A 115,343-nucleotide genomic window follows, 5' to 3' on the forward strand; every position below is an offset into this window, starting at 1 on the left:
CCAGGTATGCAACCAAGTCCTCAACCAGAAGGCAAGAAACCACACACGCCGGCACAACCCGGTACTGAAAATCAGAAGCCATCTGCTCCAAAACCGGGTATGCAACCAAGCCCTCAACCAGAGGGTAAGAAACCACACACACCGGCACTACCAAAGACACATAAAATCTTTACAGCAGCAGATGGCAAGACGAAAGTTTCAGTAGTATTTGATAAACCTACAGATGCTGATAAGTTACATCTCAAGGAAGTAACGACGAAAGAGTTGGCTGATAAAATTGCTCGTAAAACAGGAGGAGGAACAGTTCGTGTGTTTGACTTATCTCTTTCTAAAGGAGGCAAGGAAACTCATGTCAATGGAGAACGAACTGTTCGGCTCGCGCTTGGGCAGACTGGTTCGGATGTTCAGGTCTATCACGTAAAGGAAAATGGCGACCTTGAGCGTATTCCTTCTAAAGTTGAAAATGGGCAAGTTGTTTTTAAAACGAACCACTTCAGTTTGTTTGCGATTAAGACACTTTCTAAGAATCAAAATGTCACCACACCTAAGCAGACTAAACCGTCTATCCAAGATAGTCAAACACAGATAGGAGAGAGCCAAACTGGAAAATTCCAGAATAAAGAAGTTAATCATAAACCACTGGCTACTGGAAATGAAACAGTGGCAAAAGGGAATCCTACATCAGCAACTGAGAAGAAATTGCCATCTACAGGAGTGGCGTCTAATCTAGTTCTTGAGATCATTGGTCTCCTTGGTTTGATTGGAACTTCATTCATCACGATGAAAAGAAGAAAATAATGACTCAGTTTTTTAAAAATATCCACTTTCGATATTTAGCATTTGATTGGTTAACCATTGAAGATCCCAAAGATTTTACTTATAATTGGTATCTAATAATGATAAGTCATTTCATATAGAGATGAAACTAAGATATAAAAAGAGAAGGCTAGTGAACCACAAAAGTTAGAGTTTTTATGTTCAACTTTTGAGGGGCAGTATAAAGATGGCCTTCTCTTTTTTGCCACCTTTTTATAAAAAATAATAAAAATATATTGACAAAATAAAAATATAGTATATAATAAAAACACAGAAAATAAAAATATTAAAAATTATAAAAAGGTAAAACGTTTATGAAAAAGAAAACAGCAGTGATATTTGGAACCTTTGCCCCTCTCCATCAAGGGCATATCGACCTTATCCAGAGAGCGAAGCGCCAGTGTGATCAGGTCTGGGTAGTCGTTTCAGGCTATGAGGGAGACCGAGGGGAGCAGATAGGCTTAACTCTTCAAAAACGATTTCGCTATATCCGAGAAGCTTTTCGTGACGATGAGTTGACCTCTGTCTGTAAGCTGGATGAGACCAACCTTCCCCGTTACCCTATGGGCTGGCAGGAGTGGTTGGACCAGATGTTAGCGGAGATTTCCTACGATGAAAACCAGCAAGAGCTGATCTTCTTTGTAGGAGAAGCAGACTACCAGCAAGAGCTATCTAAACGTGGATTTGGCACTGTCTTGCAAGAAAGAAAGTTTGGTATCTCATCGACTATGATTCGAGAAAATCCAAGCAAATATTGGAAATACATCGCTCAGCCCTTCCGTCGTCAGTTTACAAAGAAAGTGTTGATTATGGGGAGTGCCAGCAATGGGAAGACCACTCTGGCCAAGGATTTGGCAAGGTATTACGATGCGCCTGTTAGTCTGGAATACGCGCGTGAGTACCAGATTAAAAATAACGTTCGCGACGATGAATTGACTCCAAAGGATTATTACTATCTTCTGTTGGGGCAGTATGACCAGACCTCCAAGTTAATCGATAGCAATGCCAATCGAGGCCTAGTGATAGCTGATACCAATTCATTGGTAACCAAGGGCTACTATGACTATTACATGGAGACTGAGGACCAAAGGGACTTATCAGGGGAGACATTTGACAATCTCTTTGTTTCAATCTTGGCCAAGGAAAAATGGGATTTGATTCTCTTTGTGCAACCTGTCGGCTCCTATGTCAATGACGGGTTTAGAGATATGACCATGGCAGAAGACCACATTCGCTACAGTTTTTCCCAGCATTTGGATCAGATGAGAGAGCGATATTTAACCACCATTCCACTAGTTTATCTAGCTGAGGATTACCTAGGAAATTATGAAGCAGCCAAAGTGGCTATCGATACTATTTACCAAGCAGATTAGGATAAAATGATGAAAACAGTAACTAAAAAAATCACACAATTTATCGAAAACTTTAAAAATGTCCATGCAGAAGCCCGCAAGATCGGTTTTGTAGGAATCATGCGCCTGCTCTGGAAAGATCTCTTTGTCGGACGTAGCCTTTTCCAGTGGTTGTATCTCATCGCCTTGTCAAGTGTTCCCTTGATCTTAGAGTTCACGCAAAATACGGAAAGTCATGACTGGCTGAGCTTGTTTGCATCCTGGACTGGTATTGTCTGTGTTATCTTGGTAGCAGAAGGTCGTGCAAGCAATTATCTCTTTGGAGCCATTAACTCTGCAATCTATTTGGTCCTAGCTATGAATGCGACTTTTTATGGCGAAGTCTTGACGACCGTTTACTTCTTTGTCATGCAGCCGATTGGTCTCTATGCTTGGTTGTCCAATCGTATCAACGATCAAGGAAAACCAGAAGAATCCCACTTTGAAGCTAAGAAATTATCTGTTCTTGACTGGCTCAAGTACTTGGCCTTGACTGCTATCATTTGGATTGGTATGGGCTTGGCTTACCAAAGTATCCATAGTGCTCGCCCTTTCCGTGATAGTGTTACCGACGCGACCAATGGTGTTGGTCAGCTCCTGATGACACGTCTCTACCGTGAGCAATGGATTTTCTGGATTGCAACCAATCTCTTTAGTATCTATCTCTGGTGGGGTGAAAATATCCACATCCAGGGGATGTACTGGGTATACACACTCAATAGTCTAGTGGGTTGGTACCAATGGACCAAGGCAGTTCGAAAGGAGGCATAAGATGGCAGACATAAAGATTCCAGCCGGGATGACGGAAAAAGAATATTTTGAAATCCATGCCAGTCAGGAGGAGTTTTTAGACTGGTACTACAGACAGGAACTCCCTCAATATGAAAAACCAAGTGTGACAGTAGATATGGTAGCCTACTGCTTTGTAGAAGGAAAGATCAAGCTCTTGCTAATTCGTCGCAAGGCCCACCCTTATCAAAACTGTTTGGCTCTGGTTGGAGGCTTTATGGATAAGGGAGAAGATGCTGCACATGCCTGTCAGCGCGAGGTGAGTGAAGAAGTCAATCTCGATCTACCTTTGGAAAAAATCGAGCAATTGATGACCGTATCGACCCCTGGGCGTGATCCACGGGGCTGGACAGTGACCATTGCCCACTTGGTGTACCTACCTAGTCGTGCATTAGACCTCGTTCAGGCAGGAGACGATGCTAAGGATGTCGTTTTCGTAGATGTCGATTTCCAGACAGGTAAATGCTTCCTAGAGGGAGTGGAGCTGGAGGAGCAAGCCTTCGCCTTTGACCATTATGCCATTATCCAAGAATCTATCAAACGAATCCAAGGCCGTCTCGACTGGAACCCGACCTTCCTCTATCTGTTGGAGGAAGAGTTCACCGTCTACGAAGGAACTGAGCTGGTCAATCTCATCAATCCTGGTCGGCCCATCGTCAGCAATAACTTTCTCGTAAAATACGGAGAATATGTAGAAGAAGTCGGGCTCAAACGAGTACCTAAAAAGAAACCAAGAAAAACCTATCGATTGAAATAAAAAGTAAGGCCGGGACAAAGTTTCCGACCTCTTTATTTATCATCATTTTTATGAATGGCTATCTTTCTTAGAATTACACAAGAGCGATGCAAAAAATAGGACTCTAATCTAAAAAATTTCCTATTTTTTCGTTTCGATTACGAATTGAAATAGTGGAGGGAACAATTTTTAAAATAGGTTCTCTAAATAGTTGACAGATTCAAGGTCTAATGTTACAATTATGTTACAAAAAGATTTCTTAATATTTCAAAAACGTTACAAAGGAGTAAAAAATGAAAAAGAAAACCTATATCAAATTGATGGCAGCGACTGTGTTGGCTTCTACCTTGCTACTAGCAGCTTGTGGAAATAAAAACGAAACCACTCAAACTAGTAGCTCTGCAAAGACAAGTCAATCATCAAGCTCTAAAGCAGCTTCTTCTAGCAAAGAAAGCAAGACTCAAAAATCTTCAAGCTCAGCTTCATCTGAAAAGGCCCAGGCATCTTCTGGTCAGTCTTCTACAGCGGCGGATCAGTCACAAGCGAAACCAGCGCCTGAATCAAGACAAGAACAAGCAGCCCCTAGTCAGCAAGCTCCATCTCAGGCACCTTCAACTCAGCAAGGCTCTCAAGCCCAGTCTAACCAGTCAGGCTATGATCCAACAACTGACCGCAAACTTCAAGACAAGCAAGCAGAACACAACAAACGCTACAAGGGTGTTTTAACCATGGTCGATGGTGATTTCTCATCAGCTGCAGGCAACTGGAAGGGAGCGAATGGCGAAACTATTACGGTTTCATCAGGGGGTCAATTTACAGTAGAAACTGCAGAAGGAAATAAAGAAAACTACTCTATTAGAGGCTACTCTTACACTCTTGATGATGGCAAGTATAATGCTAAAATCGGAGGAGGAAAAATCATCCAAATTACAACAGGTGCGGATGGTAAAGTTTCAAGCGTTGCCTTGATTCAATAATAAAATTTGATGTTTTAACTCTTACTAGAAATCGTTCTGTAAAAGAGTGAGTCAACTGTTTTTCACTTAGTTTCTCCAAGAGAAAGTGGTATAATAAAAAAATCAAAGGAAAACGAGTGATAATACATGGCGGATAAATTAATCTTACCTCAAAACACACGATTGATGGGAGTATTTCTTGGATTTGTAGGTGGTTCTTTGGATGTGTTTTGCCATATTCAATACCATAGTTTGGTAGCGACACAGACAGGGAACATTCTCCTACTGATATCTGATTGGCACGACTCAAATGTTATCAATACGATGCTACGATTCTGCTCCATTATTTTCTTTTCTCTAGGATTTCTGTTTGCATTGCACATGAAAGAATACCGTAAAACGGCCTACTGGCGGGTTAAGATGCTGCTTCCTTTATTTATTGGAACTCTTATTCTACCTTTCTTTTCACGATTTCCTCTATTAGAAGTTCCTTTCATCGCTTTTGGAACAGGAATGATGATGCTAACATTTACGGGCAGTTTGATTGAAGATCATCCCTATGTCATTTTTATGACGTCTGGAAATTACCGAAAGATGTTGACTGCTTTGTATCGCATTGCTAGAAGAGAAGGAAATATCCAAGAATACTGTCGTCAGGCCTTAAATTATGGGATTGTTGTGGGAAGTTTTATAGTGGGCGCAATCAGCTTGGCTGTATTGATGCATTTTCTTCATGAATGGTCTATATGGATTGTCAGCCTCAATTTGTTTTTGATTATGTCCTACTATATAGCTAGAGTGAAGCAGTTAGATTTACAAGATGAAAACATATAAAAACGGCAAAGCTCAAAAATGAGTCTTGCCGTTTTTGTGAGTTGTAGATGTGAGACTATGCTTTGTCTAGTTGCAAGAGGGCCTCAATTTCTGCAAGAGTACTAGCTTGTGAAATGGCTCCACGAAGTTTGGCAGCGCCAGATGTTCCCCGGAGGTAGTGAGGAGCGAGGCCGCGGAATTCACGAACGGCTACGTTTTCCCCTTTGAGGTTAATCAAGCGTTTCAAATGTTCGTAGGCGATTTTCATCTTATCCTCAAAGGTCAAATCAGGAAGGATTTCTCCTGTTTCAAAGTAGTGGTTGATTTGATTGAAGAGGTAGGGATTTCCCATGGCTGCTCGGCCAATCATAACTGCGTCAGCACCAACTTCTTCGATGCGTTGTTTAGCATCTTGAACTGTACGGATGTCACCGTTGGCGATAAATGGGATCTTAGTCAGTGCTTGGGCTACATCGTGCAAGGTTTCGAGGTCTGCGTGGCCTGTGTACATTTGTTCGCGGGTACGGCCATGCATGGCGAGAGCAGAGACACCAGCAGCTTCGGCGGCGAGAGCATTTTCCACGGCCAGGGATGGGTCAGACCAACCAGTACGCATTTTAACTGTGAGGGGGATATCAAGGACAGATTGGACCTTGTTGATAATAGAGTAGATCTTGTCTGGATCCTTGAGCCACATAGCGCCAGCTTCGTTCTTCACGATTTTGTTAACTGGGCAGCCCATGTTGATATCGACGATATCAGTCTTGGTGTTTTCTTGGATGAATTCTGCTGCGAGTGCGAGGCTATCTTCATCGCTACCAAAAAGTTGGATAGAAACAGGATTTTCGCCTTCATCGATATGAAGCATATGAAGAGTTTTTTCATTGTTGTATTGGATTCCCTTGTCAGAGACCATTTCCATGACAACGAGTCCAGCTCCGAGCTCTTTTGCGATGGTACGAAAGGCTGAGTTGGTGACACCAGCCATGGGTGCTAAAACGGTACGATTGGGAATCTCAACATTGCCAATCATAAAAGGTGTATTAAGATTTGTCACGAATGAGTTCCTCCAGGTCGTTTTCATCAAAGTTATAGGTTGTTTGGCAGAATTGACAAGTGATTTCTGCCCCGTGGTCTTCCTCTTTCATTTCCTCTAAGTCTGAGACTGGAAGGCTGGCAAGAGCATCCATAAAGCGTTCTTTGCTACAGTCACATTGGAAACGAATTTCTTCTTCAGATAGACGTTTGTAAGATTCGTCACCATAGATGGCCTTGAGGAGGGCTTCGATATGGTCTTCACTTTCCAGAAGAGTTGAGATAGCTGGCATTTCTTGGATGCGTTTCTCAAAGCGGGCAATCTCTTCTTCCTTGGCCCCTGGCAATACTTGGAGAAGAAAACCACCGGCAACTTCGACCTTGTCGTCTTTGTCTAAAAGAACATTGAGGCCGACTGCTGAAGGAGTTTGTTGGCTTTCTGTTAGATAATAGGCCAAGTCTTCACCGATTTCCCCAGAGATGAGAGGAGTCATGGAGTTGTAGGGATTTCCAGTACCGTAGTCTGTGATAACGAGAAATTGACCATTTCCGACAAAAGGTCCGACAAGGACTTCACCAGTTGCAGTCTTTTTGATGTCAACACCTAGATTTTGAACGTAGCCTTTGACGTTGCCCTTGGTATCTGCGACGGTGATGATGGCACCAAGAGAGCTGGTTCCAAGAACTTTAATCGTTAGCTTGGTATTTCCTTTTTCATTGGCTGCGAGAATTTGGCTAGCGATAAGGGTGCGACCAAGCGCGACAGTTGAACTGGCTTGGGTTTGATGTTTTTCTTGAGCAGTGCGGACGGTTTCTGTGCTGTCAAGGACAAAAGCACGAAAGGCTCCGCTTTTTGATATAGTTTTAATAATTTTATCCATAGCTACTATTTTAGCATAAAAATGCCCAAAGGGGGAGTCGTGTGTTTGCTGTCATTCTTTAAACTGTTTAATTTCTGATGACTGGTATAGGAGATTTATAGAAATGGAAATTTTTGTTCACATTTACTGTTAACATTTTAATTTATCTTAAAATAACCTAAAACGAACTTTTAAGTTATGGTAAACAGTTGAAAAAAAGGTTGATAAAGTGGTAAAATGTTAGGAAGATAAGTTACTAATAGTGCGTATTTGTATTTGATAGAAATGATATATTAATGGATAGCTTATGAAAAAACAACGAAACCTACATGTATTTTTAGGCCGGACGGCCCTATATTTTGTAATCTTGCTTGGCCTGCTTTATTTTTTTAGTTACCTTGGGCAGGGACAAGGTGGCTTTATTTATAATGAGTTCTAGTTTAAAGGAGAAAAGGAACAGTGTCTAATAAACCGATAAAAGATATGATTGAAACGATTGAGCACTTTGCTCAAACACAGCCAACATATCCTGTCTACAATGTTTTAGGTCAAGAGTATACTTATGGTGATCTGAAGGCTGATTCAGATAGTTTAGCTGCAGCTATCGATCGACTTGACTTGCCTGAGAAATCTCCAGTCGTCGTTTTTGGTGGTCAGGAATATGAGATGTTGGCTACCTTTGTAGCGCTGACTAAGTCGGGTCATGCCTACATTCCAATTGACAGCCATTCGGCCTTGGAACGAGTTTCTGCTATCGTAGAAGTTGCAGAGCCAAGCTTGATTATTGCTATCTCAGATTTTCCATTAGAGCAAACTAGCATACCGATGCTGAATTTGGAGCAAGTCCATGAAGCTTTTGCTCAAGCCTCCAGCTACGAGATGACGCATCCAGTCAAGGGGGATGACAACTACTACATCATCTTTACTTCTGGTACGACTGGTAAGCCTAAGGGGGTGCAGATTTCCCATGACAATCTCCTCAGTTTTACCAACTGGATGATTACAGATAAGGAATTTGCGACGCCAAGTCGTCCACAAATGCTGGCTCAGCCCCCTTATTCTTTTGACCTATCTGTCATGTACTGGGCGCCAACCTTAGCACTGGGTGGTACGCTTTTCGCTCTTCCATCTGCCATTACTCAGGATTTCAAAAAACTCTTTGCGACGATTTTTTCCTTGCCAATCGCTATCTGGACCTCAACACCGTCCTTTGCAGATATGGCCATGTTGTCAGAAGACTTCAATAGCGAGAAAATGCCTGGAATCACGCATTTCTACTTTGATGGTGAAGAATTGACGGTCAAAACAGCTCAAAAACTGCGCGAGCGATTCCCTGATGCTCGTATTATCAATGCCTACGGTCCAACAGAAGCGACAGTAGCTTTGTCAGCAGTTGCCGTCACTAATGAGATGTTGGCGACTCTCAAACGCCTGCCAATAGGCTATACCAAGGCTGATTCTCCAACCTTTATCATTGATGAGGAAGGTAAGAAAGTTCCAAATGGTGAACAGGGAGAAATCATCGTTTCTGGGCCAGCTGTTTCAAAAGGCTATATGAATAATCCTGAAAAAACGGCAGAAGCTTTCTTTGAATTCGAAGGTCTTCCAGCCTACCACACAGGGGATGTAGGAACCATGACAGATGAGGGCTTGCTTCTCTATGGTGGACGCATGGATTTCCAGATTAAGTTTAATGGTTATCGCATTGAACTTGAAGATGTCTCTCAAAACCTCAACAAGTCTCGCTATATCGAGTCGGCTGTTGCTGTCCCACGTTATAACAAGGACCACAAGGTACAAAATCTATTGGCCTATGTCATCCTAAAGGACGGCGTTCGTGAACAGTTTGAACGTGATATCGATATTACCAAGGCTATCAAAGAAGACCTAGCAGATATCATGATGTCTTATATGATGCCGTCTAAGTTTCTCTATCGAGATAGTTTGCCGCTAACGCCTAATGGTAAAATTGATATCAAGGGCTTGATCAATGAGGTAAACAGTAGATGATGGAGCTTTATAAACAGCTACCTCATTTGGAACCTTATGGTGATCTTCAGTACTTTTTATACGTAATTGCTGCGACTTTACCTATCTTTATTGGTCTTTTTTTCAAGAAACGTTTTGCCTTGTACGAGGTGCTCGTTAGTCTCTTCTTTATCGTCACCATGTTGGTAGGTGGAAAGACGAATCAAATAAGCGCTCTTATCCTTTATGTTATCTGGCAAGTACTTCTTGTATCTTTTTACAAAAGGTATAGGAAACAACGGGATAGTAAATGGATATTTTACCTAGTTAGCTTTTTATCTCTATTGCCTATCGTCTTTGTGAAAGTATCTCCTGCTATTCATGGACCTCAATCTTTGTTTGGATTTTTAGGGATTTCTTACTTAACCTTTCGTGCTGTTGGGGTTATCGTTGAGTTAAGAGACGGTGTCATTAAGGATTTAACGATTTGGCAATTCTTACGTTTTCTTCTCTTTATGCCGACTTTCTCGAGTGGTCCCATTGATCGTTTTAAACGCTTCAATGAAAATTATGAGACCATTCCTGAACGGGATGAGTTGATGAACATGCTAGAAGAGGCTGTCAAGTATATCATGCTTGGCTTCCTTTACAAGTTTATCTTGGCCCATGTTTTGGGAGAGATATTACTGCCTCCGCTGAAAAATTTGGCCTTACAGACAGGCGGTTTCTTTAATCATTATGCTCTGGCGGTGATGTATACTTTTGGTCTAGACTTGTTCTTTGACTTTGCGGGCTACTCTATGTTTGCCTTAGCCATCTCCAATTTGATGGGGATTCATAGTCCCATCAACTTTAACAAGCCTTTTTTGTCAAGGGATTTAAAGGAGTTTTGGAATCGTTGGCACATGAGTCTGTCTTTCTGGTTCCGTGACTTTGTCTTTATGCGGATGGTCATGGTGTTGACCAGAAAGAAGGTCTTTAAAAATCGCAATGTCACTTCAAGTGTAGCCTACATTCTCAATATGCTGATTATGGGATTTTGGCATGGTGTGACCTGGTACTACATCGCCTATGGACTTTTCCATGGGATTGGGCTAGTCATCAATGATGCATGGGTTCGTAAGAAAAAAGCGCTCAATAAAGAACGGAAAAAAGCTGGAAAGGGTTCCTTACCTGAGAATCGCTGGATTCAGTTGCTTGGCATGGTTGTCACCTTCCATGTCGTGATGGTTTCATTCTTAATCTTTTCTGGATTTTTGAATGATTTATGGTTTAAAAAATAAAAGGATATGAAAAATGGATATCAAATCAGAAGTTATTGAAATTATTGATGAGTTGTTTATGGAAGATGTTTCTGACATGATGGATGAAGATCTTTTTGATGCTGGTGTCTTGGATAGCATGGGAACGGTTGAATTGATTGTTGAGATTGAAAACCGTTTTGACATTCGTGTTCCAGTGACGGAGTTCGGTCGTGATGACTGGAATACGGCTAATAAAATCGTAGAAGGTATTACGGAGTTGCAGAATGCTTAAACGCTTGTGGCTGATCTTTGGGCCTATCTTCATTGCTGGATTTTTGGTTCTTCTACTCATCTTTTTTTATCCAAGTACAACAAGCCATAATCTGACGGAGGAGAAATACTCCGCGGCTTCTATTAGTACAGAGAGCTTTAAGGAGAGAAGTCAAAAAGTGAGGGCTCTTACGGATCCAAATATGCGTTTTATTCCTTTTCTAGGGTCCAGTGAATGGATTCGATTTGATAGTGTCCATCCAGCTGTTTTAGCGGAAAAATACCATCGTCCCTATCGTCCTTACTTTCTAGGTCAAGCAGGAGCAGCCTCTCTAAATCAATATTTTGGTCTACAGCAAATTTTGCCAGAAATAGAGAATAAGCAGGCGGTATTTGTGATTTCGCCTCAGTGGTTTACGGAGACAGATTATGAACCCGCAGCGTTTCAGAGATTTTTTAACAGTGACCAATTGACAGCTTTTTTGGAAAATCAATCTGGTGATATTGCTGCAAAGCATGCGGCTATTCGATTGTTAAAGCAGAATCCTAATGTTGCATTAAAAGGCATTGTTCAAAAACTGTCAAAGGGTGAAGAATTATCAGAGGTTGATCAGGTTGCTATTGATATTTTTGCGCGATTCAATGAAAAGCAATCCGCTCTCTTTGGACAATTCTCCATTCGAGGAAAACTCAAGTACAAGGAACACGTGGAGAACTATTTAAAAGATCTTCCGGATCAATTTTCTTATGATGAGTTAGAAAAAATTGTTCGTAAGGACGCAGAAGCAAATACGACCAATAACGATATGGGGATGGAAAATCATTTCTATACGAGAGAGGTTAAAAAGGATTTAAAAAAATGGGAAGGGTATCAAAAAAATTACAACTTCCTCAAGTCCTCTGAATACAATGATTTGCAGCTGGTCCTCAATCAATTTGCTAAGTCGAATGTCAATGTGCTCTTTGTCATTCAGCCGGTTAACAAGAAGTGGATGGAGTACACAGAGCTCAGCGAAGAGATGTACCAGCATGCAGTGGAGAAAATTCGTTACCAATTAGAAAGTCAGGGTTTTACCAATATTGCTGATTTTTCAAAAAATGGAGGGGATCCATATTTTGTTAAGGATACCATTCATCTAGGATGGTTGGGTTGGCTGGCTTTTGATAAGGTTGTCAATCCTTTCTTGACGGATCCAAAGCCAGCTCCAGACTACAAGATGAATGACCGCTTCTTTAGCAAGGACTGGGCGACCTATGATGGAAATATCAAAGATTTTCAATAACAAATCAAAAGAGTTCAAGTGTGAAATGTGCTCTCATGTTCTCCCTTGACTCTTTTTTGGTTTATGATATAATTAACCAGTAAAGAATCGGAGGCTATCCAAGTTTTTTTACGAAAAAGATAGCTAGGGAAGGAGTAACACATGAGACAGCTTGCACAGGAAATCGATAACTTTTTAAACGAGGTGATCCTGAGATCTGAGAACCAGCATGAAATTCTGATTGGGCATTGCACAAGTGACGTAGCCTTGACCAATACTCAGGAACACATCCTCATGCTCTTGTCGGAAGAGTCCCTAACCAACTCGGAGCTAGCCCGTCGTCTCAATGTCAGTCAGGCAGCAGTGACCAAGGCTATCAAGTCTTTGGTCAAAGAGGGCATGTTAGAGACATCCAGAGATCCCAAGGATGCGCGTGTGATTTTTTATCAACTGACAGAGCTAGCTCGACCAGTAGCGGCAGAACACCACCATCATCATGAACACACGCTCTCAGCCTATGAACAAGTAGCAAATCAGTTTACTCCAAATGAACAAGAAGTCATCCAGCGGTTTTTAACTGCTTTAGTAGGAGAAATCAAATAATGCGGTATATTACAGTAGAGGACTTGTCTTTCTATTATGACAAGGAACCTGTCCTCGAGCATATCAACTATAGTGTTGATAGTGGGGAGTTTGTCACCCTGACTGGTGAAAATGGAGCTGCCAAGACGACGCTGATTAAGGCAAGTCTAGGCATCTTGCAGCCAAGATTTGGCAAGGTAACCATCTCAAAGACAAATACTCATGGGAAAAAACTTAGGATAGCTTATCTCCCGCAGCAAATTGCTAGTTTTAATGCAGGATTTCCAAGTACAGTTTATGAATTTGTCAAGTCGGGTCGCTATCCGCGAAAGGGTTGGTTCCGTCGCTTGAACGCCCATGATGAGGAGCATATCAAGGCCAGTCTAGACTCAGTTGGTATGTGGGAACACCGTGATAAACGAATTGGCTCCCTCTCTGGAGGGCAAAAGCAACGAGCAGTGATTGCGCGGATGTTTGCTTCTGACCCGGATATCTTTGTCCTGGATGAGCCGACGACAGGGATGGATGCTGGAAGCAAAAATGAATTTTACGAACTCATGCACCACAGTGCCCACCATCATGGCAAGGCCGTTTTGATGATTACCCATGATCCTGAGGAGGTTAAGGACTATGCGGATCGCAATATTCATCTAGTCCGTAACCAAGACTCGCCATGGCGTTGTTTCAACGTTCACGAAAGCGACCAGGAGGTGGAATATGCTTAGTTTGTTATCTTATGACTTCATGCAGCGTGCCTTCTTGGCGGTCATTGCCATGAGTCTCTTTTCTCCAGTTCTTGGAACCTTCCTTATCTTGCGTCGTCAGAGTCTCATGAGTGATACACTCAGTCACGTTTCTCTATCAGGGGTAGCCTTTGGTCTGGTTTTGGGGATTTCTCCAACTATTTCAACCATTGCTATCGTCTTGATCGCTGCGGTCTTTCTAGAGTATCTCCGGACAGTCTATAAGAACTTTATGGAAATAGGAACTGCCATCCTCATGTCTACAGGGCTTGCAGTCTCCCTTATCGTGATGAGTAAGGGGAAAAGTTCGAGTTCCATGAGTTTGGACCAATATCTCTTTGGTTCGATTGTGACCATTAGCCAGGAGCAGGTGATTTTCCTCTTTGCCATTGCTGCGGTCGTTTTACTCTTGACTTTCTTATTCTTGCGACCAATGTATATCCTGACTTTTGATGAGGACACGGCCTTTGTGGATGGCTTGCCAGTTCGTACCATGTCTATCCTCTTTAACATGGTGACAGGGGTGGCGATTGCCCTTATGATTCCAGCAGCAGGAGCTCTTCTGGTATCGACCATTATGGTCTTGCCAGCTAGTATTGCCCTTCGTCTGGGGAAAAACTTCAAATCTGTTATGTTGCTAGCCAGTGCTATTGGCTTTTTGGGAATGGTGGCAGGACTTTATATTTCCTACTATGCGGAAACCCCTGCCAGCGCTAGTATTACCATTATCTTTGTAGCTGTCTTTTTATTAGTCAGTCTACTGAAACGTTTTATCAAATAGGAGAATGAAATGAAAAAACTGAGCTTACTACTAGCTAGTCTATGTGCCCTGTTTTTAGTGGCTTGTTCCAATCAAAAACAGGCAAATGGGAAGCTAAATATCGTGACAACCTTTTACCCTGTCTACGAATTTACCAAGCAAGTCGCAGGAGATACTGCTAATGTAGAACTCCTAATCGGTGCTGGTACAGAACCCCATGAATATGAACCATCTGCCAAGGCAGTTGCTAAAATCCAAGACGCAGATACCTTCGTCTATGAAAATGAAAATATGGAAACTTGGGTTCCAAAATTGCTAGAATCCTTGGATAAGAAAAAAGTGAAAACTATCAAGGCGACAGGTGATATGCTCCTCTTGCCAGGTGGTGAGGAAGAAGAGGAAGGGCATGATCATGGCGGTGAGGGTCACCATCACGACTACGATCCCCACGTTTGGCTTTCACCAGCACGTGCTATCAAACTGGTAGAGCATATCCGTGACAGCTTGTCAGCAGATTATCCTGATAAAAAAGAGACTTTTGAGAAGAATGCTGCTGCCTATATTGAGAAGTTACAAGCCTTGGACAAGGCATACACAGATGGCTTGTCTCAAGCCAAACAAAAGAGCTTTGTGACCCAGCACGCTGCCTTTAACTACCTTGCCTTGGACTACGGTCTCAAGCAAGTATCCATCTCAGGTCTCTCACCAGATGCAGAGCCATCGGCAGCACGTTTGGCAGAATTGACAGAGTATATCAAGAAAAACAAGATTTCTTATATCTACTTTGAGGAAAATGCCTCACAAGCCCTCGCCAATACCCTCTCAAAAGAAACGGGCATCAAACTAGATGTGCTCAATCCGCTAGAAAGTCTGACAGAAGAAGCAACCAAGGCTGGTGAGGACTATATCTCCGTGATGGAGAAAAACCTCAAGGCTCTCAAGCAGACAACAGATCAAGAAGGACCGGAAATCGAGCCAGAAAAGGAAGAAAACACCAAGACAGTTCACAATGGTTACTTTGAGGATGCAGATGTCAAAGACCGCACCTTGAGTGACTATACTGGTAACTGGCAGTCTGTCTATCCTTTCCTTGAGGATGGAACTTTTGATCAAGTCTTTGACTACAAGGCTAAGTTGACTGGCAAGATGACCAAGGATGAGTACAAGGCCTACTATAGAAAAGGCTATCAGACAGATGTGACTAAGATCAACATTACGGATAATACCATGGAGTTTGTTCAAGGTGGCCAAAGCAAGAAATTCACCTACAAGTATGTCGGCAAGAAAATTTTGACTTATAAGAAAGGCAATCGTGGTGTGCGCTTCCTCTTTGAAGCGACAGATGCGGACGCTGGACAGTTCAAGTACGTTCAGTTTAGTGATCACAATATTGCCCCAGTTAAGGCAGAACATTTCCATATCTTCTTTGGAGGTACCAGCCAAGAAGCCCTCTTTGAAGAGATGGATAACTGGCCAACCTACTACCCAGATAACCTATCTGGACAAGAAATCGCCCAAGAAATGTTGGCGCATTGATGCAAGAGAAGATCCCGCAAATCTGCGGGATTTTTTGCTGGAAATGATTAGGTTGTTAGGTATTATAGTACATAGCTGTGCTGTTCACAATGTGATAAAGCAGTCATTTTTTGCTTAGTAGACTTTGGCTGATTCTAACTAGCTGGCAAATACAAAAGCTACGATTGTACAAATTATAGAATCTTTTCAGGGGATTTAGGAAGAAATCTTAGTCATATTGACGCTACTATCGCTTTTTGTTATAGTCAAGGAGAGAGCAGTCTGGAATAATAGTTTATTCACAGTCTGTGGATAAGTCTAGGAGAAAATGACATACAACTCATGGTGTTGAAGTATCCTGATAATAGTTCCGTATATTAGTGACTTTCTAGAAAGCTAGTAGAAACCCTAGTATAAAGCTATTTGATAAAGGTCTGTTTAGGGTGAAAGCTTCCAAGTCTAAAAGCTGGAGTCTGAAAAGACTAGTTTTTAGGTATGTTTTCTTATCCACAAGTTGTGGATAACTTTGTGAACAAGAGAAAGAGATATGAGATGATGACGAACATAAAACCACATGGACCATTACCAAGTCAGACCCAGCTGGATTATTTAGAGGATGAACTAGCTGCCTTTATCCATTTTGGCCCCAATACCTTTTATGACCAAGAATGGGGAAGTGGGCAAGAGGATCCTGTGCGTTTTAACCCGACCAAGTTAGATGCGCGTGAATGGGTTCGGGTACTCAAAGAAACAGGTTTTAAAAAGCTGATTTTGGTGGTCAAGCACCACGATGGTTTTGTCCTCTACCCGACAGCACATACAGATTATTCGGTCAAGGCTAGCCCTTGGAGGGATGGAAAGGGGGACTTGCTCCTTGAGGTTTCCCAAGCTGCGACTGAGTTTGACATGGACATGGGAGTGTATTTGTCTCCTTGGGATGCTCACAGTCCCCTCTATCACGTAGACCGAGAAGCGGACTACAATGCCTATTATCTGGCTCAATTGAAGGAAATTTTGTCAAACCCTGCCTATGGGAATGCCGGTAAGTTCTCTGAGGTGTGGATGGATGGTGCTCGAGGCGAAGGGGCCCAGAAAGTCAACTATGAGTTTAAGACCTGGTTTGAAATCATTCGTGACTTGCAGGGCGATTGTTTGATTTTCTCAACTGAGGGAACTAGTATTCGCTGGATTGGAAATGAACGAGGTTATGCAGGGGATCCCTTGTGGCAAAAAGTCAAACCAGACCAGTTAGGAACAGAGACGGAATTAGATTATCTACAGCACGGAGACCCCTCGGGTACGTTGTTTTCAATCGGTGAGGCAGATGTTTCCCTTCGGCCGGGTTGGTTTTACCATGAGGATCAGGATCCCAAGTCTCTTGAGGAATTGGTCGAAATCTACTTTCACTCAGTGGGGCGGGGAACCCCTCTCTTGCTCAATATTCCGCCTAATAAAGATGGCCTCTTTGACGAAAAGGATATCCAGAGACTGTATGAATTTAGAGCTTACTGTGATGAGCTCTACAAAGAAGATTTGGCTTTGGGAGCCAAGGTATCTGGCCCTGATTTATCACCAGACTTTGCCTGTTATCATCTGACAGATGGACGGAAGACCAGTTCATGGGCAAGTGATGCAGAACTGCCAATTCAGTTAGAGCTCGATTTAGAGTCACCTAAAACTTTTGATGTAATCGAGCTGAGGGAAGATTTGAAGCTAGGACAACGCATCGCTGCTTTCCATGTTCAGGTAGAGTTGGAGGGTGTCTGGCAGGAGTTTGGAACAGGATTTACAGTAGGCTATAAACGCCTTTTGCGCGGATCCATGGTAGAGGCTCAGAAGGTGCGTGTAATCATCACAGAGGCACAGGATTTGCCAGTATTAACTAAGATTTCACTTTATAAAACACCTAGCTTGTCAAAAAAAGAAGCTGTTCAGCAACTGGAGTTTTCAGAAAAAAGTCTCGCTGTGACCAAGGGAGAAAATATCCACTTTACAGTGAAACGCAGAGAATCTAGCAGTCCTTTAGAAGCTAAGATTTCGATTCAACCAGGGACGGGTGTGCATGGTGTCGCTTATCAGGATGAGATTCAAGTTATTGAGTTTCAAGTTGGCGAGACTGAAAAAAGATTGACGCTCCCAACCTTGTATTTTGCAGGAGATAAAAGCTTGGACTTTTATCTGAATCTGACGATAGATGGGCAGCTTGTTGACCAGCTTCAGGTCCAAGTTTCATAAAAGAAGAACCTTTGCGCTATGCAAAGGTTTTTTTGGTTATGAGTGATTTGGTAGCCAGCTGAGGGTGAAGGTCAGTTGTTCAGCTTTTAAGAGGTCTTGGTGTTGGATGCTAGATACAGAGGTCTTGTCCAATCGACACTCTTTGACAAAGTTAAAATGGCTGTAGTTTTGCTCGGCATGGATATCTAACCATTTATTTTCCTTAGCTAGGTAGACACGCAGATGGTCAAAGAGAGGGATTCCGAGGTCGTAGCTGGGTTTGTCTGGACAGGTCGGGTAGAATCCAAGAGCCGACCAGATGTACCAAGCAGAGAGACTACCGTTGTCCTCATCGCCAGGATAGGCTTGCCAACTTGGGTGAAAGGCTTTCTGACGTATCGACTTGATGAGAAGAGCAGTGTAGTCAGGGTAGTCACTGTAGCGGAAGAGATAAGGGATGTGGAAACTAGGTTGGTTGGAAATGGCGACTTGTCCAAAGGGAGCAGTAGCCATCTCGCTCATCTCGTGAATCTCATAACCATAGCCAGTCGTTTCAAAGAGAGGAGCATCCTGACAGGCTTTCAAAAGGTAGTGGCTAAAGGTTTCTTTTCCACCCATCAGTTGGATTAAGCCAGGGATGTCGTGTAGAATGCCTAAAGTCGCTTGAATGGCAGAGCATTCAGCGTAGTCTCGCCCTCAACTGTATGGAGAGAAGTCGGGACGGAAGTTTCCTTGACTGTCTCGTGCTCGCATGTAGCCCGTCGCATTGTCAAATAGATGGCGGTAATTTTGTGACGAAGTTCTATAAGTTTCCGCGATGTCATTTTGACCAAGCTTTTCGGCACAGCTGGCGATACAAAAGTCACTATAGGCGTAGTCTAGGGTGTGGCTGACGCTTTCGTGGTGGTCGGTAGAGAGGTAGGCCAGTTCTTGGTATTGTGCCAAACCGTGACGACCATTGATGCCGAGAGGGTCGGACTTAGTGGCTGTCTCCAACATGGCTTGGAGGAGTTCTTCTTCCAAGTCAGGAGCCATTTCCTTGCAGGCACTATCTGCGATAATACCGTCCAATAGAGTCCCTGGCATCATGCCACGTTCATCTGGAGCCAGCCATTTAGGCAGAAAACTAGTATCGCGGTAGCTATTGAGGAAACCTTCTAAAAAGCGGTGATAGTGTTCCGGTATGATAAGAGCAAAGAGGGGGAAGGTGGTGCGGAAGGTATCCCAGAAACCATTGTTGCTAAAGAGGACACCGGGCTTGACAGTGCCAGTAGACAAATCCATGTGGATGGCCTGCCCTGAATCGTTCACCTCATAAAATGTCTGTGGGAAGAGGAAGAGTCTGTAGAGGCAGTGGTCAAAGAAGGTTCGGTCAGCCTCCCCTGTCTCTATAATATCAAAACGGTGGAGGAGGTTTTCCCAGTCTGCTTGGGCATTTGCTTTACAGCCATCAAAGTCCTTTTGAGGTAGATTAAGCAACGCTTGAGAAGGAGAAATAAAGGAAGTCGCTAGCTGAATCTCGGCATGGCTGTTTGCTAAGTCAATTCGCCAGTCTCCACCTTCTTGGCTGACAGCAAGAATATCCGTATTCATTTGTAGAGCAGTAAAGAGTATCAGAGGACTTTTATTGGTCTCTGTTTTTCCGTCTTGTCTTAGGGCAAGATTCCTCTTATCTACTTGCTCTACGGTCAGTTCATCTGCTGCGTGAAGATAGAGGGAGAGGGCTTTGCCTTGCTTTTGCTCTAGGCGAATTGAAGCACCGTAGCAAGTCGGTGTGAGCTGGATTTCAATCTGATAGCGCAGGGAGAAAATTCTCAGATAATGAGGTTGGAAAGAGGCTTTTTCGATATCATAAGAAGACTGACGGTGAAAGAGACTGTCTCCATTTAGTTGACCTGTGACAGGTGTTAGGAGGAGCCAAGAGTAGTCTCCAATCCAAGGGCTGGGCTGGTGGGTCAACCGAATCCCCTGAAAGATAGGCAAATGCGGATCGAAAAACCAAGCTCCATCCTGGTCGCTGGTCTGGGGAACAAAATAATTCATCCCAAAAGGAACGCCCGTGTAGGGCAGGGTATTTCCTCGAGAAAAGGCATGCTTGCTAGCAGTCCCAAAGCGGGTATCGATGGTCTCAAGTAGTGGTTTCATAGTCTTTCCTTTAGCTGTTTTTCTACATTATATCAGAAAAATGAGACCTTTAGATATGGGGTTCGAAAGTAAGCAATTTTGTAGAAAAATGACTATCATTTGTGTATATATTTTCTAGCATAAAAACTATATACTGAACATGAAACTTGTTTGAAAGAGGAAAAAATACTATGATTTATTCGAAAGAAATTGTTAGAGAATGGCTAGACGAAGTAGCAGAGCGTGCCAAGGACCATCCGGAGTGGGTGGATGTCTTTGAGCGTTGCTACACCGACACCTTGGACAACACGGTCGAGATTCTAGAAGATGGTTCAACTTTTGTACTCACAGGGGATATTCCTGCCATGTGGCTTCGGGATTCAACAGCCCAACTCAGACCCTACCTTCATGTGGCTAAAAGAGATGCCCTCCTGCGTCAGACCATTGCAGGTTTGGTCAAGCGTCAAATGACCTTAGTATTCAAAGATCCGTATGCCAATTCCTTTAACATTGAAGAGAATTGGAAGGGCCACCACGAGACTGACCATACAGACCTTAATGGTTGGATTTGGGAACGCAAGTACGAGGTGGATTCGCTTTGCTATCCTTTGCAGCTGGCCTATCTCCTCTGGAAAGAGACTGGCGAGACCAGTCAGTTTGATGATACTTTTGTCGCAGCGACTAAGGAAATTCTCCATCTGTGGACGGTGGAACAAGACCACAACAACTCTCCTTATCGTTTTGTTCGTGATACGGACCGTAAGGAAGACACTCTGGTAAATGATGGCTTTGGACCTGACTTTGCCGTGACAGGAATGACCTGGTCAGCTTTTCGTCCGAGTGATGATTGTTGTCAGTATAGCTACTTGATTCCATCCAATATGTTTGTCGTCGTTGTCTTGGGTTATGTGCAAGAAATCTTTGTCGAACTAGACCTAGCTGATAGCCAAAACATCATCGCAGATGCTAAACGTCTGCAAGCAGAGATCCAAGAAGGGATCGAAAACTATGCCTACACCACCAATAGCAAGGGCGAAAAGATTTACGCCTTTGAAGTGGATGGTCTAGGAAATGCTAGCATCATGGATGATCCAAACGTACCAAGTCTACTGGCTGCTCCATATCTTGGTTACTGTGCGATTGATGATGAGATTTACCAAGCAACTCGTCGCACCATTCTGAGCCCTGAAAATCCCTACTTCTACCAAGGAGAATACGCTAGCGGTCTCGGAAGTTCTCATACCTTCTATCGCTATATCTGGCCAATCGCCCTTTCTATCCAAGGCTTGACAACAAGAGATAAGGCGGAGAAGAAATTCTTGCTCGATCAGCTCGTTGCCTGCGATGGTGGCACAGGTGTCATGCATGAAAGCTTCCACGTAGATGATCCAACGCTCTACTCTCGCGAATGGTTCTCATGGGCCAACATGATGTTCTGTGAGTTAGTCTTGGATTACCTGGATATCCGCTAATACTCTTCGAAAATCTCTTCAAACCACGTCAGCTTCGCCTTGTCGTAGGTATGGTTACTGACTTCGTCAGTTCCATCCACAACTTCAAAACAGTGTTTTGAGCTGACTTCGTCAGTTCTATCTACAACCTCAAAGCAGTGCTTTGAGCAGCCTGCGGCTAGCTTCCTAGTTTGCTCTTTGATTTTCATTGAGTATAAAAGGGGCTCGCTTTAGTTTCACCGATTCGTGTCAGAATCACAAATTTACATTTAAAACGTTAAAATTTAAATTTAGAATGAGGTTTTACTTCATGGAAAATGTTGTCGTACATATTATCTCACATAGTCACTGGGACCGTGAGTGGTACTTGCCTTTTGAAAGCCACCGTATGCAGTTGGTGGAGTTATTTGACAATCTTTTTGATCTTTTTGAAAATGATCCTGAGTTCAAGAGCTTCCACTTGGACGGCCAAACAATTGTCCTTGATGACTACTTGGAAATTCGCCCTGAAAATCGCGACAAAGTCCAAGGTTACATTGACCAAGGCAAACTCAAAATTGGTCCTTTTTACATCTTGCAGGATGATTACTTGATTTCAAGTGAAGCCAATGTCCGCAATACCTTGATTGGTCAAGCAGAATGTGCAAAATGGGGCAAATCAACCCAGATTGGTTACTTCCCAGATACCTTTGGAAATATGGGGCAAGCGCCTCAAATCCTTCAAAAATCAGGCATTCACGTGGCAGCCTTTGGCCGTGGTGTCAAGCCGATTGGCTTTGACAACCAAGTCCTCGAAGATGAGCAGTTTACTTCCCAGTTTTCAGAAATGTACTGGCAGGGTGCAGACGGAAGTCGTGTCCTCGGTATCCTCTTTGCCAACTGGTACAGTAATGGGAATGAAATCCCTGTTGATAAGGATGAAGCTCTGGCCTTTTGGAAACAAAAATTGGCAGACGTGCGTGACTACGCTTCGACCAACCAGTGGTTGATGATGAACGGATGTGACCACCAGCCTGTACAGCGAAATCTGAGTGAAGCCATTCGTGTGGCCAATGAACTCTTCCCAGATGTGACCTTTGTGCATAGTTCCTTTGATGACTATGTTCATGCAGTAGAAAGTGCTCTACCAGAGCAACTATCTACCGTTACGGGTGAGTTGACAAGTCAGGAAACAGATGGCTGGTACACACTTGCCAACACTTCTTCATCCCGTATTTATCTCAAACAAGCCTTCCAAGAAAATAGCAACCTGCTAGAACAAGTAGTGGAACCATTGACGGTCATCACTGGCGGACATAACCACAAGGACCAGTTGACCTATGCTTGGAAAGTTCTTCTACAAAATGCGCCACATGACAGTATCTGTGGCTGTAGTATTGACGAAGTTCACCGTGAGATGGAAACACGTTTTGCCAAGGTCAACCAAGTTGGAAACTTTGTTAAGACCAACCTTCTCAACGAGTGGAAGGGAAAAATTGCAACCCACGAAGCCCAAAGCGACCATCTCTTTACGGTCATCAACACAGGCTTGCATGACAAGGTTGACACTGTCAGCACAGTGATTGATGTGGTGGTTTGTGATTTCAAAGAATTGCACCCAACAGAAGGCTACAAGAAAATGGCAGCCTTGACCTTGCCAAACTACCGTGTCGAAGACTTGGAAGGACATGCTGTAGAAGCGAAAATCGAAGATCTGGGAGCTAACTTTGAGTATGATTTGCCAAAAGACAAGTTCCGTCAGGCTCGTATCGCTCGACAAGTGCGCGTGACAGTGCCGGTTCATCTGGCACCACTTTCTTGGACAACCTTCCAATTGCTCGAAGGAGAACAAGAACACCGTGACGGTATTTACCAAAATGGAGTGATTGATACGCCGTTTGTAACGGTCAGTGTGGATGAGAACATCACAGTCTACGACAAGACAACTCATGAAGCGTATGAGGATGTTGTTCGCTTTGAAGACCGTGGTGACATCGGCAATGAGTATATCTACTTCCAACCAAAAGGAACAGAACCTATCTACGCTGAGCTGAAAGGCTATGAGGTTTTGGAAAATACAGCTCGTTTTGCCAAGATCTTGCTCAAGCATGAATTGACAGTTCCAGTAAGTGCAGACGAAAAACTGGATGAGGAACAAAGAGGTATCATCGAGTTTATGACGCGTGAAGCTGGACGCTCAGATGAATTGACAAGCATTCTTCTTGAAACAGAGATGACCGTCTTTGTTGACAATCCACAAATCCGCTTTAAGACTCGCTTTACTAACACAGCCAAGGACCACCGTATCCGTCTCTTGGTTAAGACTCATAACACTCGTCCAAGCAATGACTCTGAAAGCATCTATGAGGTGGTGACAAGACCAAACAAACCAGCTGCTTCTTGGGAAAACCCTGAAAATCCACAACACCAACAAGCCTTTGTCAGCCTTTATGATGATGAAAAAGGGGTGACGGTGGCCAATAAAGGATTGCACGAGTATGAAATCCTTGGAGATGACACTATTGCAGTGACCATTCTTCGTGCCTCAGGTGAGTTAGGTGACTGGGGTTACTTCCCAACACCAGAAGCTCAGTGCTTGCGTGAGTTTGAAGTCGAGTTTGCCCTCGAATGCCACCAAGCTCAAGAGCGCTTCTCCGCTTTCCGTCGTGCCAAAGCCTTCCAAACACCATTCACTAGTCTTCAGGTCGCTAAACAAGAAGGAAGTGTGGCAGCGACTGGTAGCCTATTGAGTCATGCAGCACTCAGCTTGCCACAAGTCTGCCCAACAGCCTTTAAGGTAGCTGAAAATGAAGAAGGATATGTACTTCGTTACTACAACATGAGTCAAGAAAATGTGCGTATATCAGAACACCAACAAACCATTTTGGACTTGCTTGAGCGGCCATATCCCGTTCATTCAGGACTATTAGCGCCACAAGAAATTCGCACAGAATTGATCAAAAAAGAAGACATTTAACAGTTTTGAAATGTTTGATAATTAATACTATGAGATAGAAAGGAGGGGCGAAAGAGTAAGGACTAACTACTGATTCGCCCCTTTTTATGGGAAGAACAATGACCATTGCAACCATTGATATCGGAGGGACTGGAATTAAGTTTGCCAGTCTGACTTCTGATGGAAAAATACTAGATAAGACAAGTACTCCGACGCCAGAAAACTTGGAGGATTTACTGACATGGCTAGACCAACGTCTGTCGGAGAAAGATTATAAGGGCATTGCCATGAGCGTTCCAGGCGCGGTCAATCAAGAAACAGGTGTGATTGAGGGAATTAGTGCCGTACCTTATATTCACGGTTTTTCTTGGTATGAGGCCCTTGCTCATCATCAGCTGCCTGTCCATCTAGAAAATGATGCCAACTGTGTTGGACTTAGTGAATTGCTAGCTCATCCAGAGCTTGAAAATGCAGCCTGTGTCGTTATTGGGACAGGAATCGGCGGTGCCATGATTATCAATGGCAAACTTCACCGAGGTCGACACGGCTTGGGTGGAGAATTTGGCTACATGACAACTATTGAACCAGCAGAAAAGCTCAACAACTGGTCGCAACTAGCGTCAACTGGAAATATGGTGCGCTACGTGATTGAAAAATCTGGTCAGACTGACTGGGACGGTCGCAAGATTTACCAAGAGGCCGCAGCTGGCAATGCTCTTTGTCAAGAAGCTATTTTGCGCATGAACCGTAATCTGGCGCAAGGTTTGCTCAATATCCAGTATCTGATCGATCCAGATGTCATTAGCCTAGGTGGCTCCATCAGCCAAAACCCTGATTTTATTCAAGGTGTCAAGAAGGCTGTCGGTAACTTTGTCGATACCTACGAAGAATACACGGTCGCACCCGTTATCCAGGCCTGCACCTATCATGCAGATGCCAATCTCTACGGTGCCCTTGTCAACTGGCTACAGGAGGAAAACCAATGGTAAGATTTACAGGACTTAGTCCCAAACAAGCGCAAGCTATTGAGGTTTTAAAAAGTCACATTTCCCTACCAGATGTGGAAGTGGCAGTCGCTCAGTCTGACCAAGCCTCTATCTCTATCAAGGGTGAAAGTGGACACTATCAACTAACCTATCGCAAACCTCACCAACTCTACCGCGCCTTGTCCTTGTTGGCAACAGCTCTAGTAGAAGGTGACAAAGTAGAGATTGAAGAGAAGGCAGCTTATGAAGAGTTGGCCTATATGGCAGACTGTTCCAGAAATGCAGTTTTGAATGTCGCTTCTGCCAAGCAGATGATTGAGGTCTTGGCTCTCATGGGCTACTCAACCTTCGAGCTCTATATGGAAGACACCTACCAGATTGAAGGGCAGCCATACTTTGGTTACTTCCGTGGCGCCTATTCAGCAGAGGAGTTGCAGGAAATAGAAGCCTACGCCCAGCAGTTTGACATGACCTTTGTGCCTTGCATCCAGACCTTGGCCCACTTGTCAGCCTTTGTCAAATGGGGTGTCAAAGAAGTGCAGGAACTCCGTGATGTAGAGGACATTCTCCTTATCGGAGAAGAAAAGGTGTATGACCTGATTGATGGCATGTTTGCCACTCTATCTAAACTGCAGACTCGCAAGGTCAATATCGGGATGGATGAAGCCCACTTGGTTGGCTTGGGACGCTACCTCATCTTGAACGGTGTTGTAGACCGTAGTCTCCTCATGTGTCAACACTTGGAGCGCGTGCTGGATATTGCTGACAAGTATGGTTTCCACTGCCAGATGTGGAGTGATATGTTCTTTAAACTCATGTCAGCGGATGGCCAGTACGACCGTGACGTGGAAATTCCAGAGGAAACTCGTGTCTACCTAGACCGTCTCAAAGACCGTGTGACCTTGGTTTACTGGGATTATTATCAGGACAGTGAGGAAAAATACAACCGTAACTTCCGCAATCATCACAAGATTAGTCATGACCTTGCCTTTGCAGGTGGAGCTTGGAAGTGGATTGGTTTCACACCCAACAACCATTTCAGCCGTCTCATCGCTATCGAGGCCAATAAAGCCTGTCGTGTTAACCAGATTAAAGAAGTCATCGTGACGGGTTGGGGAGACAACGGTGGCGAGACTGCCCAGTTTTCTATCCTACCCAGCTTGCAAATCTGGGCAGAACTCAGCTACCGCAATGACCTAGACCGTTTATCTGCACACTTCAAGACCAATACGGGTCTATCAGTTGAGGACTTTATGCAGATTGACCTAGCCAACCTCTTGCCAGATCTACCAGGCAATCTCAGTGGCATCAATCCCAACCGCTATGTCTTTTATCAGGATGTTCTTTGCCCGATTCTTGACCAGCACATGACACCTGAACAGGACAAGCCACACTTCGCTCAGGCTGCTGAGACGCTTGCTGAAATCAAAGAAAAAGCTGGCGCCTACTCTTATCTCTTTGAAACTCAGGCCCAGTTGAACCAGATTTTAAGCAGTAAAGTGGATGTGGGACGACGCATTCGTCAGGCCTACCAAACAAACGATAAAGAAAGTCTGCAAGCAATCGCTAGACAAGAATTACCAAAACTCAGAAGCGAGATTGAACACTTCCATGCCCTCTTTAGCCACCAATGGTTGAAAGAAAACAAGGTCTTTGGCTTGGATACAGTTGATATCCGTATGGGCGGACTCTTGCAACGCATCAAGCGCGCAGAAAGCCGTATCGAAGCTTATCTGTCTGATCTGATTGACCACATCGACGAGCTAGAAGTTGAAATCCTACCATTTACTGACTTCTACGCAGACAAGGACTTCGCAGCCACAACAGCCAACCAGTGGCACACTATTGCGACAGCTTCGACGATTTATACGACTTAGGAGTAGAATATTGACAAACATCTTCTTTATAAAAAGAAGATGTTTTTGCTTAAATATAATATTTAAAAATAGATAAAATATAGGAAGTGGGGGGTATTTGATAGAATAACATATTCAGCGATACATGTGCTTAAAAGCTATATGAATCAAGATTTTTATTAAATTAGGTGGGTGGATTATAATTGTGTCAGTTGAATTATCAAGGGGTAAAATGTATAATATAGAGCAGAGGTTTCCTATGCGTAGAGGTTGTAAAAGTCCATCTCTAATAAAATAATCATATGTCAAACTTAGAAAGGAATATAGAAAGTGAAGAGTTTTAAAATTTACAAGGGAAGACATGAAAAATTTTCTCTAAGAAAGAAAAATGTTGGACTTGTTTCGATTGCAATCGCTAGCTTGGCGATATATGGAGTAGCGCTTGGCACACCAACTGTACAAGCAGATGAAAACAACAATCTGAGCAGTCTAGTAGAGACTAGCTCGACAACTGATGTGAAATCAGAAAATAATAGTGATCAATCAGCAGTGGTGGAGTCAGAGAAAGTATCTTCAGCCACAGAAGTTAAGGGAACAGAAAAAGCTACTAGTCCAGCACCAACTGTTGAACAAGCAGAAAAGAAAGTGTCAGTTTCAAAAACCGCCCCTGAAGTGGAGGGAGCAGACAAAAAATCTGTAGCTCCTTCAAACTCGACGGCAGTCGCAAAAGAAAATCCAGCACCTGTTGAGTCTAAGCCGGCTGAAAAGTCTACTGATGGGCAAACAACAGCTACTCCTCGTTCAACTGCTCCGGTACGTACGCGCAGAAGTTTGCAACAAAACCCAACTCAGATCACGAACTTTTCAGTAACGGTTACGACTAAAGATGGAACTGTTATGCGTTCAGGTGATACAAAACCTTTGCCTGCTCAAGAAGTTTCCTTTGACAAGGTTCAAATGGACTTTAAAATCACACAAGATGGGACGCTGAAAAAAGGTGATGTTCTCCGTATTCCGGTCAAATTGGAAAATAATGCCTACGGTGCTTACTATTCAAACCTTGGTTCTGGAACAGCAGAGCGTATCGAGGGTGTTGGAACAATTAAATTTGTCCACTCAGATCCAAATAATATGGCCTATGAAATTACCTTAGATCAAAGCTTCCAAGATATGCCTCAAAATACGGAAAAGACAGTATCCGTTACTCAAAAAGCAGCAACTATTGGGAAATTTACAGCAAAATCAAGTTATGAAAACATTGTCCTAGAAATAAATGGTAATAAGTTTACTTTTAAACCAACACCAAGAACATTTGAGAAAGCACAGGCCCCTTTTGCCGTTTATAATAGCGCAAGTAGCGATAGAGCGAATTCAATAAAAATAGGCACTTCAACTGGAGATGCAAATTATTATAATAATCTATTGTCAAGCGATGGTACTAATCCTGGACAAACAGGAATTCCAAGTGGAGATATCATTTCTATCCATCGTATAAAACTAGGTAGTGGCTCAAAAATTGTTAGTATCAAACCAGACCTTAAAAGATATACTTCTACTTTAGCGATTAGTGAGGATGGAAAGTATCTTGTTAAAGGGGATACTTCAACTTCTATTAGCATCAATTCAGACCCGGATAACAAATTAGTTGAACTACCAGCAAATTCAACTGATGAGGCCATTATTAAAGCATTAAAACAAGCCGGTAAAAACTCTTCGGTTGTTATTGATAATGGTGATGGTACCTATACAGTTGCCATTAATTTAGGAAAAATGGCGGGAGATGGTGCCACAACATATCATGATATTTGGCCAACTGACGACTATGCTCAAATGGGTGATCAATATCAGGAAATCAACAGAACAGAAGAAGTCAATAAAAAAGTTAGTGCTATTTTAAAGGATGCTAGTGTCATTCAAGGAACTGGACATTCAACACGGATTACTTTTGCGGATTCATCAATTGAAAATGCTCTAGGTGAAGGGTCTAAGAGTTTTAGTTATAGTGTTGATGACAATGGTACTATAAAAAAGTTAAGAGAGGAAGGTATCTCTGCGAAAACAACTCCATCCGTTGCGCGTGCTGTAGGTCAAAAGAAGATTACAATACACTATGTCGATACAAACGGCAAGGAAATTGAAACTCAGGACTATAAATATGGTTATCCAGCAGGAGGAACTGCCACTCCAACCCCTGATTATAACGCTAATCCAAAAACAATTACAGGCTACACACTTGTAACAGCGGATACGGCAATCGCGTCGTATGGTACACAGTTAAAGACTACTAAACAAATTCCATTCACTAGCAACGACCAAGAATTTTATTATGTATATTCAGCCAAAAAATCTAGTGCCAAAGTTACGTATATTGACGATGATACTAACGGAGGAAAAGTTCTTGAAACGAAGGATTTGAATGGTTTTTATGGGCAGACTGATCCTTATCGAACAGCTGAAACCATTAAGACGTATACCGATCAAAATTATGAACTTGTTTCAGACAATTATCCAACAAATGGTGTAACCTATAATGAAACTCTTCAAACCTTTGAAGTTCATTTGAAACACAAAAAGACGTCAGTAGCAGAAGAAAAGACGGTTAAGGAAACTATCCATTATACATACGAGGGTGGTGCACCAGCAGCTCCAGACCGTACTAGTAGCTTAAAATTCACCAGAACAGCAACAACTGACCTTGTTACAAATGTTACAACTGGTGATTGGACGGCGGAAAATGGAACAAGTTTTGCAGCCGTAACATCACCAACAATCAAAGGTTACACTCCAGATTTAGCGGAGGTTCCAGCAGTTGACAATATTACGGCTAACAGTGACAATATCGAAAAGACAGTTGTTTACAAAGCTAATCCAGCTAGTGCAAAGGTAACTTATATCGATGACACAACAGGGGAAACGCTTGAAACGAAGGATTTGAATGGTTTTTATGGGCAGACTGATCCTTATCGAACAGCTGAAACCATTAAGACGTATACTGATCGAAATTATGGACTCGTTTCAGATGGTTATCCAGCAACTGGTGTAACCTATAATGAAAATCTTCAAACCTTTGAAGTTCATCTACGTCATAAGGGAGCTGCAGTTCAAGAAACAAAGACAGTCACAGAGACCATCAAGTATGTTTATGAAGATAACACAGAGGCAGCGGATACGAAGGTTCAGACTTTGAAGTTCTATCGGATTAACAACAAGGATCTGGTGACTAATAAGATTGTCTATAAGGGTCCTTGGTTCCCGTCTACCGGAACCTTCCCAGAGGTAGTTTCTCCAAAGATTGATGGTTATACACCAGATAAGGCAACTGTAGCAGCCGTTGAACAGATTACGGGAGATAGCGCAGATATTGAAGAAACGGTTACCTATAAAGCAGATAAGCAAAAAGTAACCTATACCATCATTGACGACACTGCCCAAAAAACGCTGAAAGATAAGGAAGTACTTACCAGCGGAGGCTCTGATACTCCTCTTCCAGACAGTGCCCGAGAAAAATATGATTTAATGGTGAATGCTTATCTAGCTCAAGGTTATGAATTGGTTTCTAAAGACCAGCTTCCAGCTAAGTTCGACCTTGACAGTAGCCACGATCAAAATGTGGTTGTTCACTTGAAGCATGGTACAACTGATATCCAAGAAAGCAAGTCTGTAAACTTGACTGTTCGTTACCATGGTGCTGGCGGACAAACACCAGCAGATAAGGTGCAAACAGCGATTTGGACTCGTACCGTAACAAAAGATAAAATCACAGGTACAGAAGTTTCTGCCACAGCTTGGACAAGCGACAAAGCAAACTATGATGCTGTTCCGTCTCCAATGATTCCTGGTTATAGCGTGGATGTCGAGACGGTGCCGTCTGAAGCAGTTACTCAAGAGAATATTGTTAAGGATGTATATTACACAATCCAAACGCAAAAAGTTACTTACACAGTTGTAGATGAGACAACAGGTCAGACTCTGGAAAATCAAGTTGAATTGACAACAGGCGAGTCTGGTGCTGCTCTTCCAGCTGCAGCACAAACGAAATACGACACCGTAGTCGCAGGCTACTTAACACAAGGTTACGAAGTGGCTTCTAAGGATGAATTGCCAGCCCAATTTGACACCGACAGCAGCGTGGACCAAAACGTGGTGATTCGCTTGAAACACAAAGTGTCAACTTCTACAGAAACCAATACTGTAACGCAAACGATTAACTACGTCTACGAAGAAGATAACACACCAGCTGCTCCAGAGAAGAAATCTACCTTGATTTTCTCTAGAGAGATGAAAATAGATGAAGTGACGAAGGTTACTACATCAGGGGCTTGGACACCATCTACTGGAACCTTCCCAGAGGTAGTTTCTCCAACTGTTGATGGCTATACACCAGATAAGGCTAAAGTTGACGCAGAAAACGTAACTGCGGATCAGGCTGACATCAAGGTTATAGTTAAATACAAGGCTGACAAGCAAAAAGTAACCTATACCATCATCGATGATACAACTAATACCACTTTGGAAGATAAGAAAGAGCTTACAAGTGGGAACTCTGATACTCCTCTTCCAAATGGTACAGAAGCGAAGTATGATTCAATCGTAGCTGCTTACCTAGCTCAAGGTTATGAATTGGTTTCGAAAGACCAGCTTCCAGCCAAGTTTGACCTTGATAGTAGCTATGACCAAAATGTAGTAGTTCACGTGAAACACAAAGTGTCAACTTCTACAGAAACCAAGACTGTAACGCAAACGATTAACTACGTCTACGAGGATGATAATACACCAGCAGCTCCAGAGAAGAAAACGACCTTGACTTTCTCTAGAGAAGTGAAAACAGATGAAGTGACGAAGGATGTTACACCGGGGGTTTGGGCACCATCTACTGGCACCTTCCCAGAGGTAGTTTCTCCAACTGTTGATGGCTACACACCAGATAAGGCTAAAGTTGACGCAGAAAACGTAACTGCTGATCAGGCTGACATCAAGGTTACGGTTAAATACAAGGCCGACAAGCAAAAAGTAACCTATACCATCATCGATGATACAACTAATACCACTTTGGAAGATAAGAAAGAGCTTACAAGTGGGAACTCTGATACTCCTCTTCCAAATGGTACAGAAGCTAAGTACAATGCAATCGTAGATGCTTATCTGGCTAAAGGTTATGAATTAGTTTCGAAAGATCATCTTCCAGCTAAGTTTGACCTTGATAGTAGCCACGATCAAAATGTAGTAGTTCACGTGAAGCATGGTACAACTGATATCCAAGAAAGCAAGTCTGTAAACTTGACTGTTCGTTATCACGGTGCCGGTGAACAAACACCGGCAGACCATGTGCAGACAGCGAATTGGACTCGTACAGTAACAAAAGATAAGATCACAGGCACAGAAGTTTCTGCCACAGCTTGGACAAGTGACAAAGCCAACTATGATGCTGTGCCATCGCCAGTGATTCCAGGTTACACAGTGGATATTGCGACCGTTCCATCAGAAGCAGTTACCCAAGAAAACATTGTTAAAGATGTTCATTATACTGCTCAGAATACAGCTCAAACCCAAAAGGTCACTTACACAGTTGTAGATGAGACAACCGGTCAGACTCTGGAAAATCAAGTTGAATTGACAACCGGTGAGTCAGGTGCAACTCTTCCAGCCGCTGCGAAAACGAAATACGACACCGTAGTTGCTGGCTACTTAACACAAGGTTACGAAGTGGTTGCTAAGGATGAATTGCCAGCACAATTTGACACTGATAGCAGTGTGGATCAAAACATTGTCATTCGCTTGAAACACAAAACCGTTTCAGTTGAAGAAACCAAACAAGTAAGCATGACTGTTCGTTACCATGGTGCCGGTGGTCAAACTCCAGCAGATAAGGTACAAACAGCTACTTGGACACGTACCGTAACGACAGACAAGGTAACTGGCTCTGTTGTGAGCACGACGGATTGGACAAGCGACAAGGCAAACTACGACGCTGTCCCATCGCCAGTGATTCCAGGTTACACTGTGGATGTTGCGACCGTTCCATCAGAAGTGGTTACTCAAGAAAACATTGTTAAAGATGTTCATTATACTGCTCAGAATACACCTCAAAACCAAAAGGTTACTTATACAGTTGTAGATGAGACAACAGGTCAGACTCTGGAAAAACAAGTTGAATTGACAAACGGTGAGTCAGGTACTTCTCTTCCAGCTGCTGCTCAAACGAAATACGACACTGTGATTGCAAGTTATTTGGCACAGGGTTACGAAGTGGCTGCTAAGGATGAATTGCCAGCTCAGTTTGATACCGACAGTAGCGTAGACCAAAACGTGGTAATTCGCTTGAAACACAAAACTGTTTCAGTTGAGGAAACCAAACAAGTAAGCATGACTGTTCGCTACCATGGTGCAGGTGGTCAAACCCCAGCAGACAAGGTACAAACAGCGACTTGGACACGTACCGTAACGACAGACAAGGTAACTGGCTCTGTTGTGAGCACGACGGATTGGAGAAGCGACAAGGCAAACTACGATGCAGTTCCATCACCAGTGATTCCAGGTTACACTGTGGATGTTGCGATTGTTCCATCAGAAGTTGTTACCCAAGAAAACATTGTTAAAGATGTTCATTATACTACGGTTCCAGTAGCACCAGAAGTCCCTAATACTCCTGATACTCCAGTTAAACCAGGGGCACCAACGACACCGTTCACACCAGAACACCCAGCACATACTCTCCCACGAACAGGTGAATCTCAGGTTGGTTCAAGCCTTGTGACGCTGACAGGTCTAGGCTTGCTTCTATCAGTTCTTGGTTTGGCAGGACGTCAGAAAAAAGAGGACGAATAACTTTTTATAAGTTGTAAAAAGTCAGGTCTTTCATTGAAGAAATACTAGAAATAGTTTAAAGATGAATGATTTAGTGGAAAAATGAGCCCCGCAGGCAACCTCAGTTAGTTGACTTGTGGGGCTTTTCCCTTGTTTTGAGGAATGAGACTCAGAAAGGAGCAAGTGCAAATAGAGACTTTTGGTCGCTGAAATAGAAGCGAGGCGAAATCACTAAATGATTCCGCCTCGTTTCTATTTTAAATCTTGCACGGAGCTTATATCTTTCGGTTTTTCTTACTGTAAAAGGTTCCTGCTAAAAGACCGAGAATAGCTGGTGCTACCGCAATAAGTGTTAGTGAAACCCATTCTGCTGTAATAAACCGCTCACCAAAAACGACAAATGGAATGAGCCAGTTAAAAATCCCTGTAAATGGGAAGAACCATTTATAACAAACCCTTCTTTTACCAGCAGAAAAGCCACATAACAATTCGACACTAGGAGCCAAAAGGTAAAAATAAAGCAGGCTGTAGCCCCTCTCTTCCCCTATAATCCTACTTAATCCCCAACAATAGCACGAGGGCATAAAAGGCGTCTTAATCAATTGTTTCGTGTTCAACCTCCTGTCCCAAATCCGGTATAATCATTGTTTCAATAATGTTTTCGACAAGCGAAGTAAATTGCCAAAAGAATAAAGGTAGGGATATTTGCAAGCAAAAAAGTTAAGGAAATCAGACAGAAAATCTCCCACCAGGTTATGTTGTTAGTTAAGGCCAGAGAGAAGATTGTCAATAAAGAAAAGCAATAAGTTATGCCTGGCAGTATGAAACCCAGCTACTTACTTTCTTTTTTGGAGAGAAAAATCTGTAATAGGATTCCTCCAGTCAGGATTGGCAATATGATAAATGAAACGATTACGGTTCTCATTTGTTTCAACTCCCTCCATCATTTTGATATTCAGACGTTACTATGTCAGACGAATCAAAGGAATAGATGTATTGGAGCTTATAAGCGCAGTTTCTTTACCTACAGTCTCCAGAATACCCATTTCATATTGAAAGTAACACTAAATAAAAAAGTCAATCAAGAGATTAATGCTTAAGAGAGATGGAGGATTGCTACCCTCTTATTCCTAAGTTCTAAAACATCTATATAAGATATTTTGAACTGACTATTATCCCCATTCTTTTCAGAGCTATCTCTGAGAGCAAGGAGTACAATAGAAAAAATAGCTTGGAAGGAGTATAATGAAGGTATAAAGATAGTTTGGAGGTCTGACCATGAAAAAGCTACTACTAGTCCTAGCTACTAGCATGCTAGTCTTATCTGCCTGCCATAAAATGACAGAGGATGGAGCAACTAGTCCGTCAATACCAAGGGAGCAACAAACCAAGGAAACAACTAACTATTTTCACTATTTAGCAGATTCCTATCAAAAGGCTTTTTCGCATGAAAAAAATCATAAGGATACACCCGGCCAATCACCTATGGCTGCTACGGTTACAGCTATGGAAGAACTCCAGTTATCTAATCCGACTGATCAAGCCTTGATTATGAAGAACTACTCAGATTTTCAGAAGCTAATCCAATACAACACCGAAAAGTGGGAAGAAGAGTTTGCAAGTTGGGCTTCTTCTATGGGGCAGTTCTATCATAGACTAGAGCATAGAAACTTTGATGAAAAGAATGATCTCATCAAAAAATTAGAAGCAACAACTGTTTCTCAGAAAAGTGTCAAATGGAATGTTTTTGGAGTATCGAGTGACAATGCCTATGATTACTTGGTTTTGGATGCCTACTATGACAATCAGGACAAACATTTCTACCTATTTACACTGAAGGATGGGCAAGCACAGGTCTTGCATACCGATAAGACACTGGAAACTATCCCTACTGCAAATTTTGAAGAGACTGAGAATACGGATTTAGCGCAACGTTTTAAGGAATTTCTATTAAAAACAAGTGTAACCACAGAGAGCGAGCCAGATACAGATAATAGTTCTTTAATAGACAAGATAAAAACAGCCATGGAATCCTATTCGGATAGTAAAGGTGAAAGATTTAAGTCAACTAACCTAGCAACATATGGTCACTACTATGGACTAGCAGTGCCTGACCAGATAATGCAATTTGGGCAAGTGGATGGAATGAATTATACTTTTAAATGGTATGGCTATATTGCAGGTTCAGGTTCTGGGAGGTTTGATATCCTAGCTTGCTATGTGAATGAAGCAGAGACAGAGGTGATTCTCTTTGGCTACAAGGATGGTAATCCTGCTCTTTTACACACCGAAGGACAGCCGGAGATTGAGAAAAACGAATCAGGGGCTATCATAAATGCTCAGGTTCATTTTGTCGAGGTTCATCACCCAATATTAGAACAAGTTTTCAATTAGTAAAGAGGAAATACATTTATCGTATGCAGAGTGTTTCTCGTGAAACCTATTTCTTATAAAAAACTTCTCCACAAAAAATAATTTGTGGAGTTTTTTCTATAATTAGTAGTTTAACCTAGCTATCAATTAGGAGTATACTAATAATGTAATCGTTATCAAACCTAAAAATTCGATGAAATCAGTTTTTAGGAATAAAAAGGGAGGAAATTATGAAAAAGTTTTCAAAGACCTTGAGAGATAACTGGATCTTTCTCTTGATGGTTTTACCAGGGGCACTCTGGTTGATTCTATTCTTTTACATTCCAGTATTTGGGAATGTGGTCGCCTTTAAAGACTACCATATGACCAGTAATGGTTTCATAGATAGTATTGTGAATAGTAAATGGGTCGGGTTAGATAATTTCAGATTCTTGTTTAGTTCAAAAGATGCCTTTATCATCACTCGAAATACCGTTCTCTACAATCTCGGCTTTATCTTTATCGGTTTGATTGTATCAGTAGGGATTGCCATCATCCTCAGCGAGCTCCGCTCTAAGAGAATGGTTAAGATTTTCCAAACGTCTATGTTGTTCCCTTACTTCCTGTCATGGGTTATCATCAGTTTCTTTACAGATGCCTTCCTAAACATTGACAAAGGGGTCTTCAACCATTTCCTAACATCCATTGGCATGAAGGAAGTCAACTTCTACGCTGACTTAGGCATTTGGCCATACCTTCTCCTTTTCCTTGGTATTTGGAAAGGCTTTGGATATAGCAGTGTCATGTACTATGCGACGATCATGGGAATTGATCCAACCTACTACGAAGCAGCAACAGTGGACGGGGCTAGCAAGTGGCAACGTATTCGCAACGTAACCATTCCTCAGTTGACTCCGCTTGTAACAGTCTTGACCATCCTTGCAGTCGGAAATATCTTCCGTGCAGACTTTGGTCTCTTCTATCAAATCCCACACAATGCTGGTCAGCTTTACAATGTAACCAACGTTTTGGATGTATATGTCTTTAATGGTTTGACTCAGACAGCAGATATCGGTATGGCTTCAGCAGCCGGTCTTTACCAATCCGTTGTCGGTTTGATTCTGGTTATCCTATCAAACTTACTTGCAAGACGAGTAGATCCAAATTCAGCACTATTCTAGAAAGGAGGAAAGCATGGCAGAAAAAATTAAAAAAGAAAAAATCGATAATGTCGGCATTCACTCCTTCAGTAAGAAAGCAGATATCTTCTTTAGTATCATCTCTGGTTTGATTGCTCTTTCTTGTATCTTGCCCTTTATCTTCGTTATCATCATTTCGGTGACAGACGAAAAGAGCATCCTCCAGTATGGATATAGCTTTTTCCCTTCGAAGTTTGGTGTAGACGGATTCCAGTTCCTAGCTCAGTTTAAAGATAAGATCCTCCAAGCGCTCTTTATCTCAGTCTTTGTAACAGTAGTCGGAACAGTGACCAACGTCTTCATCACGACAACTTATGCCTACGCCATCTCACGGACAACCTTTAAGTACCGCAGATTCTTCACGATCTTTGCTCTTCTTAGTATGTTGTTCAATGCTGGTTTGGTACCAGGCTATATTGTGGTAACTCGCCTGCTTCAACTTGGTGATACCGTTTGGGCCTTGATTGTTCCAATGCTTCTTTCACCATTCAACATCATCCTGATGCGTTCTTTCTTCAAGAAGACCATTCCAGAAGCCATTCTCGAGTCCGCTCGTATCGATGGTGCCAGCGAAGCTCGGATCTTCTTCCAGATTTGTTTGCCATTGTCACTTCCAGGTATCGCAACCATCACGCTTTTGACAGCTCTTGGTTTCTGGAACGACTGGTTCAACGCCCTTCTTTACATCAAGAGTGACAACTTGTATCCATTGCAATATTTGCTTATGCAAATCCAACAAAATATGGACTACATCGCAAAAGCAGTCGGTCTATCTGGTCAACTGGGAGTTGCTCTTCCAAAAGAAACAGGTCGTATGGCTATGGTTGTCGTTGCAACCCTTCCAATCGCCATTCTATATCCATTCTTCCAACGCTACTTTGTTAAAGGTTTGACGATTGGTGGTGTGAAAGAATAGCATTTGCTGAGAAATACCGTTTCTCTCTTCCCAACTTCATCTTAGTAACTGAAGTTACAAATTATTAAATCGTTTATAAGTTTAAAAACAAAAAAAGGAGTTTTTATCATGAAAAACTGGAAAAAATATGCTTTTGCATCTGCTAGCGTAGTCGCTTTGGCTGCAGGTCTTGCTGCTTGTGGAAACCTTACAGGTAATAACAAAAAAGCTGCTGACACTGCTTCAAGTGAAAAACCTGTTCTTAAAATGTACCAAATCGGTGACAAACCAGACAACTTGGATGAATTGCTAGAAAATGCAAACAAAATCATCGAAGAAAAAGTTGGTGCTAAATTGGATATCCAATACCTCGGATGGGGTGACTACAGCAAGAAAATGTCCGTTATCACATCATCTGGTGAAAACTATGATATCGCCTTTGCAGATAACTATGTTGTAAATGCTCAAAAAGGTGCTTACGCTGACTTGACTGATTTGTACAAGAAAGAAGGAGCAGAGCTTTACAAAGCACTTGACCCAGCTTACATCAAAGGAAACACTGTAAACGGTAAGATCTATGCAGTGCCAGTTGCGGCTAACGTTGCATCATCTCAAAACTTTGCCTTTAACGGAACTCTTCTTGCTAAATACGGTATCGACATTTCAGGTGTCACTTCATACGAAACACTTGAACCAGTCTTGAAACAAATCAAAGAAAAAGCTCCAGACGTAGTACCATTTGCGGTTACGAAGAACTTTATCCCATCTGATAACTTTGACTACCCAGTACCAAACGGACTTCCATTTGTTATCGACCTTGAAGGAGACACTACTAAGATTGTAAACCGTTACGAAGTACCTCGTTTCAAAGAACACTTGAAGACGCTTCACAAATTCTATGAAGCTGGATACATTCCAAAAGACGTAGCAACAAGCGACACTTCATTTGACCTTCAACAAGATACTTGGTTCGTTCGTGAAGAAACAGTAGGACCAGCTGACTACGGTAACAGCTTGCTCTCACGTGTTGCGAACAAAGACATCCAAATCAAACCAATCACTAACTTTATCAAGAAAAACCAAACAACACAAGTCGCTAACTTTGTCATCTCAAACAACTCTAAGAACAAAGAAAAATCAATGGAAGTGTTGAACCTCTTGAACACTAACCCAGAACTTTTGAACGGTCTTGTTTACGGTCCAGAAGGCAAGAACTGGGAAAAAGTTGAAGGTAAAGAAAACCGTGTCCGCGTCCTTGATGGATATAAAGGAAACACTCACATGTCAGGTTGGAACACTGGTAACAACTGGATCCTTTACATCAACGAAAACGTTACAGACCAACAAATTGCAGATTCTAAGAAACAATTGGCAGAAGCTAAAGAATCTCCAGCACTTGGATTTATCTTTAACACTGACAGTGTGAAATCTGAAATTTCAGCAATTTCTAACACAATGCAACAATTCGATACAGCTATCAACACTGGTACTGTAGACCCAGATAAAGCTATTCCAGAATTGATGGAAAAATTGAAATCTGAAGGTGCTTACGAAAAAGTATTGAACGAAATGCAAAAACAATACGACGAATTCTTGAAAAACAAAAAATCATAAGATCGATTGATTTCGTGTATTCATTCCTAATTCCTAAAAATGTGATCACTGCCTTCCTTAGTTCTCTAGGGGAGGTAGTGATTTTTAGGATGTAAAAATGAAAAGAGTGGTTCTGAGGGTTTATGCGATGTGATACACATACATCTATAGAGGATTTATTATGAAAAAATATCAGCTTCTACTCAAAATAAGTGCAGTCTTCTCTTACCTGTTTTTCGTATTTGGTCTTTCTCAGCTGACGCTTATTGTCCAAAATTATTGGCAATTTTCTTCCCAGATTGGCAATTTCGTCTGGATTCAAAATATCTTGAGTTTGCTATTTATCGGAGTCATGATTTGGATTTTGGCTAAGACAGGCCATGGCTATCTCTTTCGCATTCCAAGAAAAAAATGGCTCTGGTATTCGATTTTGACAGTATTAGTGGTAGTGCTCCAGATCTCTTTTAACGTTCAGACAGCTAAACATGTCCAGTCAACTGCTGAAGGTTGGGCTGTATTGATTGGTTATAGTGGGACTAACTTTGCAGAGCTAGGTATCTATATAGCCCTGTTCTTTCTGGTTCCGCTGATGGAAGAATTGATCTATAGAGGTTTGTTGCAACATGCTTTCTTTAAACATTCGCGATTTGGCCTTGATTTGCTTCTTCCTTCCATTTTGTTTGCTCTTCCTCATTTTTCAAGTCTGCCTAGTCTGTTAGATATCTTCGTCTTTGCAACATCTGGAATCATTTTTGCTGGTTTGACCCGTTATACCAAGAGCATTTATCCTTCCTATGCGGTGCATGTGATCAATAATATTGTAGCGACCTTGCCATTTTTGCTGACTTTTTTACATAGGGTGTTTGGGTAAAATACTGGCTGGAGAGTTAGGAATTATAGTTTTTCAATTTATAAGCGAATTTCAGGAGGAAAATGAGTATGACACCATTAAAATGGTTTGCTGGAGGAAGTGAAAGACGTTGTGAAGCGATGACCATCATTGATCATCTATTGGAAGATATAAAGGCTGCGCCTCAACTTGCTCCCCTGAAAAATCAGTTAGTGATCTATAAAAAACGATTAGAGGACGACGGGACCTCTGTTCCATTTATATTGAGCCAAATGAATGTTGACCTTTCGCGTGTATTGATTGAAAACAAGCTAAGTTTGTCAGAAAGTCAAGACGAGCAGATCAAAAAATTGAGAGAATTATCTGCGATTCGGTATGGTTACTGATGAAGTGCAGTGGCAGGTCTCTCTATATAATTTCCGGTCAAATAAATTGCATTCGTTTTCTCAAGTGGGTATACTAGAATAGTTGAATGAAAAATTCTGAAAATTTAAGAATAGAAAAGAGAACAAATCTTATGGCAAAAGATATTCGTGTCTTACTTTACTACCTCTATACCCCAATTGAAAATGCAGAGCAATTTGCGGCAGATCACTTGGCCTTCTGTAAATCAATCGGCCTTAAAGGTCGTATCCTAGTCGCTGACGAGGGAATCAACGGAACAGTTTCAGGTGACTACGAAACAACTCAAAAATACATGGACTACGTTCACAGCCTCCCAGGAATGGAAGACCTCTGGTTCAAGATTGACGAAGAAAATGAACAAGCCTTCAAGAAGATGTTTGTTCGCTACAAGAAAGAAATTGTCCACCTTGGTTTGGAAGACAACGACTTTGATAATGACATCAACCCACTTGAAACAACAGGTGCTTACTTGTCTCCAAAAGAGTTTAAAGAAGCCCTTCTTGACGAAGATACCGTTGTCCTTGACACACGTAACGATTATGAGTACGATCTAGGACACTTCCGTGGAGCTATTCGCCCTGACATCCGCAACTTCCGTGAGTTGCCACAATGGGTTCGTGACAACAAGGAAAAATTCATGGACAAGCGTGTCGTGGTTTACTGTACAGGTGGCGTTCGCTGTGAGAAATTCTCAGGTTGGATGGTTCGTGAAGGCTACAAAGATGTTGGCCAATTGCATGGAGGAATCGCAACTTACGGTAAAGACCCAGAAGTTCAAGGCGAGCTTTGGGATGGGAAAATGTACGTCTTTGACGAGCGTATTGCCGTCGATGTCAACCATGTTAACCCAACCATCGTAGGGAAAGACTGGTTTGATGGAACACCATGTGAACGCTATGTCAACTGTGGAAATCCCTTCTGTAACCGTCGTATCCTAACATCAGAAGAAAATGAAGACAAGTACCTTCGTGGATGCTCACACGAGTGCCGTGTTCACCCACGCAACCGCTATGTTTCAGAAAATGAATTGACACAAGCAGAAGTAATCAAGCGCCTAGCAGCTATCGGTGAAAGCTTGGATCAAGTCGCTACTGTATAACATCAAACAGTCCTTAGGGGCTGTTTTTCTATGCTTTATATCTAAAAAACTAAAGTTTGTTTCTGTATCTTTCAGGAAAATAGATTATACTATATGTAAACGATTTCAAAGGAGGCCAGTTATGGCGAAAATATTTTTTATCCCAAATAAAGAAAGCATTCTAGGACAACAGGAGGTCTTGACTGCCAAGTCCATCTTGGCTTTGGTGGAGGGCTTGGAGTCGCATAGTTATGATGCGGTTTATCTCCGTCAGCCCCTCAATCGTCTCGAGTATATCGAGTGTGGAATTGTAGGCCAGTCGCAATTTCTCTTCAAAGTGAACTATGCGGATAGTCGAAAAGGCTATCAAGTGGTGATTCCAGACTTCCTTACCAGAGCAGACTGGGAGATTGTAGAAGCTCTCCTCCAAGCCCTGTCAAACAAGTTGGGGCAAGTGGTAGAAGGGCTAGAAGGGTTTGACTTTGAAGCTTATTTCCGACAAACAGTTCAGAATTATCTAGCGGATAAGGCGGCTCGTCTAGTATACTGCCAAGGTCTCTTGTCCCCTATCTATTTCAACAAGGAATACCTCAAGAGCTTTTTGGCTGAGGATGGATTGGCACGTTTTGAAGAGCTGGTCAAGAAGGTTCAAGGCTCTGATGCCTACCTTGCCAGTGTGAAATTTTACCCAGACGCCCAAGGCAAGGTACACGGTATCTACCACCTAGCCCAAGGAGTCAAGACAATTTTGCCAAAGGAACCCTTTGTACCAGCGCTTTATATCGAGCAGTTAGCAGGCAAGGAAATTGTTTGGGAGATTGACCTAGTGGCGATTTCTGGTGATGGGTCCAAAGCAGAAGACTACGAATCCATCGCTCGCTTGGACTATGCAAGATTTCTAGAGTCACTACCAACAGCATTTTACCACCAACTAGATGCTAATCAATTAGAAGTACAAGCCATTTTGGGAAAAGATTTTGAGGAATTGGCAAGCATCGAGTAGGCCTTGTTCAAAAAAGAGTAAGCATAAAAATCCCTGTCATTAACAAATGGCAGGGATTTTAGTTAAAAGAAGGTCAGGATGCGAAGGTAGTCTACTGTCAGCGCGAGCTCTGCAATGAAGAAGGGTAAGAGAATAGCACCATCAAGTAAGACAGCTAGTAAGAAACGATAGAATGGGTCAAGGCCACTAATCTTACTTGGTTTACTAATCACAAAGAGATTGCCAAGGGTAAAGATGGCCATGCTTAGAAGAGTGAGGATACCAGCAAATCGTAAGCCGCCAAAGAGTGCAAAGAAACTTGCTAGAGCCGTTAGGACAAGTGGGATAGCAAAGAGTCTGCTATACCGATCAAAGGCTTCTTGGAATGTGAAGTCACTCTCCTGGTCCAGTACACGTCGGACAGTAAAGCCTCCCAAAATGATGGAAAAGTAAAACAGAGCGCTAGCGACCAGAATCGAAAGTCCAGCAAAGAGATCTAAAGGTGGGAGCTGATTAGGAGAACTATTAGCAATAGAGACCATATAGCCATAGTAGAGTCGCTTGATATGATAGATACTAAAGAAAAGGTTGATTGACGACAGCAAGGTGAGCAGGGCAAAGACACTGTAACGATGCTTTTGGTCCGTATTCTTGCTGGTAGTTGGTTCTTGGATAGCGTCCAGCAGCCAAGTCCAAAATAGTGCGATTTCTTCTTTTAATCGGGTAGTTTTACGAGGGTCAATATCTGGGATATAGGGGCTTTCTAAAGCCTTGCTGAGAATACTTTTCTCTTTTACAGAGTTTTCTTGCTTGTGTTCCTCTTCAGCTTTCCCTTCTCCCTCTTCCTCGGTTTGGGTTTCCCCGATTATTTCGGGAGCTTCCTCCTCATGCCTTTCCGACTCTTTAGGTGAGATAGGAGTTTCTTGGCTTGCTTGTGGTTCGGTCTCTACAATTTCCGAAGTCTCTGGTTGGTCGGGTTGGATTTCCGATTTCGTCTGAGGTGATTTCTTCTCCAGATCGGCGCTTTCAAACCATTCTTGTGTCATGGTGGAACCTCCTTTTTTATGGTCGTTTTCTATTTTTTAGATTAGCAGATGAAAGCGTTTTTGTCAATGATTGCTAGGTGGAGCAGAGTACTCTTCTTCCTTGGGGAGGTAGATATCCTGATTGGCTTTTATGATGAGCAGGTCCTTGACATCTGCTTTTTCTGTTTTATAAGGGTTGGCGAGTTCATTATCTTTTTGTTTAGGATGTTCTCTTTGTGCTTTACGATAAATACCGCCGTGCTTAGAAGAAATATCTAGATTGATACGATCGAATTCTGCCTTAGAAAGAAAGAGTGTTAAGTCGTTATGAGAGTCTAGCTCAACCTTGCCGTGGACCTTGATATTTTCAGCATAGATATGTCCCCCCTCCGTCTTGACCTGACTATCTGTCAATTCGGTATCAAAGATATTGATGATATGAGGTGTCGTTAGTGTACTGTTCTTGATAGAACTTTCTGTGAGTCTTAAGAGATATCCTTTTGTTTTGATTGTCGCATTTTCAAGATTGGCTTGACGAATATTGGTCTGTCCACGATTGACTGAGACGGTGATAGCTTGCAGCTTTCTTCCTTTAGGTAGGGAGAGTATGACTTCGTCAAAACGACTAGAATAACTGCTAGCAATACGAAGTAGGCCTTCGATTCCTGAACCGAGAAAACGATGTTGGGAGGCTTGTTTGTCAGTGACGCTCAGTGTTTTGTCACTCATGCCAGTAGTTAGATCGTGACGACCAGACACGGACGGATGATAGGTGATATGGATCTTGTCATCTACAGACTCTGTGATGGTTAGGCTATGTTCCTCAAGGGCTAAATCAAGTTTTTCCGCTTCGCTTCCAAAGGTTACTTCTTCAATACGATTGTCATAGACGGGGTCTTTTGACATGGCAAGCAAACTTTGAATACCATTGGACTGGGCGCCTACAATGATCATGATAAAACCAAGGATTGTAGAAACCACACCAAAGATGAGAAATCCTTTTGTCAATTTACGCATGTCTGTCACCTCTCTTTCCTTTTTTTAGAATCCATTGCACCAAACGGACGACCAGAAGGCCAAAGAAACGAGCTACATAGGAGATGCCTAGTAGAACAAGAGAAGAAGCACCGATAGCAAGCAAACCAGCCCCGAAAATCAAGATAAAGGCGGATTTGGCTTCGACTAGGACACTAAAGCTCTCTACGATAAAGAGTCCGCCCAGTAGGATACCTGTCACAGAGACGGTAAAGAAGGCTAGAATGACGGAGGTAGCTGCGATAAAAAGCCCGATAATGGTTAAGATCATTGCAATTCCAACAGGAATTCCGATAGGGGCTGCTAGTAAGGCAAGTAGGGCAATGTGTAGCAGTTGACGGTCATTCTTTTGAGTAGGGGATTCATTAACTTTTTTATCGAGGAGGTTAGAGAGGACATCATGAGCCGCTTCTTTTGGGGTTCCTAGACTGGCAATGAGTTCTTCTTCGCCCTCTGGACCTGCATCGTCAAATAGTTCCTTAAAGTAGTCCATGGCTTCGATGCGGTCAGCTTCAGGTAGTTTATGGAGATAGGTTTCTAACTGAGTCAGATAGTCAGTTCTTGTCATGGCGGATACTCCCTTCTATGATGCCGTTGACGGTGTCGGTATAGAGCGTCCACTCTTCCTTTAGAGTAACGAGCTGCTCTACGCCCCGATTGGTCAAGGAGTAGTATTTGCGCATACGCCCCTGAAACTCTCTAGAGTAGGTGGTCAGAAAGCCACTGGCTTCCAATTTTTTGAGAATGGGATAGAGCGTAGATTCTTTTATATTGGCGATGAGCTTAATGGTTTGGCTAATCTCATAACCATAAGAATCCCCCTGCTCCAGTACAGCCAAGATGAGAAACTCAATCAAGGCAGAGGATGTTGGGAAGTACATGGGAAACCTCCTTTTCATTATATAAAAATTTTATATATACTCTTTTCAAATATATTGTATCTCAATATGAAAGCCCTGTCAAGAAATATGTGTAAAAATTTTATATATAAAAAACTCCTAGTAAAAACTAGAAGATTAGAGGAACTTATCAGCCCGATCCACCATAAAGAGTGAGATGGTCAAGATGATATCGATGGCTAGAAGGGCAAGGACAGCTGGAATCCAAGATTGGAAAAGGTCAAAGCTATAACCAAACAAGGTAGGACCAAAGGCCGCCAAGATGTAGCCCCCTGTTTGCGCCAGGCCTGAGAGTTGCGCAGTCTTTTCAGGCGAGCTGGTCTTAAGTGAGAAGCAAACCATGAGATAAGGAAAGAGGGCACTACAGGCAGTCCCAATCAAGAGGTGGGCGACTAGCCAGTAGAGGAAGTTGTTGCTTGGATACAAGAGCATGGCAATTCCTATCATACCAGCGATAGAGATAATTGCCAGCATGATCTGACGGTGACCGTCTGACAAACGAGTTGTCAGACTTGGGATAGTCATGGAAAAAGGAATGCTGATCAGCGAGAAGATAGAAGCTAGAAGAGCCGCATCGCTATTAGAAAGACCAGCACTAATAGCCATAGTTGGCAACCAGGTCATACTTGTATAAAAGAGCAAGGACTGAAGCCCGCCAAAGACAATGATGGCCCAGACATCTTTACTTTTTAGAATATTTTCTTTGACTTGCTTTTCTTTTTTGCTTTCTAGGTGGTGGTTGTGGCGATGATTTGGCAACCAGACTAGCAGAGTGACCAAGCAGAGGAGGCTGAGAACGAGGATTAAGCCCTTCCAAGAACTAGCTTGGGTGATAGGGACCGATAGATAAGAAGCGATGGCCGTTGAACCCCCCATGGCAGTGACATAGAGAGTTGTTAGGAAACTAATCTTTTGAGGCTGATTTGCCTGGATCATACTTGGGAGAAGAACATTAAAAATAGCGATGCTCGCACCGATAATCAGAGTTCCTAGATAGAGGAGGGGTAGATTGAAGATACGAATGACAGAACCAATAGTTAAGAGAAGGAGACAGTAAGTAAAGAGATGCTCTAGTCCGATTTTTTGTGCCAAGCGGCTTGCAAAAGCCGAGAAAAGAGCAAACATCAAGAGCGGCAGACTGGTTAAAATTCCAAGAGAGCTGACCTCCACTCCTAGTCCTTGAGCAATATCTCCTAAAATAGTTGGTAAAGCAGTAAAAGGAGAGCGTAAAACAGTCCCGATTAAGACAATTCCTAGGATAAAAAAGAGTGATTGTTTTTTCATAAAAACCTCTATAAGATGATTTTAATAACAGCTTATTTTAAGGTTTTTTCTATATAATGTCAAGTAATGACAGCTAAGAAAGTTCGATTGATTTAAGCGAGAATAGAGTGAAAGGAGATACATTTCTTTACTAGAATTTTCCTTGATTTGATATAAAAATAGGAAAGTGAGAAAATTTGTGATAAAATAGTGGAAGGAAATCTATATATTGGAGAAAAACGGTGCCTGAAAAGCAAAAAATCAGCGTCTTGATGTCGGTCTATGTAAAGGAAAGCCCGACGTTTTTGAGAGATGCTATCAAAAGTGTTCAAAATCAAACCTTGAAACCGAGTGAACTTGTTCTTGTTGAGGATGGGCCCCTCACGCCAGAGCTCTATCAGGTGCTAGATGAAGTGGAAGCTCAGTCAGACATTCCAGTGAAACGGTGCCCCTTAGAGCAAAATCAAGGTTTAGGCTTGGCTCTTCGATACGGTGTTTTACAGTGTCAGTATGACATTATTGCACGGATGGATACGGACGATTTAGCCGTTCCGGATCGTTTTGAGAAACAGCTTCAGCTAATGGAGAAAGAAGATCTCGATCTCTTAGGTGGGCAGATTGCAGAGTTCATTGACAATCCAGATGAGATTGTGTCTTATCGTCGTGTTCCAACTCAGCACGCAGACATTGTGGCTTATCAGAGAATGAGAAGTGCTTTTAACCATATGACAGTCATGTTCAAAAAGGACATGGTCCTCAAAGCGGGCAACTACGAAGACGGGCTTTACATGGAGGATGATCTCCTCTGGCTCAATATGATTACGGCAGGTGCCAAGACTGGCAACCTAGATCAAATCTTGTGTAAGGTTCGTGTAGGTGCAGGAATGTTTGAGCGTCGAGGTGGCTTGCGTTACCTTAAATTCTACCGTCAAGCTCGCCAACGGATGCTTGAGCGAGGGCAAATTTCTTACATGGAATATGCTAAAAGTATGTTCATTCAGGCAATTGTTGCACTTTGTCCAGGCTTTGTACGTCAGTTTATCTTTGTCAAACTTTTAAGAAAGAGCAAGTAAGACCTGATAGATTGAACGATTCGGGTTATCATAACAATAGTATCATCTGACTCTTTTAAGGGGGAGTAAATTCCTATGAATAAAAAACTAACAGATTACGTGATTGATCTGGTTGAAATTTTAAATAAACAGCAAAAACAAGTGTTTTGGGGGATATTCGATATTCTGAGTATGGTGGTTTCCATCATCGTGTCTTATATCTTGTTTTACGGCCTAATAAATCCTGCGCCTGTGGACTATGTGATTTACACTCTTTTAGCCTTCCTTCTCTATCAAATCATAATTGCATTTTGGGGGCTGAATGCTAGTATTAGTCGCTACAGTAAGATTACGGATTTTATGAAAATCTTTTTTGGAGTGACACTCAGTAGTGTTCTTTCTTATGGAATTTGCTATGCCTTTCTTCCATTATTTTCTATCCGTTTCATCGTGCTCTTCATTTTGTTGAGTACCTTCCTCATCTTGCTTCCTCGCATCACCTGGCAGTTGATTTATTCCAAACGTAAAAAGGGTAGTGGAGATGGAGAGCATCGCCGTACCTTCTTGATTGGTGCGGGAGATGGTGGTGCCCTCTTTATGAATAGCTACCAACATCCAACCAGTGAGCTTGAGATAGTGGGGATTTTGGACAACGATGAAAAGAAAAAGGGGCAAAAACTAGGTGGAATCCCAGTTCTAGGTTCTTATGACAATCTACCTGAATTGGCCAAACGTCACCAAATCGAGCGTGTTATCGTAGCAATCCCTTCGCTTGATCCATCAGAGTATGAACGTATCTTGCAGATGTGTAATAAACTAGGTGTCAAATGTTACAAGATGCCTAAAGTTGAGACAGTTGTTCAAGGTTTACATCAATCGGGTAGTGGTTTCCAAAAAATTGATATCACAGACCTCTTGGGCCGTCAGGAAATTCGCCTTGACGAATCACGTCTGGGTGCAGAAATTACAGGTAAGACCATCTTGGTGACAGGAGCTGGTGGTTCGATTGGTTCTGAAATTTGTCGCCAGATTAGCCGCTTCAACCCAGAGCGTATCGTCTTGCTCGGTCATGGTGAAAATTCAATCTACCTTATTTATCATGAGTTGATTCGTAAATTCCAAGGGATTGATTATGTTCCTGTCATTGCAGATATTCAGGATTATGATCGTCTTTTACAAGTGTTTGAACAGTACAAACCAGCTATCATCTACCATGCTGCAGCACACAAACATGTTCCAATGATGGAGCGCAATCCAAAAGAAGCCTTCAAGAACAATATCCTCGGGACCTACAATGTTGCCAAGGCTGTTGATGAGGCCAAAGTACCTAAGATGGTCATGATTTCGACAGACAAGGCGGTCAATCCACCAAATGTTATGGGGGCAACTAAGCGCGTGGCAGAGTTGATTGTCACTGGCTTTAACCAACGTAGTAAATCAACCTACTGTGCAGTTCGTTTTGGGAATGTTCTTGGTAGCCGTGGTAGTGTGATTCCTGTCTTTGAACGTCAGATTGCTGAAGGTGGTCCTGTAACGGTGACAGACTTCCGTATGACGCGTTACTTCATGACCATTCCAGAGGCTAGCCGTCTGGTTATCCATGCTGGCGCTTATGCCAAGGACGGAGAAGTCTTTATACTTGATATGGGCAAACCAGTCAAGATCTATGACTTGGCTAAGAAAATGGTCCTTCTAAGCGGGCACACGGAAAGTGAAATTCCAATCGTTGAGGTCGGTATCCGACCAGGTGAAAAACTCTATGAAGAACTCTTGGTTTCGACCGAATTGGTTGATAACCAAGTCATGGATAAGATTTTCGTTGGTAAGGTTAACGTCATGCCTCTTGAAGCCATCGATCAAAAGATTGAAGAATTCCGTTCACTCAGTGGAGATGAGCTCAAAGAAGCAATTATTTCCTTTGCAAATGAGACAACCCATGCTGAGTAAGGGTGACTAATCAACTAATTATAAATAAAAGGCCAAGGTTCTGTTTGTACAGGACCTTGGCCTTTTTACTCTGTAATTTCAAATCGTTGTATTATTTATAGTTGCTTAATGATATCATCAATGGTATGGGCAATCCAGTCAGGTTGATAGCTGAGTAAATCAGCCTCTTCTCCAAATCCCCAAGTAACAGCAAGCTTTTTAATGCCAGTTTCTTGGGCTCCAATCATATCAAACTTGGTGTCCCCGATGATGAGGACTTGGTCTGCAGGGAGTTGATGCGTTTGCAAGGCAAAACGGATGACATCCGCCTTGTGAGGCGTTTCAGGACTGGAACCGTAAATGCCATCAAAGAAATGATGGATTCCTAGATTTTCAGTCATATCATGAGCAGTAGGAGTATTCTTTGTTGTAGTGATGTAGAGAGGGTAGTCTTGCGAAAGCTCTTGAAGCAATTCCGTCATCCGGGGGAAAAGCTCTGCTTCATGAATTCCTTTTTTCTTGTAGTAAGAACGGTAGATTTGAACAGCTTCCGAGATTTGCTCCTTGGGAAGACACGTTGCAAAACTACTTTCAAGTGGCGGTCCCATGAAACCACGAATGGTTTTAGCATCAGGAGTCGGAACTCCCAGTTGTTCAAAGGTATGGGTAAAGGAATTGTGGATCCCGATAGAACTGTCAACCAGAGTTCCGTCTAGATCAAAAAAGATTGCTGAGATAGAGGGCATAGTTTCTCCTAATAGATAAGCTTATTCTCCGAAGATTTCTTTTTGTAGGCGACGACCAGTAGGTGTGGCGGCGAGTCCACCCTCAGCCGTTTCACGAAAGGCAGTTGGGAGGCTCGATCCGACTTGGTACATGGCATCGATAACTTCGTCAACAGGGATCTTAGACTCGATACCTGCCAAGGCCATATCAGCCGCGATAAAGGCAAAGCTAGCTCCCATGGCATTTCGTTTGACACAGGGAACCTCAACCAAGCCGGCCACAGGGTCACAGATGAGACCCAGCATATTTTTAATGACAAAGGCGATGGCTTGGCTAGCCTGATAGGGGGTTCCACCTGCAGCCAAGGTCAAGGCTGCGGCACTCATGGCAGAGGCAGAGCCGACTTCGGCCTGGCAGCCACCTTCAGCACCTGAGATAGAGGCGTTGTTTGCGATAACCAATCCAAAGGCACCAGCAGCAAAGAGGAAATCCAGCTGTTCTTCGTGGCTGAGATCGAGTTTTTGGATAGCGGCAGTGAGAACGGCTGGCAAACAACCAGCACTTCCTGCGGTTGGGGTGGCACAGACCAAACCCATTTTAGCGTTGTGTTCGTTGACCGCGATGGCATTACGGGCTGCTGATAGGATGGTAAAGTCAGACAAGGCCTTACCACTTTTGAGATGGCGGTCTAGTTTGGCAGCATCGCCACCCGTTAAGCCACTCCGGGATTTATTTTCACTGAGACCGAGCTCAACTGAGGCTTTCATGACTTCTAGATTGCGTTCCATGAGGAGGAGAACTTCTGGCCGTTCTCGACCGGTTAATTGATATTCTGTCGCAATCATGAGTTCGGCGACATTTCCTTGGAAGTCTATATCTGCTTGCTCGACCAATTCTTTGATAGAATAAAACATGCTTCCTCCTACTTAAAGAAATTGACATTGTGGAGATGAGGGATTTTTCGGATTTCTTCAATCGCCTCTTCGCAACTTCGACTATCGACTTCGATAATCATAATGGCTTTTTCTCCAGCTTTTTCTCGAGTCACATTCATCTGAGCGATATTGATATCGAAACGAGAGAGGGCTTCTGTGACATGGGCAATCATACCCGGAACATCCTGATGCACGATGATGATGGTCGGTGTGTTCATGTTGAGAGAGACAGCAAAGCCGTTAAGCTCCGTAACTTGGATATTTCCCCCACCGATAGAAATACCTGTCACGCTAATGGACTTATGGTCATTCTTTACAGTGATTTTGGTGGTGTTTGGGTGAGGAGCGTTGCTGTCTTTCTGAATGGTCCAGACAATCTTGATACCACGCTTATGGGCAATCTCGAGACTATTTGGAATGTTGGGGTCATCCGTATCCATACCTAAAATACCAGCGACGAGAGCAAGATCAGTTCCATGACCACGGTAGGTCTTGGCAAATGAGTTAAATAATTGGAATTCTACCTCTGTTGGCGTATCGTCAAAAATGGATGAGACGATTTTCCCGATACGAACGGCACCAGCTGTATGGCTACTTGATGGGCCAATCATGACAGGTCCGATAATATCAAAGACAGATTGAAAACGAAGTGAGTGCATCTGTTTCCCCTTACAAAGATTCTTGTTTCTATTATATCAAAGAATGAAGTTCTGTGCTTATTTCCCTTATAAAACTGAAAAAATGGATAAAAATAGTATAAAATCTTGTCTTTTATGACAAAAATATCAATGTTTCAGTAAATATAAAATATTTTTGTAATATTTCTACATAAAACCGTTAAACAACGGTAATATTTAAAAGGTATCATAGATATATTCAATGGAAGGAGAATTTTTAGATATGTCATTAACAACTAAAAAAATCAAAACAACTATCGCAGGAGTAGCAGCTTTGCTTGCTTTCTTTGCCCCAGCTCTTGCCTCTGCACAAGAAACTGTAACTTACACTGTTAAATCAGGTGATACTCTTTCAGAAATCGCTGAGAAGTACAATACGACTGCTGAAAAATTGGCAGCAAAAAACAATATCAAAGATATCCACCTTATCTATGTTGACCAAGTTTTGGTCATCGAAGGGACAGCTTCTACTGCAGCTCCAGCAGCAACAACGGAAGAAACAGCTCCAGTAGCTACAGAAACAGTTGAAGAAGCTCCAGCTGCAACTACAACTTATGAAGCACCAGCAGCAGAAAGCAACACTGTAGCAACATCTACTGTAAGTGGTTCTGAAGCAGAAGCCAAAGAATGGATCGCTCAAAAAGAATCAGGCGGTAGTTACACAGCTACAAATGGCCAATACATCGGACGTTACCAATTGACAGATTCATACTTGAACGGTGACTACTCAGCTGAAAACCAAGAACGTGTAGCAGATGCCTACGTTGCAGGACGCTACGGCTCATGGACAGCTGCCAAGAACTTCTGGCTTAACAACGGTTGGTATTAAGAATACAAGAGTCCTTTAGGGCTCTTTTTTGTTTCTCTATAACAAAAGGTGTAACGATCTTCTCAGTAATGCTCTATTTGTATAATTTCAACAAAATCCTTCAAATTGTTTTAAAACTCAAATAGTATAAATAGGCTTATTATATGTAAAAATATATCATATAATAAGCTTTTTCTTGATTTTAATGAAATAAAATACAGTTTTTTCTTGACAAACGAAAATGAGAGGAGTATTATTTATACAACAATAAAGTATAAAAATAAAAGGAGGTTCTTCTATGAATAAAGTGAAGAAGGTGTTGATGACGATGTTTGGTTTGCTTATGTTTCCCTTATTATTTGCTTGTAGTAACACTCAATCCCAAGGTGTTGAAGCCATTAAGGCTAAAGGAAAATTGGTGGTGGCCCTAAATCCAGAGTTTGCTCCATTCGAATACCAGAAATTGGTCGATGGGAAAAATCAGATTGTAGGTTCAGATGTTGAGCTAGCCAAAGCCATCGCAAAGGAACTAGGTGTAGAAGTGGAGTTCTCTCCAATGAGTTTTGACAATGTCCTGGCTAGTCTTGATTCAGGTAAGGCCGATCTTGCCATATCAGGTGTTTCTAAAACGGAAGAGAGAAGTCAAGTTTACGATTTTTCAATTCCCTACTACACTTCGAAAAATAAGGTTATCGTAAGAAAATCTGAATTAACAAATTACCAATCAGTCAAGGATTTGGCTCAGAAAAAGGTTGGAGCGCAGAAAGGTTCTATCCAGGAAACTTTGGCCAAAGAAACCTTGCAGAATTCTTCTCTCGTTTCACTTCCTAAAAATGGAAATTTGATAACAGATTTGAAGTCAGGGCAATTGGATGCGGTTATCTTTGAGGAACCAGTGGCGAAAGGATTTGTTGAGAATAATTCAGACCTAGCCATCGCTGAGTTTGATTTTGACAATGACAAAGAAGATTCCTACGCTGTTGCGATGAAAAAAGACAGTAAAGAATTGAAAGAGGCGGTTGACAAAACCATCCAGAAGTTGAAGGATTCTGGGGAGTTGGACAAATTGATTGACGATGCTTTTAAAGCCTCTATCGAAAAATAGAAAGAAGGAAGAGAAATGAGTAAGGAAAAAGTCATTTTAGCCTATTCAGGTGGATTGGATACATCAGTTGCTATTACATGGTTAAAAAAAGACTATGATGTGATTGCTGTTTGTATGGATGTGGGTGAAGGAAAAGATTTGGAGTTCATCCACGATAAAGTTCTCAAGGTTGGGGCTGTTGAGTCTTATGTCATTGATGTTAAGGAAGAATTCGCTAACGACTATGTTTTAGTGGCCCTTCAGGCTCATGCCTACTATGAACAAAAGTACCCCTTAGTATCTGCTCTGAGTCGCCCTCTTATTTCAAAAAAACTCGTTGAAATAGCTCATCAGACGGGGGCAACCACAATAGCCCATGGTTGTACAGGTAAGGGAAACGACCAAGTTCGGTTTGAAGTCTCTATTGCAGCTTTGGATCCCAATCTAAAGGTAGTGGCGCCTGTTCGTGAGTGGAAATGGTCTCGTGAAGAAGAAATCCAATATGCCAAAGAAAACGGTGTTCCAGTTCCTGCTGACCTTGATAATCCTTACTCTGTCGATCAAAATCTTTGGGGACGTGCAAATGAATGTGGTGTCTTGGAAAATCCTTGGAAGCAAGCGCCAGAAGAAGCATTTGGAATCACATCTTCGCCAGAAGAGGCGCCAGACAGTCCAGAATTTATTGACATTGAGTTTAGTTGCGGGGTGCCCATCTCCCTCAATGGTGAGAAGATGAAGGTGGCTACTTTGATCCAAAAGCTAAATGAAATTGCGGGCAAACACGGTGTTGGTCGTATTGACCATGTGGAAAATCGCCTAGTCGGTATTAAGTCAAGAGAGATTTATGAGTGCCCAGGTGCTGTGACTTTATTGGCAGCTCATAAGGAGATTGAAGACTTGACTCTTGTGAGAGAAGTGGCTCATTTTAAACCTATTATCGAAAATGAGTTGTCCAATCTCATCTATAATGCCTTGTGGTTTAGCCCAGCAACTCAGGCTTTGATTTCCTATATCAAGGAGACACAGAAAGTTGTCAATGGAACTGCAAAAGTTAAACTTTACAAGGGGAATGCTCAGGTAGTGGCTCGGAAATCTCCAAATTCTCTTTACGATGAAAATTTGGCGACTTATACTAGTGCGGATACTTTTGACCAAGATGCAGCTGTTGGATTTATCAAGCTTTGGGGGCTTCCGACTAAGGTTTATTCAGAAGTTCAGAAAAATGTTGAGTAGTGACGCGATAGAAAGGGACGACAGGATATGCCGAAAAATACAAAATTATGGGGTGGTCGATTTGAAGGTACTGTGGAAGAGTGGGTAGAACAGTTTGGTGCGAGTATTTCCTTTGACCACCAGCTGGCAAAATTTGATTTGATGGGTTCCCTAGCTCATGTTCAAATGCTAGGACAGACTGGCATTTTGAGCTTGGAAGAGGCAGAGCAGATCCAAGATGGTCTGAAAGCTTTGTTGCGAGATTTAGAGGCAGGAGAGCTTCATTTTGATATTGCAAATGAAGATATTCATATGAATATGGAAGTGTTGCTGACAGAGAAAATCGGTCCTCTGGCTGGGAAACTGCACACGGCTCGTTCTCGGAATGACCAAGTCGCAACAGATATGCACTTATATCTAAAGGAGCAGCTTGGCCATGTCTTGGATAAGTTGGCGAATCTGAACAGTGTTTTGCTGGATTTGGCTGAAAAACATGTGGAAACCATCATGCCAGGCTATACTCATTTACAACACGCCCAACCGATTAGTTTTGCCCACCATCTCATGGCTTATTACAATATGTTTCAAAGGGACAGCGAGCGCTTTGCATTTAACCTGAAACATACGGACCTATCTCCACTGGGTGCAGCTGCCTTAGCGGGGACAACTTTTCCAATCGATCGTCAATTATCGAGTGATTTATTGGGCTTCCAACAACCCTATACCAATTCCTTGGACGCAGTGAGTGACCGTGATTTCATCTTAGAATTTCTATCAAATGCCAGCATTTTGATGATGCATATGAGCCGTTTTTGTGAAGAAATCATCAATTGGTGCAGTTTTGAGTATCAGTACATTAGCTTGTCTGATAGCTTTTCAACGGGTTCGTCTATCATGCCCCAGAAGAAAAATCCTGATATGGCGGAATTGATTCGAGGGAAGACAGGACGGGTTTACGGGCACTTGCTTGGACTATTGACCGTCATGAAGTCTTTGCCTCTGGCTTACAATAAGGATTTGCAAGAGGACAAGGAAGGCATGTTTGATACAGTAGAAACGATTTTAAATTCTCTGGATGTGTTGGCAGGTATGCTATCGAGCATGCAGGTTAATAAGGCCAAAATGCAGCAATCCACAGAGAATGATTTTTCGAATGCGACCGAACTGGCAGATTATTTGGCTGAAAAAGGACTCCCTTTTAGAGAAGCGCATGAAATTGTAGGGAAATTGGTTCTAGACTCTATCAAGCATGGTAAAAACATCCAAGATTGGGATTTGGAGGAGTTGCAAGCCTACCATCCCTTGATTGAAGAGGATATTTATATCTACTTGCGTCCAGAAACCGCTGTTCGGAGACGGAATTCCTTAGGAGGAACCGGCTTTGAGCAAGTGAAATACCAGATAGAACAAGCGAAGAAAGAACTTAAAGGGGAAAATTGATTCGTTTGCAAAGGAAGAAAGAGAGGTTGAGATGATTTATCAGCCTCTTTCTTGTCTTCTCCAACCAAGCGTGTTATAATGAATACTGCTCAAGCGACCTTCAATCGTTAAAGCACACACGACCTTCAATCGTGAACTAGTCATTTCGTTTATCTTTTATTACGTCGTTAACTCGCAATGAGATGCAAGCTGAGCTTGTCTGATTTATAACCTCAATCAGTCTCCCGGACTGATTGAGCGAACTCAAGTTATGCCTGCGACTCGTTGCCTATCATATTTTCATTTTAAGATGATAGGCTAAAATGGTCTCCCAGACCATTTTACTCCTAAAAGCAAACGAAAAGACGATACTCAAAGAAATTCTATTGAAAGTTATAATGAATAGAATTTTGAAGGGTATGAATAAACGAATAGATGGGAGACTTACCATGAGTGATAACTCTAAAACACGTGTTGTCGTGGGGATGAGTGGTGGTGTTGATTCGTCGGTGACGGCTCTCTTGCTCAAGGAGCAGGGCTACGATGTGATCGGTATCTTCATGAAGAACTGGGATGACACAGATGAAAACGGCGTCTGTACGGCGACCGAAGATTACAAGGATGTGGCTGCGGTGGCAGACCAGATCGGCATTCCTTACTACTCTGTCAATTTTGAAAAAGAGTACTGGGACCGCGTTTTTGAGTATTTCCTAGCGGAATACCGTGCAGGGCGCACGCCAAATCCAGACGTTATGTGTAACAAGGAAATCAAGTTTAAGGCCTTTCTGGACTATGCTATGACCTTAGGCGCAGACTATGTAGCGACTGGGCACTATGCCCGAGTAGCGCGTGATGAGGATGGCATCGTTCACATGCTTCGTGGCGTGGACAATGGCAAGGACCAGACCTATTTCCTCAGTCAACTTTCGCAAGAACAACTTCAAAAAACTATGTTCCCACTGGGGCATTTGGAAAAGCCTGAAGTACGAAAACTAGCAGAAGAAGCAGGTCTTGCGACTGCCAAGAAGAAAGATTCGACAGGGATTTGCTTTATCGGAGAAAAGAACTTTAAAAACTTTCTCAGTAACTACCTGCCAGCCCAGCCTGGTCGCATGATGACTGTGGACGGTCGCGATATGGGTGAGCATGCAGGACTTATGTATTATACGATTGGTCAGCGTGGAGGACTTGGTATCGGTGGTCAACACGGCGGTGACAATGCCCCTTGGTTCGTTGTCGGAAAAGATTTGAGCCAAAATATCCTCTATGTCGGCCAAGGTTTCTATCATGATTCGCTCATGTCAACAAGCCTAGAGGCCAGTCAAGTTCACTTTACTCGTGACATGCCAGAGGAATTTACTCTAGAATGCACAGCAAAATTCCGCTACCGTCAGCCTGATTCTAAGGTGACAGTACATGTCAAAGGAGACAAGGCAGAGGTCATCTTTGCGGAACCACAACGTGCGATTACACCAGGACAGGCAGTTGTCTTTTACGATGGTGAAGAGTGTCTAGGTGGCGGTTTGATTGACAATGCCTACCGCGATGGACAAGTTTGTCAGTACATTTAGATTGACAAATTTTCTCAATTTGCTACAATAATAAAAGCAATAGAAATGATGGTCAAAGCTCATGGATGTTGCAGGCTTTTTTGTCCTGCACTTCTTTGGAGTTTTGACTGTTTTTGTGTCGTTTAAGGGAAAGGATAAAAATGACTCAACAAGACTTTCGGACAAAAGTGGAAAATACTGTTTTTGGTGTTCGGGCGACAGCCTTGATTCTCCAAAATGGCAAGCTCCTAGTTACCAAAGACAAGGGTAAATATTACACTATCGGTGGTGCGATCCAAGTCAATGAAAGAACGGAAGAAGCGGTAGTCCGTGAAGTGAGGGAAGAACTGGGTGTCAAAGCTGAGGCTGGGCGACTAGCCTTTGTAGTTGAAAATCGTTTTGAACAAGACGGTGTTTCCTATCACAACATCGAATTTCATTACCTGGTGAACTTGCTTGAAGAAGCTCTATTGACCATGCAGGAAGACGAAAAAACGCAGCCTTGTGAGTGGATTGACTTGGATCAGCTCCAGAATATCCAGCTAGTTCCAGCCTTTTTAAAAACAGCCCTACCAGATTGGGACGGCCAACTAAGACACATTCATCTTGAAGAATAGGAGAGAAAATGACTTATAATTTTACAGAAGAATACGATATTATTGTAATCGGTGCGGGGCACGCTGGGGTGGAGGCATCCCTAGCAGCTAGCCGTATGGGCTGTAAGGTCTTGCTTGCGACCATCAACATCGAAATGCTGGCTTTCATGCCTTGTAACCCTTCGATCGGTGGTTCTGCCAAGGGGATTGTCGTGCGTGAAGTGGATGCCCTCGGTGGGGAAATGGCCAAGAATATTGACAAGACTTACATACAGATGAAGATGCTCAACACAGGGAAGGGGCCAGCTGTCCGTGCCCTTCGTGCGCAGGCTGACAAGGAACTTTACTCTAAGGAGATGCGCAAGACAGTTGAAAATCAAGAGAATCTGACCCTTCGTCAAACCATGATTGATGAGATTTTGGTGGAAGATGGCAAGGTTGTCGGTGTTCGTACAGCTACCCATCAAGAGTATGCTGCCAAGGCTGTTATTGTGACGACAGGGACTGCCCTCCGTGGGGAAATCATCATCGGAGACCTCAAGTACTCGTCAGGACCAAACCACAGCCTAGCTTCTATTAACCTTGCTGACAATCTCAAGGAACTGGGACTCGAAATCGGTCGTTTCAAGACAGGAACCCCTCCACGTGTCAAGGCTTCCTCTATCAACTACGATGTGACAGAGATTCAGCCAGGAGACGAGGCGCCAAATCACTTCTCATACACTTCACGTGATGAAGACTATGTCAAAGATCAGGTACCATGCTGGTTGACCTACACCAATGGTACCAGTCATGAGATTATCCAAAACAACCTCCACCGTGCGCCTATGTTTACAGGTGTAGTTAAGGGTGTGGGACCTCGTTACTGTCCGTCGATTGAGGACAAGATTGTGCGCTTTGCGGACAAGGAACGCCACCAGCTATTTCTAGAACCCGAAGGGCGTGACACTGAGGAAGTCTATGTTCAAGGTCTTTCAACCAGTCTGCCTGAAGATGTACAGCGCGAGCTAGTTCATTCTATCAAAGGTTTGGAAAATGCTGAGATGATGCGAACTGGTTATGCTATCGAGTACGACATGGTCTTGCCTCACCAGTTACGTGCCACTCTGGAAACCAAGAAAATCTCAGGTCTTTTCACTGCTGGTCAGACAAATGGAACGTCAGGTTACGAAGAAGCTGCTGGCCAAGGGATTATCGCTGGTATCAATGCGGCTTTGAAAATCCAAGGCAAGCCTGAGTTGATTTTGAAGCGCAGTGACGGCTATATCGGGGTGATGATTGACGATTTGGTGACCAAGGGAACCGTTGAACCTTACCGTCTCTTGACCAGTCGTGCTGAATACCGTCTCATTCTTCGTCATGACAATGCTGATATGCGTTTGACCGAGATGGGACGCGAGATTGGCCTTGTTGACGATGAACGCTGGGCTCGTTTTGAAATCAAGAAAACCCAATTTGACAATGAGATGAAGCGACTAGATAGCATCAAACTCAAACCAGTCAAGGAAACCAATGCTAAGGTTGAGGAGATGGGCTTCAAGCCATTGACCGATGCGGTGACAGCCAAGGAATTCCTTCGCCGGCCAGAAGTTTCTTACCAAGATGTGGTGGCTTTCATCGGGCTAGCTGCTGAGGACTTGGATGACAAGATTATCGAATTGATTGAAACAGAAATCAAGTACGAAGGTTATATTTCCAAAGCCATGGATCAGGTTGCCAAGATGAAGCGCATGGAAGAAAAACGCATTCCAGCCAATATTGATTGGGATGATATTGATTCTATCGCGACAGAAGCTCGTCAGAAGTTCAAACTCATCAATCCAGAAACCATCGGCCAAGCCAGCCGTATTTCGGGAGTAAATCCAGCAGATATTTCTATTTTGATGGTGTATCTGGAAGGTAAAAATCGTAGTATTTCTAAAACTCAAGAAAAGAAAGCATAGAGAAAAACAGCTCCGAAGACGGGGCTGTTTTGTTGACTTATTCTTCATCTGGTGTGAGGATCATCGGGATGATGATCGGTTCACGTTCTGTATTTTCATAGAGGAAGGGGCGAATGGCGTTGACAATGGCACCATTGACAGATTGTACGCTAGCATCCTTATTTTTTAGTGCGATACGAATAGCGTTGAATAGGATGCGCTGGCTTTGGCGAATCAAGTCACCAGACTCTCTCATGTAGACAAAGCCTCGGCTGAGGATATCTGGGCCAGACAGAATCATCTGCGATTTAAAGTCAACAGTTGCGACTGCTAGAACGACACCGTCTTCAGATAAATCACGACGATCTTTGAGGACGGCTGCACCGATTTCACCGATACGATTTCCATCGACATAGATGTCTTGGGCATTGAAGTGACCTGCGATACGGGCTGAGTTAGCAGTAAGAGCAAGCACATCACCATTGCTCATGATAAAGATATTGTCCTTCTCGACACCAGTATCCACCGCTAGTCCAGCATGGACTTTCTGCATACGGTATTCACCATGGACAGGCATGAAGTATTTGGGTTTAATCAAGCGGAGCATAAGTTTTTGCTCTTGCTGACCACCGTGTCCAGAGGTGTGGATATTGTTGATTTTACCGTGGATAACTTCGACACCAGCTTCAGAAATGATGTTAATCAGCTTGTTGACGCTAGTGGTATTTCCAGGGATTGGGCTAGAAGAGAAGATAACAGTATCGCCGGGTTGGAGTTGCACCTGACGGTGGGTTCCATTTGCGATACGAGAGAGGGCTGCCATCGGCTCACCCTGACTACCTGTACAGAGGATTAGAATCTCGCCTGCAGGGTAGTCTTTGATTTCATTTGGCTCGATAAAGGTTCCCTTAGGAGCTTTGATGTAGCCAAGCTCGATCCCGTTGACAATGGCCTTTTCCATAGAACGACCAAAGACCGCAATCTTGCGTCCAGTCTTAACAGCAGCATCTGTTGCTTGCTGGAGACGGAAGATATTTGAGGCAAAGGATGCAAAGATGATACGTCCTTCAATGCCTTGAATAATCTTCATGATGGACTGGCCAACGACTTTTTCAGAGTTGGTAAAGGTTGGCACTTCTGCATTTGTCGAGTCAGAGAGGAGACAGAGAACACCCTCTTCACCAAGGGCAGCCATACGGTGCAAGTCTGCAGGTTCTCCAACTGGAGTAAAGTCGAACTTGAAGTCACCCGTACAGACGATTTTTCCTTGAGGGGTATGAATGACAATCCCTAAAGGCTCTGGAATGGAGTGAGTGGTTCTAAAGAAAGTTGCCTTGAGGTTTTTAAAGGTCAACTCAGTGTTGTGGTTGATTTCGTAAAGTTTGGCGTTGCGCAAGAGGCCGTGTTCTTCGAGTTTTCCACGGATCAAAGCCAAGGCAAGTGGTCCAGCATAGATAGGGACATTTGCTTGCTTGAGAAGGAAAGGAATCCCACCAATGTGGTCCTCGTGTCCGTGTGTGATCAAGACAGCCTTGACGCGGTCAATATTGTCTACGATGTAAGAATAATCGGGAATGACATAGTCGATACCAAGCAAGTCATCTTCTGGAAATTTAATCCCAGCATCGACGATGATAATCTCGTCTTGGTATTCAATTCCGTATGTGTTTTTCCCGATTTCTCCTAGACCACCGATGGCAAAAACGCCGACTTCTTCAGGTTTAAGAGTATAGGCCATATTAGAACTCCGTGATTTCGAAGACGCCAGTTTCTTTTTCGTAATCTAGCAATTTGTCAGACAAGAGTTCGATATACTCGATGTTGTACTCTGGGCGGTTTTCTTCGACAAGTTGGCGAGCAGCGATACGGCCCTCAAGTTCTGAGCTGGCATCGATGTCTAGGTAAAGTGAGCGTGTTGTTTCACGACGTGGGCTACGTTCTTTGGTTTCTTGATAAAAAACTTTGTAAATCATATAGTTCCTTTCTATTTATAGGTCAACTTATTCCAAACTTTTAGCAGAGATTTGCTTGATTTCATTCCATTTTGTGTCTAGATTGACCTTGATTCGTTACAATTATTTCAATTATACCACAAAATGAAAAATTAGTAAAAGACGGAAAATGAGAAAGTCGTGAGGGGAAGAGGGAGCAAAAAGACAGGTAGGATTTGGTCTGAGAGCGCTTAGGTGTTATAATTAAAGGGGGAATCTATGGAGATAGTAGATTTAAGGAAGAATACAGTTTTAGTTTCATTAATCGTTGGAGTAGATGGTTGGGGCAGAATGATATCTTTGAAAAAAGAAAAAGCTCTTGAGAAATCTCGAGAGCAAACAAAAAGGCTGAGACAAAATTAAGGGATCTTTCTGAGCAAGCTCAAGGGGCAGCACCATTACCTGAAGTGATTGAATCACAACCTTTGAAAGACTTGTCACCAAGTCAGACCAAATCTCAACCTTTACTCTATTTTATCATCTATGAGGCTAAGAAGTCAATCTATAAGTATAACGATGTAGAAATAGCAAGATGGAGTGGAGTGCTTACTGAACAGGCAAGGAAAAGTCCTTAATTTAAGAGTAAGCAAAAAGAGAGGACCAATGGTAGTCAGGGGTCTTTACAGCTCAAAGCTGAAGGCAGTCCCACACCCGTACCAGAAGTTGGTACCTTTGAACGCTCTGTTACCAGTCGCCCTATGTTATCCTCTCGATATTTACACTTTACTATAACTTACTGAGGGAATCAACTTTAAAAGCATCAAAAAGCTCCTGACCGAAGTCAAGAGCCAATGTTAAAATGGAGAAAAATGTTACAAGGAGAATTATTAGATGAATGATACAATTGAAATAACTTTATTATTTAATCTATTTTTTTATGAAATGGGACTTTATACAAGAAACGAAAGATTCATTGAAGCTAACAAAAGAAAGGCAATTTCTATTTTAGATGAACATGCTAATAATCTTAAATATATAGATGAAGGTTTATATAACGATTATAAGGAAACAATTGCTTTTCTTGAAAAAATTTCAGAAGAAGAATATCAGTATATTAAAAATGATATTGTCGAAAACGTAATGGAATTTATAAAGAATGAGAGAGGATATGAGACCGACATTTAAACAAGTAAGAGATCATTTTATCCATAAAGAAGCCAAACCTCCTATCTCTAATGCATATATGAAAACAAAATTTGGACAAACAAAAGGAGGTTATATTGATTTCGCTAATGTTTGTGCTTCACAAGGAGAATACATTTCAAAAGATGAACAGCATTATAGAAATTATGAAGTTCTCAAAAACTGCCTAGAGAAGAATTCATTTAAAGAATATGAACTTTCATATCTGCGGAAAATGGATGACATTTCGATTTTGGATGTTAACCTAGACGACGAATGTGAACCAAATCAGAAATGGCACTTATATGTTTCACTGTTTGGACAAACTTTGATTGAGTTAAAAAATGAAGGTAAAACTGCTGAAGACTTATGGATAACACAGTTTCGTAAATATCCGAGTTTACAACTAAAATTATGGATGGCCGAAGTTGTAGGGCTAGACGTGCAAAAAATTGGTGACGCCATTAAGAATAATGCAGGTAAGAGCAAAGTAAACAACTTGATTGGAGAAATATCTTGGGATGCTATTTTTAAGATAGTATGCAAAGAATCAAGTTAAAGATTATAGGAGGTGTAATGGATCTCATTGAAAGACTCTTGGCAGAACGTGAAACAAAATTTCATGGAGGAATTTATGACATCACTCAAAAACGTTTTGCCTACCATTCCAATAAAATAGAAGGCAGTAGCCTGACTGAAAATCAGGTTAGCCTTATTTATGAAACAAAAACAATTGCAAATATCGGTGAAAGAGGAATCAAGATTGATGATTTAATTGAAATGGCAAATCATTTCAAATGTTTTGATTATATTCTTGATACAGCTAACGAACCTTTAACAGAAGATTATATAAAAAATCTACACCGACTATTAAAAAGTGGAATAAGTTCAGAACATAGTTCAATCGCTCCTGTTGGACGATATAAAGTGCTTCAAAATGAAGTAGGACTCATTGCAACGGTTTCTGTGGATCGTGTAGAAGAAGAAATTCAGAGCATGCTTATCGGATATAACCTAAAAAAAGAAAAAGATTTGGAATATCTTACTTACTTCCATGGTCGGTTTGAACAGATACATCCGTTTGCAGATGGTAATGGTCGAGTGGGGCGCTTGCTATTGTATAAAGAATGCCTAAAAGAAGGAATCATTCCATTCATCGTAGATGATTCAAACAAGAGTCATTACTACTCTCTGCCTTGGAAATACTTCAACTTAGGGATAACAAAGAACCTTTGTTGACTTATTTTCAGGGTGAACAAAAGAATTACATCAACGATTTAAAAAATAAAAATTTTGACGGAAAGATTAATCATGCCAAAGAGTATTCTCAAAAAGTCTAAGAGTAATATGTGAGAATTCAAGGATAATATTGAAAAGTCTCTGTTTTAGGTCAAAAAAGAAAAAGCTCTTGACCAAAGCCAAGAGCCTACTAATAACATTGGGGGCGAACTAATCAATCGCAATTCCGGTTATTTAGAAGGCGACCCCTCAAGGACAGCACCACAGCCTGAAGAACCAAAGGCTCAACCTGATTTTCCTACCAATGTTCAATTATATTTTAACATTGACAAGTCAGTAAAGTCAAGTTATCGGTTGCGTGGTGGCTACAAATACCCTGAAGATGCGGACATAAGGACTTTAAATAAGTATGCGGATGCTTTGCAACGGTCAGCACAACAATATTTAGATAGATTTGCAAATCAATAAATCATCTACGCTTTTAACGAAGATAACCAACTGAACGCTCTGTTACCAGTCGCCCTACGTTATCCTCTCTATATTTATACTTTACTATAACTTACTGAGGGAATCAACTTTAAAAGCATCAAAAAGCTCCTGACCGAAGTCAAGAGCCGTCAAACACTGGGGGGCGAATTGTTCAATCGCATTTTCAGTTCTTTAGAAACCAAAGTTTCAGGGATAGCACTGCAACCCGAAGAGTCAACGACTCAACCTGATTTTCCTGCCAGTGTTGAATTACATTTTAACATTGATAGACCAACATTGTCAACAGTTTATATAAAAATAGGAATACCAAAAGGAGGATTAAGAATGTTTAGTTTGTTTGAATTTGCAGTAGGGGTTCGCCTCTTGATGTTTGTAGTCTTTGTAGCTTGTGTCTATGGGGGGAATGCCCTGTTTGTGCATCTGGAACACCGCAAAACAAAGTTCCTTTGGAAGTTTGCTTTTGTGACGCTCTATTCAATTTTTCTCCTCCTGGTCACCTATGTTGTCTGGCTCGTTTTCTACTTTGGTTTAAATGCCTAAAGTCAATTATTCCTCTAGATATACAGAAAATCCACCTCGTCTTGATAGATGGGATGGATTTTTCTATTTTTAGGTGCTATCTTTATTGTTATGACGATGATTTCTAACGTCGAGAATCGAGTTAAGGCATATATGACTTATTTACACTTCTTTGTGTCTAAGTGGCAGACCCTTTTGTTTCAAAACAAAGAAAATTCCCATGCGCTAGCTTTTGTAGTATAATAGTAAACAGACAAAAAGATAGGAATGTGTTATGAAAGTATTAGCTTTTGATACGTCCAGCAAGGCTCTTTCTCTAGCGATTTTAGAGGACAAGCAAGTTCTTGCCAAGATGACGATTAATATCAAGAAAAACCACAGTATTACCCTTATGCCAGCCATTGATTTTTTGATGGCGAGTTTGGATTGGACACCCAAGGATTTGGACCGAATCGTGGTGGCTGAAGGACCAGGTAGCTACACAGGTTTGCGAATTGCGGTAGCAACTGCCAAGACCTTGGCTCATACCCTGAACATTGAGTTAGTGGGGATGTCTAGCCTCTTGGCTCTGGTGCCACGCCAACAAGAAGGTTTGGTGGTTCCTATCATGGATGCACGTCGCAACAATGTTTATGCTGGCTTTTATGAAAATGCTCAGCTTGTCTTTCCAGAAGCGCACCTGTCCTTTGCGGAAGTGCTAGAGCAGGTCAAGGATGCTGAACAGGTAACCTTTGTCGGAGAAGTTGGAGCCTTTGTGGAGCAGATCCAAGAACAGCTACCACAAGCTAGCTATCAAGAAACCTTGCCAAATGCAGCTAATCTCGCTCTTTGGGCATGGGATAAGGAAGCAGACTCCTTGCACGACTTTGTGCCAAATTACCTCAAACGTGTTGAAGCCGAGGAAAACTGGCTCAAGAACCACACCGAATCTGGTGAGTCCTACATTAAACGCCTATGATAGAGATCAAACGAATTCAAGGACAGCCTGACCTGGCGCAAGCCATCTATGCTGTCATGGCAGCTGTTTACCCAGTCAGTCCTTGGACGCTGAAACAAATCCAAGCAGACCTGTCCCAAGATCAGACTTGGTATGCTCTGGCTTATGATGGGGTAGAAGTGATTGGATTTCTAGCTGTTCAGGAGAATCTCTTTGAAGCAGAAGTCCTGCAAATCGCTGTAAAGAAAGCCTATCAGGGTCAGGGGATTGCGTCAGCCTTGTTTGCAACGTTGCCGACAGACAAGGAGATTTTCCTCGAAGTCAGAAAGACGAACCAACGAGCGCAAGCATTTTACAAAAAAGAAAAGATGGCGATCATCGCTGAGCGAAAGGCCTACTACCATGATCCAGTCGAGGACGCCATCATCATGAAGAGAGAAATAGATGAAGGATAGATATATTTTAGCATTTGAAACATCCTGTGACGAGACCAGTGTCGCCGTCTTAAAAAACGACGACCAGCTCTTGTCCAATGTCATTGCGAGTCAAATTGAGAGTCACAAACGTTTTGGGGGCGTAGTGCCAGAAGTAGCTAGTCGTCACCATGTCGAGGTCATTACAGCCTGTATTGAGGAGGCTTTAGCAGAAGCAGGAATTACAGAAGAGGACGTGACAGCCGTTGCCGTTACTTATGGACCAGGCTTGGTTGGAGCTCTACTAGTTGGTTTGTCAGCTGCCAAGGCCTTTGCTTGGGCTCACGACCTTCCGCTTATCCCTGTTAATCACATGGCTGGGCACCTCATGGCAGCTCAGAGTGTGGAGCCTTTGGAGTTTCCTTTGTTGGCACTCTTGGTCAGTGGTGGGCATACAGAGTTGGTTTATGTTTCTGAGGCTGGTGATTACAAGATTGTTGGGGAAACGCGTGATGATGCGGTTGGTGAGGCCTATGATAAGGTCGGCCGTGTCATGGGCTTGACCTATCCAGCAGGTCGTGAGATTGATGAGCTAGCTCATCAGGGGCAGGATATTTATGACTTCCCTCGTGCTATGATCAAGGAAGACAATCTGGAGTTTTCATTCTCTGGTTTGAAATCTGCCTTTATCAATCTTCACCACAATGCCGAGCAAAAGGGAGAAAACTTGTCTACAGAGGACTTGTGTGCCTCCTTCCAAGCAGCAGTTCTGGATATTCTCATGGCAAAAACCAAGAAGGCTTTAGAAAAATACCCTGTTAAAACCCTAGTCGTAGCAGGTGGTGTAGCAGCCAATAAAGGGCTTAGAGAACGTCTAGCAGCTGAAATCACAGATGTCAAGGTTATCATTCCACCTCTGCGCCTCTGTGGAGACAATGCGGGTATGATTGCCTATGCTAGTGTTAGCGAGTGGAACAAAGAAAACTTTGCCGACTTAGACCTCAATGCCAAACCGAGTCTCGCCTTTGATACCATAGAATAAAGAGTCAGCTTTGAGCTGGCTTTTTAACTCCGAAAAATGTCAGAATATTTTGACAAATCTGTAAGAAAGATGATATAATATGTAAAAATTAGGAGGTGGTCAGATGATTGAGAGAATGGAGTTGGGAGAATTTTACAAGGAATTGCGCCTGGCGCGAAAACTCAAGCAGTCAGATGTTGCTTGTGATGGACTGACAGCATCCCAGCTATCCAAGTTTGAACTAGGGCAGTCTATGCTGTCTGCAGATAAGTTGATCCTAGCTATCCAAGGGATAAATGTGACCTTCGATGAATTTGGACACAAGCTCAACAACTATCAAGAATCCCCACACATGCGATTTGGTCGAAAGGTTGTGGATCGTTTTGCCCATCAAGATATAGCGGGTTTAGAGCAACTGTTGGAGGAAGTCGAACAAGAACAGATGGCGCAGACCTATCGTCGTTTGAATGCTATTGTGATTAAAAATGCTATCCATTCCTTGGATAAAAGCTATATACTCGAAGAGGAGGATCGTGAGTTTTTGACCACTTATCTCTATGCTATCGAGTCTTGGACCTGGTTTGAACTCTATCTTTTTTGCAATACCATGCCCTTCTTGAGCAACCAAGACCTGATTTTTTTATCTACCTCTTTACTTGAAAAATCCAAGGAATTTAAAGAATTGGCACACAATAGACTGTATATGAAAAGTGGCTTTCTGAATATCGCATCAGAGCTCATGGAGCGCAAACTTTTTTCTTATATCCCAATCTTTGAAGCCGAGTTGGAGAGTATGTTACGACCGTACGATGTTTTTGAGAAATTATTGTGGCAGTTTTTAAAGAAGATGAGTACATTCCTTCAAACCAAGGGAAGTAATCAAAAAGAGATTGAACACTTTATCCAATCTCTGCAAGTATTAGAAAATCCACAATTAACAGCCCTTTTTGAACTACGCTTACAGCAATATAAAGCACTTATCGATTAACAAACAATCGCAAATGTGAAATTCCTATAAGAAAAAATGTCAAATATGCGATTTTCTAAAATGAGGTGGTTTCCGTGTTATACTGTCCTTGCAAGACATTTGAAGCAAATCCTAGGTCGCAGAAGTGGTTTACGGAGGAGATCTTGTGTATGTTGCCAATATCCCAGGTGGTGGAGGTTGGGGAGGTCTAGGAACACCTTGGTCAATCACTAATTTCTGGAAGAAAAATTTTAACCATGATTCTTCCACTGTTAATCGTCGCCGTTATTGATAGTCAAAGCCCTTGCCTTTTCTTGGGTAGGTTATACTGTCTTTATTTCATAGTATAGGAGAAAATAAAATGAAAAATATAATCTCACGCTACTACCTTTTTATAGCTTTTCTACTAGTTATTGCTGACCAGAAGTTCAGTGGTCTAGTTTTACGCAGCGACCTTGTTACTGGTCTATCTGACTTTGCCTATTATCTGTCGGATATGATGTTGAATTTTCTTGTGGTTTTATTTGCTCTTATTGCTATGATTTGGTCGGGGAAATGGCAGAAAATTTAGAGGTTCCTATCTTTTTTATTCCTTTCTAGCTCTTCTTGCTTTTGTTATTTGGAATTTCGTCACCTTTTTTCTTTTCCCACCCACAAAAAATGAAATTGCTTATCAACTGGATGTTCCTACTTTTACAGGAGCTACGGCATTTTTGATGTATTTTTTCTATCCTGTGATTGCAGGTCTCATTTTTGAAGAGATGATTTATCGTGGATTGGTGATGACCGCTCTGGAAAAAGGAAAGAAATGGGGACTGGATGTGCTCGGTTCGGCTGCTTTGTTTGGAATCTTGCACATTAGTAATCATGGTTGGGTTTTGACAGACTTTTTCTCATATATGGGTGGTGGTCTCATATTTGCAGTCTTGTTTAGAGTGACAAAGTCCATTTATTGGCCTATTGGACTGCACATAGTCTACAATGGCATTGGTCAAATTTTACCGTTGCTGTAATTTTAGGTGCTCAGCAATATCGGTCTATCCTTGGGGAAAACTTCCCATTTGAACTCAAAAAGGAGTTGCGATGAAAGTATTTATTCAAAATAGAGATTTTAGGCAATTAACCATCAACCAGTGGATTTCAACGGTTGGGGATACGATTTTTTATCTTGCTTTTTTGAATTATGTGGCAGACGCTTCGTTTGCCCCCTTGGCGATTTTACTCATTACGATTTCAGAGACTGTTCCTCAAGTTCTGCAAATCTTTATGGGAGTTTTGGCTGACTTTCAACACAATCGTGTTCTAAAGTATACGGTTATTAGTTTTGTCAAATTTGTCCTTTATTCTATAGTGGCACTTTCGCTTTCAGGGCAGTCCTTTTCCTTATGGCTCGTATTCTTTATTTGTTTAATGAATCTCTTGTCGGATACATTGAGTTACTTTTCAGGAGCCATGCTAACTCCTATTTTTATAAGAATCATTGGGAAAGAACATCTGACAGAAGCCATTGGCTTTAAACAATCAACAGTTAGTTTAGTTCGGACAATCAGTAATATTCTAGGAGGGATTTTGCTAGGAATTCTTTCCATTCAGTTCATTTCCTTGCTAAACGCTCTGACGTTTCTGATAGCATTTGTAGGTATTCTCTTCATAAAAAATGATCTTTTGAAAGTTGAAAAAACAATTAGCTATCAAGAAGGTCTTTCTGTAAAATCGTTTTGCCAGCATTTGTTCCAATCATCGAAATTGATCGGGAATATGGATAGAGTGATCTTCATTTTATTTATCGTCTCTATCAGCCAAGCTGTGATCAATGTCACTGTTCCTATTTCGACTCTTTTTTTAAGAAACCAACCTTTTTTGAATTTACAAACTGGTCAATCTCTCGCTTTGTTATCAACACTAGAATTATCAGCACTTATTGTCGGAAGTCTTGTAAGTGGCTATCTGAAAAATACGATTTCTATAAAAATAGCTCTATATGCCTCAGTTGTCATCCAGTTACTCCTTCTAGTAGGATTTGCCACAAGTCATTTTGGTTTGATTTTGCTTTTCAGCTCCTTGGATGCCTTCATCGCAGGGTTACTCTCTCCTAGATTGCAAGAACTCGTCTTTAAACAAATACCTGAGGAGTCAATGGGAGCGGTTCAATCCTCTATTGGTGCTATTACGGTTGTTTTACCAAGTCTATTCACAATTGTTTTCGTAACAATTGCTACAAGTTTTGGAACCCTAGCGGTCAGCTTTATTCTATTGCTATTACTCCTAACCGCATTTGTCATGCTCTTGAATATTCGTGAGAGCATTTAGTGGGGAATTTGTATAATAGGTGTTTGAGACTGGATTGCCAGTCTTTTTATGATGGCCAAAATCAGCAAACTTTTTTCTCTTCTTTGAATATGTTATAATAGTCCGTGCTGTGGCTGTGATGACGAACAGACTCAATTGGAGAGAATATGAGGAGAAAGATGAAAGAAAAAGGATTCTGGGAAGGTGCACAGGCAGCCATGCCAACGGCCCTTGGTTATGTCAGTATCGGACTGGCCTGTGGGATTATCGGTGCGCCCTATGTGACACCTGTTGAGATGGGCTTGATGAGCCTCTTTGTTTATGCTGGGAGCGCCCAGTTTGCCATGTTGGCACTGATTGCAGTACAAGCGCCTGTCGCAGCCATTGCTATGACAGTCTTTTTGATTAACTTGCGACTCTTTTTGCTGAGCTTGCATGCATCGACCTATTTCCGCCATACTAGTCTCTTGCAAAATATCGGCATGTCCAGTCTCCTGACAGATGAGACCTATGGGGTTTTGATGGGAGAATTAGCCCATACAGATAAAGTCCATCCTATGTGGATGCACGGGAACAATCTCAATAGTTATATAGCCTGGTTTATTGGGACAGTTGCGGGGACAGCTTTAGGTGGGCTTCTTCCAAATCCTGAGGTCTTTGGATTAGACTTTGCCCTTGTTGGGATGTTTGTTGGGATTTTTACCTCGCAATTTCAGATTATGCAAAGACGGGTTCCTGTACGGAATCTGCTGCTGATACTAGCCGTTGTTGCGGTGTCCTTCTTTTTGCTCTTGACAGTGGTGTCTCAGTCGCTAGCTGTTCTTTTTGCGACCTTGCTAGGTTGTACCATGGGGGTGGTCTTAGATGGTCAGTAAATATCTTTTGTTAGCCGTTATCTTTTCAGGCCTAGTGACTTGGGTTCCCCGTATGATTCCTTTCATCTTGGTCAAGTACAAGGGTTTGCCAGCTATCGTTGAGCGTTTTTTGAAGTTCTTGCCTGTTTCCATTATCTTTGCCTTGATCCTTTCAAGCGTAGTGACTGGCAAGGTTGGGAGCCTTCCTCAGATCAAATGGCTGGACTTTTTAGCAGTCTTTCCAACGGCTTGGATAGCCTTTCGCTACCGCAATCTAGTGGGGACAGTTCTTTTTGGGGTGGTCTTGATTGCAGTCTTGCGTCTGGTCTTTTAGTCAGCCATAAGAAAAACCTATCACCGAGATAGAAATCATATAATGGCGAAAAAAAATATTTTCTGTTAAGATAGTAAAGTATTCTATTTTGGAGGAAATGACATGAAAAAAATCGTTAAATATTCATCTCTTGCTGCTCTGGGACTTGTTGCCGCAGGTGTACTAGCAGCTTGCTCAGGTGGTGCTAAGAAAGAAGGAGAAGCAGCTGGTAAGAAAGAAATTATCGTTGCAACCAATGCTTCACCAAAACCATTCAACTACGAAGAAAATGGTGAGTTGACTGGTTATGAGATTGAAGTGGTCCGTGCTATCTTTAAAGACTCTGACAAATACGATGTCAAGTTTGAAAAGACAGAGTGGTCAGGTGTCTTTGCAGGTCTTGATAGTGACCGCTACCAAATGGCTGTGAACAATATCAGCTATACCAAAGAACGTGCTGAAAAGTACCTTTATGCAGCGCCAACTGCTAAAAATCCTAATGTTCTCGTTGTGAAGAAAGATGACGATAGCATCAAGTCGCTTGATGATATCGGTGGAAAATCAACAGAAGTTGTTCAAGGGACAACATCAGCTAAACAGCTAGAAGATTACAACAAACAACACGCTGACAATCCAACGGTTCTTAACTACACCAAGGCTGATTTCCAACAAATCATGTCTCGCTTGAGCGATGGTCAGTTTGACTACAAGATTTTTGATAAAATCGGTGTTGAAACAGTCATCAAGAACCAAGGTTTGGACAACCTGAAAGTTATTGAACTTCCAAGCGACCAACAACCTTACGTTTACCCACTTCTTGCTAAAGGTCAAGATGAGTTGAAAACATTTGTAGACAAACGTATCCAAGAACTTTACAAAGACGGAACGCTTGAAAAATTGTCAAAACAATTCTTCGGAGACACTTACCTGCCAGCAGAAGCTGACATTAAATAATTAAAAACACCTCTGTTAATGACAGGGGTATTTTTTATGTAAGCACATTCAAAAAATGACCTCTTTACCTCATATCCTTTGACAGAAGGCGCTTACATGGGTTATAATAGTATATAATACCTTTAAAGGAGATTGTCATGAAATATAAAAAATTTCTATCCTCATTTACATTAGCGACTGCTTTGTTAGCAGCAAGTGCGATAAATCAGGAAGTTCAAGCTAATGAAAAGCCTGTAGATGCTAAGGAAAAAGCTGTTGCACCATCATCATCTGAAAAACAGATTACAGATGCGCAAGAGGAAGTTAAAAAAGCTCAAGCCTCTGTAGATGAAAAAGCTCCGAAAGAAGCGGAGGCTAAAAAGGATGTAGCCAAGGCTGATAAGAAGATTGCCGATACTAAGAAAGCTATTGAGATAGCTAAAAATGCTGATGCTATCATCGAAAAGGAATCAAAGGTAGCATCTGAGAAGAGTGCTGAAAAAGCGGAAGCTGACAAAGCTTTGGCAAATGCAGAATCTACAGCAACAGCAGCTAAATCTGCAGAAACAGAAGCTAAAACAGCTAGCCAATCTGCCAATGAAAAGCGTGACGCTAAAGCAGCAGAGGTAAAAGAAAAACAAGCTGAACTAGATGGCATGACTGATGAAAGTCTTAAAAATCAAATCTCTAATGCAGAAAACGAGGTTAAAAAAGCCGATCAGTCTCTTCAAGAACAAACGAAAGCAGCAAATGCAGTAGCGAACAAGATCGCAGACAAACAAAAGGAGCTTGATAATTACAAACCAACAGTTTTGAAAAAGGTCTTGAATCCAGAAGAACAAGGACGTAAAGCTCCAGCTTTTGATAGTGATTATGACTATAACAAGCAATATCGTCCTAAAGATGCCTCAGGCAATCCTTTGATGGAGAATGTTTACTTCCAAGGTGTTCGTGAAGTTGAAATAGAAGCAACTGAAGAAATGAAACGCTTCACTAAGGCTATGGCTGACTACAATGCAAATCCATCCAAATATAAAACAAGACCAGTCTTTAAGTTTGTTGTGGACAATCGCAAATTGACAGAAGCTTTCATTGAGCTAGTAAATGAACTCCGTCATGCTAATGGTGTTACACAAGACTTAGCCCTAGATGAAGCCTACATTAAACATGCACAAGAACGTTCAAATGAAATGGCTACCACTGGAGTCCTCAGCCATGATACCAAGTTATCACACCCAGATGGAGAAGATGTTCGTGTAGAAAATATTGGAATGTCTTATCTAATTCCTGGATCCGATGGTGGACCAAACTTTGTGGAAGTTAAAAACGGTCAAACGATTTATAATTTCGATAAGATCATGACTTATAAACAGTTTGCTTATCAATCACTCTTAGCTTGGTATGCAGACTTTAATAATATAAAAGGAATCGACTACGGACACCGCAGAGCCCTGCTTACACCGGTTGGAGGAAAAGTAGGTGTAGCCCAAGGAACAATTGAAGGAAAAAATCCTAATTATATTTATCATACATATATAAGTAATGCCTATACACCTGAAACAGTGAAGGAATACCGTTCTAATTTCTATGCCTTTAATGAAGACGATAAATTGCATCCGACCTTCTATGGTAAACGCATGAAGTTCTTGCCTGAGCATCACTTTGTATATGTTGAAAAAACAGTTATTGACAAATCTGCTGATCTTAAGGCTGAACTTGCATCGTTGAAAGCAGAAAAAGCTGACAAAGATGCTAAAAAAGTAGCTACTGAAACTAAAAAAGCGGACTTGTTAGCAAACTTGGATAAATTAAATAAACAAGCCAATAATTTAGTCAATGCGCGTGAACAAGTTAAAAAGGATTTGGAACAAGCTAAATCTGATTTGGCAACCTTAACTGCTGATGCGAAAGCAAAATCTGAATTAGTTGCTACAAAATCACAAGAGGCAACTAAAGCAAGCCAAAATCTAAAAGCCTTGCAAGCCAAGGTAGCAGAATTGGCTACAGCTATTAAGAATGCAGAAGAAAAACGCGATAAAGCAATGGCCTTGAAAGGTCAAGCATCAGCCTTAGAAACAACATTGAAGCAAGCAGAAGAGGATAGAGCAAAGGCTCAGAAAGTTAGTGATCAAGCAGAGGCTGAATTGAAAGTGGCTCAAGCAGCCCTAGCAGAAGCCAAAGCGAAGCTACAAGCTTTATTAGATGTACTTGAAGCAGAAAATATGCTAAAAGTGGCAGAAAAAGATGGAATGATTATTGGCCTACCAAAAAATGCACCAGTTCAAGACCCACTTCCAGAATTTGATCTTCGTAAACTTGCTGATAAACCTCAAGGTGCAGAAGCTAATAAACCTGGAGAAAAAACTTCTACAAAAGCATTACCAAATACAGGGACAAACTCAGGTGTAGATGGACAAACGATTCTGTTCGGAGTTTACGGTTTACTTGCGAGCCTCGGCTTAGCAGGCATCGCAACACGACGCAGAAGACAAGGTAAATAATTCTTAAAAGCTATCTAGCGAGCAGCTAGCTAGCTTTTTTTATGTAGAGGTCCAGAAGCGAATGTCGTTTAATATTAGCTTAATATGTATAGTTTCAAACTATAGGTCTTCCTATCTATTAACAATTTGCGAAATCAAATAAAGTATGAGATACTATTACGGTATTATTTTTAAAGGAGATGGAATCATGAAAATTAAAAAATGGCTCGGTGTAGCAGCGCTTGCTACAGTCGCAGGTTTGGCTCTTGCAGCTTGCGGAAATTCAGAAAAGAAAGCAGACAGTGAAACAGTTGTTAAAATTGCAACAGTTAACCGTAGCGGTTCTGAAGAAGCACGTTGGGATAAAGTCCAAGAATTGGTTGAAAAAGATGGCATTAAATTGGAATTCACAGAGTTCACAGACTACTCACAACCAAACAAGGCAACTGCTGATGGCGAAGTAGACTTGAACGCTTTCCAACACTACAACTTCTTGAACAACTGGAACAAAGAAAACGGGAAAGATCTTGTAGCGATTGCAGATACGTACATCTCACCAATCCGCCTTTACTCAGGTAAAAATGGAGAAGAAAACAAGTACACCAAAGTGGAAGAAATCCCAGATAATGGTGAAATTGCCGTACCAAACGATGCAACAAACGAAAGCCGTGCGCTTTACTTGCTTCAATCAGCTGGCTTGATTAAATTGGATGTTTCTGGAACTGCACTTGCAACAGTTGCTAACATCAAAGAAAATCCAAAGAACTTGAAAATTACTGAATTGGACGCTAGCCAAACAGCTCGTTCATTGTCATCAGTTGATGCTGCTGTTGTAAACAATACCTTCGTTACAGAAGCAAAATTGGACTACAAGAAAGCACTCTTTAAAGAGCAAGCTGATGAAAACTCAAAACAATGGTACAACATCATCGTTGCGAAAAAAGATTGGGAATCATCACCTAAAGCGGATGCCATCAAGAAAATTATCGCGGCTTATCACACTGATGAAGTGAAAAAAGTTATCGAAGAAACATCAGACGGTTTGGACCAACCAGTTTGGTAATAAGACATAGGGAGGTGGGAGAGTTTCCACCTCTTGCTTTTGTCTAGACTGTTGGTTTTGAAGAAGATGATCTTGTAGTCCGTCCATAGACACAAGTCCTCAGTAGAAAGGGAGAGAAAAAATGGTTTTTCCTAGCGAACAAGAACAGATCGAAAAATTTGAAAAGGATCATGTCGCCCAGCATTATTTTGAAGTTTTGCGTACCTTAATTTCCAAGAAATCAGTCTTTGCCCAGCGGGTCGGGCTCAAGGAAGTCGCAAACTATCTGGGTGAGATTTTCCAGCGTGTGGGAGCTGAAGTCGAGATTGATGAGAGCTACACGGCGCCTTTTGTCATGGCGCATTTCAAGAGTTCGCGTCCAGATGCTAAGACCTTGATTTTCTATAACCACTATGACACTGTGCCGGCGGATGGTGACCAGGTGTGGACAGAGGATCCTTTTACACTTTCTGTGCGTAATGGATTTATGTATGGGCGTGGGGTTGACGACGATAAGGGACATATCACGGCTCGTTTGAGTGCTCTGAGAAAGTATATGCAACACCACGATGACCTACCAGTCAATATCAGCTTTATCATGGAAGGAGCGGAGGAATCCGCTTCCATGGATTTAGATAAGTATTTAGAGAAACATGCAGACAAACTTCGTGGGGCGGACTTGCTAGTCTGGGAACAAGGAACCAAGAACGCCTTGGAACAGCTGGAAATCTCTGGCGGAAACAAGGGGATTGTGACCTTTGATGCCAAGGTAAAAAGTGCGGATGTGGATATCCACTCGAGTTATGGTGGGGTTGTGGAATCAGCTCCTTGGTATCTCCTCCAAGCTCTACAGTCTCTTCGTGCAGCAGATGGACGTATCTTAGTAGAAGGCTTGTACGAGGATGTTCAAGAGCCAAATGAACGAGAACTAGCCTTGATAGATACCTACGCCCAACGCAATCCTGAGGAAATCAGGCGCATTTATGGCTTGGAATTGCCTCTCTTACAAGAGGATCGTGCAGCCTTTCTAAAACGTTTCTTTTTTGAGCCAGCTCTTAATATCGAAGGGATTCAGTCAGGTTATCAAGGGCAAGGGGTTAAAACGATTTTGCCAGCAGAAGCCAGTGCTAAGCTAGAGGTTCGTTTGGTTCCTGGCCTAGAACCGCATGATGTTCTGGAAAAAATTCGGAAACAGCTAGACAAAAATGGCTTTGATAAGGTAGAATTATATTATACCTTGGGAGAGATGAGTTATCGAAGCGATATGAGCGCACCAGCCATTCTCAATGTCATCGAGTTGGCCAAAAAATTCTATCCACAGGGCGTTTCAGTCTTGCCGACGACAGCAGGGACAGGCCCTATGCATACGGTCTTTGATGCCCTAGAGGTGCCAATGGTGGCCTTCGGTCTAGGAAATGCCAATAGCCGAGACCACGGTGGAGATGAAAATGTGCGAATCGCCGATTACTACACCCATATTGAATTAGTAGAGGAGCTGATTAGAAGCTATGAGTAGAGATATTATCAAGTTAGATCAGATCGATGTGACTTTTCACCAAAAGAAAAGAACCATCACAGCGGTCAAGGATGTGACTATTCACATCCAAGAAGGGGATATCTACGGAATCGTTGGATATTCTGGAGCAGGGAAATCCACTCTAGTCCGGGTGATTAACCTCTTGCAAAAGCCATCTGCAGGGAAAATTACCATTGATAACGACGTCATTTTTGATGGCAAGGTGACCTTGACGGCAGAACAGTTGCGTCGTAAACGTCAGGATATCGGGATGATTTTCCAGCATTTCAATCTGATGAGTCAGAAGACAGCAGAGGAAAATGTAGCCTTTGCCCTTAAACACTCTGGACTCAGTAAGGAAGAAAAGAAAGCCAAAGTAGCTAAGTTGTTGGATTTGGTTGGGTTGGCGGATCGTGCTGAAAACTACCCTTCACAACTATCTGGGGGACAAAAACAGCGCGTGGCTATTGCGCGTGCCTTGGCAAATGATCCAAAAATCTTGATTTCAGATGAGTCAACGTCTGCCCTCGACCCTAAGACAACCAAGCAGATTTTGGCTTTGTTGCAAGATTTGAACCAAAAATTAGGTTTGACTGTTGTCTTGATTACGCATGAAATGCAGATTGTCAAAGACATTGCCAACCGTGTGGCAGTTATGCAGGATGGTCGTTTGATTGAAGAGGGTAGTGTTCTTGAAATCTTCTCAGACCCTAAACAACCTTTGACCCAGGACTTTATCTCAACTGCGACAGGTATTGATGAAGCCATGGTCAAGATTGAGAAGCAAGAAATCGTAGAGCATTTATCTGAGAACAGTATCTTAGTGCAACTCAAATACGCTGGGGCTTCGACAGACGAGCCACTTTTGAATGAATTGTACAAGCGTTACCAAGTAACGGCTAATATCCTTTATGGAAATATCGAAATTCTCGATGGCACTCCTGTTGGAGAATTGGTTGTGGTCTTGTCAGGTGAAAAAGCAGCGCTAGCAGGTGCTCAAGAAGCTATTCGTCAGGCTGGCGTACAGCTAAAAGTATTGAAGGGAGGACAGTAATATGACAGAGTTTATTCAAACTTATTTACCAAATGTCTATAAGATGGGCTGGGCTGGTCAAGCAGGCTGGGGAACAGCCATCTACCTAACCCTTTATATGACAGTTCTTTCCTTCATCATCGGAGGGTTCTTGGGGCTGGTGGCAGGTCTTTTCCTCGTCTTGACAGCACCAGGTGGTGTCTTGGAAAATAAGGTTATCTTTTGGATTTTAGACAAGATTACCTCTATTTTCCGTGCGGTTCCTTTCATCATTCTCTTGGCAATCATGTCGCCACTTTCTCACTTGATTGTCAAGACTAGTATCGGGCCAAATGCAGCCCTTGTCCCACTTTCTTTTGCAGTCTTTGCCTTCTTTGCTCGTCAGGTGCAGGTTGTCTTGGCTGAACTGGATGGCGGTGTCATTGAGGCGGCGCAGGCTAGTGGAGCGACATTCTGGGATATCGTTGGGGTATACCTATCCGAAGGTCTTCCAGATTTGATTCGTGTGACGACTGTGACCTTGATTTCCCTTGTTGGGGAAACAGCCATGGCGGGAGCAGTTGGTGCTGGTGGTATCGGTAATGTGGCCATTGCCTATGGGTTTAATCGTTACAATCACGATGTGACCATCTTGGCGACCATCATTATCATCTTGATTATCTTTACAATCCAGTTCTTGGGAGATTTCTTGACCAAGAAATTAAGTCATAAATAATGGAAGGAGCCCAACGGGACTCCTTTTTGTTTTCTCACCGAAATGCAAGAAGAGTAAAGTTTCTTTTTAGAAATATGCTATAATAAAGAAAGACCCCTCAATTAGCAAATCGGAAAGTTTGCTGTAGGAGGGATGATAATGTAAAGGAGTCTAGCTGGTATGAATTATTTCGAGGGGAATGAGTTTTTCCTTCTCTTATTTGTAGTTTTACTGATTGGTTTTGTGGTAAACTTTTTTGAAAAACGTAAGGACTACTATATTTTGGTGCTCTCCCTCTTATTTGCAGGAGCCATCTATGGTAAGAGTCGAGCGATGATGGTCTATTTGCTTACCTTTGTCGTTTATCAATATTTTCTGGTTTTTCTAGCGCAGAGGATAGAGGCAAAGAGGCTGAAACCACTGGTTTTCCTTTCCATTCTTCCTTTGGTAATCAATAAAGTCTTTGCCCTGACTTCTCTGCATTTGTTGGCCTTTATTGGAATTTCCTACATGTCCTTTAAGACCATTCAGATCATGCTGGAGATATCGGATGGCTTGATCAAAGAAAAAGTCAGTGTAAAAGATTATCTACAGTTTTTACTCTTTTTCCCAACGGTTAGTGCTGGTCCGATTGATCGGAGTAGGAGATTTTTAAAAGAGATAAACGAGGTCATGCCTCGAAAAGAGTATCTAGAGTTAGCAGGGGACGGTGTGTATCGTATCGTTCTAGGCCTTCTTTACAAGGTTGTTTTATCAACCTATGTTTACCAGATGTTACTCACTCTAAATAATACTGGTACAGTCGTCTACTCAATTAAGTATATGTACCTCTATACCTTGTATCTGTTCTTCGACTTTGCAGGCTATAGTCTAATGGCCGTTGGAAGTAGCAACATTCTAGGTATTCAGACACCGATGAACTTTAATAAACCTTTCTTGAGTGTTGATATCAAGGATTTCTGGACCAGATGGCATATCACCTTGTCGACCTGGTTGAGAGATTTTGTGTTTTCAAGAGTATTGATGCAGGTTATCAGGAAAAAATGGTTTAAAAATAGACTACACAATGCAACCTATGCCTATATGGTCAATATGTTGGTCATGGGTTTTTGGCATGGTCTTAGTGTTAGCTACATTGTCTATGGTTTTTATCATGGTGTCTTGATGGCTGGATTTGAAGTGTATCAAAAGAAAAGCAATTTTTATAAGAAAAATAAAAACAAAAACTGGTATAAGCTACTAAGTTGGTTTGTGACCATGCATTTGGTTATGGTTGGTTTCTTTATCTTTTCGGGTGAACCCTATAAAATCTTACTGACGATTTTAAAGAGGTAAGAGATTGAAAAGAAATCAGACAGATCGAAGGGATAGGATAAAACGAGATGATTAAATTAAAAGCATTTTTACTATCGCTTGTGCTCGTAATTGCGACGCTTGCCCTTTTAAATGTGACGTATGTCAAGAAGATTGATGATTATTATAAAGTCAAGGATAACAGTATTCGTTATAGCACCTCGTATGAAAAGTATAAAAGTAGAGATATTATAACAAGCAATATCACCCCCAATACACTGGTTCTAATGGGTTCTTCAGAGTTGGTTGCGACGATAAATGAAGACTATCATCCAAATAAAATTTTTAACTACAACGATTTTAATATCATGCAGATTGGGACTAGTTATTCTCAAAACATCATTCAGGCTACGACCTTGGGCTCTATTGAAGGATCTATGAGTAAGCGAAAAGTAGCTATAGTAGAGTCGGTTCAGTGGTTTGAAAAAGATGGGACCCATCAAGATGCCTTTTTGAACAAGGCTTCTCAGGAACATATTTTCCACATGCTAGATAATGACAAGATTAGTAAGGAAACGAAAGAAAAACTGATCAATCGTATTATTGAAATCACCAAGGGAAACAAGCAACAAAATGACATCTACAAAAAATATAAAAGTTATTTCATAGATGGAAAAGGAACTATTGTTGATAAAAAACTATTAGAGTTTGAGAACGCGATGTATTCCTTTAAGCTCAAACAGACTTTTTATCAAAAACATGCTAAATCAGATTATCCTTCACTAGGAGACAAAACCCCAGACTATGATTGGCAGAAGATGACGGATCAGTTTGTGGAAGAGGTCAAAAAGAAAACAGACAATAATGACTATGCTGTTGATAATAACTACTACAATACTTACTTAAAAGACCGCTATGCATCACTGAAAGATTCTAATAAAGATTTGAGTTACCTAGAGTCACCAGAGTATTCAGATATGGAACTCTTCTTGACAGTTGCTAAGGAATTGGGCATTGAAGTTGAGGTTATTATCTTCCCAGTAAACGGGAAATGGAACGACTACACAGGAGTCTCAAGAGAAATGCGAGAAAAAACTTATAAAAAAATAGAAGATGTCGCAAAAAGCCATGGTGCAACCGTATTAAACTATGGAAACAGAGAGTATGATGATTACTTTTTATTTGACGTGATGCACGTTGGAGTGAAAGGATGGATGGAAGTTGAAAAAGAACTTTACAAATTTGCAAACCAAGCTAACTAACACACAGCGTTTAATCTTGTGGACACTATTTTTCTATACGGTTATCTTAAGCATCGTGATTTACTGTTTTGTGACTGATTTTTCGAATATTCAAGAATTTATCTATAGTGAATTCTAAGATTGTATACAAAAAGGCCCTGGAACTAGGCATTGCTAGTCTTCAGGGCTTTTAACTTATATTTTATCGGCAATTTTTTGACTTAGAAATTGCCCCATCACAGCACCAATCAAGGCACCTAGAAGGATGCTCGAAACAAAGAGAAGGATTTTGTCCAACTCTGGAGCGACCATGATACGGTCAATGTATTCTTGGGATTTCCCACGCGCAAGTAAGGTGGCCACGTAAGCTTTGGGACGGATCCACATGAGGAAGATAGGCCCACTTGTGCTGAAAGCAAAGACAAGGAAGGAGAGGATGTTTTTGATTCGGTCTTTGTAGTTTCCGAGACGAGCGATGGCATCTGCTGCAAGACCACAGGCGACTCCTGGGAGAAAGGCACCAGCGCCATGCTTGCTAGCTAGGAAAAAAAGTGCCATAAAAAGGCCTAGAGTTGTAATAGCGCCAAAACGAGGGACCTTCGTCAAAAGAAGCATATAGACACTGCCACCGACAAGGGCAGAAAAGGCAGGCGCGTAGAACATATTGCCTGTTTGATTGACCAGGTGTCCTAGGAAGACTCCAATCCCTACACAGAGAAAGTAGAGGACGGCGGCTAAGAGGGTGGTTAAGATATTTTTCTTCATGAGAATCTCCTTGATGCGAATTAACAAAACCAATTGTATCACGCTTTTTGAGGATTGTAAATGAGAACTCTATGTTTTTGAAAACGCTTGAAATATGATATAATGGTTACATTGTTAGTTTAAGGAGAGTAACATGGGAAAATTTCTAGAATTCGTCTTTAATCGTATCTTTTTGGGAATGATTGCGACGGCTTATTTCTGGCTATTAACACTGGCAGGAGGAGTAGTCTTTGGTTTGGCACCAGCTAGTGCAACTCTTATGAGTTTGTATGCGGAGCATGGGTATACCTATCGAGCATACCATTTGAAGGAAGCTTGGGAATTGTATAAGAGTAATTTTGTCAAGAGCAATCTAGCTTTCTATAGTTTTGTGTTTGTGGATCTTTTTCTAGTTTATGGTTTGTATCTTCTAGTTCAATTGCCCCATCAGACGATTTTCCACCTCTTGGCGACCTTTCTCAATGTCCTTGTAGTTGCTCTTGTCTTTCTAGCCTATACTGTTTCCTTGAAACTTCAGGTGTACTTTGATTTATCCTACCGAAATACCTTGAAACTGTCCCTTATCGGGATTTTCATGAGCTTACCTGCGATTGCCAAGGTTTTACTCGGGACGACTCTCCTTGTAGGAGTTGGTTATTATATGCCTGCCTTGCTCTTTTTTGTAGGAATTGGAATGTGGCATTTCTTTATCAGTGATATGTTGGAACCTATTTATGAAAGTATCCATGAAAAATTGGCGACAAAATAGAATGAAGCAGTTCTGGCTTCACTCTCTTTTACGGATTTATAGTTTGGTTATGATTGTGGTCATTGCCAGTTTTGCGATTATGCTATCGTATGCTGACTGGGACTCGCGTGAGAAAGAGGCCCAAAGGGTTGCAGAACGTGTGACCACTCGGACAGTGAGTGAAGTGGAATATTATCATAGAGAATCAACCCAACTCGCTCAGTCTTTGGTTGAAAATCAAGCCCGAATTGAAGGGATTTACAAGTATTTCAGTCTTAGCACCCCAGACTATTTCTATTGGCAATTAGAGCGTAAAACTTCGCCTTATATTTCTGTATCCTTGTATGAAAATATTGATAATATCTATGTTCGGAATGATTTTGTGACTGGAGTGGCTATTGTCCTTCAGGACTATAAGGAAGTGTATGTTTCGACTAGAGAAAAACGCAGCGGAGAGAAAGTTCCTGCGGAGGATTTTAAGCCGACAGCCAACAGTTTTGCCATTCCTGTTTCCGATCCTGTGTCTGACAAGGATTTAGGAGTGATCTATATCTCCTTATCGCCAGATGTTCTCCATGGAGCTATTGACAATACAAGGGGCCATATCCCGATGGCTGTAACAGTAACTTCGCCTTTTGAGACTGAGATGTTCCATATTGGGGAGAAGGTATCAGTCGAGAGGGAGAACTGGTTTGTAGGTGTTACCTCTCACGGTTATCAGGTTCGAGCTGCTGTTCCTAAAAATTTTGTTCTTACTGGAACTTTGACGAGTTCAGCTATTATTATTGGGCTAAGTATCCTCTTTATCATCATTTTGTACGTGACTCTTAGACAGACTTTCTCAAATTACCAAAAACAGGTCGTAGATCTAGTAGATTCTATCGAGGTGATTGCTCAAGGAGAAGAAGGGCTTCGAATTGATACCTCTGAAAAAGACCAAGAGTTGCTTCTCATTGCAGAAACAACCAATGATATGTTGGACCGTCTGGAAAAAAATATCCACGATATCTATCAGCTAGAGCTCAGTCAAAAGGATGCCAATATGCGAGCCCTGCAGGCTCAAATCAATCCTCACTTTATGTACAATACTCTAGAGTTTTTACGGATGTATGCCGTTATGGCAAGTCAGGATGAACTGGCAGATATTATCTATGAATTTAGCAGTTTGTTACGAAATAATATCTCCGACGAGCGGGAAACCACGCTGAAGCAGGAGTTGGAATTCTGCCGAAAATATAGCTATCTCTGCATGGTGCGTTATCCTAAATCCATTGCCTATGGTTTCAAGATTGCACCAGAATTGGAAGAAATGAGGATTCCAAAATTTACACTCCAACCATTAGTAGAAAACTACTTTGCCCATGGTGTTGACCATCGCAGAACAGATAATGTCATCAGTATCAAAGCCTTGAAGGGTCAAGGATTCGTTGAAATCTTAGTAGTAGACAATGGTCGAGGAATGCCCGCTGAGAAACTAGCTAGCTTGCAAGAAAAATTAACTCAGCGAAGTTTTGAACACGAAGCAAGCTACAGTGGAGAGCGGCAATCAATTGGAATAGTGAATGTACACGAACGCTTTGTTCTCTACTTTGGGGATCGCTACCAAATCAGTGTAGAGTCAGCTGAGCAAGAGGGTGTTCGTTACCATATCACTATCCAGGATGAATAGAAAGGGTAGAAATGTATAAAGTTTTATTAGTAGACGATGAGTACATGGTGACAGAGGGGCTCAAGCGATTAATCCCCTTTGAAAAATGGGATATGCAAGTCGTCGCGACAGCTAATCACGCAGATGATGCTTTGGATTACGTCAAGGAAAATCCAGTGGATGTGATCATTTCCGATGTCAACATGCCAGATAAGACAGGACTTGAGATGATTAGGGAAATGAAAGAGCTACTTCCAGATACCTATTATATCTTGCTGTCTGGTTATCAGGAGTTTGATTATGTCAAAAAAGCCATGAACCTTAGTGTCGTGGATTATCTGGTCAAGCCAGTAGACAAGGTGGAGTTGGGCAATTTACTAGAAAAGATTGCGCTACAGCTTCAAGAAAAGGTGGAGCAAAGTCAGACCCTCAGTCAAGAATTAGATGAAGAAGGCTTTATCAGTTTCTTAGCAGGTAAAGAAAACTGGTGGATAGGACTTTCAAAGGAAAAGCAAGGCTCTTTTACCATTCCTTACTATGTTTTGGGGCAAGACTGGCAGATTTTCATCTCTGATCAACCGCTCGATGGCATCGTCGTGACACCATTTGAAGCACCCTACCAGCAGTCCTTTGAGAATTGGAAGATCAATGCTGAAAAAGCCCTCTTCTACGGTTCAGTCAATCTAGAAAAATCCGAGAGTTTGTTTGCTTATTACGAGCCGATTTATCGGGTGATTATCCAAGGGAATATCAATCAAATCATTGAAGAATTAACCCTGCTAGAGAAGGTTGTTTTGAAGAATACCCCGCGCGTGGCCATCACGAAGCAGCTCTTCACCCAGTTTGTCATGGATGTCTTTCATTTGTTTGAACACCTAAAAGCAGATGATATGACGGAGATTGTCAAAGCCATCCATGCCATTAACTCCTTTGAAGAATTGGTTGCCTATATCAAAGAAACCTTGACCAAGTTCTTTGGCCAGTACCGCATGAATGAAAATGTGGTGAGCGTTCTGGAGGTGATTGGGCGTGATTATCAGAAAGAGCTCTCGCTTAAGGATATCAGCAAGGATCTCTTTATCAATCCTGTCTATCTCGGTCAGCTAATCAAGAGAGAAACTAACTCAACCTTTGCGGAATTGCTCAATAAACAGCGAATTAAGGCGGCGCAACAGCTCTTGCTTTCAACCAATGATAGTATTGAAGATGTTTGCTATGCAGTTGGTTACAGTAATGTTGGATATTTCTACAAGGTTTTCCGTAAATTGTGCGGAAAATCACCGAAAGCCTATCGCAAACAAGTTGAAACCAACTTGTAAAAGTTGTATTCCTGTACAAAAAATGCTATAATGTTCAAAATATCTTATGGAGGAAAACATGAAAAAGAATCCTATTTATCTTTGGGTTTTGTTAGTCCTATCAGCCCTCATTTCATCTATGTCACTATTTGGAATCTTGAGTCCATTGCCAAGTAAAGATGCTCTTCGTGCTAGCCTGGCGAATAGCGGGACGCTTACTGCCCAGCAATTAGAAGACACGGTCAACTATACTTACAAAGTGTCAGAATCCTCTCACTCTATTTTTAATATGTTGTTGATTGTTTTATCTGCAATTTTAGTTGTAGTAGCCTTTGTGTTTCTCGTACGTAAAAACGTACAATTCGCAAACTATACTTATGTTGGCTATGTTCTACTAGCTATTGTTGGTTTGGTTTATAGCTATATGAACGTTCAAGATGCAGTCCAATTAATCAAAGATAGTGCCCTTGGCTTAGGAATGGGAGCATTAGCAAAAGGAACGAATATTTTGTTCATCATCATCAATGTTCTCTTTTTAGCCTTAGTCTTTTACAAGATGTGGCGCCAACAAAAGGACTTGGCTGAGGAAGTTGAAGCAGAAGAAGCTGCCTAAGTATTGACAAAAAAGAACTATCAAGTTACAATTTTGGTAGTTCTTTTTATATCGTAAACATAAAAATCGAGGTCAACATGAAAAAAATATCCTTAGTGTATATCAGTCTGAGTGGGAATACAGAAAGTTTTGTAACCCGACTCAAGGACTATCTCTTGTCCCAGTACGAAGGGATTGAGGTCCAAAAAATCCATATCAAGGACCTAGTCAAGGAAGGTCAAGAATTCTTTGAAATGGAACATCCCTATATCGCTTTTTTGCCGACCTATCTAGAAGGTGGGAACGGCGTCGATAACGGCGATGTTGAGATTCTAACGACTCCAGTGGGCGACTTTATCGCCTATGGGGACAATGCTAGTAAGTGTTTTGGGGTAGTCGGTTCTGGTAATCGTAATTTTAACAATCAATACTGTCTGACAGCCAAGCAGTATAGTCAGCGCTTTGGTTTCCCAGTTTTGGCTGACTTTGAAATGCGTGGTATGCTGGGAGATATTAAAAAGGTCGCAGCAATCATTGCAGATTTGTATGAGTTAGAAACAGAAAAATAAAGTAGTACTGAGGGGCAGTTGAGATTTTCAACTGCTTTTTGTGTATACAAAAAGCACCCCGTAAGGGTGCCATTTATAAACTATCCTGCTTTTCCGATAGCAAGTGCATAGATAAAGAAGATAGCGAAGCCAAAGAGGAAAATCAATCCTGCGATAGCGAGGAGTTTTAGCCAAGAAGGAAGATTTTTATTTTCACGTGTCACCAATACATAGTTCAAAAGAGCGAAGAATGGTGTTGTCAGGAAAGAACCAATCATGGCGAAGCGAAGCATGGTTGATACTTGACCAGCAAAGAACTTGATGATGATGATACCGATAACAGCTGTGAGGGTCATCCAGATGTTCAAAGATTTGCTATCATCCTCTTTTTGACTTAACAAGAGTCGTAGGGAAACCTGATTAACGCGGGAATAGCCATCGATAACAGTAATGACTGTTCCAAAGATACAGAGAAAGGCGATGAAGGTAATCAAGTAACGGGACCATTCTCCAAGAACAGAGGCATACATACCCACGAATTGAGAGATGTATTTGGCTGAAGCGGCCTCAACTGCTTGTCCTGTAGGATACTGAATGAGTGCTCCGAGTGCTACAAAGAATACAGCCAGGATAGCAGTTCCAATGTAACCAACGTTAAAGTCGAAAAGGGCGTCCTCTGTATTAAAGTTGACAGTCTTTTTCTTTTCAGCAGACCAGAGTGAGTTGATGGCTGAAATTTCAATAGGGGCAGGCATCCATCCTAGGAGGGAAACAATAAAAGGGAGGGCCGCCATTTGCCAAGGTGTCTTTTCGACAAAATCAGAGCTGTATTCTGGATGCTTAATTGCTGCAATGATAACTGCAAGAACAGTTGCAATAGTCAAAGCAGACATGATCCATTTTGCCATACCATCCAACAGTTTGTAGCCACCAAAGAGTAGCATGGCCCAAATGACTGCAACAAGGATGAGGGACCATTGAGTGATGCTAAGACCGATCATTGGAAAAGCGCTAGCGATGATGGCTGAGCAAAGGATAGCGACTCCAGCTGTATTGACCATAGCAGAGAAAACATTGAGGACAAAGAAAATCCAGAGATAGAACTTGCCTTTTTCGGCGTAGCCTTCGACTAAGGTTTTACCAGTATCGGCAGTATATTCTGCACCAAAACGGAAAAATGGATATTTAAAAACATTGGCCAAGATAACTAAGAGGAGTAGTGACCAACCATAAGAACCACCAGCTTGAGTGGAGGATACGATGTGAGAACCTCCAACGGCGGCAGAAGCCATGAGGATACCTGGCCCCATTGCCTTTAGTTTGCTTGTCCAGGTTGACTGGCTTGATAAAGTAACTTGTGACATAATAGACGCTCCCGTTTTTGAATTTTCAGAATAATCTGAATAGGCAGCTTCTATTTTACAAAAAACTTAAAAGAAATGCAAGAATATTTTGAAAAAAGTTAGAAAATCCTGAAAATTCACAAAAATCATATGAAAATAACTGTGACTGTTTCAAGGGGATAATGTTGACTAGGGCGAATAAAAATCCGAGAAGTTTCCTTCTCGGACTTTGGTCATTTTAATTGATCTGTGATGTCTTTTGATAGCAACATTCCCAGATGGTAAGTTTTATTGATATGTGCAATGACATCATTGATGTTGTCAGTCGTGTGAATTTTCTCTTTGATGTCAGCCTTAAATATTTCATCCTTCAAGAGTTGCTCTTGGTAGAGCTTTTGCAGTCTTTCTTTCTCGTACTTATTGAGCAGAAAAAGGAAAACCAAGCTAATTATAACGAGGATATAAGCATATTGGCTCATAGGAAATCTCCATGTATGATAAAGAAATAGTAGTGAATAGATCGAATTAGTGAAGCGCCTAACCAAATCTATGATAGGCTTTGACATTCGTTGCTTAGATTGACTTGCATTCAAGTGACTTGAAGATTACGACCAGCCCTTAAACTAATTAATAGATTTGATTGACCAATTTAGTGAGGTGTTTAGGCAAGTGTCTCTGGTTACGACGTAAAGAAACATAAATCGAGAATATTTATGTTTCTTTACTAGTGAAGCGCCAAGCCAAATCCCTGATAGGATTTGGTGTTAGTTACTTAGATTGCTTTGCAATCAAGTAACTTTGGCGATTTACATCTTCTCTGGCGCTTCTACCCCGAGCAAACGAAGAGCTTCTTTGAGGACGACTGCGGTTGCGTAGCTGAGGGCCAGACGACTGTCGCGCTCAGGACTTTCATCTAGGATACGTGTATGTGCATAATATTTGTTAAATGCTTGAGCCAAACTAATCGCAAATTTCGCAATGATAGAAGGTTCAAAATTATCTGCTGCACGATTGATAACACGTGGGAAGTCTTGGAGTAGTTTAATGATTTCCCAGCTTTCAGCATCATTCAGGCTGTAATTGCCAGCTGTATCTGGTTTGAAATCGGCTTTGCGCAAGATAGATTGGATACGAGCGTAGGCGTATTGAACGTAAGGTCCAGTTTCTCCTTCAAAGGATACCATAGCTTCAAGGTCGAAGTCATATCCATTTGTACGGTCGGTTTTAAGATCATAGAACTTGATAGCCCCAACTCCAACAGCGTGGGCAACCTGGTCTTTATTTTCTAACTCAGGATTTTTCGCTTCGATTTGGGCCTTGGCACGACTAACAGCCTCAGCGATAGTCGGTTCTAGCAAGATGACATTTCCTTTACGAGTAGAGAGTTTTTTCCCTTCTTTTGTTACCAATCCAAACGGAACATGGACAATGTCTTGGCTCCAATCGTAGCCCATCTCTTGTAGTACTGCCTTGAGTTGTTTGAAGTGAGCAGATTGCTCTTGACCAACAACATAGATGGATTTGGCAAATTGGTATTCATTTTTACGGTAAAGGGCTGCAGCCAAGTCACGTGTGATATAGAGAGTTGCACCATCAGATTTTTTGATAAGGGCTGGATGTTCAATTCCATATTTCTCAAGATTGACAACTTGGGCACCTTCTGACTCAACAAGAAGTCCTTTTTCAGCGAGAATGTCTACAACGGCATCCATCTTATCATTGTAGAAGGCTTCTCCGTTGTAGCTGTCAAATTCGACTTGCAATTCATTGTAAAGGCGGTTGAATTCCACTAAACTTTCATCACGGAACCATTGCCAGAGAGCGAGAGCTTCCTCGTCTCCATTCTCCAGTTTACGGAACCATTCGCGTGCTTCTTCATCCAAGCTAGGGTCATTTTCAGCTTCAGCATTGATGCGAACGTAGAGTTTAAGAAGTTCATCGATTGGATGCGCTTTGACAGCTTCCTCATTTCCCCATTTTTTGTAGGCAACGATCAGCATTCCAAACTGTTTGCCCCAGTCTCCCAAATGGTTGACCTTGACCGTTTGATAGCCGATTTTTTGAAAAATATGTGATAAGCTATCTCCGATAACCGTTGAACGCAGGTGCCCAATAGAGAATGGTTTTGCGATGTTGGGACTAGACATGTCGATAACGACATTTTCTTGCTTGCCAATGGTTTGGTCGGCATAGTGTTCTTTTTCAGTGATAACATCCTGTAATACTTGAGCCGAAATAGCAGATTTATCAAGGAAAAAGTTGACGTAAGGTCCTGTAGCAACAACCTTTTCAAAGGCCTGACTATTAATTTTTTCAGCAATATCTGCTGCAATCATTTGCGGAGCTTTACGCTCGACCTTTGCTAGAGAAAAGGCAGGGAAGGCGATGTCTCCCATTTCTGAGTTTTTAGGTGTTTCCAGTAAATTTAAAATAGCCTCTTGATCCAGGCTATCAATGACGCTAGCCAACTCGCTAGCAATCAATTCTTTTGTATTCATAAGGGCTCCTTTTGGGCTTTTTTACTATTTTAACACAATTTACTACATTTTTTGAGAAAGAAAAGAATTTTTTTGAATTATCTATTTTTTTTGGTATAATATAGTTATAAAATAAATGTAAAATTTGTTATAAATATTCACTTAAGAGGATGATATGAGAAAAAGAGAACGGCATCAATTGATTAAAAAGATGATCACCGAAGAAAAACTTGGGACACAAAAAGAGATTCAAGATCGTTTAGAAGCTCGTAATGTTTATGTGACACAAACGACTTTGTCACGTGATTTGCGTGAAATCGGCTTGACCAAGGTTAAGAAAAATGATATGGTGTATTATGTACTAGCAAATGAGACAGATAAGATTGATTTAGTTGAGTTTTTGTCTCATCATTTAGAAGGAGTTGCAAGAGCAGAGTTCACCTTGGTACTTCATACCAAACTTGGGGAAGCTGCAGTCCTAGCAAACATTGTAGATGCAAACAAGGATGAATGGATTTTAGGAACGGTTGCTGGTGCTAATACCTTATTGGTTATTTGTCGAGACCAGCACGTTGCCAAGCTGATGGAAGATCGTTTGCTAGATTTGATGAAAGATAAATAAGGTCTTGGGAGTTGCTCTCAAGACTTATTTTTAGCAAGGAGAGACGGAAAATGGCAACAGAAAAGCTATCACCCGGCATGCAACAGTATGTGGATATTAAGAAACAATACCCAGATGCTTTTTTGCTTTTTCGAATGGGTGATTTTTACGAGTTGTTCTATGAAGATGCAATTAATGCAGCGCAAATTTTAGAAATTTCCTTAACAAGTCGGAATAAAAATGCAGAAAATCCGATACCCATGGCGGGCGTCCCCTATCATTCTGCCCAACAGTATATCGATGTTCTGATTGAACAGGGTTATAAAGTTGCCATTGCAGAACAGATGGAAGATCCCAAACAAGCGGTCGGGGTTGTCAAGCGAGAGGTGGTTCAGGTCATCACACCTGGAACGGTCGTCGATAGCAGTAAGCCTGATAGTCAGAATAATTTCTTAGTTGCCTTAGATCGTGATGGCAATCAATTTGGCTTGGCTTATATGGATCTGGTGACGGGTGATTTCTACGTGACGGGGCTATTGGATTTCACGCTGGTTTGTGGGGAAATTCGCAACCTCAAGGCTCGAGAAGTGGTGCTGGGTTATGACTTGTCTGAGGAAGAAGAACAAATCCTCAGCCGTCAGATGAATCTGGTACTTTCTTATGAAAAAGAAGGCTTTGAGGACCTTCATTTACTGGATTCACGACTGGCAGCTGTGGAGCAAGCAGCAGCTAGTAAGCTCCTCCAGTATGTTCACCGGACCCAGATGAGGGAGTTGAACCACCTCAAACCTGTTATCCGCTATGAAATCAAAGATTTCTTGCAGATGGATTATGCGACCAAGGCTAGTCTGGATTTGGTTGAGAATGCCCGTTCAGGTAAGAAGCAAGGCAGTCTTTTCTGGCTTTTGGATGAAACCAAAACGGCTATGGGTATGCGGCTCTTACGTTCTTGGATTCATCGTCCTTTGATTGATAAGGAGCGAATCGTCCAACGTCAAGAGGTGGTGCAGGTCTTTTTTGACCACTTCTTTGAGCGTAGTGATTTGACAGACAGTCTCAAAGGTGTTTATGATATCGAACGTTTGGCTAGTCGGGTTTCTTTTGGAAAGACTAATCCCAAGGATCTCTTGCAACTGGCGACCACATTGTCTAGTGTACCACGTATTCGAGCGATTTTAGAAGGCATGGAGCAGCCTGCTTTGGCTTATCTCATCGAACAATTGGATGGAATCCCTGAGTTGGAGAGCTTGATTAGCGCAGCGATTGCTCCTGAAGCTCCTCATGTGATTACGGAAGGTGGCATTATCCGTACGGGATTTGATGAGACCTTAGACAAGTACCGTCGTGTGCTCAGAGAAGGGACTAGCTGGATTGCTGAGATTGAGGCTAAGGAGCGAGAAAACTCTGGCATCAGTACGCTCAAGATTGATTACAATAAAAAGGATGGCTACTATTTCCATGTGACCAATTCGCAACTGGGGAATGTGCCTGCCCACTTTTTCCGCAAGGCAACGCTGAAAAACTCAGAACGCTTTGGTACTGAGGAATTAGCCCGTATCGAGGGGGATATGTTGGAGGCGCGTGAGAAGTCAGCCAACCTAGAATATGAAATCTTTATGCGCATCCGTGAGGAAGTCAGCAAGTACATCCAGCGTTTGCAGGCTTTAGCTCAAGGAATTGCGACAGTTGATGTCTTGCAAAGTCTGGCGGTTGTAGCTGAAACCCAGCACTTGATTCGACCTGAGTTCGGTGACGACTCACAAATTGATATCCAGAAAGGGCGTCATGCTGTCGTCGAAAAGGTTATGGGAGCTCAGACCTATATTCCAAACAGTATCCAGATGTCAGAAGATACCAGCATTCAACTGATTACGGGACCCAACATGAGCGGTAAGTCTACCTATATGCGTCAGCTAGCTATGACGGCGATTATGGCCCAGCTAGGCTCGTATGTGCCGGCAGAAAGCGCCCATTTGCCGATTTTTGATGCCATCTTTACCCGCATCGGAGCAGCAGATGACTTGGTTTCAGGTCAATCAACCTTCATGGTAGAGATGATGGAGGCTAACAATGCCATTTCGCATGCGACCAAGGATTCCTTGATTCTCTTTGATGAGTTAGGACGGGGAACTGCGACTTATGACGGGATGGCTCTTGCCCAATCCATCATCGAATACATTCATGAACATATCGGAGCCAAAACCCTCTTTGCGACCCACTACCATGAGTTGACCAGTCTGGAGTCTAGCTTGGAACACTTGGTCAATGTTCATGTGGCAACCTTGGAGCAGGATGGGCAGGTGACCTTCCTTCACAAGATTGAACCAGGACCAGCTGACAAATCCTACGGTATCCATGTTGCTAAGATTGCTGGCTTGCCAGTAGAACTTTTAGCAAGAGCAGATAAGATTTTGACTCAACTGGAGAGTCAAGGAACGGAAAGTCCTGCTCCGATGAGACAAACAAGTGCTGTCACAGAGCAGATGTCACTCTTTGATGCGCCTGAAGATCATCCTATTCTAGAAGAATTAGCTGAACTGGATGTTTACAATATGACACCTATGCAGGCTATGAATGTCTTAGTCGAGCTCAAACAAAAGTTATAAAAAGAATCCCACTCATGCATTTGTGAGTGGGGTTTTCTCTATTACTTTTTATGGGCCAAGAGTTGATTGATGTGGTCCACTTTTTTGGCTTCTCTTTTATAGAGGATAGTCCAGATGATAAGGTAGACAATCGCAAACTCTGGAATGAGCTGGAGATAGAAGGTCCAGTGGAAGGGGAACCAACCAGCCAGAGTTGCCAGTGGGACAAAGCCAGCCAGCATGAGGAAGAAATGGGAAAGCGTCGCACGGAGCAAGCTCCAGTCACGGCTGAATAAGCGACCGCCAAAGCTAAAGAGAACTCCGATAGTTGACCAGATGACCATACAGTAGAGCAAGACGAGGGCACCGTGAACCTGATGTTGCACCATCACTTGTCCGACTAGAGAGTCGGGACTAAGTGGGGCGTAGGTATTAGGGGCATAAATGAGTGAAAAGATAATAGATAGGATGAGGCCGATGAGAACACCAGCAGCAGCATCGTGAAAGATTTGTTTTTTCATAGTTCTAATTTCTCCTTGATGGTTTTTAAGTAACGGCGAGATGAGTAGGTGAAGCTTTCGTTTTTTAGACAGATTTCAACCAGACCGTTAGAGGTTAGCTTGAGATGAGAGATCGAGTCGATATTGATGATTTCTGATTGGGAAATTTGGATAAAAGTGGTCGGCAGAATGTCAAGAACTTGATAGAGACGCAAATCAATAGTGTAGGTATGAGATGCAGTTTCTGCAAGAACCTTGCGATTCTCTATATAGAAGCGTTGAATCTTGCCAATCTTAACTAGATAAACCTGATCATCAATCTTTCCTTTGATTGTTTCTTTTTGGTCAAGATTTTCTACGAACTCGATGACTTTCTGGACTTTTTCGGTCGGCTGAGGAGTTTGGACAATCAGCTTTTCCTCCTCATAAGTCTCATTAATCTGTAATTCTACTTTCATAAATTTCCCTCCTTTTCAGTTATACAAGGTTGTGATCACTTCCTGTACACCTTTATTAAACACTATTTTACGGCTCATGGCAAGAGCTTTTGTCTATGTGGAGAGATTTGGAGTCTATGTGGTATTTGCTTTTTCTGATAGTATTTGAAATATGGTATAATAGCACTAATCAATTTCTAGGAAAATAGATACAGAAAGGGGCTGAAAGATGTCTCATATTATTGAATTGCCAGAGGTGCTGGCAAACCAGATCGCGGCAGGGGAGGTGATTGAACGTCCTGCTAGTGTAGTCAAAGAGTTGGTAGAAAATGCCATTGACGCGGGTTCTAGCCAGATCATCATTGAGATTGAAGAAGCTGGTCTCAAGAAGATTCAAATCACAGATAATGGTCATGGAATTGCCCACGATGAGGTGGAGTTAGCCTTGCGTCGCCATGCGACCAGTAAGATAAAAAATCAAGCAGACCTCTTTCGGATTCGGACGCTCGGCTTTCGAGGTGAAGCCCTGCCCTCTATCGCTTCTGTCAGTATCTTGACTCTGTTAACGGCGGTGGATGGTGCGAGTCATGGGACCAAGCTCGTTGCGCGTGGGGGTGAGGTCGAAGAAATCATCCCAGCGACTAGTCCTGTAGGAACCAAGGTTTGTGTGGAGGACCTCTTTTTCAACACACCTGCCCGCCTCAAGTATATGAAGAGCCAGCAGGCGGAGTTGTCTCATATCATTGATATTGTCAACCGTCTGGGCTTGGCCCATCCTGAGATTTCTTTTAGCTTGATTAGTGATGGCAAGGAAATGACACGGACAGCAGGGACTGGCCAACTGCGACAAGCCATCGCAGGGATTTACGGTTTGGTGAGTGCTAAGAAGATGATTGAAATTGAGAATTCGGATCTAGACTTTGAAATTTCAGGATTTGTGTCTTTGCCTGAGTTAACCCGAGCCAACCGCAACTATATCAGTCTCTTCATCAATGGCCGTTATATCAAGAACTTTCTACTAAATCGCGCTATTCTTGACGGTTACGGAAGCAAACTCATGGTAGGGCGTTTTCCACTGGCTGTCATTCACATCCATATTGATCCCTATCTAGCTGATGTCAATGTGCATCCAACCAAACAAGAAGTGCGGATTTCTAAGGAAAGAGAACTGATGGCGCTGCTTTCAGAAGCTATTTCAAATAGTCTCAAGGAACAAGCCTTGATTCCTGATGCTTTAGAAAATCTTGCCAAGTCGACCGTGCGTAATCGTCAAAAGGTAGAGCAAACTATTCTCCCACTCAAAGAAAATACGCTCTACTATGAAAAAACAGAACTCTCAAAACCTAGTCAAGCTGAGGTGGCTGATTATCAGGTAGAATTAACTGATGCAGGACAAGACTTGACTTTGTTTGCCAAGGAAACCTTGGACCAGTTGACCAAGCCTGCAAAACTGCATTTTGCAGAGAGGAAGCCTGTCAGTTATGACCAACTAGACCATCCAGAGTTAGATCTAGCTAGTCTCGATAAGGCTTATGATAAGCTGGAGCGAGAAGAAGCATCCAGCTTCCCAGAGTTGGAATTTTTCGGACAAATGCACGGCACTTATCTTTTTGCCCAAGGGCGAGATGGACTCTATATCATAGACCAGCATGCAGCCCAGGAACGGGTCAAGTATGAGGAATACCGTGAAAGCATAGGTAATGTTGACCAGAGCCAGCAACAACTCCTAGTGCCCTACATCTTTGAATTCCCAGCAGATGATGCCCTTCGTCTCAGGGAAAGAATGCCTCTCTTAGAGGAAGTGGGTGTCTTTCTAGCAGAGTACGGAGAAAATCAATTTATCCTACGTGAACATCCTATTTGGATGGCAGAGGAAGAAATCGAGTCTGGTATCTATGAAATGTGTGACATGCTGCTCTTGACCAAGGAAGTTTCGATCAAGAAATACCGAGCAGAGCTAGCCATCATGATGTCCTGCAAGCGGTCTATCAAGGCCAACCATCGTATCGATGACCATTCAGCCAGACAACTCCTTTATCAGCTCTCTCAATGCGACAACCCCTATAACTGCCCCCACGGACGTCCTGTTTTGGTGCATTTCACCAAGTCAGATATGGAAAAAATGTTTCGACGCATTCAGGAAAATCACACCAGTCTCCGTGAGTTGGGGAAATATTAAGAACACAAAAAGCCTTTGTTCCTTTTGAACAAGGCTTTTTAGTTTTTCTAAGGTGGGAACTTTGATTGGATTTGGGCAAGTTGACACGAGGTTTACACTTGCTTGACAAGACCAGTTCTATAAAAAGTGTTGTGAAAACTGAACTAGGTGATTCAAGTTTTTGTAGAGTCGTCTTTGTCAGAAAGATTCTCAAGACCAATTACCTTATCAAGATAACGTTGTTTGGTTTTGAGAGCCTTATTGATAGCAATTGCAGAAGCGATTAAGAGAACGAAGATCAGCCAAATCCAGGCAGTGAATTCGGCTGGGAAACTAGAACCGGCTAAAAAGAGATAGATAGCCAGAGCCAATACGAAAACATAAATCACTTGCCAGAGACCAAAGGATTTAACCTCTTTATAGTATTTGTCCTTGTCTTCTTCCAAGATCACTGCTGTGGAAGCTTTTTCAGAGTTTTCATCTAGTAGTAGATAGTCAGTTGTCACTTGGAAAATCTTGCTTAATTCAATGATTTTTTCGATTTCAGGAAGGACTTGTCCAGACTCCCATTTTGAGATGCTTTGCCGAGAAACATTGATTTGTTCTGCTAGCTTTTCCTGGGACCAACCTTTTTCCTTTCTGAGTTCAAATAGTTTTTCTGCGAGTTTCATCATTCTACCCTCCTTTTTCTACCTCTATCCTAACAATTTTTACTTATAATGAGAATACAATCTCCTGTACTATTTGTCAACTAGAGGTTGCACCTTTTGTTGCAGTCTGTCTTAGGGAAATATGATATACTAGATAGGCAAAATAATGGAGAAAAATTATGTACGAATATCTAAAAGGAATCATTACCAAAATCACTGCTAAATACATTGTCCTAGAGGCGAATGGTATCGGTTATATCCTGCATGTAGCCAATCCCTATGCTTATTCAGGGTATCTTCATCAGGAAGCCAAGGTCTATGTTCACCAGGTGGTAAGAGAAGATGCGGAACTCCTATATGGCTTTCGCTCAGAAGATGAGAAAAAACTCTTCCTCAGTCTGATTTCGGTCTCAGGGATTGGTCCTGTGTCAGCTCTTGCTATTATCGCTGCCGATGATAATGCTGGCTTGGTTCAAGCCATCGAAACCAAGAACATCACCTACTTGACCAAGTTCCCTAAAATTGGTAAGAAAACAGCCCAACAGATGGTGCTGGACTTGGAAGGTAAGGTAGTTGTGGCTAGTGATGACCTTCCTGCCAAGGTGGCAGTGCAAACCAGCGCTGAAAACCAAGAACTGGAAGAAGCTATGGAAGCCATGTTGGCATTGGGCTACAAGGCAACTGAACTCAAGAAAATCAAGAAATTCTTTGAAGGAACGACGGATACAGCTGAGAACTATATCAAGTCGGCCCTTAAGATGTTGGTAAAATAGGAGAAGAGTATGCCAAAACGTTGTTCTTGGGTCAAGATGACCAATCCGCTCTACATCGCCTACCACGACCAGGAGTGGGGACAGCCCCTTCATGATGACCGCGCTCTTTTTGAACTGCTTTGTATGGAAACCTATCAGGCTGGTTTGTCTTGGGAAACGGTACTAAACAAACGCCAGGCTTTCCGAGAAGCATTTTACAACTACCAAGCCCAACGTATCGCAGAAATGACAGATGGGGAGTTGGAAGCCTTATTAGAGAATCCAGCCATCATCCGAAATCGTGCCAAGCTCTTTGCGACGCGTGCCAACGCCCAAGCATTTTTACAAATCCAGAAAACCTTTGGCTCTTTTGACGCTTATCTCTGGTCCTTTGTTGAGGGAAAAACGATCGTGAATGATGTTCCTGACTATCATCTAGCACCTGCTAAAACAGCCCTGTCTGAAAAGTTATCTCAAGATCTCAAAAAACGAGGTTTCAAGTTCACAGGCCCAGTTGCCGTTTTATCTTTTCTTCAGGCTGCAGGTCTGGTTGATGACCATGAGAATGATTGTGAGTGGAAAAACAAAACGGAAATTAGTGAGTGCAGGCGTTTAATTATCTGAGAATATAGAAAAAAGCTGAGAAATTCCTCTCAGCTTTTTGATTATATGCTAGTAACTTTTATAGTGCAGTGAGAAATGTCAGTCCACCTAAGACAACGCCAGCTGAGTTTGGAATAATTAGTATCCAATCCTTCTTAGGTTCTTTTGTCCATCCATAAATAACCCAAATTAAACAAGATACTGCTGCGGATAAAGGCTGGAATGGTTGAGCTTTGTTGCCTTGTAAATTGGCAAAAATTTGTGGGATGTAGGCGATAAATACAATAATTCCAATAAAGGCCCCGATTGAACCGACAATTCGATTAATTTTTTGTTTTGTCATATATACCTCCTTTAAAAAGATATCATAGAAATTAGCGAAATGCAATAAATTCAGACACAAATTGTAACGAAAATCAATACAAAAGCACAAAAATGGAGAAATTGTTTATTTTTCGTTATAGTCAAAGCGAATGACTTGCTCTTTTGCATCCACATAAGCATAGACGCCAAAGGGCACAATAGCTCTTGGTGTGGCGTGCCCAACGTTTAGATTATAGACAATCGGGATATTGCTATCAATGATGTCCATTAGTGCCTCCTTATAGTCGTCATAGAAGCTTTCATCCATAGGTTTCCCGACCAAGAGTCCACTGATGACCTCAAATACCCCAGTTTCTTTCAAAGCCTGTAACATTCTTTTGAAGTCTTCCGGTTCAGGCTTTTCTTCACTTGTTTCTAGCAAGAGGATCTTTCCTTCCCAGTCGGATAAGTCAGGGAAGAGTTTGTACTCTTGGCAGAGTTCTCTACTATCTGCATATCGAGAATTGTCAAAGATATCATAGAGGGACTCGATGCAACCACCGAGGATTTTTCCCTCGAATTGGGCATTTCCTTGTAACAAATCAAAACCTGTATTTACATGGCTGATACGAGCTGTTCCCAGAGCATTGGGACTAAAGTCAGTCCGTTCCTCATACCAAAGGTCGCTAGGGCGGATTTCTGAGATTTTTCCTGTTTCGATTAGTTCTTTAAAGTAGTGGAGGCTATAGGGCAACATCTCTTTGTCCAATTCACAAATATCTGCTAAAAAGGATTGCCCATAAAAAGTCTTGATCCCTAGTTTATGCAACATAAGGTGGTTCATAGTGGTATCTGAGAAGCCAAGAAAAATCTTTTGTTTGATAACCTTTTGAAGCTGGTCATTTTCAAAAAGATAAGGTAGCAAGCGATAGGTATCATCCCCACCGATGGCGCAGAGGATCATGTCGATGCTATCATCAGAAAATGCCTGCATCAAATCCTCTGCACGCGTCTCAGGATGGTCCTTGATAAAGTCTAAACCTTTTAACGAATTGGGCAAAAAGATAGGATTGAGTCCCAAATCCTTGAGACGTTGGAGACCCAAATCGACTTCGTGTTTGACAAAATCCTCTCCGATAACACCGCTAGACAAACTAACAATACCAATAGTAGAAACCATGTCTCATCCTCCTAGAAATTGATTGAGCCTATTTTATCATAAAAGATGATAGAAAACTATAGGGATTAGGGTCAGAAGTTCTATTGAATCTCAAGAAAGCAAGAAAAAAGCAACCGCTGGTGCAGTTGCTTATCTATTTTCTTAATAACGTGATGGGCCTGCGCTTGCGCTTCGGATATTGAAGCGTTTTTTGAGATAGAAGCGAAGGGCGAGAAGCACTGCTCCTAGGATAGCCAAAGGCAATGGAGCAAGAACTGGGTTGAGGTTGGCTGGTAGGAAGCTGGTTCCAAAGAAGACAACCAACCAGAGAACCATAGCAGCGAAGATGACGAGGATTGATTTCCAGAAAGGAGGGCGCTGGCTACGATCTGTATCTGGACCATAATACTGGTAGACAAAGTAGTACATCAAGTAGAAGGCCACCCCTCCGACAAGTCCAACCAACAAGAGGGTAATCAAACCATAGCCAATAGCCTGGTCTGTAGAGAAAAAGTTGGTCAGAGCGCTAACCAGTGCAAAGAGACTGGTGATAAAAAGGGCTGAGTCCATAATCATGAGTTTTGGATCATCATTTTCCTTAGGATGCTCTTTTTCGTATTGTTCCTTGACTGTAAAGCTGTGAGCCCAGTGGGTTGGAGCACCATAGAGGGCACGAGCCGTCGTTCCTTTGGCTTGCTCTTCAAGGATTTTAGGAATGACTTCCTCAAAGACAGCCTTGATTTCAGCGTCTGTTTTGCCATCTTTGATAAATTGCTGGGTAGCGATGTGGATAAACTCTTGGTTTTTCTTAGTTAATTTTTGTAGATCAATCTGAGACATAGGAATTCCTCTTAGAACCATTTTTTATGGATGAGATAGAGAGTGAGCGAGACACTCATAGCAAAGGCGATAAAGACGATTAACCAGAAGGCGTGAGGCTCGCCGTTTAGAGGGATTTCATTGTCCTTGAAGTTCATCCCGTAGGCTGAGAAAATCATGGTCGGAATCGACATGACAATGGTCACAAGTGCCAAAGTCTTCATGATGTTGTTCTGGTTGTTGGAAATGATAGAGGCAAAGGTCTCTGTCATAGAGTGAAGGACGTTTCCATAGATATCTGCCATCTCGATGGCCTGTTGGGTTTCAATCAGGGTATCCTCAAGTAGGTCTTCGTCCTCTAAGTATTTTTTGATATTGCTGGTTGCGCTGGTCAATTTCTTAATCACGCGCTCGTTTGTCTTAAGTGAGGCTTTGAAATAGACTATGGTCTTTTCCAATTCCATGAGTTCGATCAGTTCTTCGTTTCGAGTAGACTTGTGAAGTTGACTTTCAATCTGTTCACTCTTACGGTCGATTGAACGGAGGGCCGTAAGGTAAAGCTCTGCATTTCGGTAGAGAAGCTGGAAGATAAAGCGTGAACGCATAAAGGTGTAGAAGTTGCGCAGCCTACGGTTGATAAAAACATCAAGAACAGGTAGTGATTCCAAGCAGGTAGTGATAATGGTATCTTCTGTGATGATAATCCCTAGCGGAATCGTTACGTAGTAGGTGCGATTGTTTCTTTCCTCAGTGATGGGAACGTCAACGATGATCAAAGTATACTCATCTTCGATGGTAATACGGGACATTTCTTCCGCATCAAGTGGTGCTCGGAGGTCGGCGATGTCGATATCGAAGGCGTTGGCGATTTCCAGTGATTCATTTTGTGTAGGATTGACGAGGTTGATCCAAGTACCCGGTTCGAGTGTATCAATCTCTTTAAATTCAGTTGTTGTTGAGAGAAAAACTTGTTTCATATCCCCTATCCTTTCCTACTATTCAGTGATTCATTTTTTGCACCGTACTATTATACTATAAAAACAGCTTTTTGGGTAATAGAATTTCACATTTTTTGGTATAATGGAAAGCAATAATGGACTAGAAAGAACAAAGATGCAAGATAAAATTGTCATTCATGGGGCTCGTGCCCATAACTTAAAAAATATCGATGTGGAGATTCCAAGAGACAAGCTGGTCGTCGTAACGGGCTTGTCAGGATCTGGAAAATCCAGCCTAGCCTTCGATACCCTCTATGCGGAGGGGCAACGCCGCTATGTAGAGAGCTTGTCAGCCTACGCTCGTCAGTTCTTGGGCAACATGGAAAAACCAGATGTAGATGCTATTGATGGTCTCAGTCCAGCTATTTCCATCGACCAAAAAACGACCAGTAAAAATCCTCGTTCGACCGTCGGGACAACGACTGAAATCAATGACTATCTGCGTCTCCTCTACGCACGTGTGGGGACGCCGTACTGTATTAACGGCCACGGGGCTATCAAGGCTTCTTCTGTTGAGCAAATCGTCGATAAGGTCTTAGAATTGCCTGAACGTCAGCGTTTGCAAATCTTAGCCCCAGTCATTCGTAAGAAAAAAGGGCAACATAAGAGTGTCATTGAAAAGATTCAGAAAGATGGTTATGTCCGCGTTCGAGTGGATGGGGAGGTCTATGATGTGACCGAAGTACCTGAGCTATCCAAGAGCAAGCAACACAATATCGATGTCGTGGTCGACCGTATTGTCATCAAGGAGGGCATTCGTAGTCGTCTCTTTGACTCCGTTGAGGCAGCTCTTCGTATCGCAGAAGGATATGTGATTATCGACACTATGGACGATTCTGAGTTGCTCTTCTCTGAGCACTATGCCTGTCCGGTCTGTGGCTTTACCGTACCAGAGTTAGAGCCTCGTCTCTTCTCCTTCAATGCTCCTTTTGGTTCTTGTAGTGAGTGTGATGGTTTGGGCATCAAGCTGGAGGTGGATATCGACCTAGTGGTGCCAGATGCCAGCAAAACGCTACGTGAGGGGGCGCTAGCACCTTGGAATCCTATCTCATCCAACTACTATCCGAACATGCTGGAACAAGCCATGACAGCCTTTGGTGTGGATATGGACACGCCTTTTGAGGACCTGTCAGAAGAGGATAAGGACTTGATTCTCTATGGTTCAGATGGCAAGGAATTCCATTTCCACTATGAGAATGAATTTGGTGGTGTGCGGGATATTGACATTCCTTTTGAGGGAGTTATTGGTAATATCAAACGTCGCTACCATGAAACCAATAGTGACTATACTCGCACCCAGATGCGTCTCTATATGAATGAACTGACCTGCGGAACTTGTCACGGTTACCGTCTCAATGACCAGGCCTTGTCTGTTCGTGTTGGCGGTGAGCAAGGTCCCCATATCGGAGAGATTTCAGACTTGTCTATCGCAGACCACTTGGAATTAGTCAGTCAGTTGACCCTTTCTGAAAACGAAGCCATCATTGCCCGTCCCATTCTCAAGGAAATCAAGGATCGCTTGACCTTCCTCAATAACGTTGGGCTCAACTATCTGACCCTATCTCGTTCGGCAGGGACCCTTTCAGGAGGGGAGAGCCAGCGTATTCGCTTGGCTACCCAGATTGGTTCCAACCTCTCAGGAGTCCTCTATATCCTGGATGAGCCGTCGATTGGACTTCACCAGAGGGACAATGACCGTCTCATTGCCAGTCTGAAAAAAATGCGTGATTTGGGTAATACCCTTATCGTAGTGGAACATGACGAAGATACTATGCGTGAGGCAGATTATCTGATTGACGTTGGACCCGGTGCGGGAGCTTTTGGTGGTGAAATCGTCGCAGCCGGCACTCCTAAGCAAGTGGCTCGCAACAGCAAGTCTATCACCGGCCAGTACTTGTCAGGTAAACGTGCCATTCCAGTACCAGAAGAGCGCCGTGTAGGAAATGGCCGCTTTATCGAGGTGACAGGAGCGCGTGAAAACAACCTACAAAATGTCACTGCCCGCTTCCCACTAGGGAAATTTATCGCTGTGACGGGGGTATCCGGCTCTGGGAAATCGACTTTAATCAACAGTATTCTCAAAAAAGCCATTGCGCAGAAGCTAAACCGCAATTCAGACAAACCTGGTAAGTTTAAAACGATTACGGGGATTGAGCATGTCGATCGTCTGATTGATATTGACCAGAGTCCAATCGGGCGGACGCCAAGGTCCAATCCAGCTACCTATACAGGTGTCTTTGACGATATTCGTGACCTCTTTGCCCAGACAAATGAGGCCAAGATTCGAGGCTACAAGAAGGGCCGTTTCAGTTTCAATGTCAAGGGTGGTCGCTGTGAAGCCTGCTCAGGTGACGGGATTATCAAGATAGAGATGCACTTCTTGCCAGATGTTTACGTGGCTTGTGAAGTTTGCCATGGCACCCGCTACAACAGTGAAACCCTAGAAGTTCACTACAAGGAAAAGAATATCTCGCAAGTCTTGAACATGACGGTTAATGATGCAGTCGAATTTTTTCAACACATTCCCAAGATTCAACGCAAACTTCAGACCATCAAGGATGTGGGGCTGGGCTATGTAACGCTAGGTCAACCAGCTACCACGCTTTCTGGAGGAGAAGCTCAGCGTATGAAATTGGCTAGCGAACTCCACAAACGCTCGACAGGAAAATCTTTCTACATTCTAGATGAGCCAACGACAGGGCTTCATACCGAGGACATCGCTCGCTTGCTCAAGGTTTTAGCTCGCTTTGTTGACGATGGCAATACCGTCCTCGTTATCGAGCACAATCTGGATGTCATCAAGACGGCAGACCATATTATTGATTTGGGACCTGAGGGCGGTGTCGGTGGTGGAACCATCATCGCAACAGGAACGCCAGAAGAAGTAGCGGCCAATGAAGCCAGCTACACAGGACACTATTTGAAAGGAAAGTTATATCATGAATAAACGTGTACAAGCATTTCTAGCTAAAATGCAAGAAAAAGAACTAGATGGAATCATCATCAACAACCTTAAAAATGTCTACTATTTGACAGGATTTTGGGGTTCGAATGGAACAGTCTTCATCAGCCGTGACCGTCAGGTCTTGGTGACAGACTCTCGCTATATCATTGCAGCTAAGCAAGAAGTAACAGATTTTGAGATTGTGGCTGACCGCGATGAGTTGGCTGTTATTGCAGGCATTGTTAAGGATATGGGCTTGTCTCGTATCGGTTTTGAGGACGAGATTTCGGTCTCTTATTACCACCGTATGCAGGCAGCCTTTGAAGGGCTTGACTTGCTTCCTCAGACTCAGTTTGTTGAAGCACTTCGAATGATTAAGGATGAAAAGGAGATTGCGACTATTCGCAAGGCTTGTTCCATCTCAGACCAAGCTTTTCGCGATGCGCTTGACTTTATCAAACCTGGAAAAACTGAGATCGAAATTGCCAACTTCCTTGATTTCCGTATGCGTGAGTTAGGAGCGGCAGGTTTGTCTTTTGATACCATTTTAGCGAGTGGTATCAACTCTTCTAAACCACATGCCCATCCTATGCATAAACCCGTAGAGCTGGGAGAAGCCATCACCATGGACTTCGGCTGTCTCTACGACCACTATGTCAGCGATATGACACGGACCATCTATCTAGGCCATGTCAGTGACGAGCAAGCAGAAGTCTACAACACAGTTTTGAAAGCCAACCAAGCTCTGATTGACCAAGCCAAGGCAGGTCTTAGCTTCCGCGATTTTGACAAGATCCCTCGTGATATTATCGTAGAAGCGGGCTATGGTGACTACTTTACCCACGGTATCGGACATGGTATCGGTCTCGATATCCATGAGGAACCCTACTTTAGCCAAACTTCTACTGAGAGCATTCAAGCAGGAATGACTTTGACAGATGAGCCAGGTATCTATATCGAAGGGAAATACGGCGTTCGTATTGAAGATGATATCTTAATTACAGATAACGGGTGCGAATTGTTGACCCTAGCTCCAAAAGAATTGATTGTTATCTAAAAAATGAGATAAATCGTTGACTTTTATATTTTAAAGGTTTATACTGATAGACGAAAACGGTAGGTGAGGCTACCATAGGGATACGGATGACTACCGCAAAGCAGTGGAGACACTACTCGTTGGTCAACAGTCCTGGTCGTGAAGGCCAAGACTAAGCTCATTTCATTGCCCTATGGAGTTAAAGCTTGAACGAAAAACAGATAATTAGTTTTTTAATCCTGCTATTTTATGGCAGGATTTTCTACTGTTTTAGAACAGGGAAAGGAGACAGACGATGCAAATTGACGACCACCCAGAACCGCACATACACAGCCAATCGCTGATTTGTGTCGTTCTGCCCTTATAAAGTGATTGGTCTCTGTGTATGAAACACATCATTCATACAGATAGGAGAAACCAATGAAAACTACAAAAGAAAGATTAGCAGCAGCTATTCATACACCTTTAAACGAAACTCTATCTTTTTACAAGACAAGTCTAACAGGCTTAACTGAGGAACAGATAGAAAAGAATCGTGATTTATATGGTGAAAACACCATCACCAAGGGTCAGGAAGACAGTATCCTCAAAAAAATTTACGAATCTATTATCAATCCATTTACAATCATCCTCCTGGTCATCGCTATGATCTCCATGGTGACCAACGTCTGGTTGGCGAAGCCTGGGCAAGAAGATCCGACGACCTCTATCATCATCGTTGTCCTAGTCCTCATTTCTGGTGGCATTCGATTTGTCCAAGAACTGCGAAGCGACAAAGCTGCGACCAATCTTTCAAAAATGATTGTGAACACAGCCACAGTTATCCGCGAAGGCCAGAGTTTAGAGGTCGCGATTGAGGATTTAGTCGTTGGAGATATGGTCAAGTTGAGTGCTGGGGATATGATTCCAGCAGACCTCCTTTTAATTGAATCACGTGATTTCTTTGTTCAACAGTCTGGTTTGACGGGCGAAAGTGATTCGGTTGAAAAATTGGCTTTGTCAAAAATGAGTCAGTCAAATTTTGATAGTCTGCTAGAAGCAGAAGCGCTCGCCTTCATGGGAACCAACGTGATATCAGGAAGCGCCAAGGCTTTGATTCTAGCGGTCGGTGATGACACCATGATGGGGGAAATAGAGCAGACTCTCAATACTTATGACGAGCCCACCTCTTTCGAACGGGATATGAACAGTATCTCTTGGCTCTTAATCCGTTTGATGTTGGTCATGGTTCCCATCGTATTTCTTTCCAATGGCTTGACGGATGGAGATTGGTTAGAGGCTGGCGTATTTGCTTTGAGCGTAGGAGTCGGGCTTACACCTGAGATGCTTCCCATGATCATCACGGCCAGTCTAGCAAAAGGCTCCATTATCATGGCCAAGGAAAAAGTTGTCATCAAAAAACTCAATGCCATACAAGATCTAGGTGCTATTGATATCCTGTGTACGGATAAAACTGGAACCCTTACCCAAGACGAAATTGTCCTTGAATATCCTTTGGATATACATGGAGATTTGGATTTATCTGTGTTGAGACGTGCCTATCTCAATTCCTATTTTCAAACTGGTTTGAAAAATTTAATGGACAGAGCGATCATTAAACGTACGGAAAAAGAAGCTAAAGAACACGCACTCTTGCAAAATCTAGATCAAACCTTTCAAAAAATAGATGAATTGCCCTTTGATTTTGAACGCAGACGGATGAGTGTCATCGTCAAGGATGAGAACGAAGTTGTTAGTTTGGTAACCAAGGGTGCCCTAGAGGAAATGCTTGCGATTTCAACCCATGTGGAATATCAAGATCAGATTAGCCCTCTGACGGATGATATCCGAGTGGAAATCTTAAAAGAAGTGGACCAACTCAATCAACAGGGCTTACGAGTCTTGGGAGTCGCCTATAAAACAGGCTTAAAGGAAGGTTTTGCTTACTCTGTTGAAGATGAAAAGGAGATGATTCTAACAGGATATCTTGCCTTCCTAGATCCACCAAAACCATCTGCAGCCCCTGCTATCCAAGCTTTATTAGAGTATGGTGTTCAAACCAAGATCTTGACTGGGGATAATGAGAAGGTAACCCAAGCAGTATGCGAAAAAGTTGGTTTAGACGTTGATCAAATCTTGTTGGGTTCTGATATTGATGCCATGACGGACGAAGAGTTGTCCCAAGCAGTTGAGAAGGTGACGGTCTTTGCCAAACTCTCTCCGGATCAAAAAGCACGAATCATTTTACAAATCAAATTGAATGGACACTGTGTCGGCTATATGGGAGATGGGATCAATGATGCCCCTTCTATGAAAGTAGCAGATGTGGGGATTTCTGTTGATACAGCAGTAGATATTGCCAAAGAGACAGCTGATGTCATTTTGCTGGATAAGGATTTGATGGTGCTTGAAAAAGGTCTGGTTGAAGGACGCAAAGTCTATGCCAATATGACCAAATATATCAAGATGACGGTTAGCTCTAATTTCGGGAATATTCTTTCACTCTTAGTGTCTGGTATCTTCTTACCTTTCCTCCCTATGGCTCCGATTCACTTGATTGTGTTAAACCTAGTCTATGACCTTTCTTGCATCGCCTTGCCATTTGATAATGTGGATGAAGACTTTTTGAAGCATCCTCATAAGTGGGAAGCCAAGTCCATTACTCGCTTTATGATTTGGATGGGTCCGATTTCTTCTGCCTTTGATATTTTGACCTTTATCTTGCTCTATTTTGTCATTGTCCCAATGACGACAGGTCATGCTTATGTTCACGGAGCAGAGTCTGCAACGGGCTTTATCATCCTGTTCCAGACAGGTTGGTTCATTGAATCCATGTGGTCCCAAACCATGGTCATCCATATGCTTCGTTCAGCAAAACTCCCTTTCTTACAAAGCCGTCCGTCATGGTTGGTTCTTGGGACAACCTTGCTAGCAGCTAGTTTTGTGACCTTCCTTCCCTATTCTGCAATTGCTAACCTCCTTCGTTTAACCCCTTTGAAACCAATTTATTTCCTCTTTTTGCTTTTGATAATTACTCTTTATATGATAAGTGTTACAATTGTGAAACGAATCTATATCAAAAAATTTAGAAGTTGGTTATAAATTGAATTTGTCAAGAAAAAAGTACGAAAATTGCGGAAAAAGTTAAATTTTTTTAAAAATAGGTCGCAAGTCGGATGCTTTTTATGGTATAATAGACTAAACTGATAGTAACATGTAGCGAAAGGGGTAGGTACATGATCAAAATTTATACAGTCTCAAGTTGTACTAGCTGTAAAAAAGCGAAAACCTGGCTCAATGCCCACCAGTTAAGTTATAAAGAACAAAATCTCGGTAAAGAAGGAATTACAAGAGAAGAGTTATTAGATATTCTCACGAAAACAGATAATGGAATTGCCAGTATCGTTTCGTCAAAAAACCGCTACGCTAAGGCACTTGGAGTTGACATCGAGGATTTGAGTGTCAATGAAGTGCTCAACTTAATCATGGAAACACCACGGATCTTAAAGAGTCCGATTCTCGTTGACGAGAAGCGCCTGCAAGTCGGCTATAAAGAAGATGATATCCGTGCCTTCTTGCCACGCTCTGTCCGTAATGTAGAAAATGCAGAAGCACGTCTACGTGCAGCTCTATAAAACATCAAGGCTGGGAGTGACTCCTGGCCTTGTTTGCTCTTTTGTTTTGAAATCATGTGAGGAATTATGAAAAAGTTACTAATTGCTAGTTTTGCTATTCTCTTTTTGCTTGCGGGATGTGGGCAAAAAAAGGAAACCCCTGCTGCTTCCACAACAGCATCTGACCCCATCCAATCAAACCTTCCCGTTTTGGACAATGCCGAAAAGAATACGGTTGTCACCAAGACCTTGTTGATGCCGAAGTCAGAAAATGGAACGCAGCAGATTCAGACCATTACCTATAAAGGCAATCAATTTTTGACCTTGACCATTCAGCAAAAACGACCTGTCGGGGATGAACTCAAGAACTTTATCTCTGAAAATGGACTAGAGGAGACGAAAAAAGCGCTTCAAGAAGCTGAAGAGAAGGATGAGACCATCCAAGAGGCACGCAAACTAGCAGGATTTACACTGGAAACCAAGCTACTCAGCGAGACAGAAATCCAGACTACAACGACTTATGATTTTCAAGTATTGGATGTCAAAAAGGCATCTCAGATGGAATATTTAAAAAATATCGGTCTTGAAAATCTCTTAAAAAACGAACCTAGCCAATATATTGCAGATAGAGTGGCAAATGGGGCGACAGAACAATAGAAAATCCAAATTAATAGACTGACTTATTTGTAGAACGTCAGGGAATGTGCTATAATAGTACTATTCTAAGGAAAGAGGGTGTTAGAATGGGATTTACTGAAGAAACTGTACGGTTTAAATTGGATGATTCCAATAAGAAAGAGATTAGCGAGACGTTGACAGATGTCTATGCTTCTTTGAATGAAAAGGGTTATAATCCGATAAATCAAATCGTCGGTTATGTATTGAGTGGAGACCCTGCCTATGTTCCTCGTTACAACAATGCACGAAATCAAATCCGTAAGTATGAGCGCGATGAAATTGTTGAAGAATTGGTACGCTACTACCTTAAAGGACAAGGAGTCGATCTATAATCTATGAGAATTATGGGATTGGACGTTGGTTCAAAAACAGTGGGTGTTGCCATTAGCGATCCCCTAGGCTTCACTGCTCAAGGCCTTGAAATCATCCAGATTAATGAGGATCAGGGCCAGTTTGGTTTTGACCGTATCAAGGAATTGGTTGACAGCTATAAGGTGGAGCGCTTTGTAGTGGGTCTGCCCAAAAACATGAACAATACCAGCGGTCCGCGAGTAGAAGCCAGTCAAGCCTATGGTGCCAAGCTAAAAGAACTCTTTGGTTTGCCAGTAGACTATCAGGATGAGCGTTTGACAACGGTCGCTGCGGAGCGTATGTTGATTGAACAAGCAGATATCAGCCGTAACAAACGCAAGAAAGTTATTGATAAGTTGGCTGCTCAGCTGATTTTGCAAAATTATTTAGATAGAAAATTTTAAGACAGAGGAGAAACTATGTCACACGATCACAACCATGACCACGAAGAACGTGAATTGATTACGCTAGTAGATGAGCAAGGAAATGAAACCTTGTTTGAAATTCTTTTGACAATCGACGGGAAAGAAGAATTTGGTAAAAACTATGTTCTTCTAGTGCCAGTTAACGCAGAAGAAGATGAAAATGGTGAAGTTGAAATCCAAGCCTACTCATTCATCGAAAATAAAGATGGAACAGAGGGCGAATTACAACCAATCCCAGAAGACTCAGAAGACGAATGGAACATGATTGAAGAAGTCTTCAACAGCTTTATGGAGGAGTAAAAACATCCAGTGGATGTTTTTAGCCCTGCGCCAGAAATTAGAAACGCAGGAACGTCCGGGGGATATTTTTACCCCAGTTCCTTTAAATAAGAGAGAACTGGTAAGTCTGGGGGACGTTTTTACCCCACGTTGAAATTCATAGTAGCTAGTGATTAGCTAACCAGGTAAGAGGTCGGGATTTTAGTCCCGACCTCGCTTTTTATTTGTAATCATACTTTGATGTGGTAGTTGATTGGACTTTTGTTAAGGAGACATGTATGTTTGAAGTAGAAGAATGGCTGCATAGTCGGATTGGTTTAAACTTTAGATCTGGTCTTGGACGAATGCAGCGAGCTGTGGATTTGCTGGGGAATCCAGAGAGGACTTATCCTATTATCCACGTAACAGGGACTAACGGTAAAGGGTCAACTATCGCCTTTATGAGGGAGTTGTTTGTTGCTCATGGTAAAAAAGTTGGTACTTTTACCTCTCCTCATATCATCAGCATCCATGATCGAATCTGTATTAATGGACAGCCGATCGCGGAGGAAGACTTTGTCCGTATAGCTAACCAAGTCAATGAGATGGAAAAGACGCTTTTAGAAACACATGACCACTTGTCTTTCTTTGAGTTGTTGACCCTGATTGCCTTGCTTTACTTTAAAGAGCAGGAAGTGGATCTGGTTCTTCTAGAAGTGGGGATTGGTGGTTTGCTTGACACGACTAATGTCGTAACAGGCGAGATTGCAGTTATTACTTCGATTGGTCTAGATCATCAGGAGACCTTGGGCGATAGTCTGGAGAAAATAGCAGATCAGAAAGCTGGTATTTTCAAGTCTGGCAAGAAGGCGGTCATTGCTAAGCTTTCTCCAGAAGCAGAGCTTGTCTGCCAAAGTAAAGCGAGAGAGTTAGATGTAGACCTTTATCAAACCGGGCAAGACTTCACCTTAAATGCGGGAGATTTTTCAAGTAAGCTAGCAAGTTTTTCACGGCTTGAAATCAGTTTGGAAGGTGCTTATCAGCAAGAAAATGCCGCCTTGGCTTTACAAACTTTTCTTCTGTTTATGGCATCAGGAGGTGAAAGGGTCGAAGAAG

The 115,343-nt window shown here is 42.2% G+C and carries 101 protein-coding genes, 3 pseudogenes and 1 riboswitch (1 of these 105 running past the window's edge); of the genes and pseudogenes, 79 read left to right on the forward strand and 25 right to left on the reverse strand.

From position 1 onward, the window contains the following. The 6 genes from HMPREF9188_RS01035 to HMPREF9188_RS01060 form a co-directional block, all read left to right on the forward strand. On the forward strand, positions 1-798 hold a 798-nt coding region (locus HMPREF9188_RS01035; protein WP_009729593.1), incomplete at its 5' end, for an LPXTG cell wall anchor domain-containing protein. 332 nt (positions 799-1,130) lie between these two features. Next, a complete protein-coding gene (locus tag HMPREF9188_RS01040; protein ID WP_009729594.1) occupies positions 1,131-2,189 on the forward strand; it encodes an AAA family ATPase in 1,059 nt (352 codons plus the stop codon). A 9-nt stretch (positions 2,190-2,198) separates the two neighbouring features. After that, complete coding sequence (gene pnuC / locus HMPREF9188_RS01045) at positions 2,199-2,978, forward strand: nicotinamide riboside transporter PnuC (RefSeq protein ID WP_009729595.1); 780 nt, start codon at positions 2,199-2,201, stop codon at positions 2,976-2,978. A gap of 1 nt (position 2,979) precedes the next feature. Next, entirely contained in the window at positions 2,980-3,753 is a 774-nt protein-coding gene (locus HMPREF9188_RS01050; RefSeq protein ID WP_009729596.1) for an NUDIX domain-containing protein, read from the forward strand. A 272-nt stretch (positions 3,754-4,025) separates the two neighbouring features. Beyond that, positions 4,026-4,709, forward strand: a complete 684-nt coding sequence (locus HMPREF9188_RS01055) for a hypothetical protein (protein WP_009729597.1) — start codon at positions 4,026-4,028, stop codon at positions 4,707-4,709. Positions 4,710-4,835: 126 nt separating this feature from the next. Beyond that, positions 4,836-5,522 (forward strand): DUF1275 family protein, encoded by a 687-nt coding sequence (locus HMPREF9188_RS01060; protein ID WP_009729598.1) that lies wholly within the window; start codon positions 4,836-4,838, stop codon positions 5,520-5,522. Between the two features lie 55 nt (positions 5,523-5,577). Here HMPREF9188_RS01060 and dusB read toward each other — a convergent pair whose 3' ends face one another. Together dusB and hslO are read right to left on the reverse strand one after the other, a co-directional pair. Next, positions 5,578-6,558, reverse strand: a complete 981-nt coding sequence (gene dusB / locus HMPREF9188_RS01065) for a tRNA dihydrouridine synthase DusB (protein ID WP_009729599.1) — start codon at positions 6,556-6,558, stop codon at positions 5,578-5,580. Continuing rightward, on the reverse strand, positions 6,545-7,417 hold the full coding sequence (gene hslO, locus HMPREF9188_RS01070) for an Hsp33 family molecular chaperone HslO (RefSeq protein ID WP_009729600.1): 873 nt from the start codon (positions 7,415-7,417) through the stop codon (positions 6,545-6,547). The genes dusB and hslO overlap by 14 nt, the downstream gene beginning before the upstream one ends. A 286-nt stretch (positions 7,418-7,703) precedes the next feature. Here hslO and HMPREF9188_RS01075 point away from each other — a divergent pair, with 286 nt between their 5' ends. The 10 genes from HMPREF9188_RS01075 (at position 7,704) to HMPREF9188_RS01120 (ending at position 17,975) form a co-directional block, all read left to right on the forward strand. Continuing rightward, on the forward strand, positions 7,704-7,835 hold the full coding sequence (locus HMPREF9188_RS01075) for a teichoic acid D-Ala incorporation-associated protein DltX (protein WP_007518064.1): 132 nt from the start codon (positions 7,704-7,706) through the stop codon (positions 7,833-7,835). A gap of 20 nt (positions 7,836-7,855) precedes the next feature. Continuing rightward, positions 7,856-9,406 carry a D-alanine--poly(phosphoribitol) ligase subunit DltA gene (gene dltA / locus HMPREF9188_RS01080; protein ID WP_009729601.1) on the forward strand — a complete coding sequence of 517 codons (1,551 nt, stop codon included), beginning with the start codon at positions 7,856-7,858 and terminating at the stop codon, positions 9,404-9,406. Further along, positions 9,403-10,647, forward strand: coding sequence for a D-alanyl-lipoteichoic acid biosynthesis protein DltB (gene dltB / locus HMPREF9188_RS01085; protein WP_009729602.1), 1,245 nt, complete (start codon positions 9,403-9,405; stop codon positions 10,645-10,647). Before dltA ends, dltB (HMPREF9188_RS01085) begins: the two co-directional genes overlap by 4 nt. Positions 10,648-10,660: 13 nt before the next feature. Next, a complete protein-coding gene (dltC, locus tag HMPREF9188_RS01090) occupies positions 10,661-10,900 on the forward strand; it encodes a D-alanine--poly(phosphoribitol) ligase subunit DltC (RefSeq protein ID WP_000351973.1) in 240 nt (79 codons plus the stop codon). After that, on the forward strand, positions 10,893-12,161 hold the full coding sequence (dltD, locus tag HMPREF9188_RS01095) for a D-alanyl-lipoteichoic acid biosynthesis protein DltD (protein ID WP_009729603.1): 1,269 nt from the start codon (positions 10,893-10,895) through the stop codon (positions 12,159-12,161). The genes dltC and dltD (HMPREF9188_RS01095) overlap by 8 nt, the downstream gene beginning before the upstream one ends. Positions 12,162-12,302: 141 nt before the next feature. Beyond that, entirely contained in the window at positions 12,303-12,743 is a 441-nt protein-coding gene (gene adcR / locus HMPREF9188_RS01100) for a zinc-dependent transcriptional regulator AdcR (protein WP_001249325.1), read from the forward strand. Further along, on the forward strand, positions 12,743-13,447 hold the full coding sequence (locus tag HMPREF9188_RS01105) for a metal ABC transporter ATP-binding protein (protein ID WP_009729604.1): 705 nt from the start codon (positions 12,743-12,745) through the stop codon (positions 13,445-13,447). Before adcR ends, HMPREF9188_RS01105 begins: the two co-directional genes overlap by 1 nt. Further along, entirely contained in the window at positions 13,440-14,246 is an 807-nt protein-coding gene (locus HMPREF9188_RS01110) for a metal ABC transporter permease (protein WP_000950023.1), read from the forward strand. Before HMPREF9188_RS01105 ends, HMPREF9188_RS01110 begins: the two co-directional genes overlap by 8 nt. Positions 14,247-14,255: 9 nt before the next feature. Beyond that, positions 14,256-15,761 (forward strand): zinc ABC transporter substrate-binding protein AdcA, encoded by a 1,506-nt coding sequence (locus tag HMPREF9188_RS01115; RefSeq protein WP_009729605.1) that lies wholly within the window; start codon positions 14,256-14,258, stop codon positions 15,759-15,761. A 534-nt stretch (positions 15,762-16,295) separates the two neighbouring features. Then, complete coding sequence (locus HMPREF9188_RS01120; RefSeq protein ID WP_009729606.1) at positions 16,296-17,975, forward strand: alpha-L-fucosidase; 1,680 nt, start codon at positions 16,296-16,298, stop codon at positions 17,973-17,975. Positions 17,976-18,011: 36 nt separating this feature from the next. Here the strand turns inward: HMPREF9188_RS01120 and HMPREF9188_RS01125 are convergent. After that, positions 18,012-20,099 (reverse strand): annotated as a pseudogene (locus HMPREF9188_RS01125) (GH92 family glycosyl hydrolase). A 170-nt stretch (positions 20,100-20,269) separates the two neighbouring features. On the opposite strand from HMPREF9188_RS01125, the gene HMPREF9188_RS01130 reads away from it, so the two are divergent. The 5 genes from HMPREF9188_RS01130 (at position 20,270) to HMPREF9188_RS01155 (ending at position 34,131) form a co-directional block, all read left to right on the forward strand. Then, positions 20,270-21,550, forward strand: coding sequence for a glycoside hydrolase family 125 protein (locus HMPREF9188_RS01130; RefSeq protein ID WP_009729609.1), 1,281 nt, complete (start codon positions 20,270-20,272; stop codon positions 21,548-21,550). Between the two features lie 289 nt (positions 21,551-21,839). After that, positions 21,840-24,485, forward strand: coding sequence for an alpha-mannosidase (locus HMPREF9188_RS01140; protein WP_009729610.1), 2,646 nt, complete (start codon positions 21,840-21,842; stop codon positions 24,483-24,485). 98 nt (positions 24,486-24,583) lie between these two features. After that, positions 24,584-25,453 carry an ROK family protein gene (locus tag HMPREF9188_RS01145; RefSeq protein WP_009729611.1) on the forward strand — a complete coding sequence of 290 codons (870 nt, stop codon included), beginning with the start codon at positions 24,584-24,586 and terminating at the stop codon, positions 25,451-25,453. Beyond that, positions 25,447-27,327: a beta-N-acetylhexosaminidase gene (locus HMPREF9188_RS01150; protein WP_009729612.1), complete on the forward strand. Its 1,881-nt coding sequence runs from the start codon at positions 25,447-25,449 to the stop codon at positions 27,325-27,327. The genes HMPREF9188_RS01145 and HMPREF9188_RS01150 overlap by 7 nt, the downstream gene beginning before the upstream one ends. Before the next feature lie 309 nt (positions 27,328-27,636). Continuing rightward, positions 27,637-34,131, forward strand: a complete 6,495-nt coding sequence (locus tag HMPREF9188_RS01155; protein WP_009729613.1) for a mucin-binding protein — start codon at positions 27,637-27,639, stop codon at positions 34,129-34,131. Between the two features lie 254 nt (positions 34,132-34,385). Here HMPREF9188_RS01155 and HMPREF9188_RS01160 read toward each other — a convergent pair whose 3' ends face one another. Continuing rightward, positions 34,386-34,727, reverse strand: a complete 342-nt coding sequence (locus HMPREF9188_RS01160; protein WP_232194153.1) for a hypothetical protein — start codon at positions 34,725-34,727, stop codon at positions 34,386-34,388. A 661-nt stretch (positions 34,728-35,388) separates the two neighbouring features. Between HMPREF9188_RS01160 and HMPREF9188_RS01165 the strand changes: the two genes are divergently transcribed. From HMPREF9188_RS01165 to HMPREF9188_RS01200, 8 genes are all read left to right on the forward strand, one after another. Continuing rightward, entirely contained in the window at positions 35,389-36,504 is a 1,116-nt protein-coding gene (locus HMPREF9188_RS01165; RefSeq protein ID WP_009729614.1) for a DUF4767 domain-containing protein, read from the forward strand. A 209-nt stretch (positions 36,505-36,713) separates the two neighbouring features. After that, positions 36,714-37,643, forward strand: coding sequence for an ABC transporter permease (locus tag HMPREF9188_RS01170; RefSeq protein ID WP_000714584.1), 930 nt, complete (start codon positions 36,714-36,716; stop codon positions 37,641-37,643). 13 nt (positions 37,644-37,656) lie between these two features. Beyond that, positions 37,657-38,577 carry a carbohydrate ABC transporter permease gene (locus HMPREF9188_RS01175; RefSeq protein ID WP_009729615.1) on the forward strand — a complete coding sequence of 307 codons (921 nt, stop codon included), beginning with the start codon at positions 37,657-37,659 and terminating at the stop codon, positions 38,575-38,577. Positions 38,578-38,685: 108 nt separating this feature from the next. Then, the gene (locus tag HMPREF9188_RS01180) at positions 38,686-40,170 is read left to right on the forward strand and encodes an ABC transporter substrate-binding protein (protein WP_009729616.1); all 1,485 of its coding nucleotides are present in this window, start codon (positions 38,686-38,688) and stop codon (positions 40,168-40,170) included. Between the two features lie 160 nt (positions 40,171-40,330). Then, positions 40,331-41,020 (forward strand): CPBP family intramembrane glutamic endopeptidase, encoded by a 690-nt coding sequence (locus HMPREF9188_RS01185; protein WP_009729617.1) that lies wholly within the window; start codon positions 40,331-40,333, stop codon positions 41,018-41,020. Between the two features lie 68 nt (positions 41,021-41,088). Next, positions 41,089-41,385, forward strand: coding sequence for a bacteriocin immunity protein (locus HMPREF9188_RS01190; RefSeq protein ID WP_009729618.1), 297 nt, complete (start codon positions 41,089-41,091; stop codon positions 41,383-41,385). A 131-nt stretch (positions 41,386-41,516) separates the two neighbouring features. Then, on the forward strand, positions 41,517-42,503 hold the full coding sequence (gene trhO, locus HMPREF9188_RS01195; protein WP_009729619.1) for an oxygen-dependent tRNA uridine(34) hydroxylase TrhO: 987 nt from the start codon (positions 41,517-41,519) through the stop codon (positions 42,501-42,503). Positions 42,504-42,624: 121 nt separating this feature from the next. Then, complete coding sequence (locus tag HMPREF9188_RS01200; protein ID WP_009729620.1) at positions 42,625-43,485, forward strand: DUF4299 family protein; 861 nt, start codon at positions 42,625-42,627, stop codon at positions 43,483-43,485. A 62-nt stretch (positions 43,486-43,547) separates the two neighbouring features. Here the strand turns inward: HMPREF9188_RS01200 and HMPREF9188_RS01205 are convergent, their stop codons facing one another. The 5 genes from HMPREF9188_RS01205 to HMPREF9188_RS01225 form a co-directional block, all read right to left on the reverse strand. Beyond that, on the reverse strand, positions 43,548-44,510 hold the full coding sequence (locus tag HMPREF9188_RS01205; protein ID WP_009729621.1) for a stage II sporulation protein M: 963 nt from the start codon (positions 44,508-44,510) through the stop codon (positions 43,548-43,550). Between the two features lie 63 nt (positions 44,511-44,573). Next, positions 44,574-45,506 carry a DUF4097 family beta strand repeat-containing protein gene (locus HMPREF9188_RS01210; protein ID WP_009729622.1) on the reverse strand — a complete coding sequence of 311 codons (933 nt, stop codon included), beginning with the start codon at positions 45,504-45,506 and terminating at the stop codon, positions 44,574-44,576. After that, positions 45,499-46,092: a DUF1700 domain-containing protein gene (locus tag HMPREF9188_RS01215; RefSeq protein WP_009729623.1), complete on the reverse strand. Its 594-nt coding sequence runs from the start codon at positions 46,090-46,092 to the stop codon at positions 45,499-45,501. The genes HMPREF9188_RS01210 and HMPREF9188_RS01215 overlap by 8 nt, the downstream gene beginning before the upstream one ends. Beyond that, complete coding sequence (locus HMPREF9188_RS01220; RefSeq protein WP_000273860.1) at positions 46,079-46,405, reverse strand: PadR family transcriptional regulator; 327 nt, start codon at positions 46,403-46,405, stop codon at positions 46,079-46,081. The genes HMPREF9188_RS01215 and HMPREF9188_RS01220 overlap by 14 nt, the downstream gene beginning before the upstream one ends. 135 nt (positions 46,406-46,540) lie before the next feature. Beyond that, positions 46,541-47,707: a CynX/NimT family MFS transporter gene (locus HMPREF9188_RS01225; protein ID WP_009729624.1), complete on the reverse strand. Its 1,167-nt coding sequence runs from the start codon at positions 47,705-47,707 to the stop codon at positions 46,541-46,543. 221 nt (positions 47,708-47,928) lie between these two features. Between HMPREF9188_RS01225 and HMPREF9188_RS01230 the strand changes: the two genes are divergently transcribed. Further along, entirely contained in the window at positions 47,929-48,759 is an 831-nt protein-coding gene (locus HMPREF9188_RS01230; protein ID WP_001114312.1) for a glycosyltransferase, read from the forward strand. A 75-nt stretch (positions 48,760-48,834) separates the two neighbouring features. Then, positions 48,835-50,685, forward strand: a complete 1,851-nt coding sequence (locus tag HMPREF9188_RS01235; RefSeq protein WP_009729625.1) for a polysaccharide biosynthesis protein — start codon at positions 48,835-48,837, stop codon at positions 50,683-50,685. Between the two features lie 95 nt (positions 50,686-50,780). Here HMPREF9188_RS01235 and HMPREF9188_RS01240 read toward each other — a convergent pair whose 3' ends face one another. Genes HMPREF9188_RS01240 through sdaAB form a run of 3 tightly spaced genes read right to left on the reverse strand, consistent with a single transcriptional unit; the run spans position 50,781 to position 52,984 of the window. Continuing rightward, a complete protein-coding gene (locus HMPREF9188_RS01240; protein ID WP_009729626.1) occupies positions 50,781-51,410 on the reverse strand; it encodes an HAD hydrolase-like protein in 630 nt (209 codons plus the stop codon). A 21-nt stretch (positions 51,411-51,431) separates the two neighbouring features. Then, positions 51,432-52,304, reverse strand: a complete 873-nt coding sequence (gene sdaAA, locus HMPREF9188_RS01245; RefSeq protein ID WP_009729627.1) for an L-serine ammonia-lyase, iron-sulfur-dependent, subunit alpha — start codon at positions 52,302-52,304, stop codon at positions 51,432-51,434. 8 nt (positions 52,305-52,312) lie between these two features. After that, positions 52,313-52,984, reverse strand: coding sequence for an L-serine ammonia-lyase, iron-sulfur-dependent subunit beta (sdaAB, locus tag HMPREF9188_RS01250; RefSeq protein WP_000555871.1), 672 nt, complete (start codon positions 52,982-52,984; stop codon positions 52,313-52,315). Positions 52,985-53,225: 241 nt separating this feature from the next. Here sdaAB and HMPREF9188_RS01255 point away from each other — a divergent pair, with 241 nt between their 5' ends. The 7 genes from HMPREF9188_RS01255 to mnmG all read left to right on the forward strand — a co-directional run bounded on the left by HMPREF9188_RS01255 (position 53,226) and on the right by mnmG (position 61,614). After that, positions 53,226-53,831: a LysM peptidoglycan-binding domain-containing protein gene (locus HMPREF9188_RS01255; RefSeq protein WP_000060311.1), complete on the forward strand. Its 606-nt coding sequence runs from the start codon at positions 53,226-53,228 to the stop codon at positions 53,829-53,831. 277 nt (positions 53,832-54,108) lie between these two features. After that, complete coding sequence (locus HMPREF9188_RS01260; RefSeq protein WP_009729628.1) at positions 54,109-54,915, forward strand: ABC transporter substrate-binding protein; 807 nt, start codon at positions 54,109-54,111, stop codon at positions 54,913-54,915. A gap of 15 nt (positions 54,916-54,930) precedes the next feature. Next, complete coding sequence (locus tag HMPREF9188_RS01265; RefSeq protein WP_009729629.1) at positions 54,931-56,127, forward strand: argininosuccinate synthase; 1,197 nt, start codon at positions 54,931-54,933, stop codon at positions 56,125-56,127. Positions 56,128-56,154: 27 nt separating this feature from the next. Next, positions 56,155-57,546 (forward strand): argininosuccinate lyase, encoded by a 1,392-nt coding sequence (gene argH, locus HMPREF9188_RS01270; RefSeq protein ID WP_009729630.1) that lies wholly within the window; start codon positions 56,155-56,157, stop codon positions 57,544-57,546. Between the two features lie 428 nt (positions 57,547-57,974). Beyond that, positions 57,975-59,096, forward strand: coding sequence for a tRNA 2-thiouridine(34) synthase MnmA (mnmA, locus tag HMPREF9188_RS01275; protein ID WP_009729631.1), 1,122 nt, complete (start codon positions 57,975-57,977; stop codon positions 59,094-59,096). 140 nt (positions 59,097-59,236) lie between these two features. Beyond that, the gene (locus tag HMPREF9188_RS01280; protein WP_009729632.1) at positions 59,237-59,692 is read left to right on the forward strand and encodes an NUDIX hydrolase; all 456 of its coding nucleotides are present in this window, start codon (positions 59,237-59,239) and stop codon (positions 59,690-59,692) included. A gap of 8 nt (positions 59,693-59,700) precedes the next feature. Continuing rightward, entirely contained in the window at positions 59,701-61,614 is a 1,914-nt protein-coding gene (gene mnmG, locus HMPREF9188_RS01285; RefSeq protein WP_009729633.1) for a tRNA uridine-5-carboxymethylaminomethyl(34) synthesis enzyme MnmG, read from the forward strand. Between the two features lie 37 nt (positions 61,615-61,651). On the opposite strand, the gene rnjA is transcribed toward mnmG, so the two are convergent. Then, complete coding sequence (gene rnjA, locus HMPREF9188_RS01290) at positions 61,652-63,331, reverse strand: ribonuclease J1 (protein WP_009729634.1); 1,680 nt, start codon at positions 63,329-63,331, stop codon at positions 61,652-61,654. Position 63,332: 1 nt separating this feature from the next. After that, a complete protein-coding gene (locus HMPREF9188_RS01295) occupies positions 63,333-63,566 on the reverse strand; it encodes a DNA-dependent RNA polymerase subunit epsilon (RefSeq protein ID WP_000639588.1) in 234 nt (77 codons plus the stop codon). A 237-nt stretch (positions 63,567-63,803) separates the two neighbouring features. Here HMPREF9188_RS01295 and HMPREF9188_RS10450 point away from each other — a divergent pair, with 237 nt between their 5' ends. The 22 genes and pseudogenes from HMPREF9188_RS10450 (at position 63,804) to dltD (HMPREF9188_RS01395) (ending at position 84,000) form a co-directional block, all read left to right on the forward strand. Continuing rightward, positions 63,804-63,947 (forward strand): hypothetical protein, encoded by a 144-nt coding sequence (locus HMPREF9188_RS10450; protein ID WP_193432005.1) that lies wholly within the window; start codon positions 63,804-63,806, stop codon positions 63,945-63,947. Between the two features lie 468 nt (positions 63,948-64,415). Then, a complete protein-coding gene (locus tag HMPREF9188_RS01300; RefSeq protein ID WP_009729635.1) occupies positions 64,416-64,709 on the forward strand; it encodes a hypothetical protein in 294 nt (97 codons plus the stop codon). Further along, on the forward strand, positions 64,693-65,265 hold the full coding sequence (locus tag HMPREF9188_RS01305) for a hypothetical protein (RefSeq protein WP_009729636.1): 573 nt from the start codon (positions 64,693-64,695) through the stop codon (positions 65,263-65,265). The genes HMPREF9188_RS01300 and HMPREF9188_RS01305 overlap by 17 nt, the downstream gene beginning before the upstream one ends. Before the next feature lie 17 nt (positions 65,266-65,282). Further along, positions 65,283-66,046 (forward strand): annotated as a pseudogene (locus HMPREF9188_RS01310) (Fic family protein). Positions 66,047-66,758: 712 nt separating this feature from the next. Then, complete coding sequence (locus tag HMPREF9188_RS01315; RefSeq protein WP_009729638.1) at positions 66,759-66,974, forward strand: hypothetical protein; 216 nt, start codon at positions 66,759-66,761, stop codon at positions 66,972-66,974. A 253-nt stretch (positions 66,975-67,227) separates the two neighbouring features. Then, positions 67,228-67,911: a tRNA (adenosine(37)-N6)-threonylcarbamoyltransferase complex dimerization subunit type 1 TsaB gene (tsaB, locus tag HMPREF9188_RS01320; protein ID WP_009729639.1), complete on the forward strand. Its 684-nt coding sequence runs from the start codon at positions 67,228-67,230 to the stop codon at positions 67,909-67,911. Next, a complete protein-coding gene (rimI, locus tag HMPREF9188_RS01325; protein WP_009729640.1) occupies positions 67,908-68,345 on the forward strand; it encodes a ribosomal protein S18-alanine N-acetyltransferase in 438 nt (145 codons plus the stop codon). Before tsaB ends, rimI begins: the two co-directional genes overlap by 4 nt. Further along, on the forward strand, positions 68,335-69,345 hold the full coding sequence (gene tsaD / locus HMPREF9188_RS01330; RefSeq protein ID WP_009729641.1) for a tRNA (adenosine(37)-N6)-threonylcarbamoyltransferase complex transferase subunit TsaD: 1,011 nt from the start codon (positions 68,335-68,337) through the stop codon (positions 69,343-69,345). The genes rimI and tsaD overlap by 11 nt, the downstream gene beginning before the upstream one ends. 103 nt (positions 69,346-69,448) lie before the next feature. Beyond that, positions 69,449-70,312: an XRE/MutR family transcriptional regulator gene (locus tag HMPREF9188_RS01335; protein WP_009729642.1), complete on the forward strand. Its 864-nt coding sequence runs from the start codon at positions 69,449-69,451 to the stop codon at positions 70,310-70,312. A gap of 124 nt (positions 70,313-70,436) precedes the next feature. Continuing rightward, positions 70,437-70,583, forward strand: coding sequence for a peptide pheromone VP1 (locus tag HMPREF9188_RS10365; RefSeq protein ID WP_156811827.1), 147 nt, complete (start codon positions 70,437-70,439; stop codon positions 70,581-70,583). Between the two features lie 69 nt (positions 70,584-70,652). Then, positions 70,653-71,304: pseudogene (locus tag HMPREF9188_RS01340) on the forward strand (CPBP family intramembrane glutamic endopeptidase). Positions 71,305-71,374: 70 nt separating this feature from the next. Continuing rightward, positions 71,375-72,601, forward strand: coding sequence for an MFS transporter (locus tag HMPREF9188_RS01345; protein ID WP_009729645.1), 1,227 nt, complete (start codon positions 71,375-71,377; stop codon positions 72,599-72,601). A gap of 158 nt (positions 72,602-72,759) precedes the next feature. Continuing rightward, a complete protein-coding gene (locus HMPREF9188_RS01350; protein ID WP_009729646.1) occupies positions 72,760-73,455 on the forward strand; it encodes an AzlC family ABC transporter permease in 696 nt (231 codons plus the stop codon). Further along, complete coding sequence (locus tag HMPREF9188_RS01355; RefSeq protein WP_000253944.1) at positions 73,445-73,768, forward strand: AzlD domain-containing protein; 324 nt, start codon at positions 73,445-73,447, stop codon at positions 73,766-73,768. Before HMPREF9188_RS01350 ends, HMPREF9188_RS01355 begins: the two co-directional genes overlap by 11 nt. Before the next feature lie 102 nt (positions 73,769-73,870). Beyond that, positions 73,871-74,701, forward strand: coding sequence for an amino acid ABC transporter substrate-binding protein (locus HMPREF9188_RS01360; protein ID WP_009729647.1), 831 nt, complete (start codon positions 73,871-73,873; stop codon positions 74,699-74,701). A gap of 137 nt (positions 74,702-74,838) precedes the next feature. Beyond that, positions 74,839-77,181 (forward strand): CAP domain-containing protein, encoded by a 2,343-nt coding sequence (locus HMPREF9188_RS01365; RefSeq protein ID WP_009729648.1) that lies wholly within the window; start codon positions 74,839-74,841, stop codon positions 77,179-77,181. A gap of 187 nt (positions 77,182-77,368) precedes the next feature. Further along, a complete protein-coding gene (locus tag HMPREF9188_RS01370; protein ID WP_009729649.1) occupies positions 77,369-78,223 on the forward strand; it encodes a MetQ/NlpA family ABC transporter substrate-binding protein in 855 nt (284 codons plus the stop codon). 121 nt (positions 78,224-78,344) lie between these two features. Then, on the forward strand, positions 78,345-79,718 hold the full coding sequence (locus HMPREF9188_RS01375) for a M20 family metallopeptidase (RefSeq protein WP_009729650.1): 1,374 nt from the start codon (positions 78,345-78,347) through the stop codon (positions 79,716-79,718). Further along, complete coding sequence (locus HMPREF9188_RS01380; RefSeq protein ID WP_009729651.1) at positions 79,711-80,772, forward strand: methionine ABC transporter ATP-binding protein; 1,062 nt, start codon at positions 79,711-79,713, stop codon at positions 80,770-80,772. The genes HMPREF9188_RS01375 and HMPREF9188_RS01380 overlap by 8 nt, the downstream gene beginning before the upstream one ends. 1 nt (position 80,773) lies before the next feature. After that, entirely contained in the window at positions 80,774-81,466 is a 693-nt protein-coding gene (locus HMPREF9188_RS01385) for a methionine ABC transporter permease (RefSeq protein ID WP_000134266.1), read from the forward strand. Positions 81,467-81,625: 159 nt separating this feature from the next. Further along, positions 81,626-82,780 (forward strand): D-alanyl-lipoteichoic acid biosynthesis protein DltB, encoded by a 1,155-nt coding sequence (gene dltB / locus HMPREF9188_RS01390; protein ID WP_009729652.1) that lies wholly within the window; start codon positions 81,626-81,628, stop codon positions 82,778-82,780. 47 nt (positions 82,781-82,827) lie between these two features. Next, entirely contained in the window at positions 82,828-84,000 is a 1,173-nt protein-coding gene (dltD, locus tag HMPREF9188_RS01395; protein WP_009729653.1) for a D-alanyl-lipoteichoic acid biosynthesis protein DltD, read from the forward strand. Between the two features lie 174 nt (positions 84,001-84,174). On the opposite strand, the gene HMPREF9188_RS01400 is transcribed toward dltD (HMPREF9188_RS01395), so the two are convergent. Continuing rightward, entirely contained in the window at positions 84,175-84,744 is a 570-nt protein-coding gene (locus HMPREF9188_RS01400; RefSeq protein WP_009729654.1) for an MptD family putative ECF transporter S component, read from the reverse strand. A 133-nt stretch (positions 84,745-84,877) separates the two neighbouring features. On the opposite strand from HMPREF9188_RS01400, the gene HMPREF9188_RS01405 reads away from it, so the two are divergent. The 5 genes from HMPREF9188_RS01405 to nrdI all read left to right on the forward strand — a co-directional run bounded on the left by HMPREF9188_RS01405 (position 84,878) and on the right by nrdI (position 89,578). Next, on the forward strand, positions 84,878-85,492 hold the full coding sequence (locus HMPREF9188_RS01405; protein ID WP_009729655.1) for a YesL family protein: 615 nt from the start codon (positions 84,878-84,880) through the stop codon (positions 85,490-85,492). Next, positions 85,470-87,140, forward strand: a complete 1,671-nt coding sequence (locus HMPREF9188_RS01410; protein ID WP_083888878.1) for a sensor histidine kinase — start codon at positions 85,470-85,472, stop codon at positions 87,138-87,140. Before HMPREF9188_RS01405 ends, HMPREF9188_RS01410 begins: the two co-directional genes overlap by 23 nt. An 11-nt stretch (positions 87,141-87,151) precedes the next feature. Continuing rightward, positions 87,152-88,438 (forward strand): response regulator transcription factor, encoded by a 1,287-nt coding sequence (locus HMPREF9188_RS01415; RefSeq protein WP_009729657.1) that lies wholly within the window; start codon positions 87,152-87,154, stop codon positions 88,436-88,438. 58 nt (positions 88,439-88,496) lie between these two features. Further along, positions 88,497-89,030: an ABC transporter permease gene (locus tag HMPREF9188_RS01420; protein ID WP_000740035.1), complete on the forward strand. Its 534-nt coding sequence runs from the start codon at positions 88,497-88,499 to the stop codon at positions 89,028-89,030. A 77-nt stretch (positions 89,031-89,107) separates the two neighbouring features. Beyond that, the gene (nrdI, locus tag HMPREF9188_RS01425; RefSeq protein WP_000724242.1) at positions 89,108-89,578 is read left to right on the forward strand and encodes a class Ib ribonucleoside-diphosphate reductase assembly flavoprotein NrdI; all 471 of its coding nucleotides are present in this window, start codon (positions 89,108-89,110) and stop codon (positions 89,576-89,578) included. An 80-nt stretch (positions 89,579-89,658) separates the two neighbouring features. On the opposite strand, the gene HMPREF9188_RS01430 is transcribed toward nrdI, so the two are convergent. From HMPREF9188_RS01430 to argS, 3 genes are all read right to left on the reverse strand, one after another. After that, positions 89,659-90,921 (reverse strand): NRAMP family divalent metal transporter, encoded by a 1,263-nt coding sequence (locus HMPREF9188_RS01430; RefSeq protein WP_009729658.1) that lies wholly within the window; start codon positions 90,919-90,921, stop codon positions 89,659-89,661. Positions 90,922-91,133: 212 nt separating this feature from the next. Next, positions 91,134-91,379, reverse strand: coding sequence for a hypothetical protein (locus tag HMPREF9188_RS01435; protein WP_000084848.1), 246 nt, complete (start codon positions 91,377-91,379; stop codon positions 91,134-91,136). Positions 91,380-91,706: 327 nt separating this feature from the next. Further along, on the reverse strand, positions 91,707-93,398 hold the full coding sequence (gene argS / locus HMPREF9188_RS01440) for an arginine--tRNA ligase (protein ID WP_009729659.1): 1,692 nt from the start codon (positions 93,396-93,398) through the stop codon (positions 91,707-91,709). Positions 93,399-93,552: 154 nt separating this feature from the next. Here argS and argR point away from each other — a divergent pair, with 154 nt between their 5' ends. Together argR and mutS are read left to right on the forward strand one after the other, a co-directional pair. Next, positions 93,553-93,999: an arginine repressor gene (argR, locus tag HMPREF9188_RS01445; protein WP_001231483.1), complete on the forward strand. Its 447-nt coding sequence runs from the start codon at positions 93,553-93,555 to the stop codon at positions 93,997-93,999. A gap of 50 nt (positions 94,000-94,049) precedes the next feature. After that, positions 94,050-96,584 carry a DNA mismatch repair protein MutS gene (gene mutS, locus HMPREF9188_RS01450; RefSeq protein ID WP_009729660.1) on the forward strand — a complete coding sequence of 845 codons (2,535 nt, stop codon included), beginning with the start codon at positions 94,050-94,052 and terminating at the stop codon, positions 96,582-96,584. Between the two features lie 41 nt (positions 96,585-96,625). Here the strand turns inward: mutS and HMPREF9188_RS01455 are convergent, their stop codons facing one another. Continuing rightward, on the reverse strand, positions 96,626-97,084 hold the full coding sequence (locus HMPREF9188_RS01455; protein ID WP_009729661.1) for a DUF3021 domain-containing protein: 459 nt from the start codon (positions 97,082-97,084) through the stop codon (positions 96,626-96,628). Continuing rightward, positions 97,081-97,521, reverse strand: coding sequence for a LytTR family DNA-binding domain-containing protein (locus tag HMPREF9188_RS01460; protein ID WP_009729662.1), 441 nt, complete (start codon positions 97,519-97,521; stop codon positions 97,081-97,083). The genes HMPREF9188_RS01455 and HMPREF9188_RS01460 overlap by 4 nt, the downstream gene beginning before the upstream one ends. Positions 97,522-97,729: 208 nt before the next feature. Here HMPREF9188_RS01460 and mutL point away from each other — a divergent pair, with 208 nt between their 5' ends. Beyond that, positions 97,730-99,679, forward strand: a complete 1,950-nt coding sequence (gene mutL, locus HMPREF9188_RS01465) for a DNA mismatch repair endonuclease MutL (protein WP_009729663.1) — start codon at positions 97,730-97,732, stop codon at positions 99,677-99,679. Positions 99,680-99,831: 152 nt separating this feature from the next. On the opposite strand, the gene HMPREF9188_RS01470 is transcribed toward mutL, so the two are convergent. After that, the gene (locus tag HMPREF9188_RS01470) at positions 99,832-100,332 is read right to left on the reverse strand and encodes a helix-turn-helix domain-containing protein (RefSeq protein ID WP_050556331.1); all 501 of its coding nucleotides are present in this window, start codon (positions 100,330-100,332) and stop codon (positions 99,832-99,834) included. A 155-nt stretch (positions 100,333-100,487) separates the two neighbouring features. On the opposite strand from HMPREF9188_RS01470, the gene ruvA reads away from it, so the two are divergent. Both ruvA and HMPREF9188_RS01480 read left to right on the forward strand, forming a co-directional pair. After that, positions 100,488-101,081, forward strand: a complete 594-nt coding sequence (gene ruvA / locus HMPREF9188_RS01475; protein WP_009729665.1) for a Holliday junction branch migration protein RuvA — start codon at positions 100,488-100,490, stop codon at positions 101,079-101,081. Between the two features lie 9 nt (positions 101,082-101,090). After that, complete coding sequence (locus tag HMPREF9188_RS01480; RefSeq protein WP_009729666.1) at positions 101,091-101,684, forward strand: DNA-3-methyladenine glycosylase I; 594 nt, start codon at positions 101,091-101,093, stop codon at positions 101,682-101,684. A 58-nt stretch (positions 101,685-101,742) separates the two neighbouring features. On the opposite strand, the gene HMPREF9188_RS01485 is transcribed toward HMPREF9188_RS01480, so the two are convergent. The 4 genes from HMPREF9188_RS01485 to HMPREF9188_RS01500 all read right to left on the reverse strand — a co-directional run bounded on the left by HMPREF9188_RS01485 (position 101,743) and on the right by HMPREF9188_RS01500 (position 104,921). Continuing rightward, positions 101,743-102,006: a SemiSWEET family transporter gene (locus tag HMPREF9188_RS01485; protein WP_009729667.1), complete on the reverse strand. Its 264-nt coding sequence runs from the start codon at positions 102,004-102,006 to the stop codon at positions 101,743-101,745. 105 nt (positions 102,007-102,111) lie between these two features. Further along, on the reverse strand, positions 102,112-103,146 hold the full coding sequence (locus HMPREF9188_RS01490) for a S66 family peptidase (protein ID WP_009729668.1): 1,035 nt from the start codon (positions 103,144-103,146) through the stop codon (positions 102,112-102,114). A gap of 141 nt (positions 103,147-103,287) precedes the next feature. Beyond that, positions 103,288-103,965 (reverse strand): DUF1129 domain-containing protein, encoded by a 678-nt coding sequence (locus tag HMPREF9188_RS01495; protein WP_009729669.1) that lies wholly within the window; start codon positions 103,963-103,965, stop codon positions 103,288-103,290. Positions 103,966-103,976: 11 nt separating this feature from the next. After that, positions 103,977-104,921 (reverse strand): magnesium transporter CorA family protein, encoded by a 945-nt coding sequence (locus tag HMPREF9188_RS01500; protein WP_009729670.1) that lies wholly within the window; start codon positions 104,919-104,921, stop codon positions 103,977-103,979. Positions 104,922-105,057: 136 nt separating this feature from the next. Between HMPREF9188_RS01500 and uvrA the strand changes: the two genes are divergently transcribed. The 9 genes from uvrA to HMPREF9188_RS01545 all read left to right on the forward strand — a co-directional run. Next, on the forward strand, positions 105,058-107,889 hold the full coding sequence (gene uvrA, locus HMPREF9188_RS01505; protein ID WP_033588888.1) for an excinuclease ABC subunit UvrA: 2,832 nt from the start codon (positions 105,058-105,060) through the stop codon (positions 107,887-107,889). Then, complete coding sequence (locus tag HMPREF9188_RS01510) at positions 107,882-108,943, forward strand: M24 family metallopeptidase (protein ID WP_009729672.1); 1,062 nt, start codon at positions 107,882-107,884, stop codon at positions 108,941-108,943. Before uvrA ends, HMPREF9188_RS01510 begins: the two co-directional genes overlap by 8 nt. A gap of 53 nt (positions 108,944-108,996) precedes the next feature. Further along, a riboswitch (M-box (ykoK) riboswitch) is annotated at positions 108,997-109,147 on the forward strand. Positions 109,148-109,342: 195 nt separating this feature from the next. Further along, on the forward strand, positions 109,343-112,003 hold the full coding sequence (gene mgtA / locus HMPREF9188_RS01515; RefSeq protein ID WP_009729673.1) for a magnesium-translocating P-type ATPase: 2,661 nt from the start codon (positions 109,343-109,345) through the stop codon (positions 112,001-112,003). A 134-nt stretch (positions 112,004-112,137) separates the two neighbouring features. Continuing rightward, a complete protein-coding gene (spx, locus tag HMPREF9188_RS01520; protein ID WP_000591165.1) occupies positions 112,138-112,536 on the forward strand; it encodes a transcriptional regulator Spx in 399 nt (132 codons plus the stop codon). A gap of 66 nt (positions 112,537-112,602) precedes the next feature. Beyond that, positions 112,603-113,172, forward strand: a complete 570-nt coding sequence (locus tag HMPREF9188_RS01525; RefSeq protein ID WP_000734682.1) for an SP0191 family lipoprotein — start codon at positions 112,603-112,605, stop codon at positions 113,170-113,172. 86 nt (positions 113,173-113,258) lie between these two features. Continuing rightward, positions 113,259-113,525 (forward strand): IreB family regulatory phosphoprotein, encoded by a 267-nt coding sequence (locus HMPREF9188_RS01530; protein ID WP_000507060.1) that lies wholly within the window; start codon positions 113,259-113,261, stop codon positions 113,523-113,525. Positions 113,526-113,528: 3 nt separating this feature from the next. Further along, positions 113,529-113,948: a Holliday junction resolvase RuvX gene (ruvX, locus tag HMPREF9188_RS01535; protein ID WP_009729674.1), complete on the forward strand. Its 420-nt coding sequence runs from the start codon at positions 113,529-113,531 to the stop codon at positions 113,946-113,948. 15 nt (positions 113,949-113,963) lie between these two features. Continuing rightward, positions 113,964-114,269: a DUF1292 domain-containing protein gene (locus HMPREF9188_RS01540; protein WP_009729675.1), complete on the forward strand. Its 306-nt coding sequence runs from the start codon at positions 113,964-113,966 to the stop codon at positions 114,267-114,269. A gap of 257 nt (positions 114,270-114,526) precedes the next feature. Continuing rightward, positions 114,527-115,343, forward strand: partial view of a bifunctional folylpolyglutamate synthase/dihydrofolate synthase gene (locus tag HMPREF9188_RS01545; protein ID WP_009729676.1) — the 5' portion only. 434 nt of this gene lie beyond the right edge of the window; only the first 817 of its 1,251 coding nucleotides appear in the window; it begins with the start codon at positions 114,527-114,529; its stop codon lies beyond the right edge, outside the window.

Origin of the sequence: Streptococcus sp. F0441, from assembly GCF_000314775.2 — a bacterium.
Classification (GTDB): Bacteria; Bacillota; Bacilli; order Lactobacillales; family Streptococcaceae; genus Streptococcus.

Bases quoted from the DNA above. Each gene is read 5' to 3' on its own strand.
- HMPREF9188_RS01040 (WP_009729594.1), top strand. From the start codon at position 1,131: ATGAAAAAGAAAACAGCAGTGATATTTGGAACCTTTGCCCCTCTCCAT.
- pnuC (WP_009729595.1), top strand. From the start codon at position 2,199: ATGAAAACAGTAACTAAAAAAATCACACAATTTATCGAAAACTTTAAA.
- HMPREF9188_RS01050 (WP_009729596.1), top strand. From the start codon at position 2,980: ATGGCAGACATAAAGATTCCAGCCGGGATGACGGAAAAAGAATATTTT.
- HMPREF9188_RS01055 (WP_009729597.1), top strand. From the start codon at position 4,026: ATGAAAAAGAAAACCTATATCAAATTGATGGCAGCGACTGTGTTGGCT.
- HMPREF9188_RS01060 (WP_009729598.1), top strand. From the start codon at position 4,836: ATGGCGGATAAATTAATCTTACCTCAAAACACACGATTGATGGGAGTA.
- hslO (WP_009729600.1), bottom strand. From the start codon at position 7,417: ATGGATAAAATTATTAAAACTATATCAAAAAGCGGAGCCTTTCGTGCT.
- HMPREF9188_RS01075 (WP_007518064.1), top strand. From the start codon at position 7,704: ATGAAAAAACAACGAAACCTACATGTATTTTTAGGCCGGACGGCCCTA.
- dltB (WP_009729602.1), top strand. From the start codon at position 9,403: ATGATGGAGCTTTATAAACAGCTACCTCATTTGGAACCTTATGGTGAT.
- dltC (WP_000351973.1), top strand. From the start codon at position 10,661: ATGGATATCAAATCAGAAGTTATTGAAATTATTGATGAGTTGTTTATG.
- dltD (WP_009729603.1), top strand. From the start codon at position 10,893: ATGCTTAAACGCTTGTGGCTGATCTTTGGGCCTATCTTCATTGCTGGA.
- adcR (WP_001249325.1), top strand. From the start codon at position 12,303: ATGAGACAGCTTGCACAGGAAATCGATAACTTTTTAAACGAGGTGATC.
- HMPREF9188_RS01105 (WP_009729604.1), top strand. From the start codon at position 12,743: ATGCGGTATATTACAGTAGAGGACTTGTCTTTCTATTATGACAAGGAA.
- HMPREF9188_RS01110 (WP_000950023.1), top strand. From the start codon at position 13,440: ATGCTTAGTTTGTTATCTTATGACTTCATGCAGCGTGCCTTCTTGGCG.
- HMPREF9188_RS01115 (WP_009729605.1), top strand. From the start codon at position 14,256: ATGAAAAAACTGAGCTTACTACTAGCTAGTCTATGTGCCCTGTTTTTA.
- HMPREF9188_RS01120 (WP_009729606.1), top strand. From the start codon at position 16,296: ATGACGAACATAAAACCACATGGACCATTACCAAGTCAGACCCAGCTG.
- HMPREF9188_RS01130 (WP_009729609.1), top strand. From the start codon at position 20,270: ATGATTTATTCGAAAGAAATTGTTAGAGAATGGCTAGACGAAGTAGCA.
- HMPREF9188_RS01140 (WP_009729610.1), top strand. From the start codon at position 21,840: ATGGAAAATGTTGTCGTACATATTATCTCACATAGTCACTGGGACCGT.
- HMPREF9188_RS01145 (WP_009729611.1), top strand. From the start codon at position 24,584: ATGACCATTGCAACCATTGATATCGGAGGGACTGGAATTAAGTTTGCC.
- HMPREF9188_RS01150 (WP_009729612.1), top strand. From the start codon at position 25,447: ATGGTAAGATTTACAGGACTTAGTCCCAAACAAGCGCAAGCTATTGAG.
- HMPREF9188_RS01165 (WP_009729614.1), top strand. From the start codon at position 35,389: ATGAAAAAGCTACTACTAGTCCTAGCTACTAGCATGCTAGTCTTATCT.
- HMPREF9188_RS01170 (WP_000714584.1), top strand. From the start codon at position 36,714: ATGAAAAAGTTTTCAAAGACCTTGAGAGATAACTGGATCTTTCTCTTG.
- HMPREF9188_RS01175 (WP_009729615.1), top strand. From the start codon at position 37,657: ATGGCAGAAAAAATTAAAAAAGAAAAAATCGATAATGTCGGCATTCAC.
- HMPREF9188_RS01180 (WP_009729616.1), top strand. From the start codon at position 38,686: ATGAAAAACTGGAAAAAATATGCTTTTGCATCTGCTAGCGTAGTCGCT.
- HMPREF9188_RS01185 (WP_009729617.1), top strand. From the start codon at position 40,331: ATGAAAAAATATCAGCTTCTACTCAAAATAAGTGCAGTCTTCTCTTAC.
- HMPREF9188_RS01190 (WP_009729618.1), top strand. From the start codon at position 41,089: ATGACACCATTAAAATGGTTTGCTGGAGGAAGTGAAAGACGTTGTGAA.
- trhO (WP_009729619.1), top strand. From the start codon at position 41,517: ATGGCAAAAGATATTCGTGTCTTACTTTACTACCTCTATACCCCAATT.
- HMPREF9188_RS01200 (WP_009729620.1), top strand. From the start codon at position 42,625: ATGGCGAAAATATTTTTTATCCCAAATAAAGAAAGCATTCTAGGACAA.
- HMPREF9188_RS01205 (WP_009729621.1), bottom strand. From the start codon at position 44,510: ATGACACAAGAATGGTTTGAAAGCGCCGATCTGGAGAAGAAATCACCT.
- HMPREF9188_RS01210 (WP_009729622.1), bottom strand. From the start codon at position 45,506: ATGCGTAAATTGACAAAAGGATTTCTCATCTTTGGTGTGGTTTCTACA.
- HMPREF9188_RS01215 (WP_009729623.1), bottom strand. From the start codon at position 46,092: ATGACAAGAACTGACTATCTGACTCAGTTAGAAACCTATCTCCATAAA.
- HMPREF9188_RS01220 (WP_000273860.1), bottom strand. From the start codon at position 46,405: ATGTACTTCCCAACATCCTCTGCCTTGATTGAGTTTCTCATCTTGGCT.
- HMPREF9188_RS01225 (WP_009729624.1), bottom strand. From the start codon at position 47,707: ATGAAAAAACAATCACTCTTTTTTATCCTAGGAATTGTCTTAATCGGG.
- HMPREF9188_RS01235 (WP_009729625.1), top strand. From the start codon at position 48,835: ATGAATAAAAAACTAACAGATTACGTGATTGATCTGGTTGAAATTTTA.
- HMPREF9188_RS01240 (WP_009729626.1), bottom strand. From the start codon at position 51,410: ATGCCCTCTATCTCAGCAATCTTTTTTGATCTAGACGGAACTCTGGTT.
- sdaAA (WP_009729627.1), bottom strand. From the start codon at position 52,304: ATGTTTTATTCTATCAAAGAATTGGTCGAGCAAGCAGATATAGACTTC.
- sdaAB (WP_000555871.1), bottom strand. From the start codon at position 52,984: ATGCACTCACTTCGTTTTCAATCTGTCTTTGATATTATCGGACCTGTC.
- HMPREF9188_RS01255 (WP_000060311.1), top strand. From the start codon at position 53,226: ATGTCATTAACAACTAAAAAAATCAAAACAACTATCGCAGGAGTAGCA.
- HMPREF9188_RS01260 (WP_009729628.1), top strand. From the start codon at position 54,109: ATGAATAAAGTGAAGAAGGTGTTGATGACGATGTTTGGTTTGCTTATG.
- HMPREF9188_RS01265 (WP_009729629.1), top strand. From the start codon at position 54,931: ATGAGTAAGGAAAAAGTCATTTTAGCCTATTCAGGTGGATTGGATACA.
- argH (WP_009729630.1), top strand. From the start codon at position 56,155: ATGCCGAAAAATACAAAATTATGGGGTGGTCGATTTGAAGGTACTGTG.
- mnmA (WP_009729631.1), top strand. From the start codon at position 57,975: ATGAGTGATAACTCTAAAACACGTGTTGTCGTGGGGATGAGTGGTGGT.
- HMPREF9188_RS01280 (WP_009729632.1), top strand. From the start codon at position 59,237: ATGACTCAACAAGACTTTCGGACAAAAGTGGAAAATACTGTTTTTGGT.
- mnmG (WP_009729633.1), top strand. From the start codon at position 59,701: ATGACTTATAATTTTACAGAAGAATACGATATTATTGTAATCGGTGCG.
- rnjA (WP_009729634.1), bottom strand. From the start codon at position 63,331: ATGGCCTATACTCTTAAACCTGAAGAAGTCGGCGTTTTTGCCATCGGT.
- HMPREF9188_RS01295 (WP_000639588.1), bottom strand. From the start codon at position 63,566: ATGATTTACAAAGTTTTTTATCAAGAAACCAAAGAACGTAGCCCACGT.
- HMPREF9188_RS10450 (WP_193432005.1), top strand. From the start codon at position 63,804: ATGGAGATAGTAGATTTAAGGAAGAATACAGTTTTAGTTTCATTAATC.
- HMPREF9188_RS01300 (WP_009729635.1), top strand. From the start codon at position 64,416: ATGAATGATACAATTGAAATAACTTTATTATTTAATCTATTTTTTTAT.
- HMPREF9188_RS01305 (WP_009729636.1), top strand. From the start codon at position 64,693: ATGAGACCGACATTTAAACAAGTAAGAGATCATTTTATCCATAAAGAA.
- HMPREF9188_RS01315 (WP_009729638.1), top strand. From the start codon at position 66,759: ATGTTTAGTTTGTTTGAATTTGCAGTAGGGGTTCGCCTCTTGATGTTT.
- tsaB (WP_009729639.1), top strand. From the start codon at position 67,228: ATGAAAGTATTAGCTTTTGATACGTCCAGCAAGGCTCTTTCTCTAGCG.
- rimI (WP_009729640.1), top strand. From the start codon at position 67,908: ATGATAGAGATCAAACGAATTCAAGGACAGCCTGACCTGGCGCAAGCC.
- tsaD (WP_009729641.1), top strand. From the start codon at position 68,335: ATGAAGGATAGATATATTTTAGCATTTGAAACATCCTGTGACGAGACC.
- HMPREF9188_RS01335 (WP_009729642.1), top strand. From the start codon at position 69,449: ATGATTGAGAGAATGGAGTTGGGAGAATTTTACAAGGAATTGCGCCTG.
- HMPREF9188_RS01345 (WP_009729645.1), top strand. From the start codon at position 71,375: ATGAAAGTATTTATTCAAAATAGAGATTTTAGGCAATTAACCATCAAC.
- HMPREF9188_RS01350 (WP_009729646.1), top strand. From the start codon at position 72,760: ATGAAAGAAAAAGGATTCTGGGAAGGTGCACAGGCAGCCATGCCAACG.
- HMPREF9188_RS01355 (WP_000253944.1), top strand. From the start codon at position 73,445: ATGGTCAGTAAATATCTTTTGTTAGCCGTTATCTTTTCAGGCCTAGTG.
- HMPREF9188_RS01360 (WP_009729647.1), top strand. From the start codon at position 73,871: ATGAAAAAAATCGTTAAATATTCATCTCTTGCTGCTCTGGGACTTGTT.
- HMPREF9188_RS01365 (WP_009729648.1), top strand. From the start codon at position 74,839: ATGAAATATAAAAAATTTCTATCCTCATTTACATTAGCGACTGCTTTG.
- HMPREF9188_RS01370 (WP_009729649.1), top strand. From the start codon at position 77,369: ATGAAAATTAAAAAATGGCTCGGTGTAGCAGCGCTTGCTACAGTCGCA.
- HMPREF9188_RS01375 (WP_009729650.1), top strand. From the start codon at position 78,345: ATGGTTTTTCCTAGCGAACAAGAACAGATCGAAAAATTTGAAAAGGAT.
- HMPREF9188_RS01380 (WP_009729651.1), top strand. From the start codon at position 79,711: ATGAGTAGAGATATTATCAAGTTAGATCAGATCGATGTGACTTTTCAC.
- HMPREF9188_RS01385 (WP_000134266.1), top strand. From the start codon at position 80,774: ATGACAGAGTTTATTCAAACTTATTTACCAAATGTCTATAAGATGGGC.
- dltB (WP_009729652.1), top strand. From the start codon at position 81,626: ATGAATTATTTCGAGGGGAATGAGTTTTTCCTTCTCTTATTTGTAGTT.
- dltD (WP_009729653.1), top strand. From the start codon at position 82,828: ATGATTAAATTAAAAGCATTTTTACTATCGCTTGTGCTCGTAATTGCG.
- HMPREF9188_RS01400 (WP_009729654.1), bottom strand. From the start codon at position 84,744: ATGAAGAAAAATATCTTAACCACCCTCTTAGCCGCCGTCCTCTACTTT.
- HMPREF9188_RS01405 (WP_009729655.1), top strand. From the start codon at position 84,878: ATGGGAAAATTTCTAGAATTCGTCTTTAATCGTATCTTTTTGGGAATG.
- HMPREF9188_RS01410 (WP_083888878.1), top strand. From the start codon at position 85,470: ATGAAAAATTGGCGACAAAATAGAATGAAGCAGTTCTGGCTTCACTCT.
- HMPREF9188_RS01415 (WP_009729657.1), top strand. From the start codon at position 87,152: ATGTATAAAGTTTTATTAGTAGACGATGAGTACATGGTGACAGAGGGG.
- HMPREF9188_RS01420 (WP_000740035.1), top strand. From the start codon at position 88,497: ATGAAAAAGAATCCTATTTATCTTTGGGTTTTGTTAGTCCTATCAGCC.
- nrdI (WP_000724242.1), top strand. From the start codon at position 89,108: ATGAAAAAAATATCCTTAGTGTATATCAGTCTGAGTGGGAATACAGAA.
- HMPREF9188_RS01430 (WP_009729658.1), bottom strand. From the start codon at position 90,921: ATGTCACAAGTTACTTTATCAAGCCAGTCAACCTGGACAAGCAAACTA.
- HMPREF9188_RS01435 (WP_000084848.1), bottom strand. From the start codon at position 91,379: ATGAGCCAATATGCTTATATCCTCGTTATAATTAGCTTGGTTTTCCTT.
- argS (WP_009729659.1), bottom strand. From the start codon at position 93,398: ATGAATACAAAAGAATTGATTGCTAGCGAGTTGGCTAGCGTCATTGAT.
- argR (WP_001231483.1), top strand. From the start codon at position 93,553: ATGAGAAAAAGAGAACGGCATCAATTGATTAAAAAGATGATCACCGAA.
- mutS (WP_009729660.1), top strand. From the start codon at position 94,050: ATGGCAACAGAAAAGCTATCACCCGGCATGCAACAGTATGTGGATATT.
- HMPREF9188_RS01455 (WP_009729661.1), bottom strand. From the start codon at position 97,084: ATGAAAAAACAAATCTTTCACGATGCTGCTGCTGGTGTTCTCATCGGC.
- HMPREF9188_RS01460 (WP_009729662.1), bottom strand. From the start codon at position 97,521: ATGAAAGTAGAATTACAGATTAATGAGACTTATGAGGAGGAAAAGCTG.
- mutL (WP_009729663.1), top strand. From the start codon at position 97,730: ATGTCTCATATTATTGAATTGCCAGAGGTGCTGGCAAACCAGATCGCG.
- HMPREF9188_RS01470 (WP_050556331.1), bottom strand. From the start codon at position 100,332: ATGATGAAACTCGCAGAAAAACTATTTGAACTCAGAAAGGAAAAAGGT.
- ruvA (WP_009729665.1), top strand. From the start codon at position 100,488: ATGTACGAATATCTAAAAGGAATCATTACCAAAATCACTGCTAAATAC.
- HMPREF9188_RS01480 (WP_009729666.1), top strand. From the start codon at position 101,091: ATGCCAAAACGTTGTTCTTGGGTCAAGATGACCAATCCGCTCTACATC.
- HMPREF9188_RS01485 (WP_009729667.1), bottom strand. From the start codon at position 102,006: ATGACAAAACAAAAAATTAATCGAATTGTCGGTTCAATCGGGGCCTTT.
- HMPREF9188_RS01490 (WP_009729668.1), bottom strand. From the start codon at position 103,146: ATGGTTTCTACTATTGGTATTGTTAGTTTGTCTAGCGGTGTTATCGGA.
- HMPREF9188_RS01495 (WP_009729669.1), bottom strand. From the start codon at position 103,965: ATGTCTCAGATTGATCTACAAAAATTAACTAAGAAAAACCAAGAGTTT.
- HMPREF9188_RS01500 (WP_009729670.1), bottom strand. From the start codon at position 104,921: ATGAAACAAGTTTTTCTCTCAACAACAACTGAATTTAAAGAGATTGAT.
- uvrA (WP_033588888.1), top strand. From the start codon at position 105,058: ATGCAAGATAAAATTGTCATTCATGGGGCTCGTGCCCATAACTTAAAA.
- HMPREF9188_RS01510 (WP_009729672.1), top strand. From the start codon at position 107,882: ATGAATAAACGTGTACAAGCATTTCTAGCTAAAATGCAAGAAAAAGAA.
- mgtA (WP_009729673.1), top strand. From the start codon at position 109,343: ATGAAAACTACAAAAGAAAGATTAGCAGCAGCTATTCATACACCTTTA.
- spx (WP_000591165.1), top strand. From the start codon at position 112,138: ATGATCAAAATTTATACAGTCTCAAGTTGTACTAGCTGTAAAAAAGCG.
- HMPREF9188_RS01525 (WP_000734682.1), top strand. From the start codon at position 112,603: ATGAAAAAGTTACTAATTGCTAGTTTTGCTATTCTCTTTTTGCTTGCG.
- HMPREF9188_RS01530 (WP_000507060.1), top strand. From the start codon at position 113,259: ATGGGATTTACTGAAGAAACTGTACGGTTTAAATTGGATGATTCCAAT.
- ruvX (WP_009729674.1), top strand. From the start codon at position 113,529: ATGAGAATTATGGGATTGGACGTTGGTTCAAAAACAGTGGGTGTTGCC.
- HMPREF9188_RS01540 (WP_009729675.1), top strand. From the start codon at position 113,964: ATGTCACACGATCACAACCATGACCACGAAGAACGTGAATTGATTACG.